This is a genomic window from Vescimonas coprocola (assembly GCF_018408575.1).
GTDB classification, from domain to species: Bacteria; Bacillota; Clostridia; order Oscillospirales; family Oscillospiraceae; genus Vescimonas; species Vescimonas coprocola.
This window is the reverse complement of record NZ_AP023418.1, coordinates 1,540,596-1,654,926: the sequence shown is the minus strand read 5'-3', so window position 1 is coordinate 1,654,926 and position 114,331 is coordinate 1,540,596. Positions and strand designations below refer to the sequence as shown.

The window sequence follows — 114,331 nt, the reverse complement described above, 5'->3', positions numbered from 1 at the left end:
GGACAGACGGCGCAAGCCGTCTGTCCCGGCTGTGTGTGTACGCAGCCCCCTGTGGGCGGGAAGGAATCCGGTATGATCGAATCATTTCTCTCGGTAGGCACACAGGTGCTGATCCTGTTCCTCATGATCGGCACGGGCTTCGTGCTGGGGAAGCTGCACCTCATCACCCACAAGGGTGCGGTGTCCATGTCCAACCTGCTGATGTATGTGGTGTCCCCCTGCATCCTCATCGTGGTGTTCCAGCGGCCGCTGGAGACGGAGACCTTCCACAATTTCTGGGTGGCGCTGCTGGCGGCGCTGGTGATCCACGGCATCAATATTCTGGTCAGTGAACTGGTCATCCGGGACCGGGATCCCATGCGAAAGAGCTTCTTCCGATTTTCCGCCATTTTCTCCAACTGCGGCTTTATGGCGGTGCCGCTGCAGACGGCTATCCTGGGTTCACTGGGTGTGTTCTACGGCTCGGCCTATCTGCTGGTGTTCACCGTCCTGACTTGGACGCTGGGCATCCAGCTGGTGAAGGGCGGCAAGATGGCGTTCTCATGGCGCACGCTGCTGATGAATCCCGGTGTGATCGGCGTGGCCATCGCCATGGTGCTGTACCTGCTGCAGATCACTCTGCCGGAGATCATTCTATCCCCCATTACATATCTCTCCGACATGAATACGCCCCTGCCCATGGTGGTCATCGGCTACCAGCTGTCTCAGGCAGATTTCCGCCGGGCGCTGCACGGGGCCAGCTTCTGGGTGTCGGCGGCACTGCGGCTGCTGATTTTGCCGCTGCTGGCACTGGGGGTGTGTATGCTGATGCGGCTGGACTCCGGCGTGACGCTGGCGGTGGTCATTGCGGCCAGCACACCTCCGGCGGCGCTGCTGGGGATGTTCGCCGCCAAGTTCGACAAGGATGTGTCTCTGGCACCGTCGCTGGTGGCGGTGCAGACGCTGCTGTCCATGATCACTATGCCGCTGGTGCTGGGACTGGCGAAGTTCCTGGTTTGAGTTTCTTCTGTATTATAGAAATAAAGTCCGGAAACCAGCCGTTTCCGGACTTTATTTTTACCCTCGGCGGCGATCATGGCAAGACCGTCTCTCACCGTATCAGCACGCCGCAGACCAGTGCCATATACTCCGGCAGGCATCCCTTCCGGCTCCACAGCAGCGGCCAGCCCAGCAGCTGCTCCGCCGCAGTGGACACGTCGCAGCCCAAAGACTCCAGCGTATAGCCGATGCCCTCCGGATACCGGCAGGACCGGCCCTCCGGCCGGGTGCAGTGCTCACACAGATGGCACCCGCCCACGGTGAGGATATCCGACCGGGGATACTCCTCCCGCAGCCGGAGGATCATCTGCCGGGCCGTCCGGGAGAACAGCTGCCGTAGTCGCTCCGCCAGCTCCTCCGGATCATAGCTGCGGGCCTGCTCCTCCGGGGAGAACCGGAGCTGCACGCCCCGCAGGCAGACCTCCCGGAACCCGCCCCAGTAGTCGGGCACGGAGAAATCATAGGGGGGACATACCCACACCTGCCCGTAGTTATCACACCCCCGGCACCCGGTGTCATAGTGGGCGGTGTCCACATACCGCTCCACGAATTGAGCCACCGGCAGGGTGGGGGAGGTATATTCCCGAATGTCCATAGCGGCACCTCCATAGGGGAGAATTTTTCTGTATCCATGGTATGGATTAGCTTACCACGCTGGCAGCAGGGCCGTCAAGCGGGGATATTCAGGTTGTAATGATTATTTATTATTTTAATAATAAAACAGAAGCTTCTATTGCCAAGAATGGAGGACATCTGCTATAATATGCGTGAAAAGTGCCGGGCTGTCGGCAGAGCATGATGCATTTGGAACTTAACGGGAACTTAGCGAGGGAACACATGAGAAATTTGTACTGCAACGTGGAGGCGCTGCGTAAGCAGGTCTTTGCCGCTGTGGCAAAACTGGCCTATGAGGGTGGGGACTACTGCTCCCGCATGGAGAAGCTGCCCTATGAGATCATCCCCGGTGAGGCGGGGACCTATCGGGAATCCATTTTTCTGGAGCGGGCCATCGTTGGTGAGCGCATCCGGCTGGCCATGGGTCTGCCGCTGCGGGACGTGACGGAGGAGAACATGATCTCCGACGGCGTGGAGGCTAGCGCCATCTCCGAAAAATACTACGATCCACCGCTGATCAACATCATCAAGTACGCCTGTCACGCATGCCCGGACACCCACTACGAGGTGACGCAGGCCTGTCAGGGGTGCTTGGCCAAGCACTGCTATCAGTCCTGCCCCAAGGGCGCCATCGAGCTGGAGCATGGCCGGGCCCGCATCGATCAGACCAAATGCATCAAGTGCGGCCGCTGCAAGGAGGCCTGCTCCTATCAGGCCATCATCAAATTCCTGCGGCCCTGTCAGGAGGCCTGCGGCATGAACGCCATCGGCAAGGACCAGTATGGCCGGGCGGACATCGACCATGAAAAATGCGTCAACTGCGGCCAGTGTCTGGTGAACTGCCCCTTCGGCGCCATTGTGGACAAGGGCCAGATCTTCCAGCTGATCCACGCCATCAAGAAGGGGGAGAAGGTCATCGCCATCATCGCCCCGGCCTTCTGGGGCCAGTTTGGTGAAAAGGTCACCCCCGGCCAGATCCTCACCGCCATGAAGCAGCTGGGCTTCGAAGGACTGGAGGAGGTGGCGGTGGGCGCCGACCTCTGCGCCGTGGAGGAGGCGGAGGAGTTCATGGAGCACGTCCCCGCCAGACAGCCCTTTATGGCAACCTCCTGCTGCCCGGCATGGTCCGTCATGGCCAAGAAGGAGTTCCCCGGCTTTGCGCCGTACATCTCCATGACCATGACCCCCATGGTGCTGACGGCCCGACTCCAGAAGCGGAAGCACCCCGACTGCAAGATCGCCTTTATTGGCCCCTGCGCCGCCAAGAAGCTGGAGGCCAGCCGCCGCAGTGTCCGCAGCGAGGTGGACTTCGTGCTGACCTTTGAGGAGCTGCGGGGAATGTTCGCCGCCAAGGATATCGACTTCTCCCAAATCCCTGATACGGAGGCTCACTATAAGGCGTCGGCTCCCGGCGTGGGCTTTGCTGCCTCCGGCGGCGTGGCTAAGGCCGTGGAGAAGGTGATCCAGACCAAGAATCCGGATCGGGAGGTCAAGACGGTGTACGCTGCGGGCTTGCGGGCCTGCCGCCAGATGCTGCGGGTGGCCCGGTCCGGCAAATACGACGGCTATCTGCTGGAGGGCATGGCCTGCCCTGGCGGCTGCATCGCAGGCGCCGGTACGGTTCAGCCGCCGGAGAAGTCCCGGCGGATGCTGGAGCAGTACGAGGCTCGGGCGGCGCTGGACAACCCACTGGATTCGGAGTATATGGAGGACATTGAGCTGCTGTACGAGGATCCGGAGAACTGGGACCGTGTGTCCCGGCACTGATAGGCGGAATATTGGATAGAAGATCTCGATGGAAGGGACAAAAGAGGGACACGCTGGCGGGCGTGTCCCTCTTTTGCTGCGGGGAGGCTGTTTTGTTCAGAAGATTTTTCCCTTGTCTCCGATAGCCCACTTTTCCGGCTGCTGGGAAAAGCGGGCCGCCGGAGGCACGTTCCCGTCGAAGTTACCCGCAGGAGACAACAAAAGCGAAAAGCATCATAGGCTGCTGAAGGCTATCAACATAAATATAGCACTGTCATTCCCACGACCAGTCCGCAGACCGACCGTGGGAATCCGTAATACCTTTGCATGAGTTGCCGTACGGCGACAACAAACCGTATAATTCGATGCATATATTTCAAATTGTTATCATATTTCCAGCCTTGCTGAACAGAAGCACACAACGAAAAGACCCCTGATGGGAGCAAGAGCTGTACCATCCGGAAGACCCTCTGCATCCCGGCATATCCCCGAAAAATCTGCGAACAGACGTTGGCTATTCCGAACGGCAGAGCATATGACGGAATTTAAATAATTTCATTCAACGAAACGAAATAACGTGTCAGGGAAAACCAAGGTAGCCAAAAAGTACCATATTTCAAGGGAAACAGTGATTTCTGAGTTTTCGGTATCGTTACCGGCAATGAGCAAAGTGTGAATTTTCTGTGAAAATTGCAAAAAAATTTTGTGATGATTTTGTCGATTCTGATTGTTGACTTTTTTCACAAAAGAGATATGATAATGTCGTATGACGGAGGCGGAAACGTTTTCTGTCAGTAATGGCCGTTATATTTGTGCGAAAAAATGTACCTGCGGAGCGGGAGTTCCCCCGTGCCGCACCCGGACTGCAGCCGGGAAAACCTTTTGTGTCATTGTGTAAGGAGGAGACAATATGATTAGTTTTCTGATCTGTCTTGCTTTGCTGATCGGCGGCTACTTCCTGTACGGCAAGGTCGTGGAGAACACCTTCGGCCCCGACGACCGTGAAACGCCTGCCGTAAAGATCAACGACGGCGTGGACTATGTGGTTCTGCCCCAGTGGAAGCTGTTCATGATCCAGCTGCTGAACATTGCGGGCCTCGGTCCTATCTTCGGCGCTTTGCAGGGTGCTCTGTGGGGCCCCATCGTGTTCCTGTGGATCACCTTCGGCACCATCTTCGCTGGCGGCGTCCACGACTATTTCTCCGGTATGATGAGCGAGCGCAACAACGGTGCCTCCATCTCCGAGATCTCCGGCATCTATCTGGGCGGCTTCATGAAGAACGTCATGCGTGTGTTCAGCGTGGTGCTGCTGATTATGGTGGGTACGGTGTTTGCTGTTGGCCCTGCCGGCCTGATCGTCACCCTGTTCAAGAACGGCGGCTCCAACGGTATCGTCACCACCACGCTGTTCTGGCTGATTATCGTGCTGGTCTATTACTTCATCGCCACCTTCCTGTCCATCGACAAGATCATCGGCAAGATTTATCCCGTGTTTGGTATCTGCCTGATCGTTATGGCAGCGGGCGTGATCATCGGTATCTTTGTCAAGCCTGAGTATACCATTCCTGAGCTGTGGGACAACTTCCGCTCCATGCATCCCAAGGGAACGCCCGTGTGGAGTTTCATGTTCATCACCGTGGCCTGCGGTGCTATCTCCGGCTTCCATTCCACGCAGAGCCCCCTGATGGCTCGCTGCATGAAGAGCGAGAAGCAGGGTCACTTCGTGTTCTACGGCGCCATGGTTTCCGAGGGTATCATTGCGCTGGTGTGGGCCGCTGCCGGCTGCGCCCTGTATGAGGTCACCGGTGGCCTGAATACCGGTCTGGCCGAGATTCTGGCCAACGGTCAGTCTGCCGCCATCTACGATGTGTGTGTCAAGACCATGGGTAAGGTCGGCGTGGCTCTGGCCATGCTGGGCGTGATTGCCTGCCCCATCACCTCTGGCGATACGGCCTTCCGCAGCGCCCGTCTGGTGCTGGCCGACTGGTTCAAGCTGGACCAGAAGAAGTGGAAGAACCGTCTGCTGCTGTGTGTACCCGTGCTGGGTGTCGGCGCTATTTTGGGCGTGGGTAATGCTCTGGGTGCCATCGACTACACCATCATCTGGCGTTACTTCAGCTGGACCAACCAGACTTTGGCTATGATCGTGCTGTGGGCCGCCTCCATGTACCTGTTCTACGACAAGAAGAACTACTGGCTGACGGCTGTCCCCGCTACCTTCATGAGCGCCGTGTCCGCCACCTACTTCTTGCTGGGCAACGAGTGCTTGGGCCAGCTTATCAACCACAAGGCCGCTGACGGCACCATCATCTACAATACCGCTGTGGCGTATCCCGTTGGTATCGCTGTGGCAGCGCTGTTCTTGGGTATCTTCCTGTATACCATCAAAAAGCGCCATACGCAGCCTCACTATGAGACGCTGGGCAAGTAACTTTTCATGCAAAGCAGTGGGGGGGCACGCTCTCCCACTGCTTTTCGCACTTTGGAGGGACACACGATGTTTACACCTGTGAAACTGGGCAATACCACTCTGCCGCCGGAGGTGCTGAAGGCAGACAAGAAGTCCTGCAAGCGCTACGGCCCCTGCGGCGTGGGGGAGCAGGCGCTCTATCTCAACAGCTTCTTCATCGACCGGCGGTACTATGTGGCACTGGAGTCCGTGCGCCGTGTCTTTAAGCGGGTGGCCATGAGCAAGGGCGGCTTCACCGGCAAGGGGGCCTTCGGCTCCATCCCCTATCTGGTGGTGGAGCTGGACGACGGCAGCCAGAAGCAGTGCAACTTCAAGCATGAGGAGGACGTGGACCTTCTGCTGGCCCACATGGCACGGGCCTGCCCGGATATCCCCCGCCACAGTGTGGAGGCGGAGCGCCGCCTGCGGGAGAAGGCCGAGCGGGAGGCCAAGCGCTATCTCAAGCAGCTGACGCCGCAGGCACAGGCCGCCCGGGAGACACTGGAGCAGGCCCAGCAGCTGCTGGAGGAGTACCCGGAGCAGACGGCGAAGCTGTCCACGGCGGCTAAGGCCAAGCGGGTCAATGACCGCAGCAATCCCGCCTATCGCTGGGTGGCGCTGGCTATTATTGTGGCGGGCATCGCCGCCGTGGTGTACGGCATTATGGCCCTGATCCGTGGCGAGAATGTGGGCGTGTACTTCGCCCTGTTCGGTCTGGCGGCCATCTTCTTCTTTTCCGGCGCCCATGTGCTGCCTACCGCCAAGAACAACAAGAAAGCCATCGCCCAGGAGTGGGAGCGCTCCATCTCCGACGTGGCGGCCCTGCTGCCGGAGGACTTCCCGGTGCCGGCCCGATACGCCCACCCTGTGGTGCTGCAGCGGATGATCCGGGTGCTGCGGGAGGGCCGTGCCCAGAGCGTGGGGGAGGCCCTGAACGTCATGAAAAAGGATCTGAAGGCCCTGAACGCCTCCGTGCAGGTAGAGCAGGAGGAATATGACGAGGTAGTGGCCATTAAGCCCATGTTCCTGCTGTGGGACTACGAATAAAAGACGAAAAAAGGCGGCGTAAGCCGCCTTTTTTATGGCCGGAGCTACCGCAGAAACATGGGGCAAAATTACATTTTTTCCTTGCACTCCATGGGGATACGTGGTATCATAAGCAAAAGTGCAGTGAGTGTCATTTCGAGTGGAGACTTATGCTGTTTTTCTGCATAAGTCTCCCTTTTTGTCAAAGGGGCAGCGGTATGCTGATGGAGGTTGACAGGCCATGGAGAGGCAAGCTAAACTTTCCAAGCAAGCAAGCAAGCAAGCAAGCAAGCAAGCAAGCAAGCAAGCAAGCAAGCAAGCAAGCAAGCAAGCAAGCAAGCAAGCAAGCAAGCAAGCAAGCAAGCAAGCAAGCAAGCGGAACTATGAGGGCGGTATTATGACGAAGAAATTCCGGCAGCTGGGGGCCACCGTGGGCCTCCTGCTCCTGATGGTCCTGCTGCTGATCTCGGTGTATACCTATGTGCTGTATCAGAATTTCAGCCGCAATATGCTGGAGGCGGCGCTGACCCGTGATACCACCTGCGCCGACGCCATCCACCGGCTGGTGTCCGACGAGTTCACACGGGAGGATTTTGATGACCCCGCCATCTGGAGCGACATGACCTCACCACGCTATCTGGAACTGCAAAAGACCCTCAATCAGCTGCGGACCCTGAACTCCACCCGGTATCTCTACACCGCCAAGCTGGGGGAGGACGGGCAGCCTGTCTACCTCATCGACGGTCTGGATCTGGGGGCGGAGGACTTTGCCTACCCCGGCACCCGCATCGAGGAGGAGATGGCCCCCTATATCCAGACGGCGCTGTCTGGAGAGCCCGTGTATTCTCGTGATGTAGTGGATACCACGTGGGGTCCCATTTTCACGGCCTGCTACCCGGTGAAGGATGAAAATGGCCAGGTCATGGGTGCTCTGTGCGTGGAGATCGCCATGAACACCACCTATCAATTTTTGAAGAGAAGTAGTCAGACCACCGTAAGTGTGGCTCTGACCAGCGGTATGGTGGCAGCGTTGCTGAGCATGAGCATCTACCTGTACCTGCGGTGGCAGCGGATGGCGGAGGCCCGGCAGCAGGTGCTTTTGCAGAACGCCGTGGTAGCCGCCGATGCCGCTAATCAGGCTAAGAGTACCTTCCTCTTCAATATGTCCCACGATATCCGTACGCCTATGAACGCCATCATCGGCTATGCCGATCTGGCGGAGAAGCACCGGCAGGAGCCAGAGCGGCTGCAGGGCTACCTGAAGAACATTCAGGTCAGCGGCGAGAAAATGCTCTCTATCATTGACAACGTGCTGGAGCTCTCCCGCATCGAGAGCGGCAAGGTGACGCTGGAGGAGACGGCGGTGGAGGCCGGCAGCATCTTTGAGTCCTGTGTCGTCATGGTGCAGCCGGAGCTGGAGCGTAAGCACCAGACCATGACAGTGGAGAAGCATACGCCCAATCTCTATCTGTATATGGATACCTCCCGCATTTTGGAGGTGATCCTGAATCTGGTGAGCAACGCCATCAAATATACCGGCGATGGCGGACATATCCGCTGTACCATCCGCCAGCTGCCCAGCGACCGAGAGGGCTGGTGCGTGCAGGAACTATCCGTGGCGGACAACGGCATTGGCATGAGTGAAGAGTTTCAGCAGCATATTTTTGAAGCCTTTGCCAGAGAGCGCTCCAGCACCGTCAGCGGCGTGGAGGGCTCCGGCTTGGGCATGGGCATCGTGAAGAAGCTGGTGGATCTGATGGACGGCAGCATCGATATCCAGAGCAAGCTGGGGGAGGGCTCCACCTTCACCGTCCACATCCCCTGCCGTCTGGCCCGACAGGAGGATGCCGTGCCCAAGCGTGCCGCAGAGCGGGTGGATAAGACCGGCCTTGCCGGGCGGCGTATCCTGCTGGCAGAGGACAACGACCTTAACGCCGAGATCACCGCTGAGCTCATGGGCGAGGAGGGTCTGCTGGTGGATCGGGCGGAAAACGGTGCCCACTGTCTGGAAATGCTGGAGAAGGCTCCGGCGGGGATGTATGACGCCATCCTCATGGATGTGCAGATGCCGGTGTTGGACGGCTACGAGGCCACCCGGAAGATCCGGCGGTTGGAAGACCCGTGACGGGCCAATATCCCCATCATCGCCATCACGGCCAACGCCTTTGCCGAGGACCGTCAACGGGCGCTGGAGGTAGGCATGGACGATCATGTGGCAAAGCCCATTGATATGGCCAAGCTGATCCCGGTGCTGCAAAAGCAGCTACACAAGCACGACGGGGAAGCGGAAGAAAAGCATTTTTCTCAAAGTGTCCCTTAAAGACGTGTAGTGAGAAGCCCTGAAGAAGTAAAATAATAAAAGAGCCGCACCCGCACGGAAGTGACCCCCAAAAGTTAGACAAAGACAAGAATTAAGCGGCCTGAACGGTCTGAATCCTGTACTGCACAGGACTCAGGCCGTTTAGTTTTAATTTGATTCTGTGGTATTCCCTTTGGCATATAAACACACCCCATTTGTTGGACAGTATACCATACTGTCCAGCAAATGGGGTGCAGTTCATAGGTGACGCACCGCTCTTTTTGATTCCTCGAATCAGACGTCTCTCTCCCCAGGGAGCAGCGCTCTGCGCCGGAGGAAGTAGTAGCCGTATCCCACGGCGTCCGCCAGAAACCAGCCGATAGGGATAGCGGCCCAGATGCCGTTGACGCCCACCGGCCCCGCCAGCGCATAGGCCAGCGCCACACGGGTCCTCCGCTGCCATGGGCAGGGCAAACAGCAGCAGCCCCCGTGTGATGCTGCCACGGGTCATATCACGATACATAGATTCCACACAGAAACATGTATGATACGACGCATTATACTCCCGCCGCCGGAAAAGGCAAGGTATCCTTTTGCTTGCGCCGGGAGAGGGAGTGTGGTATACTTTACCCTGTACCATTATACTGGCAGGAGGGAAGCTATGGCCGGAAAGAACGAATATACGGTTTTCGACTATCTCCAGTGGAGAGGAGATCTGACGTTGCAGCAGGACCCCTTCAATGAGGTGGACAATCTGGTGCTGTGCATCATCGCCTACATCAACCTTCGGAAGATCGACCGCCTGTGGAGCAAGAACCCTAAGGACGCCATGCCCATCGGGGACGTATGCGCCCGGCTGACAGCGGCGGATGAACAGCTGGGCTTGTCGTCACTGGACTATATCCCGGTGATGCGGGCGGCGGCGGAGACGGAGCGGTTCCGGGATACCCGGCTGTTCGCCTTTGAGAGCCGCAATGATGAAGCCAAGCAGATGCAGTTTGCCGCCGTGTCCTTCCTGCTGCCGGACGGCAGCGTGTTCATCTCCTATCGGGGGACGGATACCAGTCTGGTGGGCTGGAAGGAGAACTTCAACATGAGCTATCTGGAGACGGTGCCGGCACAGGCCCGTGCCACGGAGTACGCTCAGGAGGTGATCCGGGCCTGCAAGCACCGTCCCTACCGCATCGGTGGCCACTCCAAGGGCGGGAATCTGGCGGCGTGGGCAGCGGTCCATCTGCCGGAGAAGCTTCAGGGCAAGCGCCTGTTGGCGGCCTATAACAACGACGGGCCGGGCTTCCACGCCGACCTGCTGGATACCCCCGCCTACCGGCGGGTGGAGGATCGGCTCCACACTTATATCCCGGAATCCTCCATCGTGGGGGTGCTGCTGGTTCACGCCGAGGACTACGACGTCATTGACAGCACCAGCCACGCCGCCATGCAGCATGAGGCACTGTCGTGGCAGGTGATGGGGAACCGGTTCGTGCATCTGGGCCAGCGCTCCCAGCTGGGGCAGATGTCCGACGACGTGCTGCGGGAGTGGCTGGACTCCGTGTCTCAGGAGGACCGGGAAGCCTTCTGCGACGCCCTGTACAGCATCCTCTCCATGGGTGGCCGTGCCAAGACCTTCGAGGATCTGCGTAAGGGCGGGTTCTCCGGCTGGGCGGCCCTGTGGAAGGAGTATGCCGGAGCCGATGAAAGAAAGAAGCAGATCCTGACAGAGATATTCGGGCGGCTGGCCATCGACGTGAAGGATGAGCTGATGAAGGCGGCGGGGCAGGGCCTGCGGTCCGCCGGACACGGCATCCGGACGGTAGGACAGAACCTCATGGGCCGCCGTGAACCGGATAAAACACAGACAAAATAGAGCAAGATAGAACGACCCGTCGGAGGAAACACAAAACCGGGCTTCGGCCCGCAAGAAAGGACAAGAAAGGAACAACGCCATGAAACTGAGCTTTTACGGAGCAGATCAATGTGTCACCGGCAGCTGCCATTGTCTGGAGGTGGGCGGCAAGCACATCCTCATTGACTGCGGCCTGCAGCAGGGCCGGGACGAGATCGATAACGCCAGCCTGCCCTTCCATCCGGGCCAGATCGACTATGTGCTGGTGACTCACGCCCATATCGATCATTCCGGCCGTATCCCTCTGCTGATCAAGCAGGGCTTTCAGGGCCGTATCCTCACCACTCGCCTGACGGCGGACCTGCTGGATATCATGCTTCAGGACTCCGCCCACATTCAGGAGAGCGACGCTGAGTATAAAAACCGCAAGAACCAGCGGGCGGGCCGCCCCATGGAGGAGCCGCTGTACACGGTAGAGGATGCCATGCGGGTGCGGGAATTCATGGATACCTGCGAGTACGGCCAACAGATCCACATCTGCGACGGTGTAGACGCCGTGTTCATCGATGCCGGCCACCTGCTGGGCTCTGCCAGCATCCGCCTGACCCTCACCGAGGGCGGCGAGACGAGGACCATCGTCTTTTCCGGCGATATCGGCAACGTGGATCAGCCCATCATCCGGAACCCCCAGTTCTTCACCGGGGCAGACTATGTGGTGATGGAGAGTACCTACGGCAACCGCAACCACACGGAGGTGTGGAGCTATACCGATGAGCTGGCCCAGATCATCGACGAGACACTGGGCCGGGGCGGCAACGTGGTGATCCCCGCCTTCGCCGTGGGCCGCACCCAGGAGCTGCTGTACTTTATCCGGGAGATCAAGGATAAGAATCTGGTGAAGTCCGTGAAGGACTTCCCAGTGTATGTGGACAGTCCTCTGGCCAAGCGGGCCACCACCATCTTCTGCGGCGACCTGCGGGGCTATCTGGACGAGGAGGCGCTGGCGCTGGTGCAGGACGGCACCCATATGTTCAACTTCCCCGGCCTGCACTTGACGGAGACGGTGGAGGAGTCCAAGCTGCTGAATATGGACCGCACCCCCAAGGTGATCCTGTCCGCCTCCGGTATGTGCGACGCAGGCCGCATCCGGCACCACCTGAAGTATAACCTGTGGCGGCCGGAGAGCAGCATCGTGTTCGTGGGCTTCCAGTCTCCCGGTACGCTGGGCCGTACCCTGCTGGACGGCGCTCCCAGTGTGAAGCTGTTCGGTGAGGAGGTAGCCGTCCGGGCCAAGGTGGTGAATTTCCAGGGCCTCAGCTCCCACGCCGACCACGACCATCTGGTGAATTGGATCAGCCAGTTCAAGGAGCCCAAGCCCCAGCACGTTTTCGTGGTCCACGGCGACCGGGAGGTGGCGCCGGTGTTTGCTCAGACGGTGACGCAGTTGGGCTTTGCCGCCCACGCCCCCCAGTATACGGAGTCCTATGACCTGCTGACCTGCCGCCAGCTGGAGGCAGGCTACCTGCCGGAGCGGAAGAAGCCCGCCTTCGAGGGCGCACCCCGCACCACGGCGGCCTATCAGCGGCTGGTGCAGCTGGGCGATGCCCTGCTGGGCCTCATTCGCCGCAGCAAGGGCCGGGACAACAAGACGCTGGCATCCTTTGCCGAGTCGCTGCGTAAGCTGATTGAGAAGTTCGAGTTTTAACGGCCCGCCGATGGCCGGATAGGAGGCAGCGTCCATGCAGATGGAGAGCTTGCCATGGTGCTTGGGCCAGCTGGGGCCGGTGCGCCCGCTGGGCAGCACCCTGCGCCTTCCCGAAAGGGAGGAGCGGTACGCCTTCGGCCTTACCACCAACCGCTGGTATCGCCAGATGTCCCTCCTGATCGCCATGCCGCAGACGCTCTCCGGCGAGCCGGTGGTGCTGCCGGATGGTCACCGCTGAGACCTGACCGCCCTGCCGATGGCCTCTGCTGAGACGTATGGCTTCCACCACGGTATTCTTCTCTGAATGCATGATTCCCACGGCTGGTTCACAAGCTGGCCGTGGGAATCCGTAATGCCCCCGGGTAGTCAATCTCGCAAGGAGTCGCCAAGTCACCCGTCGGAAATAAGAAGAAAATCCCCATATCAAAGGAGGGCCGCTATGCCCGCATTGGAGAAAAATCATATATACCGCAGTATCATCGAGGGCTACTCCAGCGAGGGACTGGGTGTGGCCCGCATCGACGGGCAGGTGGTGTTCGTCCACGACGCCGTCCGGGGCGAGGACTGCGACATTCTGGTGATGAAGGTGCTGAAAAACGTGGCCTTCGGCAAGCCGGTCCTGCGCCATAGCACCTCCCCCCACCGGCAGGAGCCGGATTGTCCCTACTATGGCCGCTGCGGCGGCTGCGACTTCCGCCATCTGGACTACGCCGAGGAGCTGTGGGCCAAGCGCCAGCGGGTTCAGGATGCCCTGACCCGATTGGGCGGCAGCGACGTGACCGTGGAGGAGATCTTGGGCGCCCCACAGCCCCTGCGCTACCGCAATAAGAGCCAGTACCCGGTGTCCGCCGACGGCAGGGTGGGCTTTTATCGGGCTCGCAGCCATCAGGTGGTGGAGGTGGAGCACTGCCTCCTCCAGAAGCCGCAGGCGGATGTACTGGCGGCGGCCCTGCGGCAGTATCTGGCGCAGTATCATGTGCCGGGATACGACGAGACCACCGGCCGGGGGCTGGTGCGGCACCTGTATGTGCGGAGCAACTGTAAAGGCGAGAGCCTTGTGTGCCTGCTGGTGAACGGCGAAAGCCTCCCCTACGAGACGGAACTGGTGGCCCTGCTGCGTCAGGCGGCACCACAGACCGTGGGCGTGGTGCTGGGGGTCAATACCCGCCCCGGCAACGCCATTCTGGGGGATCGCTACCGCACTCTTTGGGGGGAGGACGCCCTGACGGACGTGCTGTGCGGTCGGACGGTCCGGCTGTCGGTGCCGTCGTTTTATCAGGTGAACCACCCCCAGGCGGAGGTGCTGTACGGCAAGGCGCTGGAGTTCGCCGGTCTCACTGGTACGGAGCTGGCGGTGGATCTGTACTGCGGCGCAGGCACCATCACGCAGGTGCTGGCCCGGCAGGCCCGCCATGTCATCGGCGGCGAGATCGTGCCGGAGGCCATCCGGGATGCACGGGCCAGCGCCCGGCGCAACGGTGTGGAGAACGTGGAGTTTCTGGAAGGGGACGCCGCCGATGTGGCGGCAGAGTTGGCCCGGCGGCAGCTGCGGCCGGATGTCATCTGCGTGGACCCACCCCGGAAGGGATTGGTCCCGGAGGTCATCGCCTCCATCGCCGCCATGGCTCCCCGGCGGGTGGTGTATGTCTCCTGCGACCCCGGCACACTGGGCCGGGACGTGAAGCGCTTTGCCGAGCTGGGCTACCTCGCCCGCCGTGCCGTGGCCGTGGACCTCTTCCCCCGCACTCGCCATGTGGAGACGGTATGCTTGATGTCAAGGAGTTCGGGTTGATTTTTGAAAAACGGAAAGGGCTGACAACCAATCCGGCAACTCGACTATTTGGGGCGGTTGCAGGCAGCAGAATAGATGTGAAGGGAAATTTCGGTAAATCATAGTTCGCATAACTATACGCTATCGCAGCGGAAAGACTAATAATTGACAGGATTATTGCAAAATTGTATAGTATTATTCAAACAATCAATTTTGTTAAACCAGGAGTTTGACAAAGAGATGTATAGAGAAATGTATTGGACAGGCAGGAGATTTAATATGATTTCAAAAGCAAAGAAATATGTGGCAGTGTTACTGCTTTTTGTATGCGTGTCTATGATATTTTCTCCCCAGACTGTATATGCAGCCGAGGACAGTTCGCAGCATGAAACTGTCAAAGTCGGTTTCTTTGCCATGGATGGTTATCATGTGATGGACGAAGAAGGCAACCGCAGCGGGTATGGTTATGATTTTCTTCGGCTGATGGCCCGTTATTGGGATGTAGATTACGAATATGTCGGATATGATAAGAGCTGGGATGATATGCAGCAGATGCTTGAAGATGGCGAGATTGATATGGTAACATCTCCCCGCATAACACCGGAAAGAGAAGAAAAGTTTGATTTTTCACGTCCGATCGGAACCAATAATGGGATTCTGACCGTCCGCAGTGACAACAGCACGATTGTGGATGGCAATTACAGTACTTACAACGGTATGCGTGTGGCATTTTTGAACGGAAGCTCCGAGATAAAGAGTTTTGCGGGTTTTGCAGGCAACAAAGGATTTATATATGATCCATTTTATTTTGATACGACAGCAGAGATGGCGGAAGCTCTTCAGAGCGGAAATGTTGATGCTATTGCTGCTAGTTCTCTGAGAAAAACAAACAATGAGCGTATCGTGGATAAATTTGACAGCAGCGATTTCTATGTCATGGTTAAAAAAGGTAATACAGAATTGCTGGATGAGATCAATTATGCAATTGACCAGATGAATGCAGTTGAGGGTGACTGGAAAACGACACTTTATAATAAAAATTATGAAAGCATAGAAACTAAGAATCTGGAATATACCAAGAAAGAGAAAAGTATTATTTCACAGTATTCCAAGGACAACCCCCTTCATGTTCTGTGTGATCCGACCCGTTATCCATATTCTTATAACGAAAATGGTGAGATGAAGGGTATTATCCCGGATTACTTCCGGAGAATTGCAGACTATGCCGGGATTTCCTATGAGTTTCTTACACCTGCTACCAGAGATGAGTATATTGCCTATCAGAAAAATACGGAAACCACAGATATGAGCATCGATGCACGCCTGGAAACAGATAATTATGCTGAGACGAAAAAATGGGGGATTACTGCACCTTTCATTACGATGCAGATGGCAAGGGTGACACGGCGTGACTTTGATGGAAAAATTGATGTTGTTACGACTGTTGACCAGACAGTAGCAAATTCAATTGAAGATGCAATGGCACCCGGTGCAGAAAAACTGATGTGCAGTACCCGACAGGAAATGATGGAAGCTGTCCGTAAGGGTAAAGCAGATGCTGCCTTCGTCTACTATTACACGGCACAGGCGTTTGTGAACAGTGACACTACGGGCACCATGGCATATACTCTGCTGGAGCACCCTACATTCACCTACCGCATGGTGATTTCATCAACCGAGAACCATGCGCTGGCTGGTATTCTGACGAAAGCAATGTATGCCATGCCCCAATATCTTGTGGAAGATCTTGCAGCACAGTATACCACATACAAAGCAACAGAGCTTACACTTGTTGACTGGATCCGTCTGCATCCTGTTATTACTGTTTGGGTTCTTCTTATTTTTGGATGGCTGCTGAATACTATTGCTGTGACAATGGTGCGTCTCAATGCAAGAAAAAAAGCTCAGAAGGCGGCCCAGGAGAAAGCTGAGGAAATGGCGGAACTGGCAGAGCATGCACAGGCTGCAAACAAGGCAAAAACAGCATTTCTGTCACACATGTCCCATGATATGAGGACACCGATGAATGCAATCATAGGATTTACCGGTATTGCAATGAAAAACAATCCGTCAGACAAAGTGAAAAATTGTCTGGAAAAGATTGGTGAAAGCTCAGAGCATTTACTGTCGCTGATCAATGATGTATTAGATCTGACCCACATCGAAAGTGGAAAAATGAAATACAATCCGGTACCGGCGGATGTGAAAAACATTACAGATACTGCATTGGATATTATAAAAGGCTTTCTTGCGAACAGGGATATCAACTTTAAGATTCAGCGTGAAGATGCAAAGATTCCGAATGTACTTGCGGATCCTGCACGCCTGCGCGATGTGCTGGTCAATATTCTGAGCAATGCCGTGAAATACACTCCGGATGGAGGGACGATTACCTTTGAAGCCCGGTGTCAGGAAAAGGGCGGGGATGGATACATAAATATGCGTTACCGCATTTCGGATACTGGTATTGGCATGAGTGAGGAATTTACAAAAGAAGTTTTTGAGGAATTTGTACAGGAAGATTCCGGTGCGAGAACGCAGTACCACGGAGTTGGACTGGGGATGGCTATCGTAAAGAAGTATGTGGATATGATGGGTGGAACCATTTCCGTGCAGAGTAAAAAGCATGAGGGAACCACATTTACTGTGGATATTCCTTTGGAAATTACAGATCAGGAATGTAATAAGTCAGACACAGGTTTTTCGGAAAAGGTAAATCTTACAGGTGTGAATGTCCTTCTTGCGGAGGATAATGAACTGAATGCAGAGATTGCTGCCGTGCAGTTGGAAGAGCTCGGGATGAATGTAGAAAGAGCTGTGGATGGAAAGAATGCTGTTGAGATTTTCAGAAATCATCCGAAAGGCACATTTGATGTGATCCTGATGGATGTCATGATGCCTGAAATGAATGGTTATGAAGCGACAAAAGCAATCAGGGCAATGAATGACAGACCGGATGGAAAAAACATTCCTATTATAGCAATGACAGCTAGTTCATTTGCAGAAGATATTCAGGCATCACTGGATGCAGGAATGAACGCACATTTGTCAAAGCCGATTGTGATTGATGAAGTTATAAAAACGATTTTAAGGTATGTACATAATTGATTCGCAGAGGTTCCTGAATTAGTGGAATACAATTGACAGGAAGACTAAAGTTTGACAATGTGAGAGTGCTATGTTTCCGCAAACGGACAAAGAACCAGACATCAATCAGAAGGTATCGTGCCATGTGGAGACGGTAGTTCTTTTGTCACGGGAAACAAAAGCCGGATGATTATATTAATGTCACGATTGAACTTGATGATATGGATATAACATCTGCAGAGACTAAGGCAACATATGATGAGATAAAGAAGTATGTGGCTGAACATAATGCCGGAATGAAGGTTTCCAATCTGTATATTTCACAGGTAAAGAGAAAATGCGGAATTGAGGTTGGAAAGAATTATAATTTACCTAAAAATGAAGATAGCAGGCAGCCGCAGTGTCCAGAAGATAAAGAAAGTGCAATTGTGGAGGCACTGAAGTATTTTAAGATGATTCAGTCGAAAAAAGAGTCTGATAAGTCGGAATTTGCAGGTGTGATTGATGAGAATTGTAGAAGTTACAGAAAACAAAAAACAATATCTTGATTTGCTCCTGTTGGCGGATGAGCAGGAAGATATGGTTGACCGTTATCTCTATAATGGTAAAATGTATGTTCTTGATGATGACGGAGTGAAATGCGAGTGTGTCGTAACGGACGAAGGGAATGGAATACTTGAAATTAAGAATATCGCTACAGTTCCCCCATTTCAGCGAAAAGGCTATGCCAAAGCGCTGATTGAATTTCTTGTTGAAAAATACCGCAGACAATTTTCGATACTGCAAGTGGGAACCGGCGACAGCCCGTTGACGATACCCTTTTATGAAAAATGTGGCTTTGTACGCTCGCATACCGTGCCAAATTTCTTTACGGATCATTATGATCACCCGATATATGAGTGTGGTGTACACCTTGTAGATATGGTGTATTTGCAAAGACCTCTATAAAACAAATTCCGATTTGTATGTATGGTAAATCTAAACTGTATTTTAGCAATATTTCCTGAGTGGGGGCAGAAAGTGCCCCCACTTTCACTATTTGGGGGCGAAAAGCGCCACCACATATAATAAACAAAGGGTTCAAGGGAAAAATCCCTTGCTAGAACAGCATTTGGATGGAGACATCTCTAATGCGTATCTAGCCGTCAACCTAAGAAGTATCAAAGCAGCCTAAACAGCAGATGAATCATGCAACATTTCCTACTGGTTAAGTAAATTGAATAAAGCTTAAACACTGTTCAATGGTGCAATCTATATGAATCTGATATGCTGCGTATACAGAGCGGTCAACAGGTACGCCCGGATATTACGGATGTCTGACGGGTTCTTGTTCATTGCTTCCAGAACGTACTCTATGTGGCTGCTATTCAGCTTGAGAAAGCGGGACTTGACCACTTGCTGCGGCATATCCTCGCCGTTGATGCGGATGGTCGGAGTGGTAGAGCAGACAGCATAAAGGAGATGCTTGCTATCGCAGAATCATCAAGGCCGTGATCTACCGCAGAAAGAGAAAAGGCCGCAGCCTCCATAACAGAGGTTGCGACCAATTCCTCATAAGAAAATACTTCCTTATGAACGGAAACGGTATAGATGCGCCCGGCTTTTCGCCAGACGCATCTATACCGTTTCGTTCAAATGTCATAACTCAACACTATAGATTTTTTGAAATTTGCTTTAAAAAAACGTCGTATGACAGCAAGAAAAACTTGATGCACAGAACTCACTTGTCTTTTGATTCTTCAGTTGTGTCAGAGACTGCTCCTTCCAGCAGATCTGTCACTACCTGATTAAGCTGTGCGGCATTCTTAGCAGTAATGACCGGCGTGTCTGACTGGGACTCAATGTCTTTTCTGGTTCGTCCAGCCACCTGACCGCCCGCCTTGGCAACTGCCAAATTCTCTTGGAAGGTCGTTGGTTTGCGATCTCTTGAAAACTGAGTGGTAGTGGCCTCCGCCAGCATATTCAGTACCAGTTCCAGCGTCGTCATGTTATCACGAAGGTTTTCCTTTTTCAAGCCCTTCAGATTTTTGTACTGCCGGGTGGACATGCCAGACCAGGCTCGGGAAATCTCGTCCGTGAGGATGGCGTACTCTACGCCTTTCTGCACACCGCGGGCATCCCATTCATCCGTCAGTTCTTTACGGACCTGGATAGCCTGCAGCCGCTGATTGATCCACTCACGGCTGTAACCCTTCTTGAGATAGGTTTCCAGAGCGCGGTCAATGGTCAGCTCTGGGTCGATGGTCTCCTCGATACGCTCTCGACCGACCTGTGCCAGCCACAACTTGAACGGTTCTGCCTTCGGGGAAGGAATAGACTGGATGATTCGGAGAAGCTGCTCGGTATCGGCTACATCAGTCAATCGTTTTTTGCCATCCGAAGCGGTCATTTTCAACTGGTTACAAGCTGTAACCGTTTCATTTCCCTCATCCTTCAGGCGTTTCTTCGTTACCTTCCAGTAGTTACGAGCTGCCTGATAATCTGGCTGATCAGTCAGCACAGCTACCACATCAACGACGGAAAAGTACCATTCTTCCTTTTCCTCATCCCATGCGGTTCGAATACGCTTGTCTTCGAACAGTTGGATATTATCGTTTTGTGCCATTTGAATCACCTCGTTCTGTCATGAATTCTTTCAAAAGTCCTTGGCAGCCATCCAGCACATCCTGCCAGGTCGCCTCGAAGTCCTCGGTGTACCATGGGTCTGCCACATTGCCGGGATGGGCGGTGTGATCCATCAGGAGGGACATCTTGCCGACATAGTCGCCGCCGCAGATACGGTACATATCCCGGAGGTTGGCCTGGTCCATGCCGATCAGGAGATCGTATTCGTCGTAATCCCGATTTGTCAACTGCCGTGCGGCATGGCCTTCGCAGGAGATCCCATGCTCGGCCAGCTTGCGCCGTGCCGGAGGATAGACTGGGTTGCCGATCTCCTCCCGACTGGTAGCCGCTGATTCGATATGAAATTGCGATGCCAGTCCCGCCTTTTTTACCAAGTCCTTCATCACGAACTCGGCCATGGGGCTGCGGCAGATATTCCCATGACAGATAAACAGGATCCTCTTCATACTGCGTTCTCTCCGAAATCTCATCGTTGCCCTCATTATACCACACATCGATCTTTTCGTCGAGAACACTTTCCAGATACGCAGAATCCTCGATCATTCGCAGAAGCTCCGCCTTGGATAGATTCCGTGCTGTAGCCTGCCGGATGTACCAGCGGCGCTCCTCTGCGGGCAGCTCTGCCTCCATGATCACAACGTTCTGTGTCCAATTCAAGTGAAGCGCGTCGCCAAGCAGTTCCGGCGTGCCGCTGTACAACTGCCAGAAATCCCGCATCCGGCGCACATTGCGCGGAGAGAAGCCGGTCATATCCGGGTATTGTTCTTTTATGAACTCCGCAGCAGCTACCGCTGCACCCTTTTCCGAGTGGGCACAGACGGCCTTGCCGATTTCGCAGTACAGCTCCATCTGCGGCAGATCTGCTTTCATGACAGATTCCAGTGTGGCAAACATTGTGCTGTAGTCCACAGCCTTTCGGATATTCATAGTTTCTCCTTTCCGACGCACAGCGCCTGATTCAACGCTCAAGGCAGAGAAAAGCACGGTAACATCGCCGTGTTTTTCTCTGCCTTGACCTGTTTCAGATAACTTGTACGATCTGCTCCCAGAGCAGTATGTGCTTTTCATCAATGGCCCGGTTGTCGTGGTAATGGCCGAACAGCCAGTAGTGATAATGTGCCCTCTCCTTGACCTCCTGCAGGAAATCTGTGAGCGGGTCTGCCTCATTGTGGCGGTTTTCCATGAGAGCAATGCTGGTGGGAGCGCAGTGCGTGATAACATAGTCCACCGCCCAATCGACCTTGGCCAGATTTTTCCGTGCTTCAGCGTACTCCTCCTCAGAAGGCATCTCCTGCGCCCACCACGAAATGTGATTGATGCGATACCTCGCTCGGGGCTTTCTCTGCAGCATCAGGAGCTTTCGCTCAAAATCCGGAGCACCCGGTTCCAGAATGCCGTCCTCCGTATCATGGCTTTTTGCTCCGCCCATGGTGAAGAAGTGATAGCCTTCCAGCTCGAAGACCTGTCCACGCATCAGGTGCAGGACATGAGAGCGAATGCGGTGTACCTTGCCGCCGTGCCAGTCTTTCACCGGATATCGTTCCAGTGCGTCGTAGTTCTCATGATTCCCGCAGACGAAGGCCAGCGTGAACGGAAGACTTTCCAGCCAGTCCAATGCAGCCTCGTCACGGCCGTCTCCAAACCACACACCACCAAAGTCTCCGGCACAAATCACGATGTCCCGCTTTGTCATTTGTGCCTGCTCCGGGAAATATTTCGGCTTGAAGCGTTCAAAGTTTCCGTGGCAATCACCGGTTACAAAAATCATCTTTCCACCTTCTTTCAGTACATAATTTTCTGGCAAATCTCAATGCCACCCTTCAGGGTGACTGCGACCTCATCCTTGGATAGGATTTTTACTGTCTCCACCAGTTGGCGAACGGCGCTCTCGTCCCACTCTGTAATGTAGGGCGATGCGTTTTCCAATGTCTGTGCGGCATCCATGATGCGCTGATTGGCTTTTGCCTGTTCGTTGTTATTCGCAAGGATCCCGGAACGTCTTTCTTTCAGGAGGGTTTGCTCGTCCAGTATCTCCTTGAACTGACCGCCATAGGCAGCCGGGTCATCCGTGGCTTTTTCCAGCAGTGTTTGGAATTGCTGCTCCAGTTCTCTCAGCCTGCGTTCAATATCTCCCAGGCTCATCGTGCCGCCGGGGAATGGGATGATCTCCGTTTCCATGGCATCTGTGATCTGCCGAATCAAGCTATTCTTGTCGGCCATAGCTGTGTTCAGGGCTGCGAGGATCGCTTGCTGGAGTGGTGCTTCATCCAGTGTGGGCGAATTGTGGCAGTATTTCTTACCGTAGTCCAATCGGCTCACACAGCGCCACACGACTCGCTTTTCACCGTTTCGTGTCCATGTGCAGCGGCGATACAGGGTCCCGCACTCACCGCAGACCAACCGCTCCGAGAGCGCATACTTGCTGGCGTAGGAGGCCATCCCTGTGACTGCGTTTTTAGAAGGACTCTTTGCTGCATTCCGCCGTGCCATCTCCGCCTGTACGGCATCATACTTTTCACGGCTGACAATGCCCTCGTGGTGATTTTCAATGAGGTACATGGGAAGCTGGCCTGTATTCTTGATGGCCTTGCGGTTGATAAAGTCCTGCCGGAAGGTCTTCTGCATCAACACATCACCGCAGTATTTTTCATTCTGCAGGATGCTACGGATGCGGGAAATGGTCCACTCCGGAGAATCCTCGAAGCACTTGACGCCTTGCTGTTCCAGTTCCTCTTTGATCATCCGCAGGCTGGCTCCGGTGAGATAGCGCTCATAGAGCCATCGGACGATTTCGGCCTGTTCCGGAATGATCTCCGGCTGACCATCCTCACCTTTGCGGTAGCCGTATAGCTTTTTATATTGGATGCTGACCTTTCCGGCTTCCATGGCACGGCGTTTCCCCCATGTGACATTGGCGGAGATGGATTCACTTTCAGATTGGGCGAAGGCACCGGAGAGGGTGATCCGCAGCTCACTGTCCTCCTCCAGAGAATTGATATTTTCCTTCTCGAAGATGACTGCGATGCCAAGCTGTTTGAGCGCCCGGATATAGTAGAGGCAGTCCACCGTGTTGCGGGAGAAGCGGGAAACCGACTTGGTCAGGATCACATCGATTTTCTTCTGGCGGCAGTGCCGGATCATCCGCATGAAGTCCTCGCACTTCTTGGCCGAGGTTCCGGTGATGCCCTTGTCCGCAAAGATGCCAGCCATCGTCCAAGCGGTGTTGGACATGATTTTATCGGTATAGTACTCTTTCTGCACCTCATAGCTGTTTGCCTGATCCTCCTCTTTGGTGGAGACTCGGCAGTAAGCTGCCACCCGGAGCTGTCTGCGGGCTTCTGCCTGACGGGTGGCTTCCGGCTTGGCAGGGATCTTAATTACTCTTGGGGCATCCTCTTTCATTGCAGGTCGCTCCTTTCTATGACTTGCCCATTTTTTAATCGCAGTTTGACATTTTGGCGGGTCACCAGCACCTCGGACACGGTGCTTTTCAGAAGATCAGCGTTCAGTTCCGCCACGCATTCGAATGCGGAGAAGAGGTGCCGGAGGCGATTTGTTTCATATTCTTCATCCCCCAGCGCAGCATATTGCTCCGCCGCAAGCTGGAGGATCAGCCCTTTGGCGCTGTCCTCGTCGATTGGCTGCTGTTCCAGAGCATTATCCAGCGCCTCCTGCGTTTTAGAATGTAGGGCTGGCGCAGGACTGCGCTGATGCCGTATACAGTCCGGGCAATTTGCAAGGCCGTTGAGCAAATCGGTGACACTTTGTTCCACCCGTTCAGATGGCGGTGTTCCACAGAGCCTGCGCAGCACTTTTTGGGCGTCCGTCTTTTTCGGAAGATGCGGCTTGTTTGCGCGTTTTTCATTTGCCGCGATAAGCTGTTTCTCATCCATGAGCTTGGGATATCCTTTTTCTCCGATGTAACGTGTGTCCGCCAGAATACGGGCAATCATATTTTTATTCCAGAGCCGCCCTTCGTCGTATTGGATATCCTGATGGCGAAGCGACTCCGTCAACTCATTCAAGGATTCTCCTGCAATATATCGGAGGAAGATCTCCTGCACAAGTTTCGCCTCTGATTCCTGTATGACGATCTCACCCAGAGCCATCTTGTAACCGAAGGGCTGCTTCCGGTTTCCCATCACCGCACCGTCCTCTCTATGGACTCCCGCAGCTCCAGCCCATTTTTTAGGCAGAAGCGGACGGAGTCGTTGCTCTCTATGATAATTTTTTCAACGAGTTCACCGAATAGTTCCGCGTCAAAGCTGTCGAGGAATTCCGGCCCACCTTCCAGGATGTCTATCAAGTCTCGTGTTTGCAGGGCGGTCATGTCGCTCTCAGCATCCATCAGCTTTTCTTTTTCCAGCTTGGCCTGCTGGAGCTGCTTGGTCAGCTCATTGGTTTTGGCTATAAAAATGTCAGGATCAACAAGGCCCTGCTGCTTGAGGAAGGCCAATGTCTGATTCTGACTGGATAGATCTGATATTCTTTTATTCAGGGCAACGATGTCAGGACTCCAGAGCATCCTGCGATTGCGGATCAGCTGGAGGTTTGTAAGCATCTGTTCCAGAATGGGGATGCTCTGATGTTTCAGCTTGTAGTATAGGCGGCAGAAGGATGCATGGATCTGAGTCTCACGGATCGGCGTGATTAAGCAATCCCCCTTTGTGTCATGACTTGTGCAGCATAGATACCATTTGCTGTTAACATTTTTAAACCGCATCCGTGCGCCGCAGATACACCGGATTTGTGAGATGATCTCGCTGTGTACGGGTGCTTTTCCTAAACTGCGTTTTTTCCGTAGGACTTGAGCTCGTTCAAATAGCTCTGGAGAAATGATCGCATCGTTGCTCCCTGGCACAAAATACATTTCACGCTCACCATGATTGGTTTTCTGCTGCCTCGAGAGCATATCCGGCGTATACCTCTTTTGCAGAAGCGCATTCCCGGCGTAACGTTCGTTTTGCAGGATGTAATCTACCGCTTTATAATTCCATACTCGCTCAGTCAGGCAGCTGGCATTTAGGTCGTCTGCGATTTCTTGAGGATTTTTACCGGATAAATACTCATGGAAAATTCTTTGGACAATGTCTGCTTCCGGTTCATATACTTTGAGCTTTCTGCCATCAAGCCGAAACCCCCACGGGGCTTTACAGGTATTGAATTCGCCGCTTTCCATCCTGTGCTGATAGCTCCATCGCATATTACCCGAGATGGACTCGCTCTCTTTTTGAGCAAAAGCAGCGTAGATGGCGGTGATGAGTTCACTACTCACATTGACAGTATCGATGCCTTCACGCTCGAAACGGACGTTGACACCCAACTCTTTCAGTTCACGGATATTTTGAAGGCAGTCCTTGGTGTTGCGGGCAAAGCGGGAAATAGATTTGACAAGGATCTGGTCGACCAGGTCCCGGCGGCAGTCTGCCATCATCCGCTGGAAGTCATCTCGCTTAGCCACTGAAGTTCCTGTGATTCCCTCATCCGCATAGATGTCGACCATGCGCCATTCGGCCTTGCTTGAGATCAACTCCGTGTAGTAGCGGTTTTGGGCCGCAAAGGAATTGAGTTGATCCTCGGAGTCTGAGCTGACACGAGTGTAGGCAGCGACCCGCAGCCATACATTTTGAGGCCGCTCCGCAGGCTCGATCTTTATAACACGGGACTGCTTTTCTGCCAGTGCCGTTGCTCCGTCTATCAGCTTTTCATCCATGTCCGCTCACCTCCTTTTTGCAACACAAACACTACCACAACTGCATCCAAATAGCTACTGAAAGATGAAGAAAATCAGAGAAAAAACACGACTTCAACACCGCTATCCGCAGCGATCCGTGCGGCGATCTTTCTCAGTTCTTTTTCGGTGAAAATACCGCATTCCCGGAGCTTTCTGAGCAGGATGACGATTCCATAGTAATTGATGTTGGGGTCCATAGTTGTTCTCCTTTCTACATTTGACCATCTCTGCGGCACAAGCATGGGAACCGTCCAAGGAAGGGAAAGGCAGGAGAGAATAGCGTGGCCATCGGACAAAGGAAAGAAAAATGAATGTAAAAATGTTGAAGGGTGTAGACAGTTCCCATGCTTCTGCCGCAAGAGTGTGGTCGCTCCGGCAGCGGAAGCAAACGCTCCCGTCACCGGAGCGGCCAGAACTTTACGGTTTTGTTTGCCTGTATTCGACACTACTTCCCCAGGCAGGGCGGCAACTTGAACTGTGCGGGCGCACATCACGGGACTCTCACCCCTCCGAGGATCTCTCGAAGCTGCGTACAGGAGTATCATTATGGGCTGACGGGATCATGGCGGGGACAGCTTGCCAAGGCTGCCTTGGCCCGAGTGGGTATCGCTCTGCACCTTACTTGGCCGTCCTTTGATGCGGAGTTTTCCGCACAGGTGGTCTTGGCGCACTCGGCCTGACGCTGGCTCCGTCAGCTAATGTATTCAAGTTGCCGGATATGACCTGGGCGGTATTTTTCAAGGAGCAAAGCCGCTGATTTATCAGCAGCGGGGGGAGGTTCAAAGCCCTCTCACTCTATTAGCCGTTGAAAACACCGTTTGCACCAAACTTTTTTGTCATCTCAGCATCTTTTTCATTTTCTGCAAAATACGGATCTTTCGATTATGGATCGTCATTCGATGGATACCCATCATTTCTTCCAGCTCACGCTCTGAGCACTCGTCGAAAAACAGCGCATGGATCAGAGCCCGTTCTTCTTCGCTCAACTGATCCAGTGCGGCCCGCAAACGGCATAAATCGTCTTTCTTGATCACGGCATCCTCGACGCCTTCAGCATCGTCCGCAAACTGGCACTTTGCAGAATATACGAGTCGCTCCAGCGAATCCTCCTTGCTGGGGATATAACTCTCCGCCCCATTCGCGGCATTTTTCCTGCGCTGTTCGCTTTTCAGATCCACCTCCATGTATTTCATCTTGCGGTCGCTTTTCTTCAAGACTTCCAACACATCCGGGCGCTCTTTTAAGCAGGGATATATCTTCAAATAATCGACCCGATATGGGTCATTGTGATACGACATTTTCTGTCCTCCGTTTTTCGAGATTTGGTGGTGAAGCAAATCTCGAAAACGGAGGGCCACGGCAGCGTGGCAAAGGAGCCCCAAAATGCAAAAAAGCTCCCGGAGCGCAATGGTGCGAGTGGCGATACAGAACTTTTTGAAAAAGCCAGTAATATCAACGGTTTTCAAGGCGGACGAGTAGCAAATAACTTGTATATATCCCCTTTTTGGGCGACTGTTTTTCAGACAGCCGCCCTTTTTCTATACCCCAATTCAAGTGCCGTGATTTGGGTGGAAAATCTGCGTTTTCTTTCGCTGTGGCTTGCGTTCTGAACATGACGTGGGTGTTTTCCCATGCGAGAGGCAGCGGAGGCTCACAGACGGACAAACCGCTCAAAATCAACACTTTTCATTTTCACAGGAAGGAGGTGCGAAGATGGCTGTATTCCGTATCGAAAAGACCAGGGATTACACGGTCATGTCCAACTACCATCTGCGGGATATGTCGCTGTCGCTGAAAGCGAAGGGACTTCTATCCCTTATGCTGTCCCTGCCGGAGAATTGGGACTACACCATGAAGGGCCTTGCCCGTATCTGCAAGGACGGCATCGACAGCATCAGCGGCGGCATCCGGGAGCTGGAGGCGCACGGCTATCTGATCCGTTCGCGTGTCCGCAGCGCAAACGGGCAGCTCGGCTCTATCGAATACACCATTCTGGAACAGCCTAAAGCGCCGTCACCTACACAGAAAAAACCTATACGGGAAAATCCCGTACAGGCAAATCCAATGTTGGACGCTCCAATTCAGGAGAACCCCGCCCAATTAAATAAAGAAGAATCAAGTAACTATCCATCAAAGACAGATTTATCAATTACGCAAAAATCAAGTCCTATCCTATCAAGTCCCCCAGCCCCCAGGGAGCGGAGCGGGCAGGACGGGGTGCGAAAGCGGGAAAGCTATCGGGCATTGATCTTGGAGAACATCGAATATGACGTTCTCTCGCAGAACGTGCAGCTTGACAAGGACCGACTGGACGAGCTGGTGGAGCTTATGGTGGATACCGTCTGTTCCAACCGGGAGATGATCCGCGTGGCCGGGGACGACTACCCGGCAGAGGTCGTCCGGTCACGGTTCCTGAAGCTGAACGCCTCGCACATCGAGTATGTCCTTGACCGGATGCGGGAGAACACCACCTATGTCCGCAACATCAAGAAATATCTGCTGGCGGCGCTGTATAACGCCCCGGTCACGATGGACAGCTATTACACATCCCTTGTCAGCCATGACCTGTACGGCAGCGGAGATCGGAGGTGAACGCCTTGCAGGAAGAAATCACGCAGAAAACCCTTGCGCTTTGTGTGGAGGCCAGCAAAATGACCGCCCAGTTCTTGCAGCAGGCTATGAAGAAGGTGCTGGCGGATATGGAGAAGCACAAGAAAAATCCCCCACTCCGGCACGGCAAGCAGACGCTCCGGCAGCTTATGAAACACAACACCGGCGTTTCCAACATCGAGATCACGGATCAGAACATCCGGGCCTTTTCTTCCACGGCGAAGAAGTACGGCCTGGATTTTGCGTTGAAGAAGGACACCTCCGGGGAGCATACCCGTTACCTGGTGTTCTTCAAGGGCCGGGACGCCGATGTGATCACGGCGGCCTTCCGGGAGTTTTCCGCTAAAAACCTGAGCCGCGGGAAAGCCCCTTCCATCCGGCGCAAGCTGGAAAAGGCTCAGGAGCAGTCCAAAACGCAGCACAAGGAGCAGGAGCGCGGCGAAAAGGTCAAGACCAGAGAACGGAGCGTGGAGCGATGAAGGACAAACTCAAAAAATATCTTCTGCCAAACCTGCCGTATCTGTTCTTTGTGTATCTCTTTGATAAGCTCTGCCAGGCGGTGCGGCTGGCGCTGGGGCTTGACGCCTCGGAAAAGCTGCTGCATATCGGGCAGGGCTTTCAGACGGCCTTCGCCAGCTCCGCACCCAGCTTTCACGCGCTGGATATCTGCGTCGGCATCCTCGGCGCAGTCCTCGTCCGGCTGACGGTGTATGTCAAGGGCAAGAATGCGAAGAAATACCGCAAGGGTATTGAATACGGCTCTGCCCGCTGGGGCACGGCGGCGGATATCGCGCCCTACGTAGACCCCGTTCCCGATTGGAACATCCCTCTGACCAGGACGGAAAGCCTCACCATGACCAGCCGCCCGAAGCAGCCAAAGTATGCGAGAAACAAAAATATCCTCGTCATCGGCGGCTCCGGCAGCGGCAAGACGCGGTTCTTTGTCAAACCGTCTATCATGCAGATGCACAGCTCCTATGTCATCACCGATCCAAAAGGTTACAATATACCAAGATAGAAAAAGGTAGCGTTTTATCAACGCTAATTACATACAGAAGGGAGGCAAAACCGTGGCAAAGAAAGAAGAAATCAAAATCACAGCTCTATACGAGCGATTATCCAGAGACGATGAACAGGCTGGCGAATCGAACTCCATCCTAAATCAGAAAAAGTATCTCGAAGAATATGCCCGACAAAAGGGACTGAGAAATATCCGCCATTTCTATGACGATGGCTACTCAGGCACGAATTTCAACCGCCCCGGCTTTACCGCCCTGCTGGAAGAAATCGAAGCCGGACGGGTGGACACTCTGGTAGTAAAAGACCTTTCAAGGTTTGGCAGAAATTACCTGCAAGTCGGCTATTACACAGAGATTGTATTCCCGAAAAAGGGTGTTCGCTTTATCGCTATCAACAACAATGTGGATAGTGCCAATCCAACCGAAAATGACTTCACACCGTTTTTGAATATCATGAACGAGTGGTACGCCAAAGACACCAGCAACAAAATCAAGGCTGTCTTTAAGTCCAGAATGAAAGAGGGACTAAGGTGCAGCGGTGCTATCCCCTATGGCTACAAGCGTATCAACGGAGATAAGCAGACCCTTGTTGTGGATGAACCGGCTGCTGAAATCGTCAGAAAGGTGTTCCGTCTTGCCTGTCAAGGTATGGGCGTGACGGCGATTGCGGAACAACTGACCGAAGAAAAGGTGCTGATACCATCTGCATATACGGCAAAGTATTTCCCCGAAAATTGCAGAAACAGGAGCTTCAGCGACCCTTACCGTTGGAACGCAAATACGATTGGTCATATTCTGGACAGGCAGGAATATCTCGGTCATACCGTGTTGGGCAAATCCATCTGTGAGAACTTCAAGACAAAGCAACGCAGAGCCGCAACGCCGGAAGAACTGATGATATTCCCCGATACCCACGAAGCCATCATTGACCAAGACACATGGGACATTGCCCAGAAGCTCCGTGTTCGTGCAAAACCGAGAGCCGCAAACGGAACTTATTCCCACCGTTTGTCCGGCATGATCTATTGTGCGGATTGTGGTTCACGAATGGGATTCATCAGCCCCGAAGCAAGGCAAAGCGGAAAACATTATGATTCCGATTCTGCTTTTCAATGTGGCAATTATCGAAATCAGAACAATGAATGTGTTTCCCACTTCATTAAAACCTCTGCTCTGGAAGCGGCGATTTTGCAGGCAATCAAAGCGGTCAGCCAATATGTCATTGAGAACGAAGCAGAGTTTATTTCCCAGCTCAAGACCGTATGGAATGAGAGCAAATCCAAGTCAGCCAACAACGGACAGCAGGAAATTGACGAAGCCAAGAAACGAATGGCTGAACTGGATGCAAAGATACAGAAGCTCTATGACAGTGCCATCAGCGGTCTGTTGCCGGAGCGACAGGCACAGCGAATGATACAGCAGTACGATGAAGAACAGCTTATGCTGGAAAAACGAGTTGAGGAATTGCAGGGACAGATACAAGAGGAAGAAGTTGAGAAAATCGACACCAACCGCTTTATCGCCTTAGTCAACAAGTACCGAAACTGCGAGGAACTGACGGACACCATGCTCTATGCCTTTATTGACAGAGTGGAAGTCCACGAAGCCACAGGTGGTCGCACCGTTTACCGTCAGCAGAATATCGACATTTATTTCAACTTCATCGGCAACTACTATCCCCCTGTTGAAACTGTTTCCGAAGAAGAACGCATTGCCGCCATCGAAGCCGAGCAGTTGCGAAAGAAGCAGGAAAAGGCGAAACGAGCCGCAGAGGTTCAGAAACAGAAAAAAGCAGCATTGATGAAAGCTGTTGAAGCCGGAGACCCGGAAGCTATTGCTGAATATGAACGCAAACTTGCCTTGCAGCGTGAGCGAAACCACCGCAGACAGCAGAAAATCAAGGAAGCCAGAGAAGCCGACCCTGCCTATATCGCCCAAATGGAAGAAAAGGAACGCTTACAGCGAGAAAAGCTACTGGAAGCGGAACGCAAACGGACAGAACGAGCCAACAGGCAAAAGAAACTTTCCCGAAAGGAGCTGAAAGAAGCCGCCAAGACAGACCCGAAAGCCGCCGAGGAATGGCAAGCCTTGAAAGAAAAAGAAGCCGTAGCCAGACAGCGAAAAAAGGAGCGTGAGGAAGAACGCATGGCGGCAGACCCCGAATATGCCGCTATGATGGCAGAACGCAAGGCTGAATACACGAGGACAAGAACTGCCAAGCGACAGGCAGAGCGTGAAGCCCTTGTAGAGCTTGCCAAGACCGATGAAGAAGCAGCAAAGAAGCTGGCTGAAATGCGAAAGTATCAGAGCCAAGCTACTGTCAGAAGCTATCAGAAAATGAAAGCCGATGCAGAAGCCGGAGACCCCGATGCAATCAAACGCTATGAAACTACCCTTGCCAAACGCAGGGAAGAATATCACAGAAAGAAAGGTGCTTGAATATGGAACTGAATTTTATCAAATGTGGAGACTACTACATCCCCGACATCAAGCTGAAAAATCCGAATATCCGTCTTGGCAAGTGGGGACGGATGCGAAAGGAGTATCTGCGACTGGCTAATCCAGTCCTGTTCTCCGACATGGTGCTGAATGAAACTCTCTATGAGCATTGTGCGGAGATTGAGGAAACCGCCAAGAAGCGTATGGAAATCATCGTGCCACAGCTTGCAAAGGCATACGGCGTGACGGAGCAGCTCAAAGCCGAAAATCAAATCGAATGGGTTCGCCAGATGAACGCTTGTGTTGCACAGGCTGAGGAAGCCATCAAGGGCGAGCTGATTTACTGCTGAGAAAGGAGCGTGAATTTATGATTTTAGAAGCAATCTTCAATGGAGAGATTTATCCGGCAGAAACGGTAGTACCGAAATCAGAGAAGTTTCGGGAAGCAGGACAGGCAATCGCAGACATCATGCGATACTTTGAGCAGACATTGAGCAAAGAAGATTATGCGAAGCTGGATAAGCTCAATGACAATTTTGCAGACTGCCAGACTATGCAGACCGAGGAACATTTCAAGTATGGTTTTACAATGGGCGTTCTGCTGATGAAAGAGATATACGAACTGCCCGACTTTAAGTAAAAAAGTCAAGTGCAGAACCAACAATTTAATATCGTGAGCAAAGCGACAGGTATTTCTATTCTGAGTATCTGTCGCTTTTATTTTATCAACTATCAAGGAGGACTTTTGAATGAAAATGAACCTGAAGGAAATGAAAACCCTGTATACCTTTGGCTGTCCGAACCGTGAAGCAACGGTTGAGCGTTTGCGTTATGTAGCTGCCCTTACTCCTGATCCGGCGGCAAAGAAACTGTTCTATATGCTGTCGGTCAAGCTGAGTGACGAGAAGTGCGACAAATGGTATCGTCGTTTCTACTACAATCTGCGTTTGCAGATGCAGGAATACTACCAGCACAAGGCAGTCATTATGGATAGCTACTGGAATCATCACATGGAGAAAAGTTATGGCGAAGCTGACGAAGTATGAAAAAGAAACTATCATCCTCTTTAATGAGGGCGAGGACACAGCCAGTATCTACACCTACAATGCCAGCCTGCGAAAGCGACTGGCATTGTTCAGTAAAAAGCACCCCGATCTCTGCCGACTGGAAAAATCCCATGAGCAAGGCGGTGTGACTTATCTTCTGGACAAGTCCAGACTTTCTATCCGTCTGCAACCGCCGTACAGCGAGGAACGCAGACGAAAAGCAAGCGAGAACGCCAAGCAAAACGGTTTCAATAGCCAGATGGAATGATGTAGCATTTTGGGTTGATTTGCGGTCAAAATGTCGGGTCTGCACTTGATGTTTTCTTTGGCTGTTAGCTGAAAAATACAGATTATATGAGGTGTACAATGTTGAATTAGAAATACAGATATGATATACTTCGAGTAAGGACATAGTCCTGCAATTATAAATTATGTTCGGATGTCAATCTGGAATAGAACGAATTTTTAAGGAGCATCCAGAAGTGAAGCTATTTTTAGTCCATATGGCAGACGGAATTAGAGAAGATGGGTATTTACTGCCGTATAATGGAGATACCGGAGATAGATTATATGGAGTAAGAGAAAATGAATATGTAATTTGATAATGTGGAGGTAAAATTATGAATTCCAGAGAATTATTAAATGCGCTAAGTGTCGCTGAGCGTTTAAAAGATACGACAAGGCATTGCTATACATCGAAAGGAAGACACGAGAGTGTAGCAGAACATAGCTGGATGATGACGCTGATGGCTTTTTTTATGCGGGATGAGTTTCCAGATGTTGATATGGATAAAGTTATTCGTATGTGTATTATTCATGATTTGGGTGAATGCTTTACAGGAGACATTCCTACCTTTGATAAAAAGCAAGTGCATGAGGATATAGAAGAAAATTTACTATTTAACTGGATAGATACGTTACCGTCTTATTATGCAGAAGAAATGAAAGCTCTATATAATGAGATGACAGAAAGAAAAACTGTCGAAGCTAAGATATATAAAGCTATTGATAGCTTGGAAGCTTTAATTCAGCATAACGCTTCTGATTTATCTACATGGATTCCGAAAGAGTATAAATTAAATTTGACTTATGCAGATGACCGAGTGAGTTTTTCAGAATATCTTACTACATTACGACAAGCTATACGAGAGGATACACTTGCAAAGATAGAAAAATAGTTATAAGTATTGTCTAAGCCAAAGGCGATCAACCGTAAAAAGTTGGTCGCTTTTGTTTTATCCATTATTGCGAAAGGAGCTTGTCTATGAGTAAAGAAGAACTGGAAAAATTGGAGCGTGAGAAATATGTGGTCGAGCGAAAGCTGACCGCAGCCATGCACAAGGAAAAGCGATTGCAGAGCGAATTAAAGAGGTTGACCCGAAGTGAGCGAACCCACCGCCTTTGCACTCGTGCCGGAATGTTGGAAACCTTTTTGAAAGAGCCGACCACTCTGACCGATGATGATGTGATGGAGCTTTTGACTTTCATCTTTCACAGCGAAGCGGTTCAAAAGAAGTTGGATTTGCTGATTGCGAACCGAAAGGAATTGGGGCAGCCGAACGGGAGCTAAAAGACCCTTTTGGAAAAAGGGCGCAATTATACACCACCTAAAGGTTGTGCATTGCGTTCTGCCGAAAGCCCCTTGCAGGGAGCTGATGATTTCCGCAGTCTGCTCCAATCATACAGGGGAAGCTACACTTCCCCTGCGTTGGCTTTGCCAACTACCCCTTTGTGGACTTGCCGCCGGGAAACGATTGCAAGCAATCATTCCCCGACAGCAAGTTTATATTCCACCACCTGACCGCTGCTGAAAAGTATCGGTCATTTTTTTGCACCGAAAGGAGGTTCACACAAATTGCCAGTACCCCACTTCAATATCAAAATCACTCAGCGAAGCAAAGGCAACTCTGCGGTTGCCGGAGCTGCCTACCAAGCCGGAGAAAAGCTGTTTTCCGAGTATGACCAGAAAACCAAGAATTACACTTGCAAAAAAGAAGTGGTCTATACGGAAATCATGCTGCCCCCAAATGCTCCACCCGAATATGCAGACCGAGCAACCCTCTGGAACTCCGTTGAAGAAATCGAAAAGCAATGGAACTCACAGCTTGCAAGACGGTTTGTTGCCGCCCTGCCCAGAGAAGTCCCGATGGAGCTGTTACCGCAGATGGTCAAAGAATACTGCGAGGAACAGTTTGTTTCAAAGGGAATGTGTTGTGATTTCGCAATCCATGACCCCGATCCGCCGGGACACAATCCCCATTGCCATTTCATGCTGACCATGCGAGCCATTGATGAAAATGGAAAATGGATGCCTAAGAGCCGCAAGGTTTATGACCTTGACGAAAACGGCGAGCGTATCAAGCTCCCATCCGGCAGATGGAAAAGCCATAAGGAAGATACCGTTGACTGGAACGAACAGTACCATGCCGAGGAATGGCGGCATGGTTGGGAAATTGTTCAGAACAAATATCTGGAACTTGCCGGAAGTCCAGAACGGATTGATATGCGTTCCTATGAAAGACAGGGACTTGACATTATCCCGACAGTCCACATGGGAACGGCTGTCTCTGCGTTGGAGCGAAAAGGCATTGCCACCAACATCGGCAATCTCAACCGAGACATTAAAGCCGCCAACCGCATGATGAACGCTATCCGCAGCACTATCAAAAGTCTGCGTGACTGGATTGCTGACATTCTGGAAGCCACCAAAGAAGTCATTGCAGAAAATGAAGCGGAAAAGAAAAATGCTTCTCCGAACCTTGCCGTTCTACTGCGTGATTATCTGAATCTGCGAAAGGCAGAGCGTAGCGAATGGTCGAGATACGGACAGCAGAAAGGCACGACCGATGATTTGAAAACCATTTCCCAAGCGACCGTCTATCTACAACGGCATGAGCTTTTCACGCTGGAAGATTTGGACATTGCCCTGCAAGGGGTGAGTGAAAAGGCTACTGCCATTCGTGAAGATATGCAGAAAGCCGCTAACCGCATGAAAGCCATTACCGCCATTCAGACCGCCGTTGCTGATTGTGAAAAGCATAAAGCAGTCCATGACAAGTATATCAAAATCGGCTGGAAAATCCGAAAGGAAGCCTATGTCGAAAGTCATAAGGACGAGCTGACCGCTTTTAATAAGGCATACCGCATTCTGAAAAAGCTATGAGGACGAATTTGTAAAAGCGGTGATCGGTCATTCCCAGCAGGCGGAACAGACAGACCGCAAGCTGAAGGAAAAGGAACTGAAAACGCTCCTTGCCCGTGATGAAGAATTGGACGGCCTCTTTGAACGTATCTATGAGGATAATGTTTCCGGCAAACTCTCTGATGACCGCTTCGCAAAAATGTCCCGGCGGTATGAGGACGAGCAAAAGGAACTGTCGGAGAAAATAAAAAAGCTCCGCTCCGAAATAGAGAAGCAGAGCAGCCGTTCCAAGACAACGGATATGTTTATCGGTCTTGTCCGCAAGTACACCAGAGCGAGAAAACTGACGCCCAGGATGCTGAACGAACTGATTGAGAAGATCGAAGTGTTCAATGCTGAGAAGATCGACGGCGTATGGGAGCAGCGGCTTCGCATCCACTATAACTGCGTCGGAACGATTGAGATTCCAACGGTGCTGCCCCTGCCGATCCCGGAAGTGTCCGTAAATACAAGAAAAGGCGTAGTCGTCAACTACGCCCCCTGTGAACTCGCTGTATAAAAAGCGAGTGTTCTTACAGCCTTTCAAATGCTATAAGAACACTCGCCATGGCTCCGGGAGCAGGACGCAATATTAGAATGATGGGCTGTCTGCGGCGCAGGAGGGCCGTACAGATCCGTACACAAGGGGCGCAAACCGGCCTTGTGGTGACCAACGGCGTAATATCGTCTCCTGTACAGCAAAAAAATCACCCGCCCGCATCATCTATCGGACGCATCCGATAACCAATGATAACGGGCGGGCAACCTCAACCGTGACCTGCTGGACAACCTGCTGTATGACTTTTCTATGACCTCAGCTGCAACCTGCTGCGCAGCCTCCTGTACGACCTCCTCCGTAACCTCTGGAGCAACCTACTGCGTAACCTCTGCTACAACCTCCGGAGCGACATTAAGCAGCTCTCATTTTATGTGCAAATACTTCTTGATGACCTCGGCATGCTCTAACGCCAGATAGGGCTTTGCCGCCGTATAGTAGGTCTGCGCCATAGAGAGATTTCCTTGGAATCCCATGGCGAGGATCGCATACATGTTCAGTTCGCTATCCTTCGGATCGAAGCGCAGAGCATCAATGGCCGTCTTTTACGCCAGAATATAATCCTTGCACTCCATCTTCAGGCAGACATATCCCTTGGTAATCTGCAGGTACAGGGACTGATAGTACATGGACAACTGCATCAGCCACAGCTCATGTTCACATCTTGGGAGTAACTGTCCTTTATACATATCGACTGCGCTGTGGTAGAGGGAATGCCGCATATCCGGGTTTTCTTCTGTTTTCAACTGAATGCAGGCATCCTCAAAGCGGTCGAAATCCGTATGGATATTGAAGTTGGGATTGATCTGGAATGTACCATTCTTCCCGATGACCAGCTTGTCGAGCCCGATGACGGAAAGAGTACGCCGCAGGCGGTAAACGATATTATTGACGACCTTATATGGCGAATCGAGTTCGTCGTATGGACAGATGATCTCTGCCAGTGTGTCAACAGTGAAATTCTTTTTGTGGTTCAGAATGAGATATGCCAGAAGCAGGTAGCACTGGTCCGCCTTGATATCCTCTCCAGTCAGTGTTCCCTTGGGGCTGATGATCTCCATACCTCCAAAGAAATTGATATGGACATCCTCCGGATTGTATTTGGAGGCTTTTGTTGCTGCCAACAGGGACTGCTGCTGTTTGATTTCGTTGAGTTCCACAACCACTGCATAGGAGGCGATGAATAGGAAAACCGGGTCATCCGTGTAGCGGGTCGGATCGTCCACGGCAATGAATCCCTGATTAATCCGTTTGGAGAATGGTGCCGCCAGCAGTGTAGTCACCCCATACTCCCGAAAGAAGGCTGCCTCATCTGGATAGACTTTCTCTAATCTCTGCAAGTCAGAAATCACGACCGGTTTATTGGCCCGAAGTGCTTTCCTCCATCTCGGGGACTTCTCCATGGGCAGGCACTGGAGCATATCCCTTTGCGCCGGCACACCATCTTTGCACCATTCGTAGGTAATGACGCCGATTCCCAGATCCCAGTCAGCTTCCACCACAGAGGCTCTTGATGCGCCATAAAACTCAGCTGCACCTTTCAGAAGGCCACTGATGATAGCGTCTGAATCCTCGGTGTTTCGCAGACTGGCCTCCAACACGCTCATCCCACGGTGGAATGCACTGCATTCCAAAAATGGTGTGTTTTCCTGCATGATTTCGTTGCTCATGGATACGCCTCCTTTGATCTGTAAAAAAATACAGAGACTGTCCAATGTAACTCGGGCAGCCTCTGCTGTGAGCCGCACAGTATGGCTGAGCGGTTATGTACTATACGATTGTCTTGATGAATGCAGCAAGCGCCTCGCGCTGATCCTCCTTGAGAGCCGCAACACTATCATCTAATTCACTCTTGGTGTTAGGTGAATTTGCCGTATCGTTCTCCGTAAAGAACTGCGCCAGTGTAATCCCGCAAGCGTCACAAATCGCATTTACCGTTGGCAGGGATGGTTGATTATTTCTTTTGAAGATATTGCTGATCGTTGTCTGCGACAGGCCGGATTCCTGCGCTAATCGATAAATAGTCCATCCACGCTCGACCATCAGCTGCCGGATTCGGTTTTGTGCATTGAACATATATACCACCTACTATGTCATTAGTTTACACCTCATTTGATTATCCTTGTAGAACTCATCAGTATGGTATATGGTAATTAAATGATGTGTACTTTGTGGTGATATACTATGCAATTCCGGCGTATTACCCAGAGTTAGAACTGCAAATTGTTTTTCTCTCAGGTTTCAATGCAAATCACCTCTATAAAGCAAAATCCCGCAAGGCATGGATTATACACCGATGCCTTGCGGTTTCTCTGTACTTACAAATATGTTATTTCAGGGAATGGTCACTCACGGGTCAGCCGACGAATATTGCCGATGATGAGCATTAAGTCATCGTCATTCAGCTTTCGCAATTCTTCAATGGCCGTTTGCAGGAGTGCGGGATTTTCTTCGGATTCATCGAAGAATTGGCTTGGTGTAATATCAAAATAGTTGCAGATTTGAAGAAACTCTGCCATAGGTGGCAACGATTTGCCAGAGGATATGTTATAAACATAGCTTCTGCTATGCCCGAGATCATAACTCATTTGATATTCAGAGACACCCTTTTTTAATCTCAGCTGAGTAATTCGATCACGCACGAATTGTGTTTGTTTATAGCGTATCAAAAATGTTTTAACCCGCATTGCATTGCAACAAAAAAACGAGTGCCACGGGCACTCGTTCAGGCGTCGCTTCTTTTCGTGAAGTATCTAACTTGAGGATAGCTCACATGTTGCTTTCGACTCCGACTATCAGCCAACATCTACATGAGGATAGAAATTGCAGCGGCTTTTGAAAAGAATATTGCTTTTTCCTGTCTAAAGCGTTATAATCGGTATATACCGAAAACAAAGGGGGCGTGTTCATGCCAAGACCGCCACGGTGCCGTCGGATTTGTGGAGCACCACAGGTCGATACATTCTGCCCCAACGGGTGCAAGGATACCGAGCCGATCCTGCTGACGCTGGACGAATACGAGGTCATTCGGTTGGTTGACCTGGAGCGGCAAACCCACGAGCAGTGTGCCGCGCAAATGGACATTTCACGCTCTACCGTGCAGGAGATTTACGAAAGCGCACGGCGCAAGATCGCAGCGTGCCTTGTCCACGGGAAACCGCTGCACATCACCGGGGGAAACTACCGCATCTGCGGAGGGCAGGAGGCGACCCGCTGCGGCCGCTGCGGCCGGATGCAGAGAGCCAACACAGAAAAATCCAACAAAAAATGCAAAGGAGATTCCATTATGAAAATTGCAGTCACCTATGAAAACGGTCAAATTTTTCAGCATTTCGGCCACACCGAACAGTTCAAGCTTTATGAAGCAGCGGACGGCAAAGTCATCCATGCGGAAGTTGTTGATACCAACGGCAGCGGTCACGGCGCACTGGCAGGTTTCCTGATGCAGCACGGTGTGGACACTTTGATTTGCGGAGGCATCGGCAGCGGTGCGCAGGCGGCTCTGGCCGAAGCGGGCATCAAGCTCTACGGCGGTGTCAGCGGGGACGCTGACGCAGCGGTGAGCGCATTGCTCAGCGGAAATCTGGGCTACGATCCCAATGTTCACTGTGACCACCATGACCATGCGCACGGCGAAGCTGGTCACACCTGCGGTGACCACGGCTGCGGCAAGCATAGCTGCCACTGATATGGAACGCACACTGACACAACTTCCGTTCTGGTCATCCTTGACCGAACATGAAATGGAAACGCTACGCCGAAGTGCCTTTGTCCGTCATTATGAAAGGGGTGCATTCGTACGCAGCAGCGACAACGAATGTCTTGGAATGCTGTTCGTCCTTTCCGGCGAGATTCGCACCTATCTTCTCTCCGAGGAGGGGCGGGAGGTAACGCTGTTCCGCCTGTATCCGGGCGAATTATGCGTGCTTTCTGCCTCCTGTGTAATCAGTCAGATCACCTTTGATACGCAAATGACCGCGGGAATGGATACGGAGGTTCTGGTTATCCCCGCAAATGTCATTGCTGCGCTCAAGGGGAAAAATCTATATGTCCGCTGCTTCCTCTATGAGTTGGCAACGAAGCGGTTCTCTGATGTGATGTGGGCGATGCAGCAGATCATGTTCAAGGGTTTGGATCGGCGGCTGGCAGAATTTCTTCTTGCCGAAGCGGAGCGTACCGGCTCCGATACCATACGCATGACCCATGAGCGGATCGCCCAGCACATCAGCTCGGCGCGGGAGGCGGTGGCACGGATGCTCAAAAGCTTCTCGGAGGACGGACTGGTGGAGCTAAGACGAGGCGCAATCACGCTGCGGGATACAGGCGGATTGAATCACTTAAAATGAAAATATTGTTTTTAACACGAATCCGTATTATAATGTGAGCAGAAAAAACTGAAAGGAGCATCGACCATGAAAGAAACAAAATACGCAGGTACTCAAACCGAAAAAACCTGATGACTGCCTTTGCCGGTGAGTCCGAGGCACGCAACAAGTACACCTATTTTGCATCCAAGGCCAAGAAGGAAGGCTACGAGCAGATCGCGGCGTTGTTCCTCAAAACCGCTGATAATGAGAAGGAACACGCCAAGCTGTGGTTCAAAGAGCTGAACGGCATTGGCGACACTGCTGAAAATCTTCTCGCCGCCGCTGAGGGCGAGAACTACGAGTGGACGGATATGTACGACGGCTTTGCCAAAACCGCCGATGAGGAAGGTTTCCATGAACTGGCCCAGCGTTTCCGCCTGGTAGCCACCATTGAAAAGCACCATGAGGAGCGCTACCGTGCCCTGCTGCACAATGTGGAGATGGCGGAGGTCTTCGCCAAGAGCGAGGTCAAGGTGTGGGAGTGCCGCAACTGCGGTCACATCGTCGTGGGCGAGAAGGCCCCGGAGGTCTGCCCGACCTGCAACCATCCCCAGAGCTACTTTGAAATTCACGCGGAAAACTATTAAAGAGAAAAGGAGAACGAATCATGGAGCAGAAGTTTTACATTTGCAAGCATTGCGGCAACATCATTGCCAAGGTCAAGGACACGGGCGTTCCCGTCATCTGTTGCGGTGAGCCGATGAGCGAGATCATCCCCGGCACCACCGACGCCGCCGTGGAGAAGCACGTCCCGGTCTGGACTGTGGAAAACGGCATCGTCCATGTCAAGGTCGGCTCCGTGGAGCATCCCATGCTGCCGGAGCACTACATCGAGTGGGTGTCCCTCCACACCAAGCAGGGCAACCAGCGTAAGGAACTGCATCCCGGCGAAAAGCCGGAGGTCTGCTTCGCTCTCTGCGAGGGCGACGAGGTCGAGGCGGTCTACGCCTACTGCAACCTCCACAGTCTGTGGAAAGCGTGATCGTTCCGCGCATGGTATCTTAGAACCGACATAGAGAACTGAATGTCATGTATTGCAGGCAGGAGGCAAACAAGTCATGAAAGCACATAAATATTGGTCAATCGGAGCGGTAATTACCATGTTTGGAACTTTTTGCACTGGATATAAAGGCTCAAAAACAACGCATAAGTACCTTGCGCTTAGTTCCTTGATCTGCATGGTTATGGCAGTATATACGGGTCATAAAATGATTTCAGGGAATAAGAAAACAAAGAGAGTAAAACAAGCGGAAGCTGTGGATATTCTTTGAGTAAGATAGGAATCGTTATTGTTTCTGATGACGATAAAGTCGGGCTAATGTTGTGTGCGAAATAAAAAACATCAAAGGAGAATTTCATTATGAAATATGTATGTGATGTGTGTGGTTGGGAATACGATGAAGAAAAGGGCTATCCGGAAGGCGGCATTGCACCGGGTACAAAATGGAAGGATATTCCGGATGATTTTGAATGCCCCTTATGTTCAGTTGGCAAAGATCAGTTTTCTGCGGCTGAGTAAAGAAGTACAACAGGACCTATAAATAAAGAGCTGTGAAGCGGTATCTTACATACTGCTTCACAGCTCTTTTGGGTTTGTACAAAAATTTCCGTAATGTGACCTCGTCACAGAAAAATGCTTTGCCATGCGGTATGATAAAGCCACGATAAAGAAAGAGGTGGCGAACATGAAAATCAAGCTCAATCCCGATCAGGAGATTGTCAATACCATCCGGGAAGGACTCAAGCGCACCGGCGGATACTGTCCCTGCCGCAGAGAACGCACAGAGGCAACCAAATGTATGTGCCAGGAGTTTAAGGATCAAATTGCAGATCCGGGCTTTGAGGGATTCTGCCACTGTATGCTCTATTACAAATCCTTGCAGGATTAAGGGAGGAACACTATGCTGTCAAAGAAACTGGCTTCCATAGATAAGACGCGGTGCGTCGCCTGCGGCGTGTGTGAAAATACCTGTCCACTGGGGGCTGTCAAGGTGCGCCGCGGCTGCTACGCCGCCGTGGAGGCGGAACGATGCGTAGGATGCGGCAAGTGCGCAAAGCTCTGCCCCGTCGGCTGCATTGAGGTGAAAGTGAGGGCTGACGCATGAAAGCAAAGCATTGGTACGATTACCTGTGGGTATATGCCATCATCTATTTTGCACTTGGCTTTTTCAACATCCTGTTTGCATGGCTGGGCATGATTGATTTTCTTCTGCCGCTGTTCTTAGCTATCTTTGGCGGGAACAAATTCTTTTGCAACCACCTCTGCGGACGGGGTCAACTGTTCAGCAAGCTGGGGACAGACCTGAAATGCTCCCGCTGCAAGCCCACGCCCCGCTGGATGTCCTCCAAGTGGTTCCGCTACGGCTTTTTGATCTTTTTCCTGACGATGTTCGGCAACATGGTGTTCCAGACCTATCTGGTCGCTGCTGGTGCTGCGTCCCTGCGGGAGGCCATTAAGCTGTTCTGGACCTTCCGTGTGCCGTGGGGCTGGACTTACACAGCCGGGACGGTCGCTGATTGGGTGGCGCAGTTCAGCTTTGGCTTTTATAGCCTCATGCTGACCTCTCTGCTGCTGGGTCTGATCGTTATGGTGCTCTACAAGCCCCGCACATGGTGTGCGTTTTGCCCGATGGGAACCATGACGCAGGGCATTTGCAAGCTGAAAAACAAAGAATAAACAAAGATAACAGAAAGGAGCCGTTCTCATGGCTGAACTGAAAATTACTGCTGCGAATTTTGAAAACGAGGTACTGCGTTCCGACAAGCCCGTCCTGCTGGATTTCTACGCGGACTGGTGCGGACCATGCAAAATGCTCGCTCCCGTGCTCCACGAGATCGCTGAGGAAAGCACCGGTGCCCTCAAGGTGGGCAAGGTCAATGTGGACGAGCAGATGGAGCTGGCAATGCGTTTTCAGGTATCCAGCATCCCGATGCTGGTCGTATTCAAGGACGGGAAAGCCGTGGCCAAATCGGTGGGCTATCGGCCTAAGCCGGAGATCACCGCCATGGTGGAGGGCGCAAGATGAAAGTTGTGATCGTAGGCGGTGTGGCGGGCGGTGCTTCTGCCGCCGCCCGCATCCGCCGTTTGGATGAACACGCCCAGATCATCATGATCGAGCGCAGCGGCTACGTATCCTACGCCAACTGCGGCCTGCCGTATTATGTGGGCGGTGTGATCGTGGATCGGGAAGAACTGACGCTCCAAACTCCGGAGAGCTTCTGGGACCGCTTTCGCATGGATGTGCGGGTACGGCAGGAAGTAACTGCGATCAATCCCGCTGAGAAGACCGTTACCGTCCATGCACTGGACAGCGGGAAAATCTATACGGAAACCTATGACAAACTGCTCCTTGCCCCCGGCGCAAAGCCGACAGTTCCTGCGCTTTCCGGCGTCAGCAGTGAGCGTGTTTTCACGCTGCGCACCGTGGAGGATACCCTCCGCATTCGGCGCTTTGTAGAGGATCAGAAGCCGAAAACCGCTGTTTTGGCTGGCGGCGGCTTTATCGGTCTGGAAATGGCGGAGAACCTTGTGGAGATGGGCGTTTCCGTCACCATCGTTCAGCGACCCAAGCAGCTATTAGCACCACTGGATGCGGATATGGCGAGCTTTGTCCATGCGGAAATGCGCAGACACGGCGTGGCTCTGCGGTTGGGTGAAACCGTCACCGGATTCCGGCAGGACGGAGATTCCGTGCTGACCCTGTTGGAAGAAAGTGAGCCACTGCGCTCCGACATGGTGCTGCTGGCCATCGGCGTCACGCCGGACACCCATCTGGCAAAAGAAGCCGGACTCAGGCTTGGTATTCGTGGCAGCATCGCTGTCAACGAGCGGATGGAAACCTCCGTGCCGGACATCTACGCTGTGGGCGATGCTGTGGAGGTCACCCATTTCGTGACCGGCCAGAAAGCGTTGATCTCGCTGGCAGGGCCTGCCAACAAGCAGGGACGAATTGCTGCTGATAATATTTGCGGCGGAAGCAGCCGCTTTACCGGCTCTCAGGGCTCGTCTGTTCTGAAGCTGTTTGGCTTGACAGCGGCCTCTACGGGGATCAATGAGAAGGTAGCGCAGACAGCAGGGATCGCTTACGACAAAGTCGTATTGTTCCCAGCATCCCACGCTGCCTATTATCCCGGCGCACAGTCTATGGCAATGAAGGTGCTGTATGAAAAAGAAAGCCTGCGGCTGCTGGGTGCGCAGATCGTTGGCGGCGAGGGCGTGGACAAGCGCATTGATGTACTGGCAACGACCATTCGCACAAAAATGACAGCTTTGGAACTGACGGAGCTCGATCTTTCCTATGCGCCGCCCTATTCCTCTGCCAAGGATCCGGTCAATATGGCCGGTTTTATGATCGAGGATTTGGAGAGCGAGAAAGTGCGGCAGTTCCATTGGAATGAGGTTGAGGAGTTGCCTTGCGATGGCAGTGCGACGCTGCTGGACGTCCGCACGGCGTGGGAGTATCAGCGGGGCCATCTGGATGGCTTTCGGAATATTCCCTTGGACGATCTGCGGGAGCACTTGGACGAGTTAGACCGGGACAAGCCTGTCTATGTGAATTGCCAGACAGGGCTTCGCAGTTATCTGGCCTGCCGGCTTTTGACGCAGTATGGTTTTACCTGTGCCCATCTCTCCAGCGGATACAGCTTTTATCAGGTCGTAACAAAAGAGCAGCAGACAGCGCGGAGCGCCTATCCCTGCGGAATGGAGAAGCTATGAGTGAAAATCTATTTGGCTTGACGGTTGCGGCGGATAAAGGCTTGGATGATCTGCAATGCCAGCGCCTTTTAAGCGAAAATCGCAGGTATCAGGAAGTCATGCTGCAATACCGCTGCGCACTGAAAGCACTTGAAAGCAGGTTGGAAATTCTGAACGAAGAGTTTTCATTGCAGCATGACCGCAATCCGATAGAAAGTATGAAAAGCCGCTTGAAGTCGCCGTCCAGCATTATGAATAAGATGCAGAAGCGCGGACTTTCTCTGGATTTTCCGACCATGCAGGCAAATATCATGGATGTTGCCGGCGTGCGTGTGATCTGCTCTTTCGAGGAGGATGTGTTCTTTTTGGCAAAGTGCTTAAAAGATCAGTCCGACATTGAAATCATCACAGAGAAAGATTATATTTCACACCCTAAGCCAAATGGCTATCGCAGTCTGCACCTGACGATCCGGTTGCCGGTATTCTTTGCGGAAAAAGAGATCCATGTGCCGGTGGAGATACAACTCCGTACAATCGCCATGGACTTCTGGGCAAGCCTTGAGCATACCATCCGCTATAAGAAAAACGTGCCGATAAATGCTGAAGTCGAAACTGAACTGAAAGAGTGCGCCGATTCCAGCAGAGAGTGGGATGGTAAGATGGAACATTTACTGCATATCATAACATAATGGGTCGAATAAAAGTGACAAGTACGCTCTTTGTTGCTTGTTTCGTGTGTACAGCTTGGGCTTGTCGGGGCTCACAGCGGTCGTCCGCCTTGGGTGGGTGATCGCTGAGAGCCCCAACCGATTTCTCTGTTTTCTGGTTTTCAGTCATAGTCTTTTCTGCTTTCGGCGGGCTGCCACGGCACAGCTTTTTCGGCTTCTATAATTGGAAGGAACATGGCTTTTCGCTGAATGGAAAGCGAAGCTGATCCGGGCTGGGGCGGTCTGTGTAAAAGCGATATTTTTTTGGAAATTATCTTGACAAAATTTATCAAGATTGATATGATGGCAATAACAAGCAAGCGAAAAGAGGATGCGGAGCATGATCATCACCAAAGAGACGGACTACGCACTGCGCATTTTGCGGGTGCTGCTGGACGGGGAGAAGCATTCGGTGGCCGAGATGTCGGAAACGGAATTGATCCCCAATCAGTTTGCCTACCAGATCCTGCGCAAGCTCTCCGCCGGCAATTTGGTGCGGGTGAGCCGTGGCGCTCTCGGCGGCTGCGAACTGTCCTGCGACCTGGATGCGACCTCCCTCTACGATCTCATGGGGGTCATGGGGGAACGGGGCGTCCTGTGCGCCTGCATGGAGCCGGGATTTGAGTGCCGCTGGCAGGACGAGCACGGGCGGTGCGCCATCCACTATCAGCTGGCGGCCTTGCAGCGAAAGCAGGACGAGGCGTTCCGCGCCGTGAGCCTGCGCAGGCTGCTGACCGGCGGATCCGATCCCCAAGATACAAGCGAGCTGTAAAATTTTAAGAGGAGGTACCCGTATGCTGTTTCAAACCACGGCGGCGCACGAAGAGCTGCGCGCGAAGATCCGGAGCTTTGCGGAGGAGGAGATCAAGCCCCTCGCATTTCTGATGGATCAGAACAATGAGTTTCCCGAGGAGGCTGTCAAGAAGCTGGGCAAGCTGGGCTGGATGGGCATCCCCTACCCCAAGGAGTACGGCGGCGCCGGTCTGGACGCCCTGAGCTACGCCATCGCGGTGGAGGAACTGGCCCGTGTGGACGGCGGCGCGGGCGTCATCCTCTCCGCCCACGTCTCCCTCGGCTCATGGCCTATTTTCGCCTACGGCACCGAGGAGCAGAAGAAGAAGTATCTGATCCCGCTGGCCAAGGGCGAGAAGATCGGCGCCTTCGGTCTCACGGAGCCCAACGCCGGATCCGACGCCGGCGGCACGGAGACCACGGCGCTGGATAAGGGGGATTACTACCTCCTCAACGGCGGCAAGATCTTCATTACCAACGCCCCTAAGGCGGACACCTATGTGGTTTTCGCCGTCACCACGCCGGACATCGGCACCCGGGGCATCTCCGCTTTCATCGTGGAGAAGGGCTGGAAGGGCTTTGCGTTCGGCGACCACTATGACAAGATGGGTATTCGCTCCTCCTCCACGGCGGAGCTGATCTTCAACGACGTGAAGGTCCCCAAGGAAAACCTGTTGGGCAAGGAGGGCGAGGGCTTCAAGATTGCCATGTCCACGCTGGACGGCGGACGCATCGGCATCGCCGCGCAGGCGCTGGGCATCGCCCAGGGCGCGTTTGAGCACGCGTTGAGCTATTCCAAGGAGCGTATTCAGTTCGGCAAGCCCATCGCGGCCCAGCAGAGCATCGCCTTCAAGCTAGCGGATATGGCCACCAAGCTGCGCTGCGCCCGGTTCCTCATCTACTCCGCGGCGGAGCTGAAGGAGCAGCACGCACCTTACGGCATGGAGTCCGCCATGGCGAAGATGTACGCCTCGGACATCGCGCTGGAGGTCACCAACGATGCCTTGCAGATCCACGGCGGCAGCGGCTTCCTCAAGGGCATGGAGGTGGAACGGGCCTACCGCGACGCCAAGATCACCACCATCTACGAGGGCACTAACGAGATCCAGCGGGTGGTCATCGCCTCTCATCTGGTGGGCAGACTGGGCAAGAGCTCCGGCGGCGAGAGCCGTTCGGCGGCCAAAAAGCCTGCGCCCATCACCGGCATCCGCAAAAAGACCATCTTCCGGGAGGGGGACGCCGCCCAGCAGGTGGCCGACCTTGTGGCAGCACTGAAGAAGGACGGCCACGACTTCTCCGTGGGCATCCCCATGGATACGCCCATCCCGCAGGCGGAGCGGGTGGTCTCCGCGGGCAAGGGCATCGGGGAGAAAAAGAACATGAAACTGGTAGAGTCGCTGGCAAAGGCCGCCGGCGCGGCCATCGGCTCCTCCCGTCCCGTGGCGGAGACCCTCAAGTATCTGCCGCTGAACCGCTATGTGGGTATGTCCGGGCAGAAGTTTACCGGCAATCTGTACATCGCCTGCGGCATCTCCGGCGCGTCCCAGCACCTCAAGGGTATCAAGGATGCCTCCACCATCGTGGCCATCAATAAGAACGGTAACGCGCCTATCTTCAAGAACTGCGACTACGGCATCGTGGGCGATGTGATGGAGATTTTGCCCTTGCTCACCGCCGCACTGGACAGCGGCGAGAAGCAGCCCGCGCCGCCGATGGCGAAGATGAAGCGTCCTACGCCGCCCAAGCCCACGCCCATCGGCGACACCTATGTGTGCGGCGGATGCGGCTACGAGTATGTGCCGGAGCTGGGCGACGAGGACGGCGAGATCGCGCCGGGTACGCTCTTTGAGCAGCTTCCCGCCGAGTGGGTGTGTCCCGAGTGCGCGGAGACGAAGGATCAATTTATAAAGGCTTGAGCCGTGAAGGAGGTAAGATAAGATGTATTGCGTGCGTAAAGTAACGAACGACCTCTACTGGGTGGGCGCCAACGACCATCGCCTGGCCCTGTTTGAAAACTGCTTTCCCATTCCCCGGGGCGTAAGCTACAACGCCTACTGCCTGATGGACGAAAAGACGGTGCTCTTTGACACGGTGGACTGGTCTGCCTGCCGCCAGCTTTTGGAAAATCTGGCGTATGTGCTGGATGGCCGCGAGCTGGATTATCTGCTGGTCAACCATCTGGAGCCGGATCACGCCGCCTGCATTGAGGAGATCCTACTGCGCCATCCCAAAGTGAAGCTGATCTCCAACGAGAAGGCCTTCATGCTCATGCGGCAGTTCGGTTTCCATGTGGACGGGCATGAGTGCATCGAGGTGAAGGAGGGCGACACCTTCTCCTTCGGCAAGCACACCGTCACCTTTGTGGGCGCGCCTATGGTCCACTGGCCGGAGGCCATGGTGACCCTTGACGTCACCGACGGCGTCCTCTTTTCCGCCGACGCCTTCGGCACCTTCGGCGCGCTGGACGGCAAGCTGTTCGCCGACGAGGTGGACTTCGAGCGGGACTGGCTGGACGACGCCCGCCGCTACCTCACCAATATCGTGGGCAAGTACGGCCCCCACATCCAACTCCTGCTGAAAAAGGCCGGCGGCGTTTTGAATCAGATCAAGTACATCTGCCCGCTCCACGGCCCCGTGTGGCGCAAGGATCTGGGCTGGTTCATCGAAAAGTACGACACATGGAGCCGCTATGCCCCTGAGACCCAGGGCGTGCTCATCGTCTACGCCTCTATGTACGGCAACACGGAGAACGCGGCGCAGGCGCTGGCGGCGTCGCTCTGCGATAAGGGCATGAGCAAGGTGGCGATGTACGATGTGTCCTCCACTCATGTCTCCCAGCTGATCTCCGAGGCGTTTAAGTACAGCCACATTGTTCTGGCCTCTGTGACCTACAACCTCGGCATCTATCCCGCCATGCACGATTTCCTCATGGATATGAAGGCACTGAATCTGCAAAACCGCACCTTTGCCATCATTGAAAACGGCTCATGGGCGGTGAAGTCCGGTGACCTCATGCAGAAATTCGTCAACGATGAGCTTAAGAACATGACGGTGCTCAACGAGCGGCTCAGCCTCGCCTCGTCCATGGGCACGGACAAGCGCACTGAGCTGGAAGCACTGGCGGACGCCATTCTGGAATCTATGAAGTAACTGGCAGGAAAGCCAAAACCAAGACAACAGATAACAAACAGCCCCGCCGTGTCGGCTGCAGAAAAACCGGCTTTCAAAAACAGAGCGGGCAAGCGTGATACTGCGCTTGCCCGCTCTTTGCCCAAAAGGACATGAGAAGTGACCGGAGAAGATGAGAGGATCGAAATGGAGATCAGAAAACGAAACGGGAAGTCTGTTCCCTTTCAACAGGAGAAAATTTTCAACGCCATGAAGAAAGCGTTTGATGGACAGGGGTTGGAGATCGGGAGCAGAGAACTGAATGATATCCTCGCCGCCGTTCTCGACAACCTCGCCGCCGCAGCGCCGCTCACCGTGGAGCGTGTGCAGGACGAGGTGGAGCGGACGCTCATGGAGCGCGGACACTATGAGGTGGCCAAGGCGTACATCCTCTATCGCGAAAAGCGGTCTGCGCTGCGCCGCGTCCGGCATACCATCGCGCAGACGGTGGGGGATAACTCGCTTGACGAGGTGCTGCGCCGTATCCAGATGGATTTTACCGAGGAAATCTACTCCCTCGCGGCGCTTCAAATGAAGTTTGAGAGCTTCTGTCGCCCGGGCATGACGGAGGATGAGCGGGCTGAGGCACTGACCAAGGCAGCGGTAGAGCTGACTACGGCAGAGGCACCCAAGTGGGAGTTCATCGCGGCGCGGCTTCTGAACCACTCCTTTCGCTGTCGCAACGCACAGGAATGGGAGGGGCGCGGCATCGGCGACCTCTATGGCAGGCTTCGCTATCTGACGGATAAGGGACTCTACGGTGACTATATTCTTGCCCACTATACCCACGAGGAGATCGCCATGGCGGAGGACTTTCTCTGCCCGGAACGGGACGAGCTGTTCACCTACTCCGGCCTTGACCTGCTGCTCAAACGCTATGTGATCCAGTCACGCAGCCGCGTGCCGCTGGAAACACCGCAGGAGATGTTTTTGGGTATCGCGCTGCATCTTGCTATGAACGAAGGCTCTGACCGCATGGGGTGGGTAAAACGCTTTTACGATATGCTCAGCCGTATGGAGGTCACGATGGCGACACCTACCATGTCCAACGCACGAAAGCCCTACCATCAGCTTTCAAGCTGCTTTGTGGACACTGTGCCGGACAGTCTGGACGGCATCTACCGCTCGCTGGACAACTTCGCAAAGGTCTCTAAATTCGGCGGTGGAATGGGAATGTACTTCGGTAAGGTGCGCGCTGCAGGCAGCACCATCCGCGGCTTTCAAGGGGCGGCGGGCGGTGTTATCCGCTGGATCCGGCTGGTCAACGACACCGCCGTGGCGGTGGATCAGTTGGGGATGCGGCAGGGCGCTGTGGCGGTTTACTTAGACGCATGGCACCGGGATCTGCCGGAATTCCTTCAACTGCGCACTAACAACGGCGACGACCGCATGAAGGCGCATGATGTGTTTCCCGCCGTGTGCTATCCGGATCTCTTCTGGCGACTGGCGGAGGAGAACATAGACGCGCCGTGGCATCTCATGTGTCCGCATGAGATCCTCACGGTCAAGGGCTACGCGCTGGAGGATTACTGGGGTACGGAATGGGAGAAGCGGTATCTGGACTGCGTCAATGACCCGCGCATCGAAAAGCGCAGCGTCACCGTCAAGGACATCGTGCGGCTGGTGCTTCGCTCGGCAGTGGAGACCGGCACGCCCTTCGCCTTCAACCGCGACAGCGTAAATCGTATGAACCCAAACGGCCACACGGGAATGATCTATTGCTCCAATCTCTGCACGGAGATCGCACAGAACATGGCGCCCATCGAGCATATCAGCACTGAGGTGCACACGGAGAACGGCGACACAGTGGTGGTGACGGCTACACGCCCAGGTGAGTTTGTGGTCTGCAACCTGGCGAGTCTGTCTCTCGGTAATCTGCCGGTGGAGGACGAGGCCTATATGGAACGCACGGTGGAAACGGCCATCCGCGCACTGGATAATGTGATCGACCTCAACTTCTACCCGTTGGAATACGCGCGGCTTACCAATCAGAAGTACCGCAGCATCGGTCTGGGCGTCAGCGGCTACCACCACATGCTGGCAAAGCGCGGCATCCGCTGGGAGAGCGATGAGCACCTTGCCTTCACCGACGCAGTGTTCGAGCTCATCAACTACGCCGCCGTCAAGGCGGACACAGCACTGGCACGGGAAAAGGGTCATTACACGCTCTTTGAGGGCAGCGACTGGCAGACGGGCGCGTATTTTGAAAAGCGGGGTTATACCTCCGAAAAGTGGCAGGCGCTTGCGAAAACGGTGGCGGTGCAGGGAATGCGCAACGCCTATCTGCTGGCGGTCGCACCGACCTCCAGCACATCTATCCTCTCCGGCACGTCGGCGGGCATCGACCCAATTATGAAGAAATTCTTCTTAGAGGAGAAAAAGGGCAGCATGCTGCCCCGCGTTGCCCCTGAGCTTTCTATGGATACATGGTGGTACTATAAGGCGGCGCATCTGATCGACCAAAGCTGGTCGGTACGGGCCGCAGGCGTGCGCCAGCGGCACATCGATCAGGCTCAGAGCATGAACCTGTATATCACCAACGACTACACCATGCGGCAGGTACTGGCGCTGTATCTGGATGCGTGGCGCAGCGGCGTCAAGACGATCTACTACATCCGCAGCAAGTCCCTTGAGGTCGAGGACTGCGAAAGCTGCTCGTCATAAGGAGGATAGCATGACGGAACTGAAGAAAAAGCCCCTCTTTAACCCGGAGGGCGACCCTGATGTGCGCCTGCGGCGCATGATCGGCGGCAATACCACCAACCTCAACGACTTCAACAATATGAAGTACGCTTGGGTCAGCGACTGGTACCGGCAGGCCATGAACAACTTTTGGATCCCTGAGGAGATCAATCTCTCGCAGGATGTGAAGGACTATCCCCGCCTACTGTCAGCCGAGCGCAGCGCCTACGATAAAATTCTGAGTTTTCTTGTCTTTTTGGATTCCATTCAGACAGCGAACTTGCCTAATATCGGTGCCTACATTACCGCCAACGAGGTCAATCTCTGCCTGTCCATTCAGGCGTTTCAGGAGTGTGTCCACTCACAGAGCTACAGCTATATGCTCGACACCATCTGTTCCCCCGTGGAGCGCAATGACATCCTTTACCAATGGAAAACGGACGAGCATCTGTTGCGCCGCAACACCTTCATTGGGAACTGCTACAACGAGTTTCAGGAGCGGAAGGACGCTCCCACGCTGCTGCGCGTGATGATGGCGAACTATATTTTGGAGGGCATCTATTTTTACAGCGGTTTTATGTTCTTCTACAATCTCTCCCGAAACGGGAAGATGTCCGGTTCGGCGCAGGAGATTCGCTACATCAACCGCGATGAGAACACGCACTTGTGGCTGTTCCGCAATATCATCACGGAGCTGCAAAAGGAGCAGCCGGAGTTGTTCACCGCCGAGAGCGTACAAGAGCTGCGCGAGATGATGCGTGAGGGCGTGGAGCAGGAGATCGCCTGGGGGTATTATGTGATCGGCGACGACATCCCCGGGCTGAACCGGCAGATGATCAGCGATTACATCCGCTATCTCGGTAATCTTCGCTGGACGAGCCTTGGCTATCCCGCATTGTATCCGGGCTTTGAGAGCGAACCGGAGAGCATGGAATGGGTCAGCCAGTACGCCGACGCCAACATGGTCAAGACCGATTTCTTTGAGGCACGCAGTACCGCCTACGCCAAGAGCACCGCACTGATAGACGATTTATAAGAAAACCAAAGACATCAGAATAGGAGGATACCACTATGAATTACAGCGCTATGATTCAAAATCGCAGATCCGTTCACGCATTCCGCGAAAAGGAAGTTCCGAGCGAGGCTATCGGCCAGCTCCGATCCTACTATGAAAAGACCTGCCCCCGTCTTGTCCCGGAGATTGCAACGGAGTTGATCGTCTTGGACAAGGATGCACAGCCGGCACTGGAGAGCTCAGCGGGCTATAAGCAATTTCTCATCGGAGCACCGCACTACCTGCTCCTTATGTCTGCCCCGCATTCCTATGCGGCCATCAACGCCGGCTACATGATGGAAGATCTCGTCCTCAAGCTGACTGAGTTGGACATTGACACCTGCTGGATGACCTTCACCGACAGCGACAAAATCAAAAAGGCACTTTCTCTCACCACCCCGTTAGAGGTGGCGGCAATCGTTGCCTTTGGCTACGGGGAAAAGACCGCAAAAAAGCTGCGGCTGAATATCCTAAGTATGGCTCAGATCGATGTGCGGGCTGAGCAGCAGTACTACGCGCCCAAAAAGGGCGTGCATGATTTGGTTCACATGGGGAGCTGGAGCAACAAGTCTGGGCTTGACGAGATGATGGACTTCTACGACGATATGCTCTGGCAGTCCTTCTACGCCGCTTCGCTCTCCCCCAGCTATCTCAATCGTCAGCCCTATGGCTTCCTTGTGCAGGATCACAGCGTCTATTTGGTGCAGCAGGAGGATGCCTACACCGATAATTTGGATGCCGCATTGGATCTCGGTATTGTCATGCTCCACTTCTCCGCCGTCGCCTCCCAGTGGGCGGGGCAGGTACGCTGGGAACTTTCACCTGCTGCGCCCGACGGCCTGCCGGAAGGACTTCGCTCCGCTGCGGTGTACCACATGTAACGACTCTGTGGGAAGCAAGGCAACGGTAAAATGCGCGACCGTCGATCCGCAGTTGAGCGTATGTTCCGTTAGAAAAGAAGAACCTATCAGTCAGAGTCTGAGTAAGGAAAATAGGAGGTATTTTTTATATGGCTATCCGAACGGTAACAGATGCCATCCGCTATGTAGGGGCGGATGATAACACATTGGCACTCTTTGAAAACCAGTACCCCGTCCAACCTATGGGAGTGAGCTACAACTCCTATATCATTCTGGATGAGAAGATCGCCGTGATGGACAGCGTGGACGCACGGGCGGCGGAGGAATGGCTTTCCAATGTAGCGCAGGCGTTGGAGGGGCGCAGCCCCGACTATCTTGTGGTCACACACATGGAGCCGGATCATTCCGGCAGCCTCATGCGGATAGCGCAAGAGTACCCGGAGATGAAGATCGTGGGAAACGCAAAAACATTTACCCTGATCAAGCAGTTCTTCGGCACAGGTGCATTGCCGGAAGAGCGTATGCTGGAGGTTGGCGAGGGCAGCACGATCTCTCTGGGCTCACACCGGCTGTGCTTCCTGCTGGCACCGATGGTACACTGGCCGGAGGTGATGGCAGCGTATGAGGAAACGGAAAAGATCCTGTTTTCAGCAGATGCCTTCGGCCGCTTCGGCGCACTGGAGCGGACTGTCCGTGCCCCCTGGGCGCCGCAGGCCCGGCGGTATTATTACAACATCGTCGGAAAGTATGGCGCACAGGTGCAGGCGCTGCTGAAAAAAATCTCCGCGCTGGAAATCAAAACGATCTGCCCGCTCCATGGCCCCATGCTCACAGAAGACTTGGGGGAGTATCTGCGGCTCTATGATCTCTGGTCACAATGGAAACCGGAAGAACCGGAGGGCATCCTGATCGCTCACGCATCCATCCATGGAAATACCGCATATGCATCGGAGGCCCTCAAGAGCAAACTGGAGGGAAAAGGTGTACGAGTCACCATGTGCGATCTGACGGCAACAGACCTTTCCTATGCCGTGACCAGCGCATTCTACTGTGGGAAACTGGTGTTGGCCTGCTCCACTTATGACGGAGGACTGTTCCCGCCCATGAAGGAGTTTTTGGAACATTTACAGACAAAGGGATTCCGAAACCGCCGGATCGGCCTCATGGAAAACGGCTCATGGGCCCCTGCTGCCGCGCGGCTGATGCGCGCCGAGTTGGAAAAGATGAAGGAACTCCGACTGTGTGAAACGGAGGTATCGCTGCGCGGCGCACTGAACCAAACCAGTGAGGCGCAGATGGATGCTCTGGTGGCTGAGCTCTGTGCGGAATAAGCTGCAACAAACCGCAGCTATTGCAGCTATTCTCGTACAGATGATGGTCTTACTCATTTGCTTTATGTCCCAAGGGCAGAGTACCGTCATCTCAGGTTGAGGTCACGATGTGGTGTGGGGCGAGACCGGAGTCTTGAGAACGCATAAAAACACAGCCGCAGAGTACATCTGTGGCTGTGTTTTGTGTTCAGTTGCTCACTGTTGCGTGGACTGGATATGGAGAGACAACATATCTCCCGATCTTACATGGGTTATCTTATCTGCCATCACTCTGGCAGTTTGCCTTGCAGATATGTCGGCATCCCCACTGCGGTCGTATCCGGCCTGACCTTAAACACGGCTTTTTCAATCTACCTCCCTTATCGGTTTTCCGCGATATATTTTTCCGCCATGTGGACTGCCACTGCGCCGTCCGCCACGGCGGTGACCACCTGACGGAGAGGCTTCGTCCGCACATCGCCCACGGCGTAAACGCCGGGAACGCTGGTCTCCGTGGTCTCTCCGGCCACGATATAGCCGCCCTTGTCCAGCGATAGCTGACCCGCCGCCAGCGCCGTGGCGGGCTGTCGGCCCACGCTGACAAATACGCCGTCGCAGTCCACCACGCTTTCCTCACCGGTAACGGTGTCCCGCAGGCGAACGCCGGTCAGCCTGTCCCCGGAAAGCAGCGCGGAAACGGTGCTGTTCCAACGGAATTCCACGTTTTCGGCCTGTGCCAGCGGCTCGTGATAGATCTTGGTGGCCCGCAGGGTGTCTCTGCGGTGGACGAGGATCACCTTTTTTGCCACGCGGCTGAGAAGGAGGGCATCTGCCGCGGCGGAATTGCCGCCGCCCACCACGACCACCGTTTTGCCCTTGTAAAACATCCCGTCGCAGGCGGCGCAGTAGGCCACGCCCCGGCCCAACAGCTCCGCCTCTCCGGCTACGCCCAGCGTTCTGGGGTCTGCGCCGGTGGCCAGCACCACGGTTTTCCCCCGGAAGATCCCCTCACTGGTTTCCAAGAGCTTGGGAACCGCCGTCAGATCCATGCGGAGGACTTCTGCGTATTCGCTGCGTACCCCGAAGCGCTCCGCCTGCTTTTGCATCTTCTCCGCCAGAGAGAAGCCGTCGATCCCGTCCTCAAAGCCGGGATAGTTGTCGATCTGCTCGGTCAGTGCCATCTGCCCACCGGCGGACAGTTTTTCCAGCACGATGGTGTCCAGCCCCCGCCCGTGCCGCGTACAGGGCGGCGGTGTAGCCGCCTGGGCCGCCGCCCACCACGAGCATATCATAAACATGATTGTTGTTCATATCTGAACCCCCCGTTATTTCGCCAAGGCTTCCTGAATGAAACGGTCGATCTCTGCCTTTGAGCCGGGTGCGGTGACGGAATCCACGGCCTTTCCGTTTCGGTACAGCACCAGAGTTGGGATGACCGCGATCCCCTCGGCCCCCGCCAGCCGCGGCTCCTCGTCAATATTGATCTTGCCGACAACGAGGCTGTCCGCATATTCCTCTCCGATCTTCTCATACGCAGGGCCGATCCTCCGGCAGTAGCCGCACCAGGGCGCCCAGAAATCCACCAAAACGGGCTTTTCCTCCCGGATCGCCTGCTCAAACTGCTCCTGATTCATATTCATAGCTGCCATATCTGTCAGCTCCTTTCCTTTGTTTGGGTATAGTATACTGCGTGACAAGCGGTTTTACTGTGACGGCGTCACATAATTTGAGAAAATCGGCGCGGCGCTGCTCTGGTTGTACGATTAGGCTCCTTGAGCTCTGCAAAGCTTTTGGAGTTCAAACAGAAAATACCAAGAGCCAAAGCGACTGTGGGTATGATCAAATCAGATTGTACGAGCTGACGCTGTCCTGCCGATCTCTACAGACCGTAGCTGCTTCATCCATTTGCAAAACCCCTTTCTGTGTAAAAAGCTGTGTTTCAATATCCGTGATCGTAATGTGCGAGAGATAGGCGGTGCATTCCTCATTCATGCTCCGGTACAGCGCATCCATCACGCCCGCCATGCCAGAGCAGATGGAGCAGTCCCGGTCAATGTCGCCGCTGTGCCACGCACAGTCCACAAAGCGGGTATTTATCGCCTCCGCCACCTGCCGGAGAGAAAGGGCTGCGGGGTCGGTGCAAAGGCGATAGCCGCCGTCCAAGCCCTCCCGGGTCTCCACCATTCCCGCCTTTTTCAGCCCCGCCAGCACCCGGCGAACGCGGGTGGGGTTGGTGCAGATGTTCTCCGCCAGCGCTTCGCTGCTGAGGGAGCGTCCACTGTGGCTCAGGCAGATCAGCGCATGGACGGCCAGATTAAAAGAACTGTCCACTCTTACCCCTCCTTCACAAGCTTGTAGGGCCAGTCGATGACGCCGCCGAAGTCGTAGACGTTCTGATACCCCAGCTTCAGCAGCTTTTCCGCGGCGTCCTTGCTGCGGCGGCCGCTGCGGCAGTAGATCAGCAGCGTGGCTTCCTTGTCGGGCAGCGCCTCGGGCATTTCGCTCCCGATGCTTTCGTTGGGGACAAGAACGGCGTTTTCAATATGTCCGACGTCGTATTCCTCCCGGGTGCGGACGTCCACCACCACGACCTCCTGCGAGGCCATCATCTCATAGGCTTCCTCGGCGCTGATCTTATGATACGCCGCCTTGTCGGGCATATCCTCCGCCTTGTCTTCTTTTGCCTTGGACAGCGCGCAGCCGCTCAGCAGCGCAAGCGAGGCGGCAAGTGCCGCAAAAAGTAATATCTGACGCATAATCAACCTCCAATGTAACTGTGTTCGCTACTGATACAGTTTATACTGTGATTATAACAGATACAGTTAAAACTGTCAAGGTACTTCGGGGCTGCTTTTGGAGCACAGGCCCTTTGTGGTTGTTGACAGAGAAAAAAATATAGGTATAATAAAAGTAAGAGAATAAGACTCATTCTTGCATTTGGAGGGTTGGCGGTATGCCAAAATACGCAGAGGAGATATTGGCCGCCGTAACGGAACTGCAGCAGCATCCCACGGCGGAGCAGGTGTTCCTGGAGATGAAAAGGGAGCATCCCAGCATCGCTCTGGGTACGGTATATCTGCCCTGCCTGCCGGGAGCAGGAAAAAGACAATCTTATGGAGGAGAAGTATCATGAACGCTAACGTATCGAAGCTGCTCAACGAGCAGATCAACAAGGAGTTCTACTCCGCCTATCTGTATCTGGACTTTGCCAACTACTACGCCGCCGTCGGACTGGACGGCTTTGAGAACTGGTACCGGGTACAGGCGCAGGAGGAGCGGGATCACGCCATGCTGTTCTATCAGTATTTGCAGAACAACGGCGAGGGTGTCACCTTTGAGGCTATCGCAAAGCCAGAGTGGGAACGAGGCGACCACATGACCCCGCTGAAAAAGGCACTGGAGCACGAGAAGCTGGTCACCGCCAGCATCGACGCCATCTACGCCGCCGCATACGAGGTCAAGGACTTCCGCACCATGCAGATGCTGGACTGGTTCATTAAGGAGCAGGGCGAGGAAGAGAAGAACGCCGCCGACCTTATCACCAAGATGGAGCTGTTCGGCGGAGACAGCAAGGGGCTGTATATGCTCAACAGCGAGCTGAAGACACGGGTCTACACTGCGCCCTCGCTGGTGCTGTAAGCCCCGTGCGTCTGCGGGCTTTCGCACCAGACAAAGGCAGACTGCATACAGGTGGCCTGCCTTTTCTTCTGCCAGACAGTTAGATATGGCTAACTGCATACAAAATAGAAAGGACTTCAGATCTTGAACAAGGAAAAGGAGATCGAAACCGTTACCCTCATGGTGCGCCGGTATTGCCGGGGCGTGCATGGGACAAGGGGCAAGGCGCTTGGCCGATACTCCCTACCGCAGTTCTTTTTCCTGCGGAGCCACTCAGGCCTCCCGGGTATGACAAACATAACAATGTCAGGTGTGCCGTGCTCTTGGACTCCGGCGTGTTTTCCCGGTCTTGCAGTTAGCGACCGTTCCTTGTTGATGACTGCGGAGGCACATGGCCATCCCACACAATTGATTCTATGACGGAGCTCTATCACTTCACGCTTTCGCATTACGGCCTTCCTGCTCTCTGTCCTACGCTTAAACGTCATTGTTGGCCTTTGACGCTCCAAGGACTCGATACTGATGGCTTGCCAAGCCTTACCAGGCCGGCTATATGCTTGCCACCGAATCGGCGCACACCCCCGTTTCTTTCATTATATCAGAATATCAGAAGTGGGGGTGATTTTGTGGTTTTTTGACAGGCTGAGGAAGGCTCCGGCGCTTTTGGCACCGGAGCCTTCCTTGAGTCTTACTTCGCAAGTACAACGGAAATTTTGATCTCCTTTTCCGCCTCGCTCAGGTCGAATGCGCCGCCGTCCGCGACGCTCACACGCAGCTCATACAGTGTGCCATCGGACAGGGTATCCACGGCAGCGCCTGTCTCATCCGTGATCGACCACAGCTCCTTGCCGACCTCCGCCAGCTTTCCGTCTGCGCCGTAGGCATAGAGCTTCAAATCAGCGGCGCTTCCGGAAAGATTGTTCATCCGGAACGAGACCGTCGTGTTGGGATGAACATTTTCGACCGTCACAGTATTGCGCCAGCTGGCGACCGTGCCGTCACCGCCGTCCTGCTCAAACTGTTCCTGTGTCAGTACGTTCCGCGCGGCCTTATCGAGATCGACCTTGCGGTAGGGCATTTCGGGAAGATACACAAAGCGGTCCTGCAAGCACAGCAGCTCCAGATAGCCGGTCGGGCAGTAGAGTGCGTTGCCGCTGTTTCCGGCATACATACCGATAGCCATGTTATTGTAGCCATATTTGTTGGAGACGTCCATGGTGAATACCGTCTCGCCGGTGGCAAAGTCCAGAATGATGTACTGCCACATGCCGCTTTCCAGATCCTGCACATAGCCGTAGATATAGCCCGTCGCGGTGGAGAGCTTGAGAATCGATGTATCGCTCAGGTCATTTCGAGACCAGATGCTCTTCATCTCATAGCCGGAATCGGTTTTCACGGTGTCCACACGTTCGACGCCGGGCGCAATCATGCAGTTGCCCTTTGTCAGCCAGTTCGTATCATAGATGTTGGCGTAGCTTTGGATGGAAGAGTCACTGTTGGGATCGGCAAGGCCTGCGCTGCCTGCGCCGAACCAGTTGCACACGATGGTGCTGACGGTGCCCTCACTGTCATCATAGACGATGGCAGAGTTTTCAACCGCCACCTGATAGCCCTCGGGCAGATCGTCCAGCACCGGCAGACTTGCAACGATCTTACCGGTCTTCATATCGAGCGCCAGCAGCTTGACGGGGTCTGCGTTGTCGGTGAACATCACAAGATCCGGCGTCAGCGACGGGGAGCAGCCGCCGCCCCAGGCAAGACCGCCGCCGGTGGTCTTGTCGTTTTCGCCGCTGACCTTAGCGCCGACGCTCTCATACGGCGTGCACCACACAGCTTCGACACCGTTATTGGCACGCAGCAGATAGCAGTTCTGGTTTGTCAGGATGACCGCGCCGTCCTTGGAGGCGGCAATCCCGTTTTCCGCACCCTCGCCGAGCGCCAGCCCGTAGACGAAGACGGCCTTCGAAAGGTCGGCCTGCTCTCCGTTCAGGATCGCCTCGATTGCCGAGTGGGCGATGTAGCCGAGCACGCCCTGCTGCTGGCGTTGTGGATAAATGCGGAAGCCGCCGGTGGCAAACCAGAGGTTTCCATCGTAGTCAAAAACCACGGACAGAAGATTCTGCGTCAGCTCCTTGCCGAGCGCAGCTTCGGCTGCCGCCTTGATGTCAATGTCCAGTACCTTTTCAAATTCAGGCAGGACGTTTCCTGCTTCATCGGTTGCCCGCAGCATCAGCACATGGTTGTTGCTGGTGGGGCAGACGATGCGGTTTTCCGAATCAAGGAACGTGTAGGAGCTCTGGATGACGTAACCGCCGCCGTCGTGCTGCTTCGGAGAGAAATAGCCAAGAGTCTTCGTCTCTTCGGCATTCAGATCGCGGATGGCGATGCCGCCGAGCAGCGGAACGACTGCGTGGCCGTAGCTGTCAAAGTAAATGGCAGGCGAAGCGTTTGCGTTTGTTTTTTCATAGGAAACATTGATCTCCGGATAGATGCCAAGCGGCAGGACTTCATCCGTAGAGTCGGTATTGTAGCCGTCGTGGTGAATGTTGGCGTCGCTCTTTGCCATATAAGGGTTTTCGTCAACTCGTTTGGCATTCATGGCCTTTACCGGCAGGGCAGCGCTTGCCGCAGAGTCTGTATCCGATGCAGGCATGTCGGAAGACTGCTTCGCACCGCAGGCCGCCAAAGTCAGGCACAACACACCGGCCAGCAGAAGGGTTGGTACAGAACATTGTAACTTTTTCTTTTTCATTGATTTCCTCCATTTTTGTGCTTGTTGTCTCGGTTTGGTTCGATGCCCGTTTATTCAATCCAGGCATTCAGCCCTCGCTGGAATGCTTCTTCGGAAACCGGCTTCATCAGGAAATAGTCGGCCCGCAGCCGGAAGGCGTGAAGGGAGAAATCCAAGTCGCTGCACCAGATCATCCGGCACGCGGGGCATAAGGAGCGAAGATGCTCCGCTGCATTCAGTCCTGCCACTCCGGAAAGTGCAATGACGGCATTGGTTGGAGCCTCTTTCTGCGCCGTTTCAAAAAAGCGTTCCTGGTCGTCATATTGCATGACCTGCGGAAACAGCCCCTTCGCTTCACAAAACCGGGTAATTTGCTCGGCGTAGCGCTGCCGCTCTGCTTCCTGTTCTGCCAGCACGGCGATACGATACACAGATCTCCCTCCTTCCTTCATCCGATTTAGCATTTTGCTTGCGCTCAGTATAAAAAGGTCATTTGGCTTTTTCAAGCGCCGTGGCACGAAAGGGGCGATTCTGGCACGAATTCCGGCAGTGGTTCTTTGTCATCCTCGACACGTTGTGATATAATTATCTTGGAATTCAAGCACAAGGAGAGAACCCTGCATGAGAATTGCGATTGTGGATGATCTTGCTGCGGAACGTGCACTGCTGAAAGACCGGCTGGAGCAGCAGCTTCACCGGAGAAATGTGCAGGCGGATATTCTGGAATACGAAAGCGGCGAGACATTTCTGGAAGCGGCAAGGAAAGCGCCCTTTACTGCCGCATTTCTGGATATTTATATGGATGGCATGACCGGCATGGAGGCGGCAAGGACGCTGCGGAAAACCGACACGGACTGCCTGCTGGTTTTTACCACGACCTCGACCGACCATGCGCTGGAGGGCTTTCAGGTACGGGCGCTGCACTATCTGGTCAAGCCCTTTACCGAAGCGGACATCGATGCGCTGACGGACGAGCTGCTTGCCCGCATACCGCAGCCGGACAAATATATGGAGCTAAAGGTGGAGGGAAGCGAGATCCATCTGCGCTATCAGGACATCGTCTACGCAGAACACTTCGCCCACTTGATCTACGTCCATACGACGGTTCAAAAGACGCTTGCCACACGCCAACCCTTCAAGACGTTCATCGCCCCACTAAAGGATGACACACGCTTTTTTGTGTGCGGGCGCGGCGTGATCGTGAATCTGGAACACGCAAAGGATCTGGAAGGCGCCGCCTTCCGCATGGCGGACGGAAGCCGCGTGTTTGTCAGTCAAGAGCTTTTGAAGCCAGCCCGACAGGCGTTTATGGAGTTCTTACTTCAAAGGGGGCGGATGGCATAATGGAGCTGCTGCGTCCAATTCTGGAGCTCGGCGTGGTGATTCCCGGCATGCTGCTTGCCTACTTCCCGGTAAAATCCAGCTTAAAGCAGCCGCTGTCAAAGCTTGTTTTGTGGCTTGTTCCGCTGCTTGCGCTGCTTTGCGCCGCCGGAGGCGTGGTGTGCTATGCGCGCTGCGTGCCGACTGCGCCGATGCTTGCGGGGCTGACCTTGCTCGCAGCCGTGATCTACATAAAAACGCTCCGGATCTCGCTTTGGAAATCCGGAACGATTGTGTTGTCCGTCTGTGCGGTATTTGCCTGTATCAACAGCCTTTCAAGAGCGATCAACGCCGCTATGCTGGCCGGTTTGCCGCAGGCGCAGGCTGCGCCATGGTTCTGTCTGCGGGCCGTGATTTGCTATCAGGTGATCTGCTGGCTGTTTGCCGTCATCGCCTATTATCCTGCGACGCACAGCGTGCGGAGGATGGTCGAGAATGAAAATTTTGCGCAGACTTGGTATTCCTTCTGGGTGCTACCGCTGGTGTTCATTGCGCTGAATCTGTTTATGATCCCCAAGTATGCGGACACGCTCTATACCGGGCGTGTTTTGCAGGGGTATATTGTGATCAGCATCGCACTTTTGTTTTTGATGCTTTTCTTCAACGCAATCTTCCTTCTGATGGCGATCAGCATCAACCGGAATGTGAGATTGCAGCAGGAGAACCAGCTGCTTTCCATGCAGCAGCAGCGCTACGAAAGCCTGAAAGCTGCCATTGAGGAAGCACGGCAGGCGCGGCACGATCTGCGCCACCAGCTATGTCAGCTCGCTGCCCTTGCAGAAGAAGGGGATCTTGAAAAGATCAAAGCCTATCTTTCCGGCGCAGTTTCCAGAATCCCGAGTCTGGAGCTGCATTTCTGTGAAAACCGGGCGGCAGACAGCGTGGTCGGATATTACTGCGCACTTGCGAAGCGGGAGCAGATCCCATTTTCCGTGCAGCTCGATCTGCCGGAATGTCTTCCTGTAGACGAAATCAATCTGTGTCTGGTTCTCTCTAATCTGCTGGAAAATGCGCTGGAAGCCAGCCTGCGTACTGCACCTGCCAGACGCAGAATCGAGCTGACCGCCTATCTGCATGGCAACAGTCTGGCACTGATTCAGGTTGAAAACACCTATGACGGAGTTATCCGGGAAAAAGACGGGGTATTCCAGTCCTCCAAGCGAAAAGGAGACGGTGTCGGGCTTCAGTCCGTCCGTCACATCGCAGAAAAATCCGGCGGGGTGAGTACGGTTACCTATCAGGACGGCGTATTCCGCGCAAGGGTCATGCTCCGGGGATAATTATGCCCGGCCTTTCCAAAACGGCACGACCACAGATTTCAGCAGTCTCGCTTCCGGCAATCCCTGTATGTACTGGATCGCCGTTTTTGCAAAGATATTACATGGGAGCAATTCAAAGAGACCGTAGCCTGGTGTAATGGGTGAAAATTGCACTTGAAATAGTTTGTGCATTCTCTTGATGCGCCATAAAACTCAGCCGCACCTTTCAGAAGACCACTGATGATAGCTTCTGAATCCTCGGTGTTTCGCAGATTGGCCTCCAACACGCTCATTCCACGGTGGAATGCACCGTATTCAACAAATGGTGTGTTTTCCTGCATGATTTCGTTGCTCATGGATATGCCTCCTTTGATTGGTAAAAAAAGCGCAGAGACTGACCAATCTCTCAAAATCGGGCAGTCTCTGCTGTGCGACCGCACAGCAAGGCTGAGCGGTTATGTACTTATAAAAAGGACACCTATTCTTTCGAATAGATGTCCTTTTTTGTTGTGCCGGGGGCTGTTTTGAATTGGGTCAGATGGCCCAGCGCTGGCTTTCGGTCTGCAGATCCACCATGTGGGTGTACTGGCCGTTCCGGGCATAAAGTGCATCGGGTGCGCCCTGTTCGGCCACCACGCCGTCGGACAGCACCACGATTTTGTCCGCCCCGGCTACGGTGCGCATCCGGTGGGCAATGATAAGGACAGTTTTGTGTTTTATGAGCCGGGAAAGTGCCTCCTGAATGGCAGTTTCGTTCTCCACATCCAGACTGGCGGTGGCTTCGTCCAGCAGAATGATGGGCGCATCCTTCAGGAAGGCGCGGGCAATGGAAATGCGCTGACGCTCGCCGCCGGAAAGGGCGCAGCCGTTTTCCCCGATGTTGGTGTTCCACTTGTCCGGCAGCTTTTCGGCAAATTCCTCGCAGTTTGCCAGCTTTGCCGCCGCAAGGACCTCCTCGTCGGTGGCACCTTTGCGCCCCAGACGAATGTTTTCCAGTATCGTGTTGTCAAACAGGGTCACATCCTGAAAGACGATGGAATACAGGCTCATAAGCTTTTCCGGGTCGATTCGGGAAACCTCCATGCCGCCCACGGTGATGCGGCCCTTCTGGTAGTCCCAGAACCGTGCCGCCAGCCGGGAAACGGTGGTCTTGCCGCCGCCGGAGGGGCCCACCAGTGCCGTGACCTCCCCCTGCTTTGCGGTAAAGGAGACATCCCGCAGCACCGTCTCGCCGGAGTTGTAGGCAAAGCCCACATGGTCGAACACGATATCACAGCCCTGATTGGTCAGCTGCTCGCTGCCGGTCTGCAGGGGAGCGTCCAGAATCTCGTTCATCCGCCCCACATTGGTGCGCATGGCGATGACCGCCGCCAGATTCTGCAATGCGCCCTGCATAGGGTCGTACATCCGGGATGCCGCCATCAGGAACAGAAACAGAGTCAGCACGTCGATGCTGCCCTGCACCAGCAGCACCGAGCCAGTGAGTGCCACCGACGCAATGCCCAGCTTGAGCACCATGCCCGCAGAGGACACAAACAGCGCTGTTTCCAGTTCTGCTGCGGTGGACTGCTTTTCCACAGCCCGAATTTTGCCGGAAAGACCGGACAGATAACGCTGCTCCGCATTGCTGGCTTTCAGGTCCCGGAGAGTCTCGATGTACTCCTGAATGCCGTCCGCACAGGCCATTTTCGCCGCCATGGTCTTGGCCTGCACCTTGTCCTGCACCCGGTAGCTGCCCACCACGATGGCAACGGATACCGGTATGACCCACAATGCTGCCAGAGCCATCCGTCCGTCAAAGGCGAACAGGCTCAGAGCAATGAGCACCGTGGAGATGAGGGAACCGAATAGACCGGGGATGAAGTGGGAGCAGTCCTTTTCCAACACCTCGCAGTCTGCCATGATGGTGCTGGTTAGGTCGGCAAGGTCCCGCTTGCCGAAAAAGGACAGGGGCAGCTTGCGCAGCCGTTCCGCAAGGGTCAGGCGGCGGGTGCCGCTCTCTTTATAGGTCGTAAAATAGGTGCCATTGTACTGGAACCATGTGGTCAGCAGGATCAGCGCAAAGCAGGCCGCACACCCCAGCAGATAAAAACCTTTTCTCCCGCTCGTGGAGCCTGCAAGCATGTCTTTTACCAAGAGATACAGCAGCCCGGTGGGCAACATGAATGCCATGTTTTGGAACGCACAGGCCAGAACGCCCTTTACAAGCCCTTTTGCGCCCTCCGGGGAGCTGGCTGTGGCGTGTTGAATTTTTCCGATCATCTTTTACCCCTCCTTTGCGACCTTCCACTGCACCGAGGCCTGATAATCCTGCCACATCCGGGCAAACAGGCCGTTCTGCGCGCACAGTTCGTCCTTTGTTCCGGATTCTGCAATTTGCCCATCCTGCACCACATAGATGCAGTCGGCGTTGGCTACGGTAGACAGGCGGTGTGCGATCATCAGCACGGTTTTGCCCTTGGCAAGCCGGGCAAAGGCTGCCTGCACCTTAGCTTCATTGTCCGGGTCGGCAAAAGCGGTGGCCTCGTCCAGAATCAGGATGGGCGCATTTTTCAGCATAGCACGGGCAATGGCGATGCGCTGCTGCTCGCCGCCGGACAGATACAAGCCCTTGGTGCCGATAACGGTATGGATGCCCTCCGGGAACTTTTCGATAATATCCATGCACTGCGCCGCTTTCAACGCTGCCAGCACCTCGGCTTCGGTGGCCTGCGGTCTGCCCAGACGGACATTATCCAGAATGCTGCCCTTGAGCAGGCGGCTGTTCTGGAACACAAAGGAGATGGTATCCATCAGCTCTTCCTTGGGGATTGCCCACACATCCGCTCCGCCTACTCGGACGCTGCCGTTCTGCACATCAAAGAACCGGCAGACAAGGTTTGCCAGCGTGGATTTTCCGCCGCCGGAGGGACCTACAAAAGCCACAGTCTGTCCCGGCTGAATCTCCAGCGAAACGCCCTTAATGACCTCGGTTTTTCCGTCATAGCTGAAATGCACATTCTGCAGCGCGACAGAAGCATCCTGCGGGTGCTGCGGAACAGCCTGAACCTGCATGGGTGCTGCCTCCAGCACCGAGTCGATGCGTGCCAGCGCATCCGCTACCACCATCTTGTTCTCGCTCATGTACATTATGCGGGTCAAGGTCAGGGAGATCACCGGCGTGATGATGATATAGAACAGCAGGTTCAGCAGAAATTCCGGGGTCACGCCGTGTGTCGTGAACAGCAGCCCGCCTGCAATCAGAAAGGCGAACACGCCGTTGACGGCGGCGGTGTAGAACATCATGGGCAGGCGCAGGTCTTTGGTGTAGGAGATGACCCACTTTTCGTACTCATCAATGGCGGTCTTGAATTTTTTGAAGGAAAACACACTCTGCCCGAAGGTTTTGACCACCGGAATGCCCCGGACGTATTCCACTGCCTCGTTGGACATGGCCTCCAGCGCGTTGCCGTACTGCCGCATTTTTTCAACCATCCGCTTGCCGGTCATGGTCGCCATAATGAGGAAAGCCAGCACCACCGGCGCAAGGCTCAGCAGCCCCAGCCGCCAGTCGAACGCCAGCAGCAAGACCAGCAGCCCCACCGGGGTGGCGATGGCGTTGTACTGGTCGGGCAGCTGGTGGGCCAGATAGGTCTCGGCGGCTCCGGTGCTCTCATGGATGATCTTACGCAGCTTGCCGCTGCCAAAGGTCTCGGCAAAGCCCAGCGGCAGCACCGCCAAATGCTCCGACACCGCCAGCCGCAGATTGGTCGCCACCCGGAACGCCGACAGATGGGAGCACATCAGTGCCGCAATGTAAATGAGGTAAGCCAGCACCGCAAACAGCACTGCCATCCAGCCGTAATGAGGAATGTTCACCGCCTGCGCATAATCCGGCGCAGCGGCCAGTACATCCCGCAGAATCATCCAGATATAGAGGAACGGCACCAGCGCCGTCAGCGCGCTGATGGCGGAAAGCACCCAGGAGGCATAGGTAAAAACCCGATACCTGCCCGCATAGCCCATCAGGCGGGAAAAGTCAGATTGTTTTTTCAATAAAATCACATCCTTACCGATAAGCTCCCCTGCGCACCCGCCTGAATCAAGCGGGTGCGCAGGCGCCGTTTATTCTGCCGCAGACAAATTTTCCGTGGTGAAAAGTTCAATGACATGCTTCATGGTTGCCTGATCATAATCTTCCGCAATCGCCGCCGCGTTCCAGTAGGCGTAATTGCCCTCGAACCAGCTTTGCAGATCACTCAGATCCTCTGCATAACGGAATTCCAGATGATAGGTGGTTTCCATGGTGTCGGGCGAGAAGGCGAAATAGGTAAACTGGCCGGAATTTTCATCCTCGCTCTGATAGAAGATAAAGCCGTTTTCATTTTCCTCATCCAGCAGCTTGTAGGTGCGGGAGAAAACCTCCTGCCCCTGTGCATCCAGACCGGTGATGGTGTGACCGTCCATCACAAACTTGTCAACGCCGCCCAGAAAATAGCAGTTAAAGGCCATGCTGTTCGGGTCTGAGGCATATTTTTCTGCGGCTACCGGGCCGTAAGGCTCCGCCATGCACATTCCCAGCAGCATATCCGTTGTGGTCTCTGCGTTCTCAGCGCCTACTATCGGCGTGGTGGCATCGATCCAGATACTCCGATACTCGGATTTCGACAGTTCTGGGAATAACTCCACATAAGTACCGCTGATGGTGGTCAGATAGTCGTCGGTCACCGCGCTCTGGTCCGCCGTCGGCGGTGTCTGTGTATCTGTTTTCGCCTGACCACAGCCAGCAGCCGACAGCAGGCAGATTAAGCAAAGCGCAAAAGCAGCAAATTTCTTTTTCATACAGTACCTCCTGAAGTTCTTTGGTTAGTGTGCTCTAACTACTGGGCATTCTAACATGATTCGCGTTTTCAAACTACTCCGTTTTGGTTTCTATGCTCCGTTTTACTGCATTCGTTTTATCAGCGCGATAGCGGGACGGTGTCTTCCCGTACCGCTTTTTAAAGCTCTCCGAAAATTTGCTGGCGTTGTCATATCCTGCGTGCTGGGCGATCTCTGTAATAGGCTTCCTGCTGCGAACCAGCTCCACCGCTGCTTGCTCCAGACGGTATTCCTTGATGTAATGGTAGACAGGCATACCATAGGTCTGCTTGAACAGCTTTTGCAGGTGCGACACGGAAATCGCGTGCTCTGCCGCCAGCTGGGCAAGGGACACATATCCCTCCCGGTTCGTCAGCAGATGATCCCGGAGATGGTGTGCCAGTGCCGTCTGCTCTGCAGAGCAATACGGATCCGCAGCACGTTCCTGCGGAATGCGGCCCAGCAGCAGCATCAGCTCCAGAACCTTCAGCTGCAAAAAGCCGCGCTCTGCGTAGGAGGCGCTTTCATAAAGCTCACGGAATACATGCTCGCAGCGCAGACCGGCGGGGCCGACCATATACCACTTGCTGCCCAGAAGATTCTGCTTGAGCGCGGTAAAGTCTATGGAAAATGCCGGAGCATTCAGACGTATCCAGTGTCCTGCGGCTGCGGGGTCGATTTCGAGACAAAGGCCCTCGTAATAGCCAAGCGGAAAGTGTGACTCCGACTTTGTCCCGTGCAGCCCATCGTAGCAGCTGATCGCCATGTCTCCCGGTTTCAGCAGAACATGACTGCGCATGGAAAAGCTGGTTTCGAAGCGTCCGTTGATGCAGAAGTTGACTTCCAGCACGCCGACCTGTGTGCGGATCTCCGTATACGATCCCATTTCCAGCTGCATCAGCATCACGCCCACGCCGTCAAACAGCCGGTAGTAGTGGATTTCTCCGTTACCATCCGCATGTTCAAAACCATCTATTTGTCCGGGGAAGCCGGAAACCACGCCCGTTTTGTCATGAAAAAAGATGTCAATCATATTGTTTATTCAATCAAATCTCTGCAATCTGCATTTGTTGCCCTGCTCCTCGACCGCACAAATTTAAGCAACGAACCCCGCAGGGAGCGTAGCTCTGACCAGCCGGTCGCTTTTTTACCGCAGATAGCTCCCACATTCTGCTTCCAGCGTTTTCCAGACCGGATACTTTGCGCCGGTCACGTCAAAAAATGCTTTCATGTCCCGATTCAGTGCGCTCATTTCGTCCACCGCGTTCATGGCATGGTCGGACGCACAGATTTTCCCTAAAGCCGTTGCACACATGAGCTTAAAAAAGCGAAAGCAGGTCTTGCGGTATGCTGCATCCTCAAATTCCTTGTCTGCATCCGGCAGAATCTCGTGACCGGCGTTTCGGATTGCCCGGTAACCCTCGATATTCGCATCGATCAGGCGATTCAGATAAGCGTTGTCCCTTTTCAGCTTTTTCAGGTCGCCGTCGGTCTTGTAGCAGGCAAAAACCGCCGGGAGCACAAACGCAGCGTGGCACAGGAGATAGTCCTCCATGTTCGGCTCGTAGGTGACCTTATACTTCGTGCCTGCAAAGATTTCCTGAACCAGCGCTTCCTGCGACGGCGCATTCCGCAGCGGCCCGATGGTAATCTTGCGAAGGTCTACCGAGGCCACATAATTGCTTTCTCTGTGTCCGGCGGCGCTGGTAAAGGCAAACAGCACGTTCTTCTCCAGCAAAAGCGCTGCCGTTTCCGAGGCGCGCACATTGTTGCCCACAAAGATCATCGTTTTCGCCAGGCTTGCCCGCAGAGTTTCGAGAATTGTTTCGATCTGCGTGTACCGCACAGCCACAAAAATTACATCATAGTCGTCTCCCGGCAAAAGCTCCGCTGCCACCGGAATGGGGCTGACTGCCGTGCGGCGGGAAAGTGTATTTTTGATCCGCAGCCCGTTTCGCCGAATCTCATCTGCCCATGGGCCTCTTGCCAGCAGCGTGACATCCTTTCCTGCGCGGAACAGATTGTTCGCCAGATTACACCCCAGAACGCCGGCGCCGAATACCAAAAACTTCATGGCCACTTTCTCCTTTTCCTTATCGGTTTCTGCGATACCCTGCCGCATCGCGGTATTCGGGATGGTCGTTTAAGTACGGGTCTTTGTCGCCGCAGATGGTATAGTCGCACCTGCAGCCGTCCACGCAGGTGGTTTTCCGGACAAGCCTTGCGTGAAGCAACTCCATGGACGCAAAGTCCACATTGCACAGGGCGGGCATGATGTCCGTCAGACCGTGCTTGATGGCAAACTCCGCCGCCGGGCAGGCGTTGAACTCATAATAGATAGGTTTATCTTTATCATAGGGCGCAACGTGCATCTCGTAATCGTGCCACTTGGCGCACTGCTTTTCGGCGTTCTGAAAGGCCCAATACATCAGCCTCTTAAAAAACGGTTTGTTGCAGTCCACAAATCGGGAGAGCTTACGGAAGGTAGGCAGAATCAGGTTTTCCTCGATCTCTTCGATCTCCCGGAAGGAGACAACATCCCGGCACACGGCATAATAGCTCATGATAGCGATGCAGTCGTAAGTGCCGCCCGCGCCGTTGTGAAAGTTTTTCTTCCCGCCCAAGTCCGTCCGCCAGTCCGAGAGAAATTCCACATACTGCCGCTGCACCCGCTCCCAGACGGCCTCGCGCTGCGCTTCCGGATAATGCAGGGCAATCTTCGATTGAATCTGCTTTTTGCAGGCTTTGGAATACAGCACATGGCAGCTGCGATTGAATTGCAGTTTGTTGTCTCTCATCGCTTCTCCTTTTGCAGGCTGCACTGGTGCGCCGCCTGCACCTCTTTTGAAAACTCCCGCGGGTGTTCGCCCGCCAGTGTGCCGTGACCCATATTGGGAAAAACCTTGTAGGTAAAGGCATAGCCCTTGTCCTGCCACGCTCTGACATGTTTCGCCAGCTTCTTTTCCGTCGAGCTTGCAATGCCGTGCCAGATGTACATGTCCGTGCGCTTGAAAAGATCAAAATTCCGGTGCCGCCCGATCATGTACTTGTCCTGATTGACCCAGCTCTGCCAGGTGGCGTCTTTGTAGACGATGCGGTCGAAGGATTCCTCCGTGCGGCCCATCATCTTGCAGACGAGCTTCTTCCGGATGGGGCCTGCCTTCCCGATGAGCCAATAGGAAAAGCCGGTCAGGAAGAATATGTAGAGGTTCTGCAAAACCGGGCTTTTGATGTCGGCGTAGTCCATGGTGGGCATACCGTTAGCAATGGTAGTCGTGATGGTCAGCCACTTATCGGCCAGCACGTCCATGAGGACGAATGTTCCGTAGGACACGCCGTAGAGAATGTCAATCTTTCCGCCGTAGCGCTCCACGATATAATCGCCCAGCCGCCTTGCCTCATCCGGCACGGACCGGAACTGCGTCTCCGGCTCATCGGGATTGAAGCCGTCGTAGGCCACCAGCACCACATGGTAGGTTTTCGCCATCTCCTCTGCCACCGGCAGTGCGCCGCGATAGCACACCCCGCCGCCATGAAGCATGACCATCAGCTCCGGATGCTCCTGCCCGAACTCAAAGTATTTCATGCTCTGTCCTCTTGCAGCCGTTTCTTCTTATACCCGCAGTCGCAGTAGGGTCCACCGGAGGCGAGGGTGTACTGCCGCACAAAGTCGGTCACGCCGCCCGCCTCGCTCATGGTGTAGTCCAGACGGCACAGCGCGGGAGTGAGGTCATATAGCCCCAGCTTTTTCATCAGCACACAGATGCCGCATTTGGTGAAGCGTCCCTCATAGCCGCTGCCGTCGGGATATTCGTAAAACTCCATGTTCCACGAATATGGGTTGCGGTCGGCGGCTTTCAAGGTGGCGGTCGCCTTCATGCCGGAAATATCTTTGGGGGTAAACTTGTTTTTTCCGCTCTTGCGGCAGAACCACTTCATCAGCGGCGTCATCTGAGCTTTCTCATAGTATACCGTTAGCGACTCCGTATCCGGCCGCCTCGGCATACAGAGAACGAACGCCCCCAGCATGGCGCAGCCAATGATGTTCAATTGGAAGCGGTCACCCTTTTCAAACTCCGGCAATTTGGCGATGATTTCTTTGTACCTGAGCTTTGCGGTCTTTCGGATTGCTTTTGCGGTTTTAGCATCATAACCAAACACCTCTGTCAGTTGCTTTTCAAATGACTTTGCAAACAGCACCCACATGGCCATGGGCATTCCCGTCCAACGCATCTCACTTTGCTCCTTTCCATTCCGCTAACACCCGGCACATCCGTTTCTCGATGTCTATCCGGGTCTGGCGGCATTCCTTCGGATATTTTTTTGCTGCCTGAAATGCGAACTTCACAAATAGACCGGAGCCAATCGGCAGCATGATTTTCAGCATTCCCTCCGGGAAAACGAAGTGGGTGCCGTGGGCATAAACCATCATCTCAATCTCGCATTCATGCGGTTTTTCGGCAAGGCGCTTTTCCATCCGGCGGATATACTTTGCGGTGTCCCACAGCGCATCGTCCTCCGCGCCGATCAGCAGCAGCTTTCCCCGGATGTTTTCAACGGGAATGTATTCTTCCGGCTCGATCGGGTGCGCCGCCTCGGAATCGTCAAACAGCTTGCGGGAGTTTACCATATCGCCGGTGCGTTTGCTCTCGGCGGCGATACAGTGCCAATAGTCCGGGTGCTGATAGCAAAACGGCATATAGGGCAGCAGTTTGCCCCGGTAGGAGAACAGCGATTCACCCTCGACCGGCCATTCCTTGCAGCCGTCCCTTTTGCCCTGCATAAAACCCTGCCACACAAAATCGCTGGGCGTCATGGCAATGGTCAGGGTAACATCCGGGAACATGGCAGCCGCTGTCAGCGCCAGCGTTCCCGTAGTCGATGCACCGGCAATGCCAATTTTATGGTTGCCGTTGACTTTCAGCCACGAAATGGCCGTCTCCACACGCTCCAGCGGATAATTATGATGGCCGTAATCCTTTTTCGCAGGCGACATGGTGAGCACATTTACGCCCCGCCCGCAGAGCCATTTCACGGCTGAACGCACAAGCCGATCCTCCGGATCGTCACCAATCATCGCAATGACCGCGCAGTCCGATCCGCCGGCACACGCCCAGTATGCGCCGTAAAAGCCGACGGTTCCCACATCAAAGTGCTGATGCTTCATCGCTTTCCCCTCTAAATTTGATTTTTACGATCTGCATTCTCATCATCCCATCGCCGACCCGGGCAAGGAAGCGGAAAAAGCCGCTGACTGACGGGCCTTTCAGATCGTTGTAGCCCAGCATATAGCCCCGGCTGGAGACCCGCAAACTGCTGTCCCACGCACCGATCTCGCTTTTCGCGTCCGAAACGGCAAAGTACGCGCCCACATCCTTGATTTCCGCATCCTTCAGCCATGTTTTCAGCATCAGTTTCACCGCCTTTTCGTTGGCGGCGTCAAACACAAGTACGCCGCCTTGAAAGGCGTCTGCCATAGCACGTACCAGTGTTTTTACCTGCTCCTTTAGGAAATAGTAGAACACTCCCGCCGCAAAAAAGACCGCGCCGCCGGAGGCGTCGATTTTGTCAAGCCACGCTGTGTCATTCAGGTCGCAGGGGATGTTCGTTTCCCGATCTCCGGAGGGAAGCAGCTGATTCCGCACCGCAATGACATCCGGAAAGTCCAGATTGTAGATTTTGCAGTGTCCGTTGTCGCAGGTGCGGCCGGTGCAGTCCAGCCCACAGCCGAGGTTTACCACTGCTGCCGTGGGGCGCGTTTTCAGATAATCCCGCACCTCGTAGGCAAGGTCGTTCTGCCGCATGGCGACCTCAAGGAAGCCGAAGCGCTGCATCAAATTGCGGGATTTTTTCTCCAAGGCGGAAAAATCATAGTCGACCGCGTTTACCAGCCGCCGCACCGCCTCATCCCGGTACAAATTGGGGTACAGCTCGGAGCACATTTTCCGTGCGTACAGCGGAATGATCAGCATCTCCTGCACCGTGTTCTTTTCAATTTTATAGCGCACAGTCATCCTCCTTTATCGCCCCACAGCCTGAAGATACCCGGCCCTCGCCACTTCCTCCGTATCGTCTGATTCATCGTAGGCGTCGTAAGGCGCGGTGGGGTCGGGAACCCGCTTTCGGAACGGTGAGCAAAGCTTGTCCTTATGGCCAAAGGCAAAGTCAAAATTGTCCGTCCAGCCGGTGTGGCCGGTGAGGAACAGCGGGTGTAATCCACGGCTTTGCAGCTTCTGCTCCAGTGCCGCCAGCGACTTCACCGCCAGTTTGTTGTCCTCTGCCAGAGAGGAAATGAAACTGTAGCCGCCGTCCGCGCCGAACCAGATAGTATCGCCGGTGAAGAGATATTTGTCGTCAATAAGATAGACCATATGCCCCCATGTATGGCCGGGGACGAGAAAGCACTCAATTTTGATGCCGTCAATCTCGAAAGTCTCGCCGTCATGCAGCAGCACCTTTTCGTTGTTAATTGTGACCTGCGGCAATTTATAGAGATGATATATGACTTTTCGCCGCACCTCGCCGGTGAGATACCGGTTTTCAATCTCGCCGATATAGAGCTTTGCGCTCCGGAACAAACCGGGGCTGTCTGACTCCACCGCGCCCACGTGGTCGGTGTCCTGATGAGTGATGAGGATGTGCCGGATGGACTGCGGGTCGATGCCCAGCCAGCCCATTTTTTCTGCCAGCCGGTCGTAGTTGTACCCGGCATCGATCATGATGGTGGTGTCGCCCTTGCGGTAGAAGAAGATGTTCGCCACCCACTCCCGCACGCAGGCCACGCGCTCATCCACCCAGCCGGTGTTCAGCGGCTTGAATATCTCCTTGCCGCGGTACATCTTGCTCATTTCTCTTTTCTGAAATTCAGTCGCTTTCTTTGACATCGGTATTTCCTCCTTACAGCAGCAGCCCGAGTCCCGCAAGGAGCAAAGAAATCATGGCCATTCCCAGTGTTCCGAACAGCCATTTCTTCTGCTTGCCTGCTTTCGAGATGTACGGCATCAGATCCTCTGTCCCCGGTATCACCCATGCCTTGGTGTGTCCGACCCAATAGCCGTCGATGCCAAGCCGGTCGATGAGATTCATCACAGACAGGATTACAAAGCACTGCCAGAAGCCGCCCCAAAATGTCTGCGCACCGTTGATGGCATACACGCAAATCAGCACATAAGCAAGATATCCCGGAACGCAGATCAGCTTGAAGCGCAGCGAGTTTTGCTTGATCTTTTCTTTTGTGGTCAGACCCAGCGCAACGCATCGTTCCTGTACCTTCGAGTCATACAAATGCGCCATGCCGACAGCGCCCTTGTGGATGCCGACAGCGCACACCAAGACCAGCAACGCCCCCAGCCCCAGTCCTTCCAGAATCGTTTGCAGCAACATTCCTTATTTCTCCCGCTTCTGTCCTGTCACGCAGAGCCAGCCCATTTTGTTTTTATGGATTTGAACATTGCAGAATCCGGCGTTTTCCAGAAATGTTTTCAGCTCATCGCCGCTGTATATGGTCATACCGCCGATAATCTCCGTCCACTTCTCGTCCTTGTCCGAGTCGCCATTGCTCTCGTTGCAGATGAGAAAGGTCCCGTTGGGCTTCAGCACCCGGTAAACCTCCAGGAAGCACTGCGGCAGATCAGGCCAGAAATAAACGGTTTCAAAAGCTGTGACCGCATCGAACCAGTCATCTGCGAAGATCATATCCGCCACATTGCCTTGCAACACGTCGCAGCGTCCTTTTGTAACGGCAGTTTCATTGACCTTTTTGGATTTCTCCACGCTGACGGGCGAATAGTCGATACCCTTCACGATCCCTTGCGGGTATTTTTTCAGAAGTCTCTTGATGTTTGCCCCACCGCCGCAGCCGCAGTCCAGCACCTTGGCATCCGGCGCAGCATTCAGAAATTGAAGCCCCCACCGCACCACAGGGCTGTGACCCAAATTCATCATGGTGACCATGAGCTTCCCGCCAAGCCCCACAGGCTTGCGGGTGTTTTCAAAAAACGACATCTTCCGTCACTCCTTTTTCAGTACAACGATTTTATTGGAAATACTCCGCACGGCGGGCAGCCTGTCCAGCAACTTATAGATCGGTACAAATGCCGCCATGCCCTCCGTCAGGCTGTGTTCCTCCACAAAGCGAAAATCCGGCAGCAGTTCGGCAAGTGTTTTCCCATTCTTGATTCCCCAGTTGAATTTTGCGTTGCTTGCGTCAATGGATTTCTCCTTGAAGTGCCGCACTATCGTAGGATTCATGGTTTCCACAAAGACTGTGGCGTTGGAAAACCGGCTGGAAATCACCGTGAAAATACGCTGTATGTTCCTCTCGGAAAGGTACATGGTCAGTCCCTCGACGACGATCAGCACCGGCACATTCTGCTCGCTGATTTCGCTGCCCCAATCTTCCATGGCGGACATGGTAATCTGCGAAATCGTGCCGCTTTCCGGCAGAAGCTTTTCCCGCACCGCCATCGTTTCCGGCAGGTCGAGGTTATACCAATGTGCGTAACCCGACATCCGGTAGCAGCGGGTATCCAGCCCGCAGGCGATGTTGACCACCACCGCGCCGGGGTGCGACGCAAGCCATTCCTTCGTCATCCGGTCGAGCACGATGGTTCGGGCAATGACGCCGCTGCGCATGGCCGTATCCTTGTCCGCAAGGGAAAAATCGTAGTCCAGCTTCTCGATGATTCCCTCCGCTTTTGCGTCGTGGATCGCACCTCTGCCGCTGCTCTCTTTCGCCCTTGCATAAACGGTTTGCAGCATGGTCTCCGGCACGCCGGAGAGTTTGATTTTTTCTTTCATGTCATACTTCCTCCGCTTGCAAAGCCAGAAATTTTTCCGCATACCGGCAGAACTCCTCCGGATGCACCATCACCAACTCCGCATGGGCCATCTTGGGAATACCGTGGATGCGAGTCTGCGGAAAATAGTGCTTGATAAATTGAATGTTGCGTCTGCGGTCCTTCTTTTCGTCGTCGCCATACCAGTAGGTGATTTTTGTGTCGATTTTCGCAGGGCACTTCGGAAGCGCATAGTTGTTGGCGGACCAGAATATGTTGCGAATCGTCCGGTCTGAAAAGGTTTTCAGATAGGCTTCCATGGCGTCGTATTCCTTTTTAGGGTCGTGCCCTGCGGGGGTAAACCGTTCCGGCGGAAAAGCCGCTTCCAGTACCTTTCGGCTGTTTGCCGCCATTTTGAAAGACAGCACATCCCGCGCCAGCAGCAGCTTTCGCACCAAGAAGGGCAGCTGATAGGGTGTGATCCCGCCATCAATGATGGCTCGGCTGATGGGCATTTTCCCCAATGCCAGCATACGGGTCAGACAGGCACCGCCCATGGAACAGCCATAGGCCGCATCCAGTCGGGAGACGCCGCGGCTTTTCAGATAGGAGATCACCTCGTCCACGGTCTGCTCGACTGAGGTGAAATCCCCGGGATACTCCGGCTGATGGCCGTCATACACCACCTGAAAAACATGCCATCTCTGAGAAAGCAGCGTGATCGTGTCGGCAAAAGCCCATACAGGCTCTGCCGTGCAGGGGAAAAACAGCAGCGTCCGCTCCTGCGCCTGCCCGTGTTCCAATATCTGCATGGCTCACCCCTCCGATTTCACGCACTCTGCGTAGGTCAGCGGGAACGAGGTTTTCAGCACGGTGCTTTTCCGCACCGTCCAGCCGTTTTCCCGCAGGAACGAAAGGTAATCTGCACTCGTCCATTTGCTGTGCAGCGGAAAGCCCGCCAGCTTCATGAAAAATGCTTTGACCTTTCCGAAGAAAGCGTTATCCGCATGGGTGAAGGTCGGCGCAACCAACATGCCGTCATCCTTCAGCACCCGGCGAATCTCCGACAATGCCCTCTCCGGCTCCGGCACGATATGCAGCGCATTGGCCACGATGACTACGTCAAAGCTTTCGTCGGCATAAGGCAGGTGGAACATATCCTGCACCGAAAAATAGAGCTTCGTAGATTTTACGCCCTGTTTTGCCTGCTCAATCATCTCTTGGGATGCGTCGGTAGCTTCAATATGGTCAGCAGAGCGGACGATATTTTTGGCGATCAGCCCCGTGCCGGTCGCCAGTTCCAGCACGGTTTTGTGCTGCACCACGGGGCGCAGCAGCTCGTACAGCCGCTCGTAAGCCGCTGCGTCCTTGCGCATGAAGCGGTCGTACCGCCCGGCGTTTTTATCCCAGAAATTTTGACTGTTCCTCATGATTTCGCCCTCACAACGAGATGTTAAACTCCTCTAACTCACACAGATGACACAAGCGAGTTAGGGTAAGCTAACTGTATTCCTTTTGAAAAGCCGCATCGCTGCGGCCTTTCCGCTTATTCAAATAGTTCCCGGCAAGCGCCGCGCACCAGCGTTTCCAGCACCTGCGGGTAAAGCGCCCCGATCTGCTCCTGATGGGAGACGGTTAAAATCAAGCCGCGCACCGTGGCCGCTGCCAGTGCCATGCCGCCCTTCGGCTGCAAGCCGCCCCCTTCCAGCAGGGCACGGATGTGGGCCTCGTCGTCGTGATAGTGAGCGGTCTTCACTTCCTCCGGCAGTCGGTGCAGGAGAAAATCCGCGTCATTTTCGATGAACACAAAGGCTTTCGTCTCGGCCAGCCACCGACAGGCCGCCAGGATCGCCGCTGCCGCGCGGTCGGTAGGCAATAAGGCTGTATTTTCCTGCAAAGACTTCTGCGCCGCTGCGAAACACTCTGTATGGATATCCTCCAGCACGGCGAAAAACAGCAGCTCCTTGGAATCAAAGAATTTATAAAACGATCCCTTGGAAATACCGACGGAATTTGTCAGCTGCTCCACTGAGGTTTTCCGCATCCCGATGGTAATGCCGCAGCGCCGGGCTTCCCGGATCAGGTCTTTGCGGATCTGTTCATTCTGTTCATCTGTAAAAGCCACTGCGCACGCTCCTTGGATTTATGACCACATTGTTCATTTCAGTCAAATTGTAGCACGATCCGAAGATGTTGTCAACGGCGTCGTTTTGCTTTCCATCATGATCAAATCAGATCCAGCCTTTCCATCTCAAACGGCACAACCACGGATTTCAGCAATCTCGCCTTCGGCAATGCTGTGGTTGCGCTGGGCAATGGTCAGCAGTTCATCCGCAGATACGCCTTCATCCTTGTATCCGCTTTGGACGGCAAACTCGGAAATGACTTCTGCGCAGTTTTTGCCGAATTGTTATAGATCGCGCCAATCTGCCGCACGTGCCGATACTCCGCAAGGCTGGCAAAGGAACCGGCTTCGACCATCATGCGGCAGAACAGCAGCCCGTCCCGGACATAGTGTTTCGCGTATTTCAGGAACTCCGTTTCCTGCTCCGGGTCGAACCTCGGCAGACAGTACAGCAGCATTTGCAGAACTTCCAGCTTGTAGTCCAGAAAGCGCGCCGGATCGTAACGGTCAATGCCATTGCGGGTGAGAAAGCGGTAAATCGCGCTGTTCAGACGCTTTTCAGCGTGGTGCAGGAAGAAGCAGAAGCACAGCAACTCAGAGAAAACGAGCGGCTGTGCTTTTCTGTTCTATCCAATTACGCCCGTGTCCTGCGGAGATGGAAGGTGCAATATGCAGCAAAAGCACCGGATAAGCGGTTCGTGGAAGCCTGTCAAAAGCTGGACGAGGCGGAGTATTACTTGGATATTCTGTGCGCCGGGGATTCCCATGAACGTGCCGAGGTTGTCAGTTATCTGCTTGTAGATGGTCGGTTGGACAAGCTCAAGGAAACAATCAATGGGAGGAATGCAGCGTGAACAAGAAGTATGCCGGGTTGGATTTTTCAGCATGGTTCGATGGCAAGGATGTCAATGAGGCAGCTTTTTGCCGGGAGTTTCTATCGAAAAACAAGCTCATCTATGCGGACAACGCATTCTTCACACCGGATAGGCGGCTGACAGACCCGCTGCTGCTGCTGAAAGAGAAGATCTATGCCGAGCTGGAGTGCTGTGCCGCAAAAAACATTCTGCGCACCATTTCCAATATCGTGGAGATCATGAAGCTGGTGGTTCATGCAGAGAGCTTTCCGCCGAATCCGGATGAAATTCATGTGCAGAACGGGACGCTCCGCATTGACGGCAGTTTCCTTGCGGGACGGTCTGAGATCGTGCGCAGCCGGTTTCCCATCGGCTACAATCCACAAGCAGGAAAGTCGGTTGTCTGGCTTCGGTTTCTTTCCGATCTGCTCTACCCGGAGGACATTCCCACCTTTCACAGATGCTTTCAAGATGAAATTTCCAAAAAGAAATGAGGTGACGCTTGTATGCGTCACCTCATAACGATTGATTTGGTTGATTTTTAGAGGGTTAGGTTTATCCAAATTAGTATAACACTTTTATTTTCTGTATTTTGAGGGAGTAAATCCATAATACCTTTTGAATATTTCAATCAATCTACTGGGGTTGGAGTATCCAACAATTCTTGAAATTTCCGCAATGGTGAGGTCGGTCTGAATAAGCATATGCTCGGCTACAGAGATCCTTTTCCTCTGAATGTATTCAGTAATGGACATATTATAAACTGACTTAAATAGCTTTTTCATTTTGCTTTCACTCATACATGCAATGGTGGAAAGCGTCTGCAACGTAATATTAAAACTGTAATGTTCGTCCATGTAATGCGTTAGTTCAGCTAATGCCTGCAAATCTGTTTTGTTAATGGGCTGGCCATTCTCTTCATTTAGTCTGTTTTCTTTCAAATATGAAGCAAGATAAGAGATGATTTCATATATTTTTGCTTCTACTGTAATTCTGGACGCTTTCATGGAAAGCAGATACTCATATAGGCTTTGCATAGCATGATTAACATTTGGTAAATAGAATTTCCCTTTTTCTTTGAAAAAATCAGAAAAGTTCACTTCAAGATCACCGGAAATTTCCTGGAGATACTGATCAATAAATTCCTGGTCAACCTGCACGGTAATACATCTTAATGGAATCTGAGGATGATAAATAGCTTTATACTTTTCAGATGGTTCATAGCAGCGCAATGTATTCGGAGAAATATTTTGATACGGATAGAATTCATCTCCTGCGCCACTAATATAGAGAGCAAGTACATAACCAGACCCAATATGTTCTCCGACCATAGTTTCCTGGTTAAATCTTATATCTGTCGCTGTAATGATGAAATCGTGGTGAACCTCACTCGTCCATTGAAATCCGGTTCCATATTTTGGGTTGATCTTATAATATGTTCCGTACTCTATTGGATTCTTTATCGATTCAACAAAGAAATCATCTCGTTTAACTTCTATCATTGGCTCCTCCCAAAGATACCTCGTTTAGATTTATTAATACCTTGTTTAGACTTTATATCTGTTTTGCCCTTTACAGTTAGCTAAAACTAATTATAATGAAAGAGGTGATGCATGTCAAACCGTTTTTAAGCAAAAAGAGGTGTATATTTGAAGTCAATGCGCAGTTTATATAAAAAACTATTTCATTATGTCCAAGATAAAAGAATTTGGGCATATTTCTCCATGGCACTATCTGCCGCTGCCGTCTGCTCATATATGGGAGCATATTGGTTTCTGTGGCAGTCCATTGTGTCTATTCTGGTTATTCCCGTATATGAGAAGGCTATGTATGACGCAATTATTGTAGTCATACTTATGATTTTACGAGGTATTCTCAACATTGCATCGGCAACGTGTTCCCACTACTTAGGCTTCCGGCTTGAAACAAACTTAAGGAAAAATGGGCTTCATAAATTATTGGATGCCTCTTCTTCCTTTTTTGACCATAACAGCTCTGGAGAGATTCGAAAAATTATTGATGATAACGCAGCAGAAACACACAAAACAGTGGCCCATTTGATTCCGGACAACGTCACTGCTGTTATGACGCCGGTGTTAATGTTTGTGCTGATGTTTGCAATAGACTATCGCCTTGGTATTCTCCTGATCCTTACAACTGTGATTGGTGTTCTTCAGTATCGTAAAATGTCCGGTGGTACTGAATTTCTGTCTGGCTATTCAGCGGCGCTTCAAAAAATGAGTGCGGCAACAGTAGAATATGTCAGAGGAATGCAGATCATAAAAATCTTCGGTGTAACTGTACAGTATTACAAAACTCTGATTAACTCGATCAAAGAGTACAAACAGTACGTCTATCAGTATAGCCTCAGCTGTAAGAATCCCTACGTCGGATTCCAGGTTCTGTTCAACGTGTTTTATGCTTTTGCTGTACCAGCCGCAGTTGTATTCATCAGCTATGGAGAACCTGCTATGCTAATCCTGGCAAAGATTGTTTTCTTTGCTGTGTTCTCCGGAGCTGTATTTACTTCTTTCACATCGATCATGTTTACGGGGCAGGATAACTTTGGCGCACAAAATACGCTGAATCAGCTTGATGAGCTGACTACTTCTATGGATCAGGCAAAGCTTCCACATGGAAACGAAGAGACCTTCCAAGATTTCAATATTGAATTTCGTCATGTTGACTTTAAGTATGATGACAACTTCGTGCTGAAGGATTTCAGCCTGACACTTCATCAGAATAAAACTTATGCGCTCATCGGGTCTTCCGGGGGAGGAAAATCTACCATTGCAAAGCTGATTTCAGGTTTTTATCCTGTCGATGGCGGCGAAATTCTGATTGGTGGAAAGAACATTCAGAGTTATTCTGAAAAAGCTCTCATTCAGAACATCGCATTTGTTTTCCAGCGCAGTCAATTACTAAAGGCCTCAATTTACGAAAATGTCCGAATCGGAAATCCTCAGGCAACACGGCGGCAGATTATGGATGCACTTGACGCAGCGAACTGCACATCCATCCTTGACAAATTTCCCCAGCGGGAGATGACCGTCATAGGGGCAAAGGACGTATACCTTTCCGGTGGTGAGGTGCAAAGGATCGCCATTGCGAGGGCTATTCTAAAGAATGCGAATATCGTCATTATGGATGAGGCTTCTGCAGCTGCAGATCCGGAAAATGAATACGAGTTGCAGCAGGCTTTCCAAAAACTGATGAGTGGCAAAACAGTTATCATGATTGCACACAGGCTGTCCTCTATTCAGAATGTAGACCAGATCCTGTTTGTCCAGAATGGAAAAGTTGTGGAACAGGGAACCCACAATGAACTGATGGCCTGCAATGGACGTTATAAGGATTTTCAGGATGTATACTGCAAGGCAAATCAGTGGAGGTTGGCATGATGAAGACATATCTAAAAAGAGCCTTCCAGCTGAGTGATTCGGGTGTGAAGGGCCTTGCAAAATCAATCTGGTCATTCTTTCTCTATTATGTTTCTTTTGTACCGCCGATGATCTGTGTTTTTCTGTTTGCAGACAGGCTGTTGAATGGAAATACCGGGAAACCGGTGGTATATCTCCTGTTTATGCTGGCAGCGACCCTGGTGATGTACTTAGTTATTAACTATAACTATAAAACGACCTATGATGAAACCTACCAGGAATCTGCAAATTTAAGAATTGATCTGGCGGAACAGCTTTCCAAACTGCCCCTATCCTATTTTTCAAAGCACAATTTGTCTGACCTTGCTCAAACAATCATGGCAGATGTGGCTTCGATTGAGCATGCTTTTGCGAACGCAGTGGCTAATTCCATAGGGTTTGCAATTTACTTTTTGGTTATCAGCGTAGCCCTTCTGATCATGAATTGGAAATTAGGTCTCTGTGTATTGCTTCCCGTTCTTACTTCTGCTTCGGTTCTTTTCCTGACAAAGAAACTGCAGGTCAGAGATGTAAATAAACATTATGATAAGTTGAGAGATATTTCCGAAAGCTTTCAGAATGCAATCGAACTGAATCAGGAAATTAAAAGCTATGGGTTGAAAGAAAAAGTAGAAGCTCAAATGGACCAGCAGTTGGATGAGTCAGAAAATCTTCAATGGAAAGCTCAGATCACCCAGACGATTCCTGTTACAATCGGCCAGACTTTATCTATTCTTCCTATTGGAATCACGGCGACTGTTGGCCTTTCAATGCTCGCCTCCGGTCAGGTAAGTATCCTGATTCTTCTGGGCTATATTATTATGGCGGCGAAACTCAGCGGGGCCATGGGTGGTGTTTTGCTCTATCTGACGGAAATCTTTTATTTGGACGCAAGAATTGCCCGGATTGGTGAAATCAAGAATCATGAACTTCAGGGTGGAGAAAAGGCAGTCCTTTCAGATTTCAATGTAGAAATAAAGGATGTTTGTTTTTCCTACCAGAAAGACACCCAGGTGATTCGCCATGCATCCTTTACGGCGGAGCAAGGACAGGTAACCGCATTGGTCGGTCCCAGCGGCTGCGGAAAAACAACAATGCTTAAGCTCATCAGCAGACTATATGATGCAGATTCCGGTACCGTTCAGATCGGAGGAACCGACATACGAGAAATTCACACTGATAGCTTGTTCAAGTATGTTTCCATTGTTTTTCAGGAAGTCATTCTATTTAATACTTCTATTATGGAAAATATTCGCCTTGGGCGGCTGGATGCTTCTGACGAAGAAGTAATACGAGCTGCAAAACTGGCTGGTTGCAATGAGTTTGTCAGCCGTCTGCCAGACACCTACCAGACAATAATCGGGGAAAATGGAGCCAAACTCTCCGGCGGAGAACGTCAGCGGCTGTCCATTGCCAGAGCAATCCTGAAGGATGCTCCAATTATCATTCTGGATGAGATTGCTGCATCGTTAGATGTGGAAACAGAAGTCCAGATACAGACTGGATTAAATCATTTGATTCAAGGCAAGACCGTGATTGTTATTTCACACAGACTGAAGTCTATTGAAAATGCAGATAAGATCGTCGTTATGAAAGCAGGTACGGTAGAAGCCTGTGGAAAACATGCTCATCTGCTGAAACAGTCGCCCACATATAGAAAGATGATTGAAAAGTCCAATCTGGCAGAGAAATTTAACTACTAAGCAGGTTACCCTTCAGATGCAGACCGCACTGAAGGGTAACATAAAGGCATTTGGTTAACTATGTCTAACTGATTTCTGATGTGAGGAGGTGCATTATTTGAAGAAATATATTGGAAAAAGGATCATTAGCTTCCTCATTGTGCTGGTAGGCGTCAGCATTCTAAGTTTTTTGTTGATTGCTTGGTCCGGAAAAGATCCTGCAGAAATTATTGCACACCGAGGCGTATCCAATCCTACGCCGGAACAGATTGAGATGATTCGGGTGGAAATGGGATTGGATCAACCTCTCCCTGTGCGATATATTCAGTGGCTTTCCGGAATGTTTACAGGAGAACTTGGGACTTCTTTGACCACTCATCAACCGATTGTAAAGGATCTGCACAAGTATCTGGCTGCGACCACATCTCTTGTAGGGATGGCCATTCTATGGATTATCGCGCTCACCGTTCCGATTAGTTTGCTCTGTGCCAGAAAGCGGAACCGCCTTTTCGATCAGGTTACCAGAGGCATTACTATCTGCGGTATTTGTGTGCCAACTTTCTGGCTGGGATTCCTTCTTCTACTGTTCTTTGCGATTCATCTGAAATGGTTCAGTGTCTTACCAAGTCCAGGTTGGAGGGGCTTTTTACTACCTTCATTTGCCCTGGCGGTTCCCAGTTCGTGTTCACTCATCCGAATTATGCGTTCCTCTCTTCTGGCTGAATTATCTTCTGATTATGTTCGGTTTGCAAAAGCCCGTGGACTATCTGCCAACAGAATTCTGGTATGCCACATTCTGCGAAATGCCTTACCGCCTGTTGTTACAATTTTCTTTCAGCAATTCGGCTTTCTAATTGCCGGAGGGGCGGTAATCGAAAGTGTTTTTTCAATCAAGGGAATCGGAACTTATCTGGTGGACAGTGTGATTGCAGCAGATACGATTGCAGTTTCTACCTGTATAGTCGTCATTGCAGCAATTTTTGTCGTCGCAAATTTCATGGCAGACATAATCAACCGTCTGCTTTGTCCATGGATGGTGAGGGAAGAAAATGATACATAAGCTACTCAAAAGGCCGCAGGCAATCATCGGTCTGGGCCTGATTGCTATTGTGATTGTAATTGCGATTGCAGCACCTGCTTTTTCGCCTCACGACCCTGAATTGGTGAATTTATCGCAAAAGTATGCTCAGCCTGACGCAGAATACCCTCTTGGAACAGATCAATTGGGCAGGTGTACCTTATCAAGGCTGCTGTATGGAGCCAGATATTCCATCGGAATCAGTTTACCTGTGCTGCTGATTTTGTCTGTGATTGGTCTGATTGTCGGTACTTTTAGCGCCTGTGCTGGAAAAAAAGCAGACCATTTCATTACTATACTCTGTGATGTGTTTATTGCTTTTCCTTCTCTTATCATTGCTATTGCTGTCATAGGCGTTCTGGGGAACGGACTCCAAAACATTGCCGTTTCTGTTGTGATAGCGACCTGGGCTTGGTTTGTTCGTGTTGTCAGATCTTATTCCGTTCAAGAAATGGGTAAAGATTATATCCTGGCAGCCCGAATTTCTGGGTGCAATACAGGAAAGCTGGTCTTCAGACATCTGATTCCTAACATTCTGCCACAGTTTCTTGTGTATGTTTCCACTGGTGTCGCTTCTTCCATCATTATGGTTTCCAGCTTTGCTTTCCTCGGACTTGGCCTTCCCTCCGGCACACCGGAATGGGGTGCCATGTTAAATGATGCCAGGACAGCGCTTTACTCTCATCCGGAATTGCTAATCTACCCAGGCTTGTGCATCTTCGTAACGGCAGCAGGCTTCAATTTATTTGGAGAAGCACTCCGTGATATTCTGACGCCGGAGGAGGACAGCCTATGATGCCATCACTTATGATTGATCATTTAAGCATTAATCTTCGGTCAGGTACGGATAACTTGGTTTCTGAAATATCCTTTGCAATCAAAGAAGGAGAGTCTTTGATCTTGTTAGGCCAGTCAGGCAGCGGCAAAACAATGACCTGTAGTGCGGTGCTAAACTTATTGGACCCTAAAAAATTTAAGGTGTCGGGTTCCGTTTTCTTCGGCGAGACTGATCTTTTGAATTCGTCAGAAAAGCAGAGACGAGGAATATACGGAAACCAGATTGTCTATATCCCGCAAAATCCAATGACTGCATTGGACCCTTCTATGCGTATTGGCAGACAGATGGATGAAACGCTACGGCTTCATTCCGACAAATCCCGCCAGCAGCGTTACAACTATATTCTGCGGCTTCTGCATGATGTAGGCTTAGATGATCCTGACAGGGTATACAGAGCATACCCCCATATGCTTTCCGGAGGAATGCTTCAGCGTGTCATTATCGCAATGGCTATGATGCTTGATGCAAAATTCGTGCTTGCCGATGAGCCGACAACTGCTTTGGATGTGATTCACAGAAATGGAATCATAGATTTATTTTCGCAGATGAAAGCAAATGGAGTTGGGATTTTTATGGTAACTCATGATTTCGCAACAGCTCTTCAATTAGGTGGAAACGTGTTGGTGATGAAAGAAGGAAAAATTATAGAATCCGGTGAAGTTCAATCTGTCTTCGATCATACCACAGAACCTTACACAAGGTCGCTGATTGAAGCTTACTCCCTTTCCTGTGCTTTCACGAAAGGGGCGGAATCATGATTAAAGTCAACAACCTATCAAAAGAATTTCACGAACAAGGCACAAGCAACGAGCTTCTGGCCGTTGATCATGTAGATTTTACTATTCAGAATGGTTCATTTTGCGCTTTGGTAGGAGAAAGCGGATCTGGTAAAAGCACTTTGGCTCAGCTCATGTGCGGTCTTCTGGTTCCATCTTCTGGAGAGGTACTGTTTGAAGGAAAAAACATTTCCCTCTGCCGGGGCAAGCAAAAGCAGGTACTGCGATCTAAAATACAGCTGATTCTTCAGGATGGCAAGGGAGCAATGGACCCTCGCTTTACGGTATATCAAATCATTGCAGAGCCAATTCGCAATTTCAGAAAACTCAGCAAAAAGGAAGAAGAACGGGAAATCAATGATCTTCTTACCATGATGGAGCCTCCCGAAGAGATCAAGCTGCGAAAAGCTCATGAGCTATCCGGTGGACAACAAAAACGTGTATGTATTGCAAGAGCGTTAGCGGCTCAACCGGATGTGTTGATTTTTGATGAAGCAGTCAGTGGGCTGGATGTCCTGGTTCGTAAACATATTCTTGATTTGCTGAAGCGACTCCATCAGGAGCGAAAAATGACTTGCTTTTTCATTACCCATGACCTGGACGTTGCGCTATATCTTGCAGACCGTGTGATGGTGATGCGCTGCGGTAAGATTATCGAAGACCGTACATTTCACGGTTCGACAGACTGCTTTACACATCCGTATACCAAGCTTCTGCTGCATTCTATTGCTCCATATTTGGGTTAAACCATTCAATAAATACGTATACCCTGCTGAAAAGCATGATATAAAAATAAATAAAGGAGATTTTGTACATGAAACTGAAAAAACTTTTAGCTTTCGGACTCGCACTTGTGATGTGCCTTGCTATGGCTGCTTGCGGCACGAACCCTGGCGAGAAAACCGATGCAGAGCCGGTCTCAATCACTGTCACCGAGAATTGGGACTTTTCTGTAGGCTTCTATCCTGTCATCACGCCTATGGTATCCAGCACTTATGGTGCCGGATTCTGGAGTCGTAATTTTTACAACACTCTGGTAAGCTACGATGATAACGGGAAGATCCAGGGCGAGTTGGCTGAAACCTGGGAAATCAGTGATGACGGCAAGACTTACACCTTCCATCTGCGTGATGGTGTCAAATTTTCTGACGGTACTCCTCTGACTTCCGAGGCAGTAAAGATGACCCTTGAAGCAGTAGTAACCCATCTGGGTCCCCAGAATGGTGCCTTCGGTAAGCTCACTACTTTGTTTGACAAGCTGGAAACCCCGGATGAAAAAACCTTTGTAATGACTTTGAAGACCCCTTATTACGCTGCTCTTGACAATCTGACCATGGCGCTGCCTCTTGGTATTGTGAATCCCGCAGCCTTTGAAGGCGGCGTAGAAAAGGCTTACGAGAATTGCGTGAGTGCAACTATGGGTACTGGTCCCTATATGTTTGACCGGGTCGAGGGAGATACCTATACCTTTATCCGCAATCCCTACTACTGGGGCGAAGCTCCTGAAGTGGACGAGTTCAAAGTCAAAGTGATTCCTGATAATGCTGCAAAAATTCTTGCTCTGCGCAACGGCGAAATCGATGCAATTCTCGGCTCCAGCAGACTTAGCGCAGAAGGCTACACGGAAATTTCCCAGGATGCCGCTTTCGGTCATGCCATGGATGACAGCACCAACCAAACTCGTTATCTGGGTATGAACCTGAATAAGGCTCCCTTTAATGATCCTCTTGTAAGGGAAGCAGTATCCTACGCTGTTAATCAGCAGGAGTTGGAAACCTCTGTTTTCGATGGTCTGGAGACTGCTGCCGAAACCCTCTTTACGAATGAAAAGCCCAACTGCGGTGTGGAGGTTAAGACCTATCCTACCGACATGGAAAAGGCAAAGCAGCTCATGAAGGAAGCCGGCTATGAGGATACCAATGATGACGGTATCCTGGAGAAGGACGGAACTTCTCTCGCCATTCATTTCAACTATTCTCAGAGCCTTGCAAGTGTTGACAATGCAGTTCTTTCTATTGCAGCTTCTCTTAAAGAACTTGGCTTCGATGTTACTATTGATGCAGTAGACATGAACACCTGGTATGGAGCCTTGATGGCTGGCGAATATGATCTGACCTTCTACAATACTGCTGGCGGTTCCTTTGACCCTGCAACAGATATGAGCAATATGGCTCCTGGCGCTATGGGTGATCCGATCCTCTGCCAGTTCTCTGCTTTCTTTGAGAATCCTGAAATTTTCGCAGAATTGGACTCCACTTCTGATTCTCAGCGTGTGCAGGAAATCTATGGAATGATTCTGAATGGTATTGCAGATCAGAATCTTCTGGTGCCTGTAACCGGCACTCACGATCTGGCTCTGTGGAATACTGATAAGATAACTGGCTATGACTTCTACACAGATGCCAGCTACGTAGACATTGCATCTGTTCATGTGAAATAATGTCCAGCAGTGTGGCTGAGGCGGTTACAAAAGAAAGACTTCATTCTTCAGGAGAAGACTATCTAAAAGCCATATTTATTCTTGAAGCGCAACATGGTTCAGTTCGTTCAGTAGAGGTTGCTGAGTACATGAATGTATCTAAAGCGAGCGTTAATCATGCAGTTAGGCACATGCGAAATCAGGCACATTATTTTGAATAATCAGGTTGTCAACTCATCCAGGGCGCTCCATTCACTCAAACACACCGTGCCAAAATCACACAAAAATATTGCCATACATATGGTAGATCACATTAGAAGATTGGGCGTTTTCCCAGCTAACTACGCATTAGATTTAGGCGAATTTATTGACAGCAACGGTAATTCGTATATAGACATTGTGGAGTTAAACCCCATATCGTGTTCTATGTGCTATGTGAATAATAGCATCTATACCAATGTGATTCCAGAGATTAGCTAATGTCAGCACCAACTGATGATGGGCGTTGAGTTTTGCTACGATGCCATCGCAAATCCAAAGAATTACGATATGCTGAGAATATCCAATAAAAATTATACTTATGTTTCGGATAACCAATACTCTTTTTTATAGTTTGCACATTATAGAGGATTTTAGAGCAATTCCGAAAGTGGGACTTGTTCTTTCTCTGTATTAAATCTCCGATAGAGTGAGTCCTTCTGGGAGGTCCATCATGAACCTCCCCTGGGTTCAGTAAATAGGCGCAGTCCTCCCTTGACGGAGGACTGCGCTTTTCTGCGACCTTACTGCACGGAATACAGGTTGGATGTGCTGCTCCCATTGTCACGGTAGCGTGGGATCTTTTGCAGATACCCGTGCTGCTCCAGATCAGTCAATGCCCGTTTGACCGTGGAGCGGGACAAGCGCATGTCGGAGGCAATTGTCTTGATCCCTGGCCAGCATTTTCCCTCACTGTCTGCGCGGTCACGCAGATACATATAAACCGCCCTCGCTCTGGAGGGCAGTTCGGTGTCGGCATAAATCGTTCCAAAGTAACTCATAGATCCTCCTCACCATAGGTTTTCATTTGCTTTCCACTCCTGCGCCGGGGCTTCTCTGCGGCAGGCTCATGGGCCATGCCGCCGCGTCTGGAGACGGCATAGGCTCCGCTCACATCCACATCCTCCGCCTTATTTGACTGCGGAAGGTTGCGTTCCAGATCCTCACGGTTGGCATAGGCTACCGCACGATCTACCCGCTCCGGCACGATATAAGGTTCCTCGAAGGTGATACCCCATTCCAGAAAAAGCCGCAGGCGGGTATGCATGGGATGATGTCCTGTCTTTTGAACAATAAAATTTCCCTTGGGAATAGACTTCAGCTCATCTGGCGTCAGCAGCGGACGCTCCATCATCTGCAGGCTTTGGCTGGGATCGTTTTTTCCGCGGCTCACCGATCCAGACAGAACTGTGCGGTTTCCAAGTGCCTTAGACAGCACCTCCGCCGTTTGGCTGTTGGGTGCGAAGCCACCGAAGATGGTGTCCTGGCAGTTGTCCTGAATAATTTCACTGCCCTCTTTTCCGTAGTTCTTTTCAAGCTGCGCCAAGGACTGAATGATCGGCACCAGCGTCAGGCGGCGGGAACGGCCTGCTGAGAACAGCGGGAGGACATCGAAGGGCGGCATGGTGCCAAATTCATCGCAATACAGTACCACGCGGTTTTGCAGCTTTCCACCGTTTTCATCCGCCACAGCAAACAGTTCACGGCTTAGATTTTGAATCATCAAGCCCGCCATGAAGTTTTTGGTGGTGTCCTCCTCCGGAAGAATGAGAAAGATGGCAGACTTTTCAGAAGCAAACTTCTCTGCATCGATGGCGCTGTCGAAGCAGAGCACCTGTTCCAGCTCTGAATCCAGAAACGCATTGAGGCGAGAAAGCACAGTAGACATGACAGAAGCCATGGCCTGTTCCGCGCTATTGAGTGCAGCGCCCGCAAACCATCTGGCTTTGTGGTCAGGTGGCAGCTTGCCCATCAGGAGCTGGAAGTGACTCTTGCCCTTTACCTTGCTGGGTTCCAGCAGATCCTGCACCAGCTTAAAAACAGAGACGATATGCCGGCGCTCCTGTGGATGCTCCTTATCCGGCGGTAGAAACTCCGCCAGCATCAGGATGACTGAAGTGAGCAAGCCCTCCGCCGCATCATAGAAAAAGGCATTCTGTCCGCGATTGCTGTCATCACCATCGGGGTTGACAATGGTCTTGGCAAGGATCTTGGCGTACTTTTCCGCCTTGGCTCGAGCCGCCAGGTTCTTGGGATCTTTCCTTGCAATGTCCATGTAGCGGTTGACCAGTGTCAGGAGATTATTACCGTCTGAACGGGTCGGATTTCGCAGGTCAATGACGGACACATGATAGCCGTAGCAGTTTTTTGCAATCGTGCCGTAATTTCGGGCCAGGTCACCCTTGCTGTCCAGCGCCAGCCAGCTCATGCCGGAGGCACAGGCATATTCCAGATTGGGGTACAAGAAGAATGCAGTCTTACCAATACCGCTGGCACCGATCATGAGGCAGTGAATGTCATCGCTGTCTACCAGTGCGGTGAGCTCCTGCGGTTTCCCCTTACAGCCGAGAATCAATCCCTGCTCCGAGGGGAGGTTCTGTCCGCTGCGCCACTCTCTGACTTTGAAGGGCACATGGGCATAGGTCTGCTTGATTTCCTTGTCGGTGGCCCATCGGGCTGTGCCGTGCTGCCCGTCGCCTACGGTGCGGGATTTGATATTGCCAAGGGTATAGTGATGAGACATCATGGACAGCCCACCGATGACAAGGAACATTGTTGCTCCCGCTGCGATCAGGATCCAGATACTTGCGTTCAACATTTCACCTCATTTCATTCATAGCAAAGCCCTGAGCGTTTTCGATGCTCAGGGTCAGATCGTCATTCCAGTCTTTGCTTTCCGGGATCAGGCGCTCCACGGAATAGCGCATTTCCAACTGCTCCCGCATCCGGCGGCTGGCCTGATGGCCGGTTTCATCATTATCAAGACAGAGCAGAACGGTGTCGAGCTGCGGCGCTTGTTCCAACATCTGCAATACTGGCTGAATGGATGTGCCGCAGCAGGCCACATAGCTGTGCCGCTGCCAGTTCTCTGGGTAAAGGGTGATGTAGGACAGCATATCGATGGGCGCTTCAAACACATACAGACTTCTGTCTGTGCCGACATAATGGAAGCTGTATCGTGGATCACTGCCCTCCACATTCAAGCGAAAGGCTTTCCCGTAGCTGTTGGCGCTGCGCTTATGGGCGTGGTGGGGGACACCATCTGTATCCGTGCCAACAAACACGGCGTTGTGATACTCGGCATCTTCATACAGAAGTCCGGCCTTGGCAAAGTGCGCCACCACATCCCTTGCGATGCCGCGATGCTTGATGAGGTACAGCCATGTGATATGCTCTGTGTCCTCCGGTTCGGCTTTGGAGGTCACCGCAATGGTGATGGCGTTCGGCTTGTAGTAATAGCAGGGGAAGAACCGGCCATCGTAGACCTGCTCTAACTTCATACCGTTGTCGTAGACCACACCGTAGGGGGTGATCGTGCCGCTGCCGCTTTCGATGAGCTGCCGTGCGGTTTTCTTGCCGTCCAGCGCGTTCAGCTCATCCACGCTTGCGCTGCCGCCGTGCAGGTTCATGTAGTGGTTACGGCCAACAGCGGCGAGGTCGGAAAAGTCAGTAATGACCGTGGCCTGCTGGCAGCAGAAGGTCAGGTTGATGAGATCCTTTAACTCGAACAGCTCCAGCTTGTGGGCCATCGCCTGAAACTGTGCGGCTTCGCCGGTGTCGAAGCTGTCCAGCCGCTTGGCGAGGTAGTTCAGCTCCTCCACATTGACCGTGAGCATTTCCACTCGCTTGAGAACGGTGTAGAAGCTGTCGATCTTCTCCACCTTGCAGTCCGCCTTGACCGCGTCACCGATTTCCAACGCCTCCAGCAGCTCCATGCAGTGTGCGTGCTGGTCGCGGGGAATAGGAAACGGAATGGTCGCCACGCCGTATTCCGGGTGATGCGGATTGCCAAGCACCGCTTGTATCATCATGTTTCGTCAACTCCTTTTTCCAAATTCAAAACCGCATCTCCGTACTTGGCCATCAGTAGTGCGCCAGTGATCAGGTGGAACGCCTCATCTGTGACCAATTCCGGAGACGCAAGGTCTGCGAGAGTGATATTACAGCAGCCGACCGCAATGGCCTTCGCCGCCTGGTAGACGCTGTATAGCTCCGGCTCGATTCCTCCGAGCCGGACGCTTTGGAAGTCAAAGCCGTCATTCCCGCATTTCCAGACCATCCTGCGCCAAAGGCTCTCGTATGCCGTGAGCGGGAAGAGGGCCGCTTTGTTCCGGTCGGACAAACGCCAGCAGCGCTCTCGCCAATGTGTCCATCTTCGCCGGTGGGCATCGGACAGGAAGAATTGGAAGAATTGAGGTTTCCTCTCTCTGAATTGCTGATGCATCCTTTTTCGAAACTGCGGCCCCATAGAGGGGGTGAAGCAGTCCCACATGAACGCATTCAGCTCCAGCACACCTGCCTCGATCCGCTCCTCCAGGCAGGTACATTCACATAGGCGGCACGGATGCTTGCGGACATAGTTCTGGCAGTATTCGCACGCCATATCTTCGGGCGTGTAACGAAATGGGCTGCGATATATTCCACCACCTCTGGGCTTTTGACCGGGCTGAGACATCATCAACTGCTCCAACGCCTGCAGCGGCGTGTCTCGCATGAAATAGTACGGCATAAGCGAACTCCTCTCTGAAATGAAAAAAGGGCCGGAATCTTATTGCTAAGACTCCGGCCCGTTCCGTTTGATATTACATTGTCTGTTGCTGCGCGACTTGTTCCAAGGCTTCTTCCTGCTGCCGGATTCGCTCGTCCAAATCCGGCACACACTCCTCAATCTGCTGCTGAACACTGCGGATCATTTTTTCCTGCTCTCCCGTGAGTTCAAAGAAATCTCCGTCTACAGAGTCCGCACAGCAGCGATAAATCTCGGTCATCTGCTCTGGGGTGAAAAGCCGTTCCTTTTGAATCAGTGCGGAGCGGATAGCAAAGTCCTGTTTGGCTCCTGCATAGTTCTCCATGAAATAGTGCCCATGACATACTCCTGTGTGCCCATAGGCCCAATCCCATGTGACGAAGTGGACTCCGTGTTTGCTCTGAACTCCAGCCAGCACAGTGCCGTTGAAATCCGCCAGCACCTTGTAGCCGTCCTCCAGACCGTCGGCTTTCAAAAAGGGCGCTGTTTCCATCTGCCGCATATATTCCGCTGTGTTTCTGACGATCTCATACACCATGTCCTTGGCGGCGACCCGTTCCGGTTCATTAATGTCCTCATTTCGGTAGGTGATGCCGCCGTTCTCGGTCACTTCGCACAGCGGCGCACCGTCAAGCAGGATACACAGCCTGTCAGTGTGAACTTCGTCCAACTGGAAACCCTCCTTGGCAAGGACGATTGCTGCTTCTCTGAGGTAACAGACCTTTTCTTCTGCGCTGATGCTCATATAGCTCCTCCCATGCATAAAAAATAAGGCCGGAGCGATCATGCTCCGACCTACAAATGCAGGCGCTGCGACCAGCGCCCTTTTTGAAATGAAAAAGGGCACCGCTTTCTTAGTCCGTCAGGACCAACAAAACGACGCCCAAATCTCTGTGATTCTTTTTTGAGAAAAATACCGCTGCCAGCCGGAAAAATCGCCGCTGAAAAAGGGCGCTGGCTGAACGCATCTGCATGAAACAGGAAAACGCCCGGTTCGAATCGGGGCAGACGCTCTGAAACAGCGATTTGCATCTATGGTTTGAAAGAAAAAATCCGGGCCTGAAAAAGCCCGGAAACGGTTGATGCGCCTGACTTTTCGCCAGACGCATCTATACCGTTTAGTTAATATGGAGGTGACACCCAGATTTGAACTGGGGAATGAGGGTTTTGCAGACCCTTGCCTTACCACTTGGCTATGTCACCGGATAAGAGAAAACGGCGAGGTTCGCCGTTTTCTCTGTTTTTGGAGCGGGCGACGAGGCTCGAACTCGCTACCTCGACCTTGGCAAGGTCGCGCTCTACCAGATGAGCTACGCCCGCAGATGACGCCGATATTTCAGCGTCATGGTGCCTCCGGTCGGAGTCGAACCAACGACACGCGGATTTTCAGTCCGCTGCTCTACCAACTGAGCTACAGAGGCATATGGCGACCAAGATGGGGCTCGAACCCACGACCTCCAGCGTGACAGGCTGGCGTTCTAACCAACTGAACTACTTGGCCGTATCATGGTGGGAACAACTGGACTCGAACCAGTGACCCCCTGCTTGTAAGGCAGGTGCTCTAACCAGCTGAGCTATGCTCCCGTCCTTGCCGCCGGAAGGGCTTACCATCGCAACGGCAAGGATAATTATACTAAAAACCGGCCGCCATGTCAACAGGAAAATCAGATTTTTTCAATCTTTTTTCTCAAGGCTCTGGATCAGCCCCTCCAGCTCCGGGCCGGAGAAGTGGTACACCCGGTCGCAGAATTGACACGTCAGGTCGCAGGAGCCTTGCTCGGCCAGAATGGCGGAGAGTTCGTCCCGACCCAGTGACAGCAGCGCCCGCTCGATGCGCTCCCGGCTGCACCCGCAGCGGTACTCCACAGGCTCCTGCTCCAGCACCTTCACCTCGAAGTCCGACAGCACCGCCCGCAGCATGGCCTCCGGGTCGGGATCCTTTTCCAGAATGGCGGAGACGTTGCCGGCGGCCATGATACCGCCCTCCACCTTAGCGATGGTGTCCTCCCCGGCGCCGGGCATCAGCTGGATCAGATAGCCACCGGCGGCCTTGACGCTCTGATTCCGGTCAATGAGCACCCCCAGAGCGCAGGCGGTGGGGATCTGCTCGGACTCCACGAAGTAGGCGGCGATGTCCTCGGCGATCTCGCCTCCCAGCAGGTTCACGGTACCCACATAGGGCTCCTTCATGTGCAGGTCCTTGATGACCGTCAGGGAGCCCTCCTGTCCCACGGCCCCACCCACGTCCAGCTTGCCGTCGGGGCGCAGGGGCAACTCCGTCTGAGGGTTGGTGACGTAGCCACGGACGTTGCCGTCGGAGTCGGATACTGCCAGAATGGTACCCAAGGGGCCGCTGCCCTTGATCTGGAGGGTCAGGCTGGCACCGTGGCCCTTCAGGGCGTTGCCCATCATGGAGGCTCCGGCCAGTGTCCGGCCCAAGGCGGCGGTGGCCACCGGCAGGGTCTTGTGGATCTGCCGGGCCCGCTCCGTCAGGTCACGGCTGCTGATAGCGGCGGCCTGCACCAGACCGTCGGATGTAATGGCACGCAAAATATGATCGCTCATGAAAATGACCTCACTCTCTGATACAGGAAAAATAGATCCGCTGCTCGTTTTCCGTGGGACGGCGCAGCTTTCCGTCGCCCCAAGTGCGGATATCGTTGAAACCGGCAGCCCTCAGCCAGCCGGTGAGCTCCTCTGTGGTATAGGCCCGCTGCCGGTGGATCTCCAGCTCCCGCTGCCATGCGCCGTCCCGGCGGCGGTCGAAGAGATCCATGTAATAGGTACACAGTCCCCGGTGATACTCCGTGCGCCAGACGCAGTAGGTGTCCTCCGTCTCGTCCAGAAAGACCTGTCCATCCAGCGCCGCCAGCTTGGCCACGGTATTGATGTCGAACACCAGCGGCCCGCCGGGGGCGATGAACAGGTGCAGCCGCCGGAAGGTGCGCTGCACATCGGCGGGGCGGGTGAGATAGTTCAGGCTGTCCAGACAGCAGATGGCGGCATCCACCGTGCCGTAAAGATCCAGCTGGGGCATGGACTGGTGCAGGAAGATGGGGGGGATGCCCTCCACCTGTCCGCTTTTCTCCATGGCGGCGGCCAGCATCTCCTCGGAGCCGTCCACGCCGATGAGCTCATAGCCCCGGTCTGTCAGCAGCCACGTCATGGTGCCGGTGCCGCAGGCCAGATCCAGCACCGTGTGGACGGGGATACGGCTGCGGCGGAAGAGCTTTTCCAGAAAGTCCGCCCGCTTCTCGTAGCCTACGTCGGTGGTCAGGGCATCGTAGGACGCCGCAAGCCCCTCATAGCTGCTCATCATGACCGCCCTCCTTCATCTTGCCCAGCACACTGACGTAGCCGCCGGTCCCGTTGAGGAGAGCCCGGTTCACCCGACTGATGGTGGCGCTGGAGGCGCCGGTGCGCTCCAGTATGTCGCTGTACACCATGCCCTCGCTGAGCAGGGTGGCTACCTCGTAGCGCTGCTCCATGGAGCGCAGCTCGGCAATGGTACACAGGTCCTGAAAGAAGGCATAGCACTCCTCCTCCGTTTCCAGAGCCAGAATGGCCCGGTACAGCCGCTCGTTTTTCTCCTTGGTGGCGATGGTGGTCTTGTGCGCCATGGAACATTCCTCCGTTTCTGTTGGATGTACTTTCATATTGTATCATGGTAACGTATGAAAGTAAACGGGCGGCGGAAACTTTTTTGCACCTGCGGTGCCGGGGGTGCATAGAGTGGAGGGTAGGATACGAGAGGAGGGCTGGCTGTGGCTGTGACCGTTGAACCTGTTTTTCCGCCCCAAGTGCTGACTTGGGAGGAACTGCCGCTGCTGACAGTGGAGGCAGAGCTGCCCCATTGGGAGGGAAGGCGGGCCTTCTGCCGGTATTATGCAGCGTGGGGCAGGGGGCTGCTGGACTATGGCCGCCGGGTGCTGTTGCCGCAGCTGGCGGAGCGATGTCGGAGGGCTTTGGAACAGGGCGGGATGCTGCCGCTGACTACGGCGGCCCTCCGCAGCCGTATCGTTCGGGAGACGGAGCATGGTGTGAGCATCTGCACGGAGCTTACGGGACCGTGGCCGTACCGCTGCCGGGGCGATGTGTGGGCGGAGGGACTGCCGGTGGGGGTGGGGGAGTGCTTCCCGCCCCATACGCCGTGGCACCGCCGTCTGCGGGAGACGGCGCAAGAGCGGGGGCTGGTCCTGCACCCCGGCGATTTCTGGTTGGGGGAAGAGGGACTGCTCCTGCCGGGGAGCCGTCCCAGCGGGGGATACGAGGTGGTGTGTTTGCCCTACGACCCGGAGCTGGGGCCGCTGGATCCACTTGGGCCGTGATGGGCTGGCAACGACTACATGAACGAGTCTATTGACGGCATTACCATCACCGTCTACGCCACCCAGGACACCGTGGAGGGCGACAGCTTCAACAACACCTATGACGAGAACGCCACTTACCCTGTGGTGAACGTTACGGAACTGAAGGAGGCTCTGACCAACGGCGGCATTTGGTATACTGTGGTTGCTGAGTAATTCCCTGCATCAAAAAGAGCGCTCTCCCCGGAATGGGGAGAGCGCTCTTTTGATGTGTGAGGTTATTCCCACTCCGTTTTGAATATCTCCTCACCCATAAAAATGAGTGTCATAGGTATCTTATACGGCGGTTATTCCTTCCGTTACCAGTCTGATTTTGCGAGAAAAACTTTTTTGTGTACCCGTCGTGTACCTCAAAATCAGGTATCTCACTCGTATCAATATTTGTTGGCAACAGAGGAACAACCTTGTTTCTCTATAGGCTATATGAATATTATACTACAAAAGGCGCAAAAATCAATAGTTTGCTGCCTGAGCGGTGCAGTTCCATTTGGTTCTGCACCGCTTTTCCTGTTTCAAGGAGGAAACAACCATGTCAGAGTATCAATTAGAATTAAAACAAATCGTGGATTACCCACGCTGCCGGATCTACCGGCAATTTATCGGGCTGCTGATGAAGGATAAAAGCATCCGTGTCGGCGGCACATCGGGGCTTTACCATTTCACGGTGCTGTCCTGCTTTGCAAACTTCCGTACTTCCTATAAACGGATCGATGGAATCAGCTACACGATCTATCCCGGCGAATGGCTCTGCCGTGTGAGCGAGCTAACCGAGTGGTTCCGCACTCGCTTTCAGCATCAGGCACTTGCCATTCTCAGGGAGCTGCAGGACAGACACCTTATCACCTATACGCTGCTCGGCCGGGGCAGGCTGGTGAAATTCAAAATCAAAGGATGGTGCAAATACAACAGAGTTTTAGAGTACAACGCCCCGTGCCAGAAGGATACTGGCTTCTTCTTTCTGCCGATCTCGGTTGCCAATGAATTGGTCAGCGCCGGCCGCTGTTCGGAAATGGACGCTATGCTGGATCTGTGGATCAACACCGTATACAACGACACGCAGGTGCAAGGCTCAGAGGTCGGTCCCGTCGTGTATATGAGAAACGGCACCGGAAGCCCACTCATCGGGTATGCGGAGCTTGCACAGCGCTGGGGCGTGTCCAAGGCGACGGCAGGACGCTATCTCCGCAAAATGCAGGAGCTCGACTATCTATCTATGGTCGCATTCCCCGGAACGCACGGCACGGCTATCTACCTCAAGCAATATCTTTCGACCATGTTCCAGATTTCCGATGTGATGATCGACAAAGATGAGGTGGCAATGTCGCTTAATATCCATATTCAGATGGACGAAGAAACGGAGGAAGGTAGCGTGTCAGAAAACAGTTCCGGCGTTTCAAAATCGCACACGGAGATTATTCTGCAAAAAGCGGCAAAAATCCTTGCTGCACAAGGCTTTCCTTGCTTTTCATGCCCAAGGCTCCAGTGTAAGTTATTACCCTTATCCGACGATTGCAGGAAAGCATTTATTCATGTCTGTGATCTCCGGAAACTGAAAGACTATCGCTATTTGCTTGTGCTGTCGTGCAAGGATTCCACAGAGATATTCCAGTTTGAGGTACGGCTGTCGCCCGTAACCGTGAAGGAGGTGTGACCGATGAAAAAGCAACCGGAACAGATGCCGGAAGACCAAAGATTTCACGATACCTACCTGCTTCTGAAAAAATACCGGGATGTGGTGTGGGGTTTGGAGCTGTCGGTGCAGCAGGTCAAACGACGGTTTCAGATGGAGGTTGGCAGCAGTATCGAGGACTTTTTGGAGTCCATCTACCTTGCCGGTGTGGATTTCTCGGATAACGGCATCGAAGAACAGGCCAGAAGCATTGAAAAAAGCTATCAAATGCTGAAGTTGCTGGAAGTCTCGGTCAATATCATGCGAAACAAGCATAAACACGGCGAGATGTATTATTGGCTGCTTTATTACAGCTACCTTTCGCCCCAGCAGTATCGGAGCGTTGATGAGATTATTGAAATGATCCGACCCCATGTGTCCGACATCAGCGAACGCACCTTTTTCCGCAGGCGAAAGAATGCTGTGGAGGCTCTTTCTTCAATCTTGTGGGGCTATACTTCCCGGGATAGTTTGAGTCTTATGGAGCAATTTTTTCCCGATAAATAGCGTTGGCAGCAAATCGGCGGTCAATGGCAGTATATTGGCAGTGTTTTGCTATTGTGGCGCAAATCCGTATGTGCTATAATGTGTATGCTCAAAACTGTATCAAGTGCCGACAAGGGCAAAACAGACACCATTTTTTCGATGGTGTTTTTTTGTTGCCCTGATTGGCACGACCGCACAAGCCGCCCCATTTCTCGGGGCGGCTTAGTATTTTTTCAAGGAGGTACACAGTGAAAAATCAACTGAAAACCACAAAGCCGAAGGACCGAAAGGATCGCCGCCATATCAACTGGGGGCGTTTTCTTTTTGCCGGGTTCCTCAGCGTCACGATGCTGGCGGCAAACACGATGCCCGCCTTTGCGGCGACAACGGTATGGGAAAAGGCAAACGAGATCATGAAGGATGTGTATACGCAGATTCTCACGATCTCTACCATTGCCGCCGTTGTGACCGCCGCTATCGCACTTCTGATGATGAATTTCTCCAAATCGGGACGGACGGTTGACGAAGCCCGTGCCTGGCTGAAGCGTATCATCATCACCTGGGCGATCCTTAACGGTCTCGGCTTCATTATGGCCTATATCACTCCCTTCTTCTCCGGCGGCAAGTGGAACGGGTAATCGTTCCCGCCAAAATGAAAGGAGGTCGATGTCTTGGGCATACTTGACGGAATCGTAGAGTGGATCGCAGAACAGGTCATGAACGGACTGGACCTTATCAACACCTCAGTTTTGGGCGCACTGGGCTGTAATATGAGCACCTTCAATCGGTATTTTCCTGCGGCAGAGACGATGTATAAAATATTCGTCGCTCTGGCGATTGGGCTTATCCTGCTTAATTGGGTGTGGCAGCTCTTTAAGAATTACGGACTTTCCGCCGGCATTGAAGCGGAGGATCCCGTAAAACTTTCCATCCGTTCAATACTCTTTATTCTCCTTGCCTACTTTGCGGACGAGATCGTAAATATCATACTGAAAATCGGAGGAACACCCTATCAGTGGATACTCAATTCCGAATTACCGCCGCTTGACTTTGCCAGCTTCAATTCCGTTTTCCTGACGATACTCGGCGTATGTGCAAGCGGCACGGTGGCATTGATTGCACTGATCCTCATACTGATTCTGGCTTGGAATTACATCAAACTGCTGTTTGAAGCGGCGGAGCGCTATGTGCTGCTCGGTGTGCTGGTGTTTACCGCACCGGTTGCCTTTGCCATGGGCGCATCGCAGACCACTTCCAATATCTTTAAGAGTTGGTGCCGTATGTTCGGCGGCCAGGTATTTCTGCTGCTGATGAACGCCTGGTGCCTGCGGCTCTTTACCAGTATGGTGGGACAGTTCCTCTCCAACCCTTTGGCACTTTAAGGAGGAACGATGAAAAGAAAACATAAAATACTCATTACCCTGCTTGCCGTTGCCGTGACCGTTTCGCTTACAACTGTTCCGGCGTTTGCTTTGACCGAAAGCGAAGTGCAGGATCAGGTAAACGCCGTCGGGAAAGAAGTTGTTACCGGAAACCTCTTCGTGTGGTTTCTGTGTGCGATTGCCTTTTTGAAGGTATCGCAGAAAATCGACAGCTTTATGTCTTCCCTCGGCATCAATGTCGGACACACCGGCGGCTCTATGCTGGCTGAGGCGATGATCGCTATGCGTGGAATCGGAACGGCGAGGACTTTTGCCGGTAGAGGCGGTTCCGGCGGAAGTTCCTCCGGTAGTGGCGGAGGCAACACCTTTATGAAAGGCGGGCTTTCCGGCGTTGTAAGCCGAAAGGTCACAAACACCGCTATCAACAATGCAAACGGCTCAAAAAGCGGCGGTCTCGGCGGTATGGCATTCAATTCCTCGCTCAGTAAGGGCGGCGGTTTTGCCAACAGCGTGATCGGCAAGATCGCAACCGGTAATATTTCTTCTACCGGCTCTATTTCCGGTGAAAGCGCTGCAGACTCTCTTATGTCCTATATGGGATATACGGCGCTCGGGCCGGATGCGGAAAGTGTTCCATCCTTTTCAGATGTAGAGATCGGCGGCGGACATATCTTCGCAACCGAAACAAATGACGAGCACCCGGAGGGCATTGCTATGGGAATGTATCACACCGACCAGTATATGCCGCCCGAAGGAGAATACACGACCGTCACGGCTGCGGACGGCACCTCTTGGTATAAGCAATATGCAACGGATACCGTAGAGAGAAAGCCACACAAAGCAGACGACGGCAGTATCGTCTATGAGGAAAGCCTTGTCAAAAGGCTGCCGAAGGCTCCCTGGCGAAAGGATAAGATCTGATGGCGGATAACAGTCGTCCGGTTGCTGAACCGTTGCAGAAAAGCGCACAGGCCGCACAAGCGGTGCGAGGTGCTGTTAAAACCGGAAAAGCCATTGCCGGTGCCGCCAAAGGTGCAGCTGCCGGAGGCGTGTGGGGTGCCGTTGCCGGCTTTGCTTGGGAAAATCGGAAGTTTGTCGGGAAGGTCATCATTGCGGCGACCGCCGTGCTGATGATCCCGATCCTTATTCTGTGTATGCTCCCCGGAATCATATTCGGAGGCTTCGGCAATTCTCATTCTCCGGCCGACCCCGATACGCCGATCATGAACAGCAGTGCGGCAATCGACAGTAATCTGGTCGAGATCTCTACTGCCGTGAGCTGCGTGCTGTCCGAGGCGCTTACCGATACGCTGACCGCCATAGAAAACGATTATGCTGCCTGCACCGCTGACGGCAAAGAGGTCATAAACCCTTATGAAAGCTCACCGAATTTTAACGCCAATCTGTTTGTCGGACAATACTGTGCGGCAAAGAATGAGGATTATGCCGCTGTGTCTGTGTCGGATATGGAATCCATGCTGCGCAGCGGCAAGGACAAGCTCTATTCCTATACCAAAAAGGAAGAAGAACGCACAGTTGAAACGGTCACGACCTCGGTAACGGTGGATGCCTCGACCGGCAAAGAAACAACAACGGAGACCGTAACGACAACCACGGAAAAGTGGATCATTTATACGGTTTCCTACAACGGCGAAGCCTACTTTGCCGATGAGGTATTCCATCTGACCGCCGAGCAGAAAGACCTTGCTGACGATTATGCGTATAACCTCAGCCTATTCCTCGGAGACAGTATGTTCCAGGGGCTTCCTGCCGGGTATACAACAGTTTCTTCGCTTGGCAATATCCGCTTTACGGACGGACAAACCGCAGTCGTCTATTTCAATCAGCTGGACGAACGTTATGCGGGGCAACCGTATGGCACTGACAATATCGGCGGCTACGGCTGTGGGCCTACGGCGATGTCGATCGTTGTATCCTCGCTGGCAAACGATACCGTTGACCCCATCGAGATGGCAAGATGGTCGTATGAAAACGGCTATTGGTGTTCGGGCAGCGGCTCTTATCATGCGCTGATCCCTGCTGCCGCAAAAGCATGGGGATTGAATGTTGAAGGCTGCTCGGCTTCGGACGGGCAGAAAATTGCAGACGCTCTGGCTGACGGTAAATTAGTGGTTGCCATTATGCTGAAGGGACATTTCACAAGCTCCGGCCACTTTATCGTCCTGCGTGGCGTAAAGGACGGGAAAATACTTGTAGCCGATCCGGCAAGTTACGACCGAAGCAGTATGGAGTGGGATCTGTCCATCATTCTGAATGAGGCAAGCACCCACGCCGGAGCCGGCGGACCTTTTTGGATCATTGGATAGAAAAGAGGAAAATCATGTGGACAACAATAGCGTTTCTTATCGGAGGTGCAGTTGGCTGCGTGTTCATGTGCCTGTTTCAGATAAATTGGCACGAGGCGCAGGAAGAATACCGTATCACCGATAAAGAATCGGGAAAACAAGAAGGAGGCTTTGATGAGCAAAAACAGTGAACATCACGATACCTACATCATCCCTCCGAATTTTATCGAGGGCAGCACCTTATTCGGAGGGATGTTCAAAATACGGAATGTGATCGAGGCCGGCGTACTTGCCGCAGCGGTAGGTGTGCCGGTATTCTCCCTTGACCTTTCGCTCACCGTCCGTATTATCATTCTTTGCCTGACGGCACTGCCGCTCGCCTTATTTGCGCTGATGGGCATTGCTGGCGAGCCGCTTTCTTCGTATATCATTGCCTTTTTCAAGTGGCTCAAGAACCGCCGTGTGGTCGGTAAGACGGAGCCGAAAGAGGAAAGGAAGAAGCCGAAACCGAAAAAAGAAAAGCAGCCTGCGCCGGAAAACGAGTCGATGCTATCGGAGATCGCCGGTGTTATCCGCAAGCAGTCGGCAAAGAAAAAGCATACCGAGGAACCCCGGGCGGCGGAAACACCGAAACAGAAGAAGCCGCACCGCAGAAGCAAAGCGGACTCGCCCTTTCTCAACCCCGTAGCGGAGTATCTGCCGATTGAAAAGATTGCAAACGGCATTATCTACACCAAGGATCACCGGTATATCAAGCTGATTGAGGTGGTACCGATCAATTTTCTGCTCCGAAGTGCCAGAGAACAGCGGAGCATTATCTACTCCTTTATCAGCTATCTGAAGATCAGCCCGGTCAAGATCCAGTTTAAGGTGCTGACAAAGCGTGCGGACCTCAATAAACACACCGAGATCGTGCATCGTGAAATGGAAGCTGAAACCGATCCAAACTGTCGGGTCTTACAGGAGGATTACCTAAAGCTCATCAATCAGATCGGATCCCGTGAGGCGACAACCCGCCGCTTCTTTGTCGCTTTTGAATATGAGCAGGTCGGGCGGCGCAGCAGCAATGAAGAGGCCGATGCCATTGCCTCGCTGCAAACCGCCGCAAGGACGGCGGCAAACTATTTGAAGCAATGCGGCAATGAGGTGCTGACGCCGGAAAACGAAGACGAATTCACAGTGGATGTGCTGTATAACATCCTCTGCCGCCAGGAAAGCTCGGACATTCCTCTTCCGCAAAGAGTGCAGGATGTCGTTTCAAGCTATATTGCGGCAGGAAAGGATACGGACGCCATTCCGTGTACGGAGTTTTTTGCACCGCAGACGCTGGACTTTACCCACGCCAAATACATTTGCGTGGACGGGCAATATCGGTCATATCTTTTGATCCCATCCTACGGCTACAAATCACAAGTGGCGGCCGGTTGGCTGAGCCTGCTTGTCAATGCCGGCGACGGGATCGACATCGACCTGTTTCTGACCCGTCAGCCGAAGGAGCGTATGGTGAACAAGCTCGGTCAGCAGCTTCGTATCAACCGTTCCAAAATCCGAGAAGCCAGTGATACCAACAGCGACTTTGACGATCTGGACGGCGCTATCCGCAGCGGGTACTTTTTGAAGGAGGGGCTTTCCAACAACGAGGATTTTTACTATATGAACATCCTCATTACGATGACCGCCGACAACGCCGAGGATCTGGAATGGCGTGAGTGTGAAATGCGGAAGCTGCTTATCTCGCAGGATCTCAATATCGTGTCCTGCTCATTTCGGGAAGAACAAGGCTTTTTGTCATCGCTGCCGCTGACAAATCTGGAAAAGCATCTGTATGAGCGCTCCAAGCGCAATGTGCTGACAAGCGGGGCTGCAAGCTGCTATCCCTTTACCGCTTATGAGTTGAGCGATGACAATGGCATTTTGCTCGGCGTCAACAAATATAACAATTCCCTTGTGATCGTGGATATTTTCAATTCCGCAGCCTATAAGAACGCCAACATTGCAATCATGGGGACCAGCGGCGCAGGCAAAACCTTCACCTTGCAGCTGATGGCATTGCGGATGCGGCGAAAAGGCACCCAGGTATTCATCATTGCTCCGCTGAAAGGGCACGAATTTCTGCGTGCCTGCCGCAATACGGGCGGCGAGTTCATTCAGATCTCTCCGGCATCGAAAAACTGCATCAATGTCATGGAGATACGCAAGACCGATCGGTCGGTGGATGAACTGCTGGACGGCGCTCCGATTGAGAAATCGGAGCTTGCCGCCAAAATTCAGCAGCTGCACATCTTTTTCAGCCTGCTGATCCCCGACATCACTCACGAAGAACGGCAGCTTTTGGATGAAGCCCTGATCAAGACCTACAATGCCAAGGGGATCACCCATGACAATGACACGCTCAAAGACCCAGACAATCCCGACCGTTACAGAGAAATGCCGATTTTGGGTGACCTGTATGATATTCTCTTGATCGCACCCGAAACCAAACGTCTGGCAAATATCCTCAACCGCTTGGTACACGGCTCGGCCAGCACCTTTAACCAGCGCACCAATGTCAACCTGGATAATAAATACACGGTGCTGGATATTTCCGAGCTGTCCGGTGATCTGCTGACGGCGGGAATGTTCGTTGCACTCGATTATGTGTGGGATAAGGCAAAGCAAAACCGCACCGTAGAAAAGACCATCTTCATCGACGAATGCTGGGCGCTGATCGGCGGCTCTGCCAACCGGCTTGCCGCAAACTTTGTTCTGGAAATCGCCAAGATCATCCGTGGCTATGGCGGCAGCGCCGTTTTTGCTACGCAGGACCTCAACGATTTCTTTGCTCTCGACGACGGAAAATACGGCAAAGGCATCATCAACAACTGCAAGACCAAAATCGTCCTCAATCTTGAAGACGAGGAGGCGCAGCGGGTACAGAGTATTTTACATCTGTCCGAGGCGGAGGTCATGGAAATCACGCACTTTGAGCGTGGCAACGGGCTGATTAGCACCAACAACAATAATATCACGGTCGAGTTTCGGTGCAGTGACTTGGAGAAAAGCCTGATCACGACCGACCGCCGTGAGCTGCAGGAACTGGTCGAACAGAAAAAACGGTAATACCGACCGAATACGGAATTTATACGCATTAAGGTGTCATTGCGGATTTAATACGCTTTTAATGCGTATAGAAAGGAGACCAAAATGAAAACGCGAGCAGAGATATACAGCAAAGAGGCTGCAGATATACTGCGGAATATCACGACCTATCACTATATGCGGCACGATCAGCTTTTGCGGCTCTATCCGGGAAAGGAAGAAAAAATTGATAATCTTCTGTCCTTCTTTCTAAGGCAGGGACGAATCTTTCGGGATGAACATTCCGGTTTATATCACGATGGCACCGAAGCCCACGCCGACAAGGAAATGCTGGCGGCGCTTTGGGTGCTGACGGATTTTATCGACCGGGTGGACTACCACTCTTCCACGGACTTTCCGGTAAAGCTGATTTTTATTGCCGACGGCGAACTGTACGAGGTCATCTATGTAGAAACAGGCGGCGAGGCCCTGATCGAGCACGCCGTTGCCAAGCAGCCGGACGATGCAGAAAAACGCATCGTCATCGTAGAAAGCGCCGAGCAGATCGGCAAGCTGAACATCCCCGATGTGACGGCGTACTGCACCGTGGATATGAACACCGGCGCTGTTCAGTATTATAAGCAGGAATAGGAGGACCGCATTGGATAGAACAAGTATTTCAAGACGAATCGGAAGCATCAAGGGCGACATAGAAAAGCTGTCAAACACCCTTTGTGCCATCGAAAAGACGGATATAGAAAACTATCCAGACAATTACGCTATGCTGACTACCGATGCCGCATTACGCAGCGAACTTATCGCCTGCCGTATGCGGCATTTGTTATACGGCTCAACGGCCACACGGAAGGAAACCTATCTCGCCTCTGCCGGTGTGGTGCAAGGTATCCGCATTAAGGCGCAGGAGAATATGCTGGAGATCACGCTGCCGTGCCTGCTGCCTAAACGAAAGCAGCGGCAAAGCACGGAATTTCTGATCGACCCGTTGTATTTCACCCTGAGCCAGTATTCGGACAACAATGAGCTGCCGAAGTTCCGGCAGTGCGTTGTGTGTTTTTCGCATATTTACAGTGAGAAATTCCATAACCGCCGGGTACGGGACTACGACAACCTGGAGCTCAAACAGCTTTTGGATGTGTTGTCTACTTTCATTATGGTAGACGATACCGGCCTTTTGGTAGATGCCTATAACACAACGGAGATCGGTGAAGCAGATTGCACCCGCATTTCCGTAATGGCAAAAGAGGACTTCCCGAAGTGGCTGAATGAACGGGAAAAGAGCCTGAAAACCATATCGGATTTTTAGCGGTTGGTGGGCGAAAATTTCACGATACGGTGCGGCAAGACAAAAATGCCCGTAAATCAAGGCTTTTTCAGCCGTGCCAAAGCCGAAAAACTACCCGGGTTATCAGCAACCTCGGTAATATTCAAAGCAAAAGGAGGTGGTGCGCTATGCGCTGCACAAACGGTCTGCCGGATAAGCAGACGGTGGGCTACACGCTGCTTGAACTTGTTGCCATATCCGGCGAGCTTCCGGCCAATCAACTCTGCCGACTCCCGGGCGGCGACAGTTATAAGCTGAATGTTGTCCGTGCTCTCAAATCGCAAAAGCTGCTGCGGACTTATTACCGTGACGGTGTGCGTGGATACAGGCTGACGGCCTCGGCCAAGAAAGCCCTTTGCCGTGATGTTCCCGAACGCTTTTCCTTTTCGCTGTCCGGCTCGGCTGAGACCAATCTGGTGAAAAGCGAGATCACACGCCGCCTGCGCCTTCACCGTGTGGCTGAAGCGACACTGACAATGAAAAATGCCGGTGTGCTGATTTTTCGAGACGAAAAGCCGGATGTCTTTTCTCCCGAATGGGAGAAAACCGATTCTCTCTCCATAACGGCTCCGGCATTTTATACCTCGCGGGAGATCAAGGAGATGGGAACGGTATTTGCTAAGATCCGCGGCGCCCGTTCGGTTGGCGTGCTACTCACCCCGGCCGATGTGTTCGTGGTCTATGACCTCGGCAATTCTCTGATGAAATGGGAGTACAAATCCGAAATGAGGACAAAGGCGCTGATGAAAACGGTGCTGTGCCGGGAGCGCCTGCCGCACCAGTATCCGCCCGAAGCGGTACAGGGACTTCTGCTGGCAGACAGTATGGAGCAAGCCTATGACATTCTCAAAGAGAACGAGGGACGGCAGTATTTTATCCTTGACGGAAATTATGAGCATTTCTATTTTCTCACAAACGACCGCAAGGGAGAACGGCTGTTGAGCCTGCTATGCAGCAGGGCGCTGACAGAACAGCTCACGGATATTCTGTATGCTGACCTGTACGAATGTGATTTTGCAGGCAACTTGGAATGCGACGCCGCCGACCGAGACGGCGAGCCGGTGCTGCTCTCTTTCTTTTGCGATCTGCCCCGTATCAAGCGATTTGACACGGCGTTGCAGCTGCAAAACAAGTGCGGCACGCTGATCTGCTTTGACTCCCAACGGGAGGCGCTGGAGCGCTATTGCAGCGACCGGGTAAAATTTCAGACCATTGACTTTGAGAAATGGGAAAGGAGCTTTTTTGAGTAAGAAGAAAAGACTGTTTGGCATATTGCTGGCGCTTCCGCCGCTTCTGCTGGGACTGCTCTACGGCGGCGGATATATTGCCCAGTTTATGCGCAATTATCATGAGTGGGAGGCTGCCGGCGGAACGCCCGGCAACGGAACTTCACCCACCGTGCCGTCCTTTGCTGTCAGCGAGTGCCTGCGTGCCATTTTTACTATGCCATACGGCATAGTCGGCATTCTCATTTGCGTGGGAGCGCTGGTGCTGCTCATCGTTATGGTCATGCGTATGGGCTACAGTGAAACCGGCGAATACGACAAGGACCGTAACTTCATCTATTCCAAGAAGGGCACCTACGGCACATCCGGCTTTATGAGCGAAAAGGAAGCCGAGGAGATATTTGACTTACGGACGAGCCTTAAAAACCATAACGGCACGATCTTCGGGCTGCTGAACGGGCGGTATGTGTGTATGCCGGAGGAAAGTATGCTCAACAAAAATGTGGCGGTGTACGGTGCCAGCGGCAGCATGAAAACGAGGGCTTACTGTATCAACCGCATTTTGCAGGCGACCGTTCCGAACAAGGACGGAAAAATGGAATCGCTGATCATTTGCGACCCGAAATCCGAGCTGTACGAAAAGACCAGCGAGCTGCTGCGCAAGACGCATACCGTTAAGGTGTTCAATCTGGTGTGCCCTGAAAATTCAGACTCGTGGAATTGCCTTGCGGAGATCGAGGGCGATGAACTGATGGCACAGCGCTTTTGCGATGTCATTATTAAAAACACCGGCTCGGAACGGGGCGACCACTTCTGGGACAGCGCCGAAATGAATCTGCTCAAAGCGTTGGTCCTTTATGTGGAACAAGGGTATCTGCCCGAGCGGAAGAATATCGGGCAGGTCTATCGGCTGCTGACCCACTGTGACGAAAAAGAGCTGAACAGCCTGTTCAATATGCTGCCGTCCTCACATCCGGCGAAAGCCCCTTACGCCATTTTTCAGCAGGCGTCCGACACCGTGCGCAGCGGCGTGATTATCGGCCTTGGCTCAAGACTGCAGGTGTTCCAGAACAAATCCATCTGCAATATGACTGCCTTTGACGAGATCGATATGGAGCTGCCGGGACAGCAGCCCTGCGCTTATTTCTGTATTACCAGCGACCAGGACAGTACCTTCGACTTTTTATCATCGTTGTTTCTGTCCTTTGTTTTTATCAAGCTGGTGCGCTATGCAGACAAAAACTGCGAGGGCGGCAAGCTGCCTATCCCCGTTCATGTGCTCGGTGAAGAATTGACGGCCTGCGGCGTTATTCCAGACCTCAGCCGAAAAATCAGCGTGATACGCTCCCGAAACATCAGCATGAGCTGCGTGTTCCAGAACCTTGCCGGACTTCAGAACCGATACCCGCTGAACCAATGGCAGGAGATCCTCGGCAACAGTGATGTGCAGCTTTTTCTCGGCTGCGTGGATGAGCTGACGGCAAAGT

At 53.0% G+C, this 114,331-nt stretch carries 117 protein-coding genes, 5 tRNA genes and 7 pseudogenes (1 of these 129 running past the window's edge); 74 read left to right on the top strand and 55 right to left on the bottom strand.

The features are described from left to right. Positions 1-72 precede the first annotated feature (72 nt). Complete coding sequence (locus KJS28_RS08215) at positions 73-999, top strand: AEC family transporter (protein ID WP_213540509.1); 927 nt, start codon at positions 73-75, stop codon at positions 997-999. A 91-nt stretch (positions 1,000-1,090) separates the two neighbouring features. Here the strand turns inward: KJS28_RS08215 and KJS28_RS08210 are convergent, their stop codons facing one another. Continuing rightward, positions 1,091-1,633 carry a DUF2284 domain-containing protein gene (locus tag KJS28_RS08210; RefSeq protein WP_213540508.1) on the bottom strand — a complete coding sequence of 181 codons (543 nt, stop codon included), beginning with the start codon at positions 1,631-1,633 and terminating at the stop codon, positions 1,091-1,093. 242 nt (positions 1,634-1,875) lie between these two features. Here KJS28_RS08210 and KJS28_RS08205 point away from each other — a divergent pair, with 242 nt between their 5' ends. The 5 genes and pseudogenes from KJS28_RS08205 to KJS28_RS12710 all read left to right on the top strand — a co-directional run bounded on the left by KJS28_RS08205 (position 1,876) and on the right by KJS28_RS12710 (position 9,194). Beyond that, positions 1,876-3,420, top strand: coding sequence for a 4Fe-4S dicluster domain-containing protein (locus KJS28_RS08205; RefSeq protein ID WP_213540507.1), 1,545 nt, complete (start codon positions 1,876-1,878; stop codon positions 3,418-3,420). 889 nt (positions 3,421-4,309) lie between these two features. Next, positions 4,310-5,830, top strand: a complete 1,521-nt coding sequence (locus KJS28_RS08200) for a carbon starvation CstA family protein (RefSeq protein ID WP_213540506.1) — start codon at positions 4,310-4,312, stop codon at positions 5,828-5,830. A 66-nt stretch (positions 5,831-5,896) separates the two neighbouring features. Then, the gene (locus KJS28_RS08195) at positions 5,897-6,895 is read left to right on the top strand and encodes an AAA family ATPase (RefSeq protein ID WP_213540505.1); all 999 of its coding nucleotides are present in this window, start codon (positions 5,897-5,899) and stop codon (positions 6,893-6,895) included. A 197-nt stretch (positions 6,896-7,092) separates the two neighbouring features. Then, positions 7,093-7,275, top strand: a complete 183-nt coding sequence (locus KJS28_RS08190) for a hypothetical protein (RefSeq protein WP_213540504.1) — start codon at positions 7,093-7,095, stop codon at positions 7,273-7,275. After that, positions 7,272-9,194, top strand: a pseudogene (locus KJS28_RS12710) (ATP-binding response regulator). The gene KJS28_RS08190 and the pseudogene KJS28_RS12710 overlap by 4 nt, the downstream one beginning before the upstream one ends. A gap of 273 nt (positions 9,195-9,467) precedes the next feature. On the opposite strand, the gene KJS28_RS08175 reads toward KJS28_RS12710, so the two are convergent. After that, positions 9,468-9,617, bottom strand: coding sequence for a hypothetical protein (locus tag KJS28_RS08175; RefSeq protein ID WP_229365625.1), 150 nt, complete (start codon positions 9,615-9,617; stop codon positions 9,468-9,470). Between the two features lie 217 nt (positions 9,618-9,834). Here KJS28_RS08175 and KJS28_RS08170 point away from each other — a divergent pair, with 217 nt between their 5' ends. From KJS28_RS08170 to KJS28_RS08140, 7 genes are all read left to right on the top strand, one after another. Next, positions 9,835-11,040 (top strand): Mbeg1-like protein, encoded by a 1,206-nt coding sequence (locus KJS28_RS08170; protein ID WP_213540502.1) that lies wholly within the window; start codon positions 9,835-9,837, stop codon positions 11,038-11,040. Between the two features lie 79 nt (positions 11,041-11,119). Beyond that, a complete protein-coding gene (locus tag KJS28_RS08165) occupies positions 11,120-12,724 on the top strand; it encodes an MBL fold metallo-hydrolase RNA specificity domain-containing protein (RefSeq protein ID WP_213540501.1) in 1,605 nt (534 codons plus the stop codon). Between the two features lie 34 nt (positions 12,725-12,758). After that, on the top strand, positions 12,759-12,962 hold the full coding sequence (locus KJS28_RS08160; RefSeq protein WP_213540500.1) for a hypothetical protein: 204 nt from the start codon (positions 12,759-12,761) through the stop codon (positions 12,960-12,962). A gap of 201 nt (positions 12,963-13,163) precedes the next feature. Next, positions 13,164-14,516: a 23S rRNA (uracil(1939)-C(5))-methyltransferase RlmD gene (gene rlmD / locus KJS28_RS08155; protein ID WP_213540499.1), complete on the top strand. Its 1,353-nt coding sequence runs from the start codon at positions 13,164-13,166 to the stop codon at positions 14,514-14,516. A gap of 258 nt (positions 14,517-14,774) precedes the next feature. After that, positions 14,775-17,603: a transporter substrate-binding domain-containing protein gene (locus KJS28_RS08150; RefSeq protein ID WP_213540498.1), complete on the top strand. Its 2,829-nt coding sequence runs from the start codon at positions 14,775-14,777 to the stop codon at positions 17,601-17,603. A 200-nt stretch (positions 17,604-17,803) separates the two neighbouring features. Next, complete coding sequence (locus tag KJS28_RS08145) at positions 17,804-18,130, top strand: 23S rRNA methyltransferase (protein WP_407701747.1); 327 nt, start codon at positions 17,804-17,806, stop codon at positions 18,128-18,130. Continuing rightward, on the top strand, positions 18,087-18,530 hold the full coding sequence (locus KJS28_RS08140; protein WP_177719978.1) for a GNAT family N-acetyltransferase: 444 nt from the start codon (positions 18,087-18,089) through the stop codon (positions 18,528-18,530). Before KJS28_RS08145 ends, KJS28_RS08140 begins: the two co-directional genes overlap by 44 nt. A 303-nt stretch (positions 18,531-18,833) precedes the next feature. Here the strand turns inward: KJS28_RS08140 and KJS28_RS12480 are convergent. The 10 genes and pseudogenes from KJS28_RS12480 to KJS28_RS08095 form a co-directional block, all read right to left on the bottom strand. Beyond that, a pseudogene (locus tag KJS28_RS12480) lies at positions 18,834-19,043 on the bottom strand (DUF6017 domain-containing protein); the annotation flags it as partial. Positions 19,044-19,302: 259 nt separating this feature from the next. Next, positions 19,303-20,196, bottom strand: coding sequence for a BRO-N domain-containing protein (locus tag KJS28_RS08135; protein ID WP_407701746.1), 894 nt, complete (start codon positions 20,194-20,196; stop codon positions 19,303-19,305). After that, complete coding sequence (locus KJS28_RS08130; protein ID WP_213540496.1) at positions 20,171-20,653, bottom strand: low molecular weight protein-tyrosine-phosphatase; 483 nt, start codon at positions 20,651-20,653, stop codon at positions 20,171-20,173. Before KJS28_RS08130 ends, KJS28_RS08135 begins: the two co-directional genes overlap by 26 nt. A gap of 88 nt (positions 20,654-20,741) precedes the next feature. Next, positions 20,742-21,077 (bottom strand): annotated as a pseudogene (locus tag KJS28_RS12805) (DUF1016 N-terminal domain-containing protein); the annotation flags it as partial. A gap of 151 nt (positions 21,078-21,228) precedes the next feature. Next, complete coding sequence (locus KJS28_RS08120) at positions 21,229-21,975, bottom strand: metallophosphoesterase family protein (protein ID WP_213542241.1); 747 nt, start codon at positions 21,973-21,975, stop codon at positions 21,229-21,231. Positions 21,976-21,989: 14 nt separating this feature from the next. Then, a complete protein-coding gene (locus KJS28_RS08115; protein ID WP_213540495.1) occupies positions 21,990-23,609 on the bottom strand; it encodes a recombinase family protein in 1,620 nt (539 codons plus the stop codon). Next, a complete protein-coding gene (locus KJS28_RS08110; protein WP_213540494.1) occupies positions 23,606-24,349 on the bottom strand; it encodes a recombinase family protein in 744 nt (247 codons plus the stop codon). The genes KJS28_RS08115 and KJS28_RS08110 overlap by 4 nt, the downstream gene beginning before the upstream one ends. Further along, positions 24,349-25,920 carry a recombinase family protein gene (locus tag KJS28_RS08105; RefSeq protein WP_213540493.1) on the bottom strand — a complete coding sequence of 524 codons (1,572 nt, stop codon included), beginning with the start codon at positions 25,918-25,920 and terminating at the stop codon, positions 24,349-24,351. Before KJS28_RS08105 ends, KJS28_RS08110 begins: the two co-directional genes overlap by 1 nt. Positions 25,921-25,994: 74 nt before the next feature. Next, on the bottom strand, positions 25,995-26,138 hold the full coding sequence (locus tag KJS28_RS08100) for a hypothetical protein (protein WP_213540492.1): 144 nt from the start codon (positions 26,136-26,138) through the stop codon (positions 25,995-25,997). Between the two features lie 639 nt (positions 26,139-26,777). Next, positions 26,778-27,239: an RNA polymerase sigma factor gene (locus tag KJS28_RS08095; RefSeq protein ID WP_213540491.1), complete on the bottom strand. Its 462-nt coding sequence runs from the start codon at positions 27,237-27,239 to the stop codon at positions 26,778-26,780. A 66-nt stretch (positions 27,240-27,305) separates the two neighbouring features. Here KJS28_RS08095 and KJS28_RS08090 point away from each other — a divergent pair, with 66 nt between their 5' ends. From KJS28_RS08090 to KJS28_RS08025, 14 genes and pseudogenes are all read left to right on the top strand, one after another. Beyond that, the gene (locus KJS28_RS08090) at positions 27,306-27,551 is read left to right on the top strand and encodes a hypothetical protein (protein WP_213540490.1); all 246 of its coding nucleotides are present in this window, start codon (positions 27,306-27,308) and stop codon (positions 27,549-27,551) included. Between the two features lie 103 nt (positions 27,552-27,654). Beyond that, complete coding sequence (locus KJS28_RS08085; protein WP_213540489.1) at positions 27,655-28,533, top strand: DUF6017 domain-containing protein; 879 nt, start codon at positions 27,655-27,657, stop codon at positions 28,531-28,533. Positions 28,534-28,538: 5 nt separating this feature from the next. Next, positions 28,539-29,030 (top strand): PcfB family protein, encoded by a 492-nt coding sequence (locus KJS28_RS08080; protein WP_213540488.1) that lies wholly within the window; start codon positions 28,539-28,541, stop codon positions 29,028-29,030. Further along, positions 29,027-29,551 (top strand): annotated as a pseudogene (locus KJS28_RS08075) (type IV secretory system conjugative DNA transfer family protein); the annotation flags it as partial. The gene KJS28_RS08080 and the pseudogene KJS28_RS08075, both read left to right, overlap by 4 nt. 70 nt (positions 29,552-29,621) lie before the next feature. After that, positions 29,622-32,009, top strand: a complete 2,388-nt coding sequence (locus tag KJS28_RS08070) for a recombinase family protein (protein ID WP_004612921.1) — start codon at positions 29,622-29,624, stop codon at positions 32,007-32,009. Between the two features lie 2 nt (positions 32,010-32,011). Beyond that, positions 32,012-32,359: a TnpV protein gene (locus KJS28_RS08065; protein WP_004612920.1), complete on the top strand. Its 348-nt coding sequence runs from the start codon at positions 32,012-32,014 to the stop codon at positions 32,357-32,359. Positions 32,360-32,376: 17 nt separating this feature from the next. Next, the gene (locus tag KJS28_RS08060; protein ID WP_004612919.1) at positions 32,377-32,649 is read left to right on the top strand and encodes a DUF6809 family protein; all 273 of its coding nucleotides are present in this window, start codon (positions 32,377-32,379) and stop codon (positions 32,647-32,649) included. A 109-nt stretch (positions 32,650-32,758) separates the two neighbouring features. Continuing rightward, a complete protein-coding gene (locus tag KJS28_RS08055) occupies positions 32,759-33,055 on the top strand; it encodes a hypothetical protein (RefSeq protein WP_004612918.1) in 297 nt (98 codons plus the stop codon). Then, complete coding sequence (locus tag KJS28_RS08050) at positions 33,033-33,323, top strand: hypothetical protein (RefSeq protein WP_004612917.1); 291 nt, start codon at positions 33,033-33,035, stop codon at positions 33,321-33,323. Before KJS28_RS08055 ends, KJS28_RS08050 begins: the two co-directional genes overlap by 23 nt. Positions 33,324-33,486: 163 nt before the next feature. Continuing rightward, a complete protein-coding gene (locus tag KJS28_RS08045) occupies positions 33,487-33,657 on the top strand; it encodes a uracil phosphoribosyltransferase (RefSeq protein ID WP_118563586.1) in 171 nt (56 codons plus the stop codon). A gap of 18 nt (positions 33,658-33,675) precedes the next feature. Next, positions 33,676-34,233: an HD domain-containing protein gene (locus tag KJS28_RS08040; RefSeq protein ID WP_004612915.1), complete on the top strand. Its 558-nt coding sequence runs from the start codon at positions 33,676-33,678 to the stop codon at positions 34,231-34,233. Between the two features lie 86 nt (positions 34,234-34,319). After that, complete coding sequence (locus KJS28_RS08035) at positions 34,320-34,625, top strand: DUF3847 domain-containing protein (RefSeq protein ID WP_004612914.1); 306 nt, start codon at positions 34,320-34,322, stop codon at positions 34,623-34,625. A gap of 285 nt (positions 34,626-34,910) precedes the next feature. Beyond that, positions 34,911-36,026: pseudogene (mobQ, locus tag KJS28_RS08030) on the top strand (MobQ family relaxase); the annotation flags it as partial. 211 nt (positions 36,027-36,237) lie between these two features. Continuing rightward, positions 36,238-36,756 carry a DUF4368 domain-containing protein gene (locus tag KJS28_RS08025; protein WP_228298358.1) on the top strand — a complete coding sequence of 173 codons (519 nt, stop codon included), beginning with the start codon at positions 36,238-36,240 and terminating at the stop codon, positions 36,754-36,756. A gap of 401 nt (positions 36,757-37,157) precedes the next feature. Here KJS28_RS08025 and KJS28_RS12655 read toward each other — a convergent pair whose 3' ends face one another. The 4 genes from KJS28_RS12655 to KJS28_RS08010 form a co-directional block, all read right to left on the bottom strand. Continuing rightward, positions 37,158-37,286 (bottom strand): hypothetical protein, encoded by a 129-nt coding sequence (locus KJS28_RS12655; RefSeq protein WP_267873534.1) that lies wholly within the window; start codon positions 37,284-37,286, stop codon positions 37,158-37,160. Positions 37,287-37,337: 51 nt separating this feature from the next. Then, entirely contained in the window at positions 37,338-38,462 is a 1,125-nt protein-coding gene (locus KJS28_RS08020) for an AfsR/SARP family transcriptional regulator (RefSeq protein WP_213540486.1), read from the bottom strand. A gap of 100 nt (positions 38,463-38,562) precedes the next feature. Then, entirely contained in the window at positions 38,563-38,868 is a 306-nt protein-coding gene (locus tag KJS28_RS08015) for a helix-turn-helix domain-containing protein (RefSeq protein WP_213540485.1), read from the bottom strand. Positions 38,869-39,137: 269 nt separating this feature from the next. Beyond that, on the bottom strand, positions 39,138-39,479 hold the full coding sequence (locus tag KJS28_RS08010) for a helix-turn-helix domain-containing protein (protein WP_213540484.1): 342 nt from the start codon (positions 39,477-39,479) through the stop codon (positions 39,138-39,140). A 221-nt stretch (positions 39,480-39,700) separates the two neighbouring features. Between KJS28_RS08010 and KJS28_RS08005 the strand changes: the two genes are divergently transcribed. From KJS28_RS08005 to KJS28_RS07915, 19 genes and pseudogenes are all read left to right on the top strand, one after another. Then, positions 39,701-40,480, top strand: coding sequence for a DUF134 domain-containing protein (locus KJS28_RS08005; protein WP_213540483.1), 780 nt, complete (start codon positions 39,701-39,703; stop codon positions 40,478-40,480). A 1-nt stretch (position 40,481) separates the two neighbouring features. Then, positions 40,482-41,138 carry a Crp/Fnr family transcriptional regulator gene (locus tag KJS28_RS08000; protein WP_213540482.1) on the top strand — a complete coding sequence of 219 codons (657 nt, stop codon included), beginning with the start codon at positions 40,482-40,484 and terminating at the stop codon, positions 41,136-41,138. A gap of 66 nt (positions 41,139-41,204) precedes the next feature. Then, positions 41,205-41,746: pseudogene (rbr, locus tag KJS28_RS07995) on the top strand (rubrerythrin). A 20-nt stretch (positions 41,747-41,766) separates the two neighbouring features. Next, positions 41,767-42,141: a desulfoferrodoxin family protein gene (locus KJS28_RS07990; protein ID WP_033120174.1), complete on the top strand. Its 375-nt coding sequence runs from the start codon at positions 41,767-41,769 to the stop codon at positions 42,139-42,141. A 76-nt stretch (positions 42,142-42,217) separates the two neighbouring features. Continuing rightward, positions 42,218-42,430 (top strand): DUF6219 family protein, encoded by a 213-nt coding sequence (locus KJS28_RS07985; protein ID WP_107000761.1) that lies wholly within the window; start codon positions 42,218-42,220, stop codon positions 42,428-42,430. 89 nt (positions 42,431-42,519) lie between these two features. Then, entirely contained in the window at positions 42,520-42,678 is a 159-nt protein-coding gene (locus KJS28_RS07980; RefSeq protein ID WP_118601949.1) for a rubredoxin, read from the top strand. A gap of 124 nt (positions 42,679-42,802) precedes the next feature. Further along, positions 42,803-43,048 (top strand): ferredoxin-thioredoxin reductase catalytic domain-containing protein, encoded by a 246-nt coding sequence (locus KJS28_RS07975; protein ID WP_213540480.1) that lies wholly within the window; start codon positions 42,803-42,805, stop codon positions 43,046-43,048. A 12-nt stretch (positions 43,049-43,060) separates the two neighbouring features. Next, complete coding sequence (locus KJS28_RS07970) at positions 43,061-43,264, top strand: 4Fe-4S binding protein (protein WP_213540479.1); 204 nt, start codon at positions 43,061-43,063, stop codon at positions 43,262-43,264. After that, entirely contained in the window at positions 43,261-43,836 is a 576-nt protein-coding gene (locus tag KJS28_RS07965; RefSeq protein WP_213540478.1) for a 4Fe-4S binding protein, read from the top strand. The genes KJS28_RS07970 and KJS28_RS07965 overlap by 4 nt, the downstream gene beginning before the upstream one ends. Positions 43,837-43,864: 28 nt before the next feature. Continuing rightward, entirely contained in the window at positions 43,865-44,185 is a 321-nt protein-coding gene (trxA, locus tag KJS28_RS07960; protein WP_213540477.1) for a thioredoxin, read from the top strand. Continuing rightward, positions 44,182-45,876 (top strand): FAD-dependent oxidoreductase, encoded by a 1,695-nt coding sequence (locus KJS28_RS07955; protein WP_213540476.1) that lies wholly within the window; start codon positions 44,182-44,184, stop codon positions 45,874-45,876. The genes trxA (KJS28_RS07960) and KJS28_RS07955 overlap by 4 nt, the downstream gene beginning before the upstream one ends. After that, on the top strand, positions 45,873-46,544 hold the full coding sequence (locus KJS28_RS07950) for a GTP pyrophosphokinase (protein WP_213540475.1): 672 nt from the start codon (positions 45,873-45,875) through the stop codon (positions 46,542-46,544). The genes KJS28_RS07955 and KJS28_RS07950 overlap by 4 nt, the downstream gene beginning before the upstream one ends. A 358-nt stretch (positions 46,545-46,902) precedes the next feature. Further along, the gene (locus KJS28_RS07945) at positions 46,903-47,334 is read left to right on the top strand and encodes an RrF2 family transcriptional regulator (RefSeq protein ID WP_228298357.1); all 432 of its coding nucleotides are present in this window, start codon (positions 46,903-46,905) and stop codon (positions 47,332-47,334) included. Positions 47,335-47,356: 22 nt separating this feature from the next. Beyond that, entirely contained in the window at positions 47,357-49,270 is a 1,914-nt protein-coding gene (locus KJS28_RS07940) for an acyl-CoA dehydrogenase family protein (protein WP_213540473.1), read from the top strand. Between the two features lie 22 nt (positions 49,271-49,292). Beyond that, a complete protein-coding gene (locus KJS28_RS07935; protein ID WP_213540472.1) occupies positions 49,293-50,504 on the top strand; it encodes an FprA family A-type flavoprotein in 1,212 nt (403 codons plus the stop codon). 165 nt (positions 50,505-50,669) lie between these two features. Continuing rightward, entirely contained in the window at positions 50,670-53,186 is a 2,517-nt protein-coding gene (locus KJS28_RS07930; protein WP_213540471.1) for a ribonucleoside-diphosphate reductase subunit alpha, read from the top strand. Positions 53,187-53,196: 10 nt separating this feature from the next. Further along, positions 53,197-54,240 (top strand): ribonucleotide-diphosphate reductase subunit beta, encoded by a 1,044-nt coding sequence (locus KJS28_RS07925; protein WP_213540470.1) that lies wholly within the window; start codon positions 53,197-53,199, stop codon positions 54,238-54,240. 35 nt (positions 54,241-54,275) lie between these two features. Beyond that, on the top strand, positions 54,276-55,139 hold the full coding sequence (locus KJS28_RS07920; RefSeq protein WP_213540469.1) for a nitroreductase family protein: 864 nt from the start codon (positions 54,276-54,278) through the stop codon (positions 55,137-55,139). A gap of 128 nt (positions 55,140-55,267) precedes the next feature. Further along, positions 55,268-56,449 carry an FprA family A-type flavoprotein gene (locus tag KJS28_RS07915; RefSeq protein WP_213540468.1) on the top strand — a complete coding sequence of 394 codons (1,182 nt, stop codon included), beginning with the start codon at positions 55,268-55,270 and terminating at the stop codon, positions 56,447-56,449. Positions 56,450-56,808: 359 nt separating this feature from the next. Here KJS28_RS07915 and trxB read toward each other — a convergent pair. From trxB to KJS28_RS07895, 4 genes and pseudogenes are all read right to left on the bottom strand, one after another. After that, positions 56,809-57,739, bottom strand: a pseudogene (gene trxB, locus KJS28_RS07910) (thioredoxin-disulfide reductase). A 14-nt stretch (positions 57,740-57,753) separates the two neighbouring features. Then, complete coding sequence (trxA, locus tag KJS28_RS07905; protein ID WP_229365622.1) at positions 57,754-58,077, bottom strand: thioredoxin; 324 nt, start codon at positions 58,075-58,077, stop codon at positions 57,754-57,756. Between the two features lie 190 nt (positions 58,078-58,267). Further along, positions 58,268-58,759, bottom strand: a complete 492-nt coding sequence (locus KJS28_RS07900) for an RrF2 family transcriptional regulator (RefSeq protein ID WP_213540467.1) — start codon at positions 58,757-58,759, stop codon at positions 58,268-58,270. Positions 58,760-58,761: 2 nt separating this feature from the next. Next, complete coding sequence (locus KJS28_RS07895; RefSeq protein WP_213540466.1) at positions 58,762-59,184, bottom strand: rhodanese-like domain-containing protein; 423 nt, start codon at positions 59,182-59,184, stop codon at positions 58,762-58,764. 197 nt (positions 59,185-59,381) lie between these two features. Here KJS28_RS07895 and KJS28_RS07890 point away from each other — a divergent pair, with 197 nt between their 5' ends. Further along, complete coding sequence (locus KJS28_RS07890; RefSeq protein ID WP_228298356.1) at positions 59,382-59,561, top strand: transcriptional repressor; 180 nt, start codon at positions 59,382-59,384, stop codon at positions 59,559-59,561. Continuing rightward, on the top strand, positions 59,558-60,067 hold the full coding sequence (locus KJS28_RS07885) for a ferritin (protein ID WP_213540465.1): 510 nt from the start codon (positions 59,558-59,560) through the stop codon (positions 60,065-60,067). The genes KJS28_RS07890 and KJS28_RS07885 overlap by 4 nt, the downstream gene beginning before the upstream one ends. A gap of 667 nt (positions 60,068-60,734) precedes the next feature. Here the strand turns inward: KJS28_RS07885 and KJS28_RS07880 are convergent. Together KJS28_RS07880 and KJS28_RS07875 are read right to left on the bottom strand one after the other, a co-directional pair. After that, positions 60,735-62,699, bottom strand: a complete 1,965-nt coding sequence (locus KJS28_RS07880; RefSeq protein WP_407701745.1) for a PQQ-binding-like beta-propeller repeat protein — start codon at positions 62,697-62,699, stop codon at positions 60,735-60,737. A gap of 149 nt (positions 62,700-62,848) precedes the next feature. Further along, positions 62,849-63,208 carry a response regulator gene (locus tag KJS28_RS07875; RefSeq protein ID WP_407701744.1) on the bottom strand — a complete coding sequence of 120 codons (360 nt, stop codon included), beginning with the start codon at positions 63,206-63,208 and terminating at the stop codon, positions 62,849-62,851. 190 nt (positions 63,209-63,398) lie between these two features. Here KJS28_RS07875 and KJS28_RS07870 point away from each other — a divergent pair, with 190 nt between their 5' ends. Together KJS28_RS07870 and KJS28_RS07865 are read left to right on the top strand one after the other, a co-directional pair. Further along, positions 63,399-64,121 carry a LytR/AlgR family response regulator transcription factor gene (locus tag KJS28_RS07870; RefSeq protein WP_213540463.1) on the top strand — a complete coding sequence of 241 codons (723 nt, stop codon included), beginning with the start codon at positions 63,399-63,401 and terminating at the stop codon, positions 64,119-64,121. Further along, positions 64,121-65,437 carry an ATP-binding protein gene (locus tag KJS28_RS07865; protein WP_213540462.1) on the top strand — a complete coding sequence of 439 codons (1,317 nt, stop codon included), beginning with the start codon at positions 64,121-64,123 and terminating at the stop codon, positions 65,435-65,437. The genes KJS28_RS07870 and KJS28_RS07865 overlap by 1 nt, the downstream gene beginning before the upstream one ends. A gap of 38 nt (positions 65,438-65,475) precedes the next feature. Here KJS28_RS07865 and KJS28_RS07860 read toward each other — a convergent pair whose 3' ends face one another. From KJS28_RS07860 to KJS28_RS07770, 19 genes are all read right to left on the bottom strand, one after another. Then, positions 65,476-65,772: a hypothetical protein gene (locus KJS28_RS07860; protein ID WP_213540461.1), complete on the bottom strand. Its 297-nt coding sequence runs from the start codon at positions 65,770-65,772 to the stop codon at positions 65,476-65,478. Positions 65,773-65,950: 178 nt separating this feature from the next. Then, a complete protein-coding gene (locus KJS28_RS07855; RefSeq protein ID WP_213540460.1) occupies positions 65,951-67,678 on the bottom strand; it encodes an ABC transporter ATP-binding protein in 1,728 nt (575 codons plus the stop codon). A gap of 3 nt (positions 67,679-67,681) precedes the next feature. After that, positions 67,682-69,451, bottom strand: a complete 1,770-nt coding sequence (locus tag KJS28_RS07850) for an ABC transporter ATP-binding protein (RefSeq protein ID WP_213540459.1) — start codon at positions 69,449-69,451, stop codon at positions 67,682-67,684. A 69-nt stretch (positions 69,452-69,520) separates the two neighbouring features. Continuing rightward, positions 69,521-70,237: a hypothetical protein gene (locus tag KJS28_RS07845; protein ID WP_213540458.1), complete on the bottom strand. Its 717-nt coding sequence runs from the start codon at positions 70,235-70,237 to the stop codon at positions 69,521-69,523. A gap of 73 nt (positions 70,238-70,310) precedes the next feature. Beyond that, positions 70,311-71,288: a helix-turn-helix transcriptional regulator gene (locus KJS28_RS07840; RefSeq protein WP_213540457.1), complete on the bottom strand. Its 978-nt coding sequence runs from the start codon at positions 71,286-71,288 to the stop codon at positions 70,311-70,313. A 114-nt stretch (positions 71,289-71,402) separates the two neighbouring features. Continuing rightward, positions 71,403-72,329, bottom strand: a complete 927-nt coding sequence (locus tag KJS28_RS07835) for a ketopantoate reductase family protein (protein WP_213540456.1) — start codon at positions 72,327-72,329, stop codon at positions 71,403-71,405. 19 nt (positions 72,330-72,348) lie between these two features. After that, entirely contained in the window at positions 72,349-73,053 is a 705-nt protein-coding gene (locus KJS28_RS07830) for an L-2-amino-thiazoline-4-carboxylic acid hydrolase (protein WP_213540455.1), read from the bottom strand. Then, on the bottom strand, positions 73,050-73,841 hold the full coding sequence (locus KJS28_RS07825) for an alpha/beta hydrolase (protein WP_213540454.1): 792 nt from the start codon (positions 73,839-73,841) through the stop codon (positions 73,050-73,052). The genes KJS28_RS07830 and KJS28_RS07825 overlap by 4 nt, the downstream gene beginning before the upstream one ends. Then, positions 73,838-74,488 (bottom strand): L-2-amino-thiazoline-4-carboxylic acid hydrolase, encoded by a 651-nt coding sequence (locus tag KJS28_RS07820; RefSeq protein WP_213540453.1) that lies wholly within the window; start codon positions 74,486-74,488, stop codon positions 73,838-73,840. Before KJS28_RS07820 ends, KJS28_RS07825 begins: the two co-directional genes overlap by 4 nt. A gap of 1 nt (position 74,489) precedes the next feature. Beyond that, a complete protein-coding gene (locus tag KJS28_RS07815) occupies positions 74,490-75,422 on the bottom strand; it encodes an acyl-CoA thioester hydrolase/BAAT C-terminal domain-containing protein (protein ID WP_213540452.1) in 933 nt (310 codons plus the stop codon). Further along, entirely contained in the window at positions 75,403-76,263 is an 861-nt protein-coding gene (locus KJS28_RS07810) for a class I SAM-dependent methyltransferase (RefSeq protein ID WP_213540451.1), read from the bottom strand. Before KJS28_RS07810 ends, KJS28_RS07815 begins: the two co-directional genes overlap by 20 nt. A 12-nt stretch (positions 76,264-76,275) precedes the next feature. Beyond that, positions 76,276-77,139 carry an MBL fold metallo-hydrolase gene (locus KJS28_RS07805; RefSeq protein ID WP_213540450.1) on the bottom strand — a complete coding sequence of 288 codons (864 nt, stop codon included), beginning with the start codon at positions 77,137-77,139 and terminating at the stop codon, positions 76,276-76,278. 13 nt (positions 77,140-77,152) lie between these two features. Next, the gene (locus KJS28_RS07800; RefSeq protein WP_213540449.1) at positions 77,153-77,638 is read right to left on the bottom strand and encodes a hypothetical protein; all 486 of its coding nucleotides are present in this window, start codon (positions 77,636-77,638) and stop codon (positions 77,153-77,155) included. 3 nt (positions 77,639-77,641) lie between these two features. After that, positions 77,642-78,259: a class I SAM-dependent methyltransferase gene (locus KJS28_RS07795; protein WP_213540448.1), complete on the bottom strand. Its 618-nt coding sequence runs from the start codon at positions 78,257-78,259 to the stop codon at positions 77,642-77,644. Positions 78,260-78,265: 6 nt separating this feature from the next. Next, positions 78,266-79,054, bottom strand: a complete 789-nt coding sequence (locus KJS28_RS07790; RefSeq protein ID WP_213540447.1) for a class I SAM-dependent methyltransferase — start codon at positions 79,052-79,054, stop codon at positions 78,266-78,268. Position 79,055: 1 nt separating this feature from the next. Further along, positions 79,056-79,844: an alpha/beta fold hydrolase gene (locus KJS28_RS07785; RefSeq protein ID WP_213540446.1), complete on the bottom strand. Its 789-nt coding sequence runs from the start codon at positions 79,842-79,844 to the stop codon at positions 79,056-79,058. A 3-nt stretch (positions 79,845-79,847) separates the two neighbouring features. Then, positions 79,848-80,462: a class I SAM-dependent methyltransferase gene (locus KJS28_RS07780; RefSeq protein WP_213540445.1), complete on the bottom strand. Its 615-nt coding sequence runs from the start codon at positions 80,460-80,462 to the stop codon at positions 79,848-79,850. A gap of 116 nt (positions 80,463-80,578) precedes the next feature. After that, positions 80,579-81,157, bottom strand: a complete 579-nt coding sequence (locus KJS28_RS07775) for a TetR/AcrR family transcriptional regulator (RefSeq protein WP_213540444.1) — start codon at positions 81,155-81,157, stop codon at positions 80,579-80,581. A gap of 194 nt (positions 81,158-81,351) precedes the next feature. After that, positions 81,352-81,615 carry a hypothetical protein gene (locus tag KJS28_RS07770; RefSeq protein WP_213540443.1) on the bottom strand — a complete coding sequence of 88 codons (264 nt, stop codon included), beginning with the start codon at positions 81,613-81,615 and terminating at the stop codon, positions 81,352-81,354. On the opposite strand from KJS28_RS07770, the gene KJS28_RS07765 reads away from it, so the two are divergent. Beyond that, positions 81,616-82,011, top strand: a complete 396-nt coding sequence (locus tag KJS28_RS07765; protein WP_228298355.1) for a hypothetical protein — start codon at positions 81,616-81,618, stop codon at positions 82,009-82,011. Beyond that, the gene (locus KJS28_RS07760; protein WP_213540442.1) at positions 82,008-82,505 is read left to right on the top strand and encodes a hypothetical protein; all 498 of its coding nucleotides are present in this window, start codon (positions 82,008-82,010) and stop codon (positions 82,503-82,505) included. Before KJS28_RS07765 ends, KJS28_RS07760 begins: the two co-directional genes overlap by 4 nt. Before the next feature lie 84 nt (positions 82,506-82,589). On the opposite strand, the gene KJS28_RS07755 is transcribed toward KJS28_RS07760, so the two are convergent. Then, positions 82,590-83,513 (bottom strand): helix-turn-helix domain-containing protein, encoded by a 924-nt coding sequence (locus KJS28_RS07755; RefSeq protein ID WP_213540441.1) that lies wholly within the window; start codon positions 83,511-83,513, stop codon positions 82,590-82,592. 156 nt (positions 83,514-83,669) lie between these two features. Between KJS28_RS07755 and KJS28_RS07750 the strand changes: the two genes are divergently transcribed. The 8 genes from KJS28_RS07750 to KJS28_RS07715 all read left to right on the top strand — a co-directional run bounded on the left by KJS28_RS07750 (position 83,670) and on the right by KJS28_RS07715 (position 92,444). Continuing rightward, positions 83,670-85,412: an ABC transporter ATP-binding protein gene (locus KJS28_RS07750; RefSeq protein WP_228298478.1), complete on the top strand. Its 1,743-nt coding sequence runs from the start codon at positions 83,670-83,672 to the stop codon at positions 85,410-85,412. Continuing rightward, entirely contained in the window at positions 85,412-87,133 is a 1,722-nt protein-coding gene (locus tag KJS28_RS07745) for an ABC transporter ATP-binding protein (RefSeq protein ID WP_178562957.1), read from the top strand. Before KJS28_RS07750 ends, KJS28_RS07745 begins: the two co-directional genes overlap by 1 nt. A 97-nt stretch (positions 87,134-87,230) precedes the next feature. Continuing rightward, complete coding sequence (locus KJS28_RS07740) at positions 87,231-88,172, top strand: ABC transporter permease (RefSeq protein WP_213540439.1); 942 nt, start codon at positions 87,231-87,233, stop codon at positions 88,170-88,172. Beyond that, positions 88,162-88,986 (top strand): ABC transporter permease, encoded by an 825-nt coding sequence (locus KJS28_RS07735; protein ID WP_213540438.1) that lies wholly within the window; start codon positions 88,162-88,164, stop codon positions 88,984-88,986. Before KJS28_RS07740 ends, KJS28_RS07735 begins: the two co-directional genes overlap by 11 nt. Continuing rightward, positions 88,983-89,786 (top strand): ABC transporter ATP-binding protein, encoded by an 804-nt coding sequence (locus tag KJS28_RS07730; RefSeq protein WP_213540437.1) that lies wholly within the window; start codon positions 88,983-88,985, stop codon positions 89,784-89,786. The genes KJS28_RS07735 and KJS28_RS07730 overlap by 4 nt, the downstream gene beginning before the upstream one ends. Then, the gene (locus KJS28_RS07725) at positions 89,783-90,550 is read left to right on the top strand and encodes an ABC transporter ATP-binding protein (RefSeq protein WP_213540436.1); all 768 of its coding nucleotides are present in this window, start codon (positions 89,783-89,785) and stop codon (positions 90,548-90,550) included. Before KJS28_RS07730 ends, KJS28_RS07725 begins: the two co-directional genes overlap by 4 nt. A gap of 68 nt (positions 90,551-90,618) precedes the next feature. Next, a complete protein-coding gene (locus KJS28_RS07720) occupies positions 90,619-92,244 on the top strand; it encodes an ABC transporter substrate-binding protein (RefSeq protein WP_213540435.1) in 1,626 nt (541 codons plus the stop codon). Further along, positions 92,244-92,444, top strand: coding sequence for a metal-dependent transcriptional regulator (locus KJS28_RS07715; RefSeq protein WP_213540434.1), 201 nt, complete (start codon positions 92,244-92,246; stop codon positions 92,442-92,444). Before KJS28_RS07720 ends, KJS28_RS07715 begins: the two co-directional genes overlap by 1 nt. Before the next feature lie 561 nt (positions 92,445-93,005). Here KJS28_RS07715 and KJS28_RS07710 read toward each other — a convergent pair. From KJS28_RS07710 to KJS28_RS07650, 13 genes are all read right to left on the bottom strand, one after another. Continuing rightward, positions 93,006-93,263 carry a helix-turn-helix domain-containing protein gene (locus KJS28_RS07710; RefSeq protein ID WP_176922224.1) on the bottom strand — a complete coding sequence of 86 codons (258 nt, stop codon included), beginning with the start codon at positions 93,261-93,263 and terminating at the stop codon, positions 93,006-93,008. After that, entirely contained in the window at positions 93,260-95,080 is a 1,821-nt protein-coding gene (locus KJS28_RS07705) for a type IV secretory system conjugative DNA transfer family protein (RefSeq protein ID WP_407701743.1), read from the bottom strand. The genes KJS28_RS07710 and KJS28_RS07705 overlap by 4 nt, the downstream gene beginning before the upstream one ends. Before the next feature lies 1 nt (position 95,081). Further along, entirely contained in the window at positions 95,082-96,293 is a 1,212-nt protein-coding gene (locus KJS28_RS07700) for a DUF3991 and toprim domain-containing protein (protein ID WP_213540433.1), read from the bottom strand. Continuing rightward, positions 96,290-96,991, bottom strand: a complete 702-nt coding sequence (locus KJS28_RS07695) for a hypothetical protein (RefSeq protein WP_213540432.1) — start codon at positions 96,989-96,991, stop codon at positions 96,290-96,292. The genes KJS28_RS07700 and KJS28_RS07695 overlap by 4 nt, the downstream gene beginning before the upstream one ends. Before the next feature lie 73 nt (positions 96,992-97,064). Then, positions 97,065-97,754, bottom strand: a complete 690-nt coding sequence (locus KJS28_RS07690; protein WP_213540431.1) for a hypothetical protein — start codon at positions 97,752-97,754, stop codon at positions 97,065-97,067. A 383-nt stretch (positions 97,755-98,137) separates the two neighbouring features. Next, a tRNA-Cys gene (locus KJS28_RS07685) sits at positions 98,138-98,212 on the bottom strand. A gap of 41 nt (positions 98,213-98,253) precedes the next feature. Then, positions 98,254-98,329: transfer RNA gene (locus tag KJS28_RS07680), tRNA-Gly, on the bottom strand. A gap of 25 nt (positions 98,330-98,354) precedes the next feature. Beyond that, positions 98,355-98,430 (bottom strand) — tRNA-Phe (locus KJS28_RS07675). Positions 98,431-98,433: 3 nt separating this feature from the next. Then, positions 98,434-98,510: transfer RNA gene (locus KJS28_RS07670), tRNA-Asp, on the bottom strand. A gap of 6 nt (positions 98,511-98,516) precedes the next feature. After that, positions 98,517-98,593 (bottom strand) — tRNA-Val (locus KJS28_RS07665). Positions 98,594-98,683: 90 nt separating this feature from the next. Next, positions 98,684-99,574, bottom strand: coding sequence for an Hsp33 family molecular chaperone HslO (gene hslO, locus KJS28_RS07660; RefSeq protein ID WP_213540430.1), 891 nt, complete (start codon positions 99,572-99,574; stop codon positions 98,684-98,686). Positions 99,575-99,584: 10 nt separating this feature from the next. After that, a complete protein-coding gene (locus KJS28_RS07655; RefSeq protein WP_228298354.1) occupies positions 99,585-100,328 on the bottom strand; it encodes a class I SAM-dependent DNA methyltransferase in 744 nt (247 codons plus the stop codon). Continuing rightward, on the bottom strand, positions 100,312-100,629 hold the full coding sequence (locus KJS28_RS07650; RefSeq protein WP_213540429.1) for a YerC/YecD family TrpR-related protein: 318 nt from the start codon (positions 100,627-100,629) through the stop codon (positions 100,312-100,314). Before KJS28_RS07650 ends, KJS28_RS07655 begins: the two co-directional genes overlap by 17 nt. 144 nt (positions 100,630-100,773) lie before the next feature. Between KJS28_RS07650 and KJS28_RS07645 the strand changes: the two genes are divergently transcribed. The 14 genes from KJS28_RS07645 to KJS28_RS07580 form a co-directional block, all read left to right on the top strand. After that, on the top strand, positions 100,774-101,337 hold the full coding sequence (locus KJS28_RS07645) for an amino acid kinase family protein (RefSeq protein ID WP_213540428.1): 564 nt from the start codon (positions 100,774-100,776) through the stop codon (positions 101,335-101,337). Positions 101,338-101,355: 18 nt separating this feature from the next. Next, positions 101,356-101,532 carry a hypothetical protein gene (locus tag KJS28_RS07640; protein WP_213540427.1) on the top strand — a complete coding sequence of 59 codons (177 nt, stop codon included), beginning with the start codon at positions 101,356-101,358 and terminating at the stop codon, positions 101,530-101,532. A gap of 373 nt (positions 101,533-101,905) precedes the next feature. Further along, on the top strand, positions 101,906-103,027 hold the full coding sequence (locus KJS28_RS07635; protein ID WP_212819614.1) for a MarR family transcriptional regulator: 1,122 nt from the start codon (positions 101,906-101,908) through the stop codon (positions 103,025-103,027). Positions 103,028-103,030: 3 nt separating this feature from the next. Next, on the top strand, positions 103,031-103,552 hold the full coding sequence (locus tag KJS28_RS07630; RefSeq protein ID WP_212819612.1) for a hypothetical protein: 522 nt from the start codon (positions 103,031-103,033) through the stop codon (positions 103,550-103,552). A 227-nt stretch (positions 103,553-103,779) separates the two neighbouring features. Next, positions 103,780-104,169 (top strand): fimbrial protein, encoded by a 390-nt coding sequence (locus tag KJS28_RS07625; protein WP_456243474.1) that lies wholly within the window; start codon positions 103,780-103,782, stop codon positions 104,167-104,169. 33 nt (positions 104,170-104,202) lie between these two features. After that, complete coding sequence (locus KJS28_RS07620; protein ID WP_212819610.1) at positions 104,203-104,913, top strand: hypothetical protein; 711 nt, start codon at positions 104,203-104,205, stop codon at positions 104,911-104,913. 9 nt (positions 104,914-104,922) lie between these two features. Then, positions 104,923-105,834, top strand: a complete 912-nt coding sequence (locus KJS28_RS07615) for a hypothetical protein (RefSeq protein ID WP_212819608.1) — start codon at positions 104,923-104,925, stop codon at positions 105,832-105,834. Next, positions 105,834-107,240, top strand: a complete 1,407-nt coding sequence (locus KJS28_RS07610) for a C39 family peptidase (protein WP_212819606.1) — start codon at positions 105,834-105,836, stop codon at positions 107,238-107,240. The genes KJS28_RS07615 and KJS28_RS07610 overlap by 1 nt, the downstream gene beginning before the upstream one ends. 14 nt (positions 107,241-107,254) lie before the next feature. After that, the gene (locus KJS28_RS07605; protein WP_212819604.1) at positions 107,255-107,410 is read left to right on the top strand and encodes a hypothetical protein; all 156 of its coding nucleotides are present in this window, start codon (positions 107,255-107,257) and stop codon (positions 107,408-107,410) included. Continuing rightward, positions 107,394-110,318 carry a VirB4 family type IV secretion system protein gene (locus KJS28_RS07600; RefSeq protein ID WP_212819602.1) on the top strand — a complete coding sequence of 975 codons (2,925 nt, stop codon included), beginning with the start codon at positions 107,394-107,396 and terminating at the stop codon, positions 110,316-110,318. The genes KJS28_RS07605 and KJS28_RS07600 overlap by 17 nt, the downstream gene beginning before the upstream one ends. An 84-nt stretch (positions 110,319-110,402) precedes the next feature. After that, complete coding sequence (locus tag KJS28_RS07595) at positions 110,403-110,927, top strand: DUF5697 family protein (protein ID WP_213540426.1); 525 nt, start codon at positions 110,403-110,405, stop codon at positions 110,925-110,927. Positions 110,928-110,937: 10 nt separating this feature from the next. Beyond that, a complete protein-coding gene (locus KJS28_RS07590; RefSeq protein ID WP_212819598.1) occupies positions 110,938-111,600 on the top strand; it encodes a DUF6100 family protein in 663 nt (220 codons plus the stop codon). Positions 111,601-111,629: 29 nt separating this feature from the next. Beyond that, entirely contained in the window at positions 111,630-112,868 is a 1,239-nt protein-coding gene (locus KJS28_RS07585; RefSeq protein ID WP_324614705.1) for a hypothetical protein, read from the top strand. Next, positions 112,861-114,331, top strand: partial view of a VirD4-like conjugal transfer protein, CD1115 family gene (locus KJS28_RS07580; protein ID WP_407701742.1) — the 5' portion only. 413 nt of this gene lie beyond the right edge of the window; 1,471 of the gene's 1,884 nt are visible here — the first part of the coding sequence; it begins with the start codon at positions 112,861-112,863; its stop codon lies beyond the right edge, outside the window. Before KJS28_RS07585 ends, KJS28_RS07580 begins: the two co-directional genes overlap by 8 nt.

Bases quoted from the DNA above. Each gene is read 5' to 3' on its own strand.
- KJS28_RS08215 (WP_213540509.1), top strand. From the start codon at position 73: ATGATCGAATCATTTCTCTCGGTAGGCACACAGGTGCTGATCCTGTTC.
- KJS28_RS08210 (WP_213540508.1), bottom strand. From the start codon at position 1,633: ATGGACATTCGGGAATATACCTCCCCCACCCTGCCGGTGGCTCAATTC.
- KJS28_RS08205 (WP_213540507.1), top strand. From the start codon at position 1,876: ATGAGAAATTTGTACTGCAACGTGGAGGCGCTGCGTAAGCAGGTCTTT.
- KJS28_RS08200 (WP_213540506.1), top strand. From the start codon at position 4,310: ATGATTAGTTTTCTGATCTGTCTTGCTTTGCTGATCGGCGGCTACTTC.
- KJS28_RS08195 (WP_213540505.1), top strand. From the start codon at position 5,897: ATGTTTACACCTGTGAAACTGGGCAATACCACTCTGCCGCCGGAGGTG.
- KJS28_RS08190 (WP_213540504.1), top strand. From the start codon at position 7,093: ATGCTGATGGAGGTTGACAGGCCATGGAGAGGCAAGCTAAACTTTCCA.
- KJS28_RS08170 (WP_213540502.1), top strand. From the start codon at position 9,835: ATGGCCGGAAAGAACGAATATACGGTTTTCGACTATCTCCAGTGGAGA.
- KJS28_RS08165 (WP_213540501.1), top strand. From the start codon at position 11,120: ATGAAACTGAGCTTTTACGGAGCAGATCAATGTGTCACCGGCAGCTGC.
- KJS28_RS08160 (WP_213540500.1), top strand. From the start codon at position 12,759: ATGCAGATGGAGAGCTTGCCATGGTGCTTGGGCCAGCTGGGGCCGGTG.
- rlmD (WP_213540499.1), top strand. From the start codon at position 13,164: ATGCCCGCATTGGAGAAAAATCATATATACCGCAGTATCATCGAGGGC.
- KJS28_RS08150 (WP_213540498.1), top strand. From the start codon at position 14,775: ATGATTTCAAAAGCAAAGAAATATGTGGCAGTGTTACTGCTTTTTGTA.
- KJS28_RS08145 (WP_407701747.1), top strand. From the start codon at position 17,804: ATGGATATAACATCTGCAGAGACTAAGGCAACATATGATGAGATAAAG.
- KJS28_RS08140 (WP_177719978.1), top strand. From the start codon at position 18,087: ATGAGAATTGTAGAAGTTACAGAAAACAAAAAACAATATCTTGATTTG.
- KJS28_RS08130 (WP_213540496.1), bottom strand. From the start codon at position 20,653: ATGAAGAGGATCCTGTTTATCTGTCATGGGAATATCTGCCGCAGCCCC.
- KJS28_RS08120 (WP_213542241.1), bottom strand. From the start codon at position 21,975: ATGATTTTTGTAACCGGTGATTGCCACGGAAACTTTGAACGCTTCAAG.
- KJS28_RS08115 (WP_213540495.1), bottom strand. From the start codon at position 23,609: ATGAAAGAGGATGCCCCAAGAGTAATTAAGATCCCTGCCAAGCCGGAA.
- KJS28_RS08110 (WP_213540494.1), bottom strand. From the start codon at position 24,349: ATGGGAAACCGGAAGCAGCCCTTCGGTTACAAGATGGCTCTGGGTGAG.
- KJS28_RS08105 (WP_213540493.1), bottom strand. From the start codon at position 25,920: ATGGATGAAAAGCTGATAGACGGAGCAACGGCACTGGCAGAAAAGCAG.
- KJS28_RS08100 (WP_213540492.1), bottom strand. From the start codon at position 26,138: ATGGACCCCAACATCAATTACTATGGAATCGTCATCCTGCTCAGAAAG.
- KJS28_RS08095 (WP_213540491.1), bottom strand. From the start codon at position 27,239: ATGTCGTATCACAATGACCCATATCGGGTCGATTATTTGAAGATATAT.
- KJS28_RS08085 (WP_213540489.1), top strand. From the start codon at position 27,655: ATGGCTGTATTCCGTATCGAAAAGACCAGGGATTACACGGTCATGTCC.
- KJS28_RS08065 (WP_004612920.1), top strand. From the start codon at position 32,012: ATGGAACTGAATTTTATCAAATGTGGAGACTACTACATCCCCGACATC.
- KJS28_RS08060 (WP_004612919.1), top strand. From the start codon at position 32,377: ATGATTTTAGAAGCAATCTTCAATGGAGAGATTTATCCGGCAGAAACG.
- KJS28_RS08055 (WP_004612918.1), top strand. From the start codon at position 32,759: ATGAAAATGAACCTGAAGGAAATGAAAACCCTGTATACCTTTGGCTGT.
- KJS28_RS08050 (WP_004612917.1), top strand. From the start codon at position 33,033: ATGGCGAAGCTGACGAAGTATGAAAAAGAAACTATCATCCTCTTTAAT.
- KJS28_RS08045 (WP_118563586.1), top strand. From the start codon at position 33,487: ATGTTCGGATGTCAATCTGGAATAGAACGAATTTTTAAGGAGCATCCA.
- KJS28_RS08040 (WP_004612915.1), top strand. From the start codon at position 33,676: ATGAATTCCAGAGAATTATTAAATGCGCTAAGTGTCGCTGAGCGTTTA.
- KJS28_RS08035 (WP_004612914.1), top strand. From the start codon at position 34,320: ATGAGTAAAGAAGAACTGGAAAAATTGGAGCGTGAGAAATATGTGGTC.
- KJS28_RS12655 (WP_267873534.1), bottom strand. From the start codon at position 37,286: ATGTATGCGATCCTCGCCATGGGATTCCAAGGAAATCTCTCTATGGCG.
- KJS28_RS08020 (WP_213540486.1), bottom strand. From the start codon at position 38,462: ATGAGCAACGAAATCATGCAGGAAAACACACCATTTTTGGAATGCAGT.
- KJS28_RS08015 (WP_213540485.1), bottom strand. From the start codon at position 38,868: ATGTTCAATGCACAAAACCGAATCCGGCAGCTGATGGTCGAGCGTGGA.
- KJS28_RS08010 (WP_213540484.1), bottom strand. From the start codon at position 39,479: ATGCGGGTTAAAACATTTTTGATACGCTATAAACAAACACAATTCGTG.
- KJS28_RS08005 (WP_213540483.1), top strand. From the start codon at position 39,701: ATGCCAAGACCGCCACGGTGCCGTCGGATTTGTGGAGCACCACAGGTC.
- KJS28_RS08000 (WP_213540482.1), top strand. From the start codon at position 40,482: ATGGAACGCACACTGACACAACTTCCGTTCTGGTCATCCTTGACCGAA.
- KJS28_RS07990 (WP_033120174.1), top strand. From the start codon at position 41,767: ATGGAGCAGAAGTTTTACATTTGCAAGCATTGCGGCAACATCATTGCC.
- KJS28_RS07985 (WP_107000761.1), top strand. From the start codon at position 42,218: ATGAAAGCACATAAATATTGGTCAATCGGAGCGGTAATTACCATGTTT.
- KJS28_RS07980 (WP_118601949.1), top strand. From the start codon at position 42,520: ATGAAATATGTATGTGATGTGTGTGGTTGGGAATACGATGAAGAAAAG.
- KJS28_RS07975 (WP_213540480.1), top strand. From the start codon at position 42,803: ATGCGGTATGATAAAGCCACGATAAAGAAAGAGGTGGCGAACATGAAA.
- KJS28_RS07970 (WP_213540479.1), top strand. From the start codon at position 43,061: ATGCTGTCAAAGAAACTGGCTTCCATAGATAAGACGCGGTGCGTCGCC.
- KJS28_RS07965 (WP_213540478.1), top strand. From the start codon at position 43,261: ATGAAAGCAAAGCATTGGTACGATTACCTGTGGGTATATGCCATCATC.
- trxA (WP_213540477.1), top strand. From the start codon at position 43,865: ATGGCTGAACTGAAAATTACTGCTGCGAATTTTGAAAACGAGGTACTG.
- KJS28_RS07955 (WP_213540476.1), top strand. From the start codon at position 44,182: ATGAAAGTTGTGATCGTAGGCGGTGTGGCGGGCGGTGCTTCTGCCGCC.
- KJS28_RS07950 (WP_213540475.1), top strand. From the start codon at position 45,873: ATGAGTGAAAATCTATTTGGCTTGACGGTTGCGGCGGATAAAGGCTTG.
- KJS28_RS07945 (WP_228298357.1), top strand. From the start codon at position 46,903: ATGATCATCACCAAAGAGACGGACTACGCACTGCGCATTTTGCGGGTG.
- KJS28_RS07940 (WP_213540473.1), top strand. From the start codon at position 47,357: ATGCTGTTTCAAACCACGGCGGCGCACGAAGAGCTGCGCGCGAAGATC.
- KJS28_RS07935 (WP_213540472.1), top strand. From the start codon at position 49,293: ATGTATTGCGTGCGTAAAGTAACGAACGACCTCTACTGGGTGGGCGCC.
- KJS28_RS07930 (WP_213540471.1), top strand. From the start codon at position 50,670: ATGGAGATCAGAAAACGAAACGGGAAGTCTGTTCCCTTTCAACAGGAG.
- KJS28_RS07925 (WP_213540470.1), top strand. From the start codon at position 53,197: ATGACGGAACTGAAGAAAAAGCCCCTCTTTAACCCGGAGGGCGACCCT.
- KJS28_RS07920 (WP_213540469.1), top strand. From the start codon at position 54,276: ATGAATTACAGCGCTATGATTCAAAATCGCAGATCCGTTCACGCATTC.
- KJS28_RS07915 (WP_213540468.1), top strand. From the start codon at position 55,268: ATGGCTATCCGAACGGTAACAGATGCCATCCGCTATGTAGGGGCGGAT.
- trxA (WP_229365622.1), bottom strand. From the start codon at position 58,077: ATGGCAGCTATGAATATGAATCAGGAGCAGTTTGAGCAGGCGATCCGG.
- KJS28_RS07895 (WP_213540466.1), bottom strand. From the start codon at position 59,184: ATGCGTCAGATATTACTTTTTGCGGCACTTGCCGCCTCGCTTGCGCTG.
- KJS28_RS07890 (WP_228298356.1), top strand. From the start codon at position 59,382: ATGCCAAAATACGCAGAGGAGATATTGGCCGCCGTAACGGAACTGCAG.
- KJS28_RS07885 (WP_213540465.1), top strand. From the start codon at position 59,558: ATGAACGCTAACGTATCGAAGCTGCTCAACGAGCAGATCAACAAGGAG.
- KJS28_RS07880 (WP_407701745.1), bottom strand. From the start codon at position 62,699: ATGCCTGCATCGGATACAGACTCTGCGGCAAGCGCTGCCCTGCCGGTA.
- KJS28_RS07870 (WP_213540463.1), top strand. From the start codon at position 63,399: ATGAGAATTGCGATTGTGGATGATCTTGCTGCGGAACGTGCACTGCTG.
- KJS28_RS07865 (WP_213540462.1), top strand. From the start codon at position 64,121: ATGGAGCTGCTGCGTCCAATTCTGGAGCTCGGCGTGGTGATTCCCGGC.
- KJS28_RS07860 (WP_213540461.1), bottom strand. From the start codon at position 65,772: ATGAGCAACGAAATCATGCAGGAAAACACACCATTTGTTGAATACGGT.
- KJS28_RS07855 (WP_213540460.1), bottom strand. From the start codon at position 67,678: ATGATCGGAAAAATTCAACACGCCACAGCCAGCTCCCCGGAGGGCGCA.
- KJS28_RS07845 (WP_213540458.1), bottom strand. From the start codon at position 70,237: ATGAAAAAGAAATTTGCTGCTTTTGCGCTTTGCTTAATCTGCCTGCTG.
- KJS28_RS07840 (WP_213540457.1), bottom strand. From the start codon at position 71,288: ATGATTGACATCTTTTTTCATGACAAAACGGGCGTGGTTTCCGGCTTC.
- KJS28_RS07835 (WP_213540456.1), bottom strand. From the start codon at position 72,329: ATGAAGTTTTTGGTATTCGGCGCCGGCGTTCTGGGGTGTAATCTGGCG.
- KJS28_RS07830 (WP_213540455.1), bottom strand. From the start codon at position 73,053: ATGAGAGACAACAAACTGCAATTCAATCGCAGCTGCCATGTGCTGTAT.
- KJS28_RS07825 (WP_213540454.1), bottom strand. From the start codon at position 73,841: ATGAAATACTTTGAGTTCGGGCAGGAGCATCCGGAGCTGATGGTCATG.
- KJS28_RS07820 (WP_213540453.1), bottom strand. From the start codon at position 74,488: ATGCGTTGGACGGGAATGCCCATGGCCATGTGGGTGCTGTTTGCAAAG.
- KJS28_RS07815 (WP_213540452.1), bottom strand. From the start codon at position 75,422: ATGAAGCATCAGCACTTTGATGTGGGAACCGTCGGCTTTTACGGCGCA.
- KJS28_RS07805 (WP_213540450.1), bottom strand. From the start codon at position 77,139: ATGTCAAAGAAAGCGACTGAATTTCAGAAAAGAGAAATGAGCAAGATG.
- KJS28_RS07800 (WP_213540449.1), bottom strand. From the start codon at position 77,638: ATGTTGCTGCAAACGATTCTGGAAGGACTGGGGCTGGGGGCGTTGCTG.
- KJS28_RS07795 (WP_213540448.1), bottom strand. From the start codon at position 78,259: ATGTCGTTTTTTGAAAACACCCGCAAGCCTGTGGGGCTTGGCGGGAAG.
- KJS28_RS07790 (WP_213540447.1), bottom strand. From the start codon at position 79,054: ATGAAAGAAAAAATCAAACTCTCCGGCGTGCCGGAGACCATGCTGCAA.
- KJS28_RS07785 (WP_213540446.1), bottom strand. From the start codon at position 79,844: ATGCAGATATTGGAACACGGGCAGGCGCAGGAGCGGACGCTGCTGTTT.
- KJS28_RS07780 (WP_213540445.1), bottom strand. From the start codon at position 80,462: ATGAGGAACAGTCAAAATTTCTGGGATAAAAACGCCGGGCGGTACGAC.
- KJS28_RS07770 (WP_213540443.1), bottom strand. From the start codon at position 81,615: ATGCTGCTGTACTGTCTGCCGAGGTTCGACCCGGAGCAGGAAACGGAG.
- KJS28_RS07755 (WP_213540441.1), bottom strand. From the start codon at position 83,513: ATGATAGAAGTTAAACGAGATGATTTCTTTGTTGAATCGATAAAGAAT.
- KJS28_RS07750 (WP_228298478.1), top strand. From the start codon at position 83,670: ATGCGCAGTTTATATAAAAAACTATTTCATTATGTCCAAGATAAAAGA.
- KJS28_RS07745 (WP_178562957.1), top strand. From the start codon at position 85,412: ATGAAGACATATCTAAAAAGAGCCTTCCAGCTGAGTGATTCGGGTGTG.
- KJS28_RS07735 (WP_213540438.1), top strand. From the start codon at position 88,162: ATGATACATAAGCTACTCAAAAGGCCGCAGGCAATCATCGGTCTGGGC.
- KJS28_RS07730 (WP_213540437.1), top strand. From the start codon at position 88,983: ATGATGCCATCACTTATGATTGATCATTTAAGCATTAATCTTCGGTCA.
- KJS28_RS07725 (WP_213540436.1), top strand. From the start codon at position 89,783: ATGATTAAAGTCAACAACCTATCAAAAGAATTTCACGAACAAGGCACA.
- KJS28_RS07720 (WP_213540435.1), top strand. From the start codon at position 90,619: ATGAAACTGAAAAAACTTTTAGCTTTCGGACTCGCACTTGTGATGTGC.
- KJS28_RS07715 (WP_213540434.1), top strand. From the start codon at position 92,244: ATGTCCAGCAGTGTGGCTGAGGCGGTTACAAAAGAAAGACTTCATTCT.
- KJS28_RS07710 (WP_176922224.1), bottom strand. From the start codon at position 93,263: ATGAGTTACTTTGGAACGATTTATGCCGACACCGAACTGCCCTCCAGA.
- KJS28_RS07705 (WP_407701743.1), bottom strand. From the start codon at position 95,080: ATGTTGAACGCAAGTATCTGGATCCTGATCGCAGCGGGAGCAACAATG.
- KJS28_RS07700 (WP_213540433.1), bottom strand. From the start codon at position 96,293: ATGATGATACAAGCGGTGCTTGGCAATCCGCATCACCCGGAATACGGC.
- KJS28_RS07695 (WP_213540432.1), bottom strand. From the start codon at position 96,991: ATGCCGTACTATTTCATGCGAGACACGCCGCTGCAGGCGTTGGAGCAG.
- KJS28_RS07690 (WP_213540431.1), bottom strand. From the start codon at position 97,754: ATGAGCATCAGCGCAGAAGAAAAGGTCTGTTACCTCAGAGAAGCAGCA.
- hslO (WP_213540430.1), bottom strand. From the start codon at position 99,574: ATGAGCGATCATATTTTGCGTGCCATTACATCCGACGGTCTGGTGCAG.
- KJS28_RS07655 (WP_228298354.1), bottom strand. From the start codon at position 100,328: ATGATGAGCAGCTATGAGGGGCTTGCGGCGTCCTACGATGCCCTGACC.
- KJS28_RS07650 (WP_213540429.1), bottom strand. From the start codon at position 100,629: ATGGCGCACAAGACCACCATCGCCACCAAGGAGAAAAACGAGCGGCTG.
- KJS28_RS07640 (WP_213540427.1), top strand. From the start codon at position 101,356: ATGAACGAGTCTATTGACGGCATTACCATCACCGTCTACGCCACCCAG.
- KJS28_RS07635 (WP_212819614.1), top strand. From the start codon at position 101,906: ATGTCAGAGTATCAATTAGAATTAAAACAAATCGTGGATTACCCACGC.
- KJS28_RS07630 (WP_212819612.1), top strand. From the start codon at position 103,031: ATGAAAAAGCAACCGGAACAGATGCCGGAAGACCAAAGATTTCACGAT.
- KJS28_RS07615 (WP_212819608.1), top strand. From the start codon at position 104,923: ATGAAAAGAAAACATAAAATACTCATTACCCTGCTTGCCGTTGCCGTG.
- KJS28_RS07610 (WP_212819606.1), top strand. From the start codon at position 105,834: ATGGCGGATAACAGTCGTCCGGTTGCTGAACCGTTGCAGAAAAGCGCA.
- KJS28_RS07605 (WP_212819604.1), top strand. From the start codon at position 107,255: ATGTGGACAACAATAGCGTTTCTTATCGGAGGTGCAGTTGGCTGCGTG.
- KJS28_RS07600 (WP_212819602.1), top strand. From the start codon at position 107,394: ATGAGCAAAAACAGTGAACATCACGATACCTACATCATCCCTCCGAAT.
- KJS28_RS07595 (WP_213540426.1), top strand. From the start codon at position 110,403: ATGAAAACGCGAGCAGAGATATACAGCAAAGAGGCTGCAGATATACTG.